General features: G+C 59.8%; 101 protein-coding genes, 1 tRNA gene, 2 rRNA genes, 8 pseudogenes and 1 other annotated feature (2 of these 113 running past the window's edge). Of the genes and pseudogenes, 33 read left to right on the plus strand and 79 right to left on the minus strand.

What is annotated here, in order from left to right; genetic code table 11:
• The 7 genes from ACS5RD_RS04020 to ACS5RD_RS04050 form a co-directional block, all read left to right on the plus strand.
• Positions 1-1,258 (plus strand): 23S ribosomal RNA (locus tag ACS5RD_RS04020) (it extends 1,585 nt beyond the left edge of the window).
• A 248-nt stretch (positions 1,259-1,506) separates the two neighbouring features.
• Positions 1,507-1,621 (plus strand): 5S ribosomal RNA (gene rrf, locus ACS5RD_RS04025).
• A gap of 91 nt (positions 1,622-1,712) precedes the next feature.
• Positions 1,713-1,789: transfer RNA gene (locus tag ACS5RD_RS04030), tRNA-Met, on the plus strand.
• Between the two features lie 382 nt (positions 1,790-2,171).
• A complete protein-coding gene (locus ACS5RD_RS04035; protein WP_489930100.1) occupies positions 2,172-2,849 on the plus strand; it encodes a heavy metal response regulator transcription factor in 678 nt (225 codons plus the stop codon).
• Positions 2,833-4,311, plus strand: a complete 1,479-nt coding sequence (locus ACS5RD_RS04040) for a heavy metal sensor histidine kinase (RefSeq protein WP_489930101.1) — start codon at positions 2,833-2,835, stop codon at positions 4,309-4,311. Before ACS5RD_RS04035 ends, ACS5RD_RS04040 begins: the two co-directional genes overlap by 17 nt.
• Before the next feature lie 125 nt (positions 4,312-4,436).
• Entirely contained in the window at positions 4,437-6,089 is a 1,653-nt protein-coding gene (locus ACS5RD_RS04045; protein ID WP_489930102.1) for a 2Fe-2S iron-sulfur cluster-binding protein, read from the plus strand.
• Positions 6,090-6,210: 121 nt separating this feature from the next.
• Entirely contained in the window at positions 6,211-7,425 is a 1,215-nt protein-coding gene (locus ACS5RD_RS04050; RefSeq protein WP_489930103.1) for an MFS transporter, read from the plus strand.
• Between the two features lie 108 nt (positions 7,426-7,533).
• Here the strand turns inward: ACS5RD_RS04050 and ACS5RD_RS04055 are convergent, their stop codons facing one another.
• From ACS5RD_RS04055 to ACS5RD_RS04170, 24 genes and pseudogenes are all read right to left on the minus strand, one after another.
• Positions 7,534-7,701, minus strand: coding sequence for a Pam3-gp28 family putative phage holin (locus ACS5RD_RS04055; protein ID WP_489930104.1), 168 nt, complete (start codon positions 7,699-7,701; stop codon positions 7,534-7,536).
• Between the two features lie 13 nt (positions 7,702-7,714).
• Positions 7,715-8,368: a TIGR02594 family protein gene (locus ACS5RD_RS04060; protein ID WP_489930105.1), complete on the minus strand. Its 654-nt coding sequence runs from the start codon at positions 8,366-8,368 to the stop codon at positions 7,715-7,717.
• Between the two features lie 92 nt (positions 8,369-8,460).
• Positions 8,461-8,796: a hypothetical protein gene (locus ACS5RD_RS04065; protein WP_489930106.1), complete on the minus strand. Its 336-nt coding sequence runs from the start codon at positions 8,794-8,796 to the stop codon at positions 8,461-8,463.
• A gap of 74 nt (positions 8,797-8,870) precedes the next feature.
• Positions 8,871-10,565 carry a DUF2793 domain-containing protein gene (locus ACS5RD_RS04070; RefSeq protein WP_489930107.1) on the minus strand — a complete coding sequence of 565 codons (1,695 nt, stop codon included), beginning with the start codon at positions 10,563-10,565 and terminating at the stop codon, positions 8,871-8,873.
• A gap of 11 nt (positions 10,566-10,576) precedes the next feature.
• Positions 10,577-14,533 (minus strand): baseplate multidomain protein megatron, encoded by a 3,957-nt coding sequence (locus ACS5RD_RS04075; protein ID WP_489930108.1) that lies wholly within the window; start codon positions 14,531-14,533, stop codon positions 10,577-10,579.
• Positions 14,533-15,006: a C40 family peptidase gene (locus tag ACS5RD_RS04080; RefSeq protein WP_489930109.1), complete on the minus strand. Its 474-nt coding sequence runs from the start codon at positions 15,004-15,006 to the stop codon at positions 14,533-14,535. Before ACS5RD_RS04080 ends, ACS5RD_RS04075 begins: the two co-directional genes overlap by 1 nt.
• 11 nt (positions 15,007-15,017) lie before the next feature.
• The gene (locus tag ACS5RD_RS04085; RefSeq protein WP_489930110.1) at positions 15,018-15,893 is read right to left on the minus strand and encodes a DUF2163 domain-containing protein; all 876 of its coding nucleotides are present in this window, start codon (positions 15,891-15,893) and stop codon (positions 15,018-15,020) included.
• The gene (locus tag ACS5RD_RS04090) at positions 15,890-16,540 is read right to left on the minus strand and encodes a DUF2460 domain-containing protein (RefSeq protein WP_489931327.1); all 651 of its coding nucleotides are present in this window, start codon (positions 16,538-16,540) and stop codon (positions 15,890-15,892) included. The genes ACS5RD_RS04085 and ACS5RD_RS04090 overlap by 4 nt, the downstream gene beginning before the upstream one ends.
• A 15-nt stretch (positions 16,541-16,555) precedes the next feature.
• A pseudogene (locus tag ACS5RD_RS04095) lies at positions 16,556-16,999 on the minus strand (phage distal tail protein, Rcc01695 family); the annotation flags it as partial.
• A complete protein-coding gene (locus ACS5RD_RS04100) occupies positions 16,999-19,449 on the minus strand; it encodes a phage tail tape measure C-terminal domain-containing protein (RefSeq protein WP_489930111.1) in 2,451 nt (816 codons plus the stop codon). The pseudogene ACS5RD_RS04095 and the gene ACS5RD_RS04100, both read right to left, overlap by 1 nt.
• Positions 19,442-19,639, minus strand: coding sequence for a DUF7697 family protein (locus ACS5RD_RS04105; RefSeq protein ID WP_489930112.1), 198 nt, complete (start codon positions 19,637-19,639; stop codon positions 19,442-19,444). Before ACS5RD_RS04105 ends, ACS5RD_RS04100 begins: the two co-directional genes overlap by 8 nt.
• Before the next feature lie 29 nt (positions 19,640-19,668).
• Positions 19,669-20,106 (minus strand): phage-derived protein YdaY family protein, encoded by a 438-nt coding sequence (locus ACS5RD_RS04110; protein WP_489930113.1) that lies wholly within the window; start codon positions 20,104-20,106, stop codon positions 19,669-19,671.
• Complete coding sequence (locus ACS5RD_RS04115; RefSeq protein ID WP_489930114.1) at positions 20,106-21,374, minus strand: phage tail tube protein; 1,269 nt, start codon at positions 21,372-21,374, stop codon at positions 20,106-20,108. The genes ACS5RD_RS04110 and ACS5RD_RS04115 overlap by 1 nt, the downstream gene beginning before the upstream one ends.
• 24 nt (positions 21,375-21,398) lie before the next feature.
• Positions 21,399-21,821, minus strand: a complete 423-nt coding sequence (locus ACS5RD_RS04120; RefSeq protein WP_489930115.1) for an acyl-CoA transferase — start codon at positions 21,819-21,821, stop codon at positions 21,399-21,401.
• A 96-nt stretch (positions 21,822-21,917) separates the two neighbouring features.
• Entirely contained in the window at positions 21,918-22,373 is a 456-nt protein-coding gene (locus ACS5RD_RS04125) for a GNAT family N-acetyltransferase (protein WP_489930116.1), read from the minus strand.
• A gap of 187 nt (positions 22,374-22,560) precedes the next feature.
• Positions 22,561-23,199: a DUF6441 family protein gene (locus ACS5RD_RS04130; RefSeq protein ID WP_489930117.1), complete on the minus strand. Its 639-nt coding sequence runs from the start codon at positions 23,197-23,199 to the stop codon at positions 22,561-22,563.
• Positions 23,196-23,510 carry a head-tail joining protein gene (locus ACS5RD_RS04135; RefSeq protein WP_489930118.1) on the minus strand — a complete coding sequence of 105 codons (315 nt, stop codon included), beginning with the start codon at positions 23,508-23,510 and terminating at the stop codon, positions 23,196-23,198. Before ACS5RD_RS04135 ends, ACS5RD_RS04130 begins: the two co-directional genes overlap by 4 nt.
• A gap of 14 nt (positions 23,511-23,524) precedes the next feature.
• On the minus strand, positions 23,525-24,547 hold the full coding sequence (locus tag ACS5RD_RS04140) for a major capsid protein (protein WP_489930119.1): 1,023 nt from the start codon (positions 24,545-24,547) through the stop codon (positions 23,525-23,527).
• Positions 24,548-24,602: 55 nt separating this feature from the next.
• Complete coding sequence (locus ACS5RD_RS04145; protein WP_489930120.1) at positions 24,603-24,983, minus strand: head decoration protein; 381 nt, start codon at positions 24,981-24,983, stop codon at positions 24,603-24,605.
• Positions 24,984-25,012: 29 nt separating this feature from the next.
• Positions 25,013-26,395 carry a S49 family peptidase gene (locus tag ACS5RD_RS04150; RefSeq protein WP_489930121.1) on the minus strand — a complete coding sequence of 461 codons (1,383 nt, stop codon included), beginning with the start codon at positions 26,393-26,395 and terminating at the stop codon, positions 25,013-25,015.
• A gap of 5 nt (positions 26,396-26,400) precedes the next feature.
• On the minus strand, positions 26,401-27,915 hold the full coding sequence (locus ACS5RD_RS04155; protein ID WP_489930122.1) for a phage portal protein: 1,515 nt from the start codon (positions 27,913-27,915) through the stop codon (positions 26,401-26,403).
• A 2-nt stretch (positions 27,916-27,917) separates the two neighbouring features.
• Positions 27,918-28,133 (minus strand): phage head-tail joining protein, encoded by a 216-nt coding sequence (locus tag ACS5RD_RS04160; RefSeq protein ID WP_489930123.1) that lies wholly within the window; start codon positions 28,131-28,133, stop codon positions 27,918-27,920.
• Positions 28,134-28,138: 5 nt separating this feature from the next.
• Positions 28,139-30,166, minus strand: a complete 2,028-nt coding sequence (locus tag ACS5RD_RS04165; RefSeq protein WP_489930124.1) for a phage terminase large subunit family protein — start codon at positions 30,164-30,166, stop codon at positions 28,139-28,141.
• Entirely contained in the window at positions 30,114-30,668 is a 555-nt protein-coding gene (locus ACS5RD_RS04170; protein ID WP_489930125.1) for a hypothetical protein, read from the minus strand. Before ACS5RD_RS04170 ends, ACS5RD_RS04165 begins: the two co-directional genes overlap by 53 nt.
• 117 nt (positions 30,669-30,785) lie before the next feature.
• Between ACS5RD_RS04170 and ACS5RD_RS04175 the strand changes: the two genes are divergently transcribed.
• Together ACS5RD_RS04175 and ACS5RD_RS04180 are read left to right on the plus strand one after the other, a co-directional pair.
• A complete protein-coding gene (locus ACS5RD_RS04175; RefSeq protein WP_304927471.1) occupies positions 30,786-30,980 on the plus strand; it encodes a DUF6900 domain-containing protein in 195 nt (64 codons plus the stop codon).
• A 66-nt stretch (positions 30,981-31,046) separates the two neighbouring features.
• Positions 31,047-31,592, plus strand: coding sequence for a DUF3489 domain-containing protein (locus ACS5RD_RS04180; protein ID WP_489930126.1), 546 nt, complete (start codon positions 31,047-31,049; stop codon positions 31,590-31,592).
• 12 nt (positions 31,593-31,604) lie between these two features.
• On the opposite strand, the gene ACS5RD_RS04185 is transcribed toward ACS5RD_RS04180, so the two are convergent.
• The 14 genes and pseudogenes from ACS5RD_RS04185 to ACS5RD_RS04250 all read right to left on the minus strand — a co-directional run bounded on the left by ACS5RD_RS04185 (position 31,605) and on the right by ACS5RD_RS04250 (position 45,954).
• The gene (locus ACS5RD_RS04185) at positions 31,605-32,207 is read right to left on the minus strand and encodes a DUF1989 domain-containing protein (protein ID WP_489930127.1); all 603 of its coding nucleotides are present in this window, start codon (positions 32,205-32,207) and stop codon (positions 31,605-31,607) included.
• A 155-nt stretch (positions 32,208-32,362) separates the two neighbouring features.
• Positions 32,363-33,622 carry a site-specific DNA-methyltransferase gene (locus ACS5RD_RS04190; RefSeq protein ID WP_489930128.1) on the minus strand — a complete coding sequence of 420 codons (1,260 nt, stop codon included), beginning with the start codon at positions 33,620-33,622 and terminating at the stop codon, positions 32,363-32,365.
• 235 nt (positions 33,623-33,857) lie between these two features.
• On the minus strand, positions 33,858-34,169 hold the full coding sequence (locus ACS5RD_RS04195; protein WP_489930129.1) for an SDR family NAD(P)-dependent oxidoreductase: 312 nt from the start codon (positions 34,167-34,169) through the stop codon (positions 33,858-33,860).
• Positions 34,170-34,309: 140 nt separating this feature from the next.
• On the minus strand, positions 34,310-34,993 hold the full coding sequence (locus ACS5RD_RS04200) for a haloacid dehalogenase type II (protein WP_489930130.1): 684 nt from the start codon (positions 34,991-34,993) through the stop codon (positions 34,310-34,312).
• Between the two features lie 450 nt (positions 34,994-35,443).
• A complete protein-coding gene (locus ACS5RD_RS04205; protein ID WP_489930131.1) occupies positions 35,444-36,517 on the minus strand; it encodes a hypothetical protein in 1,074 nt (357 codons plus the stop codon).
• Complete coding sequence (locus tag ACS5RD_RS04210; protein ID WP_489930132.1) at positions 36,510-38,969, minus strand: DEAD/DEAH box helicase family protein; 2,460 nt, start codon at positions 38,967-38,969, stop codon at positions 36,510-36,512. The genes ACS5RD_RS04205 and ACS5RD_RS04210 overlap by 8 nt, the downstream gene beginning before the upstream one ends.
• Positions 38,969-42,043 carry a DNA methyltransferase gene (locus ACS5RD_RS04215; protein ID WP_489930133.1) on the minus strand — a complete coding sequence of 1,025 codons (3,075 nt, stop codon included), beginning with the start codon at positions 42,041-42,043 and terminating at the stop codon, positions 38,969-38,971. The genes ACS5RD_RS04210 and ACS5RD_RS04215 overlap by 1 nt, the downstream gene beginning before the upstream one ends.
• Before the next feature lie 114 nt (positions 42,044-42,157).
• Positions 42,158-42,847 (minus strand): hypothetical protein, encoded by a 690-nt coding sequence (locus ACS5RD_RS04220; protein ID WP_489930134.1) that lies wholly within the window; start codon positions 42,845-42,847, stop codon positions 42,158-42,160.
• Positions 42,844-43,581: a DNA methyltransferase gene (locus ACS5RD_RS04225; RefSeq protein ID WP_489930135.1), complete on the minus strand. Its 738-nt coding sequence runs from the start codon at positions 43,579-43,581 to the stop codon at positions 42,844-42,846. Before ACS5RD_RS04225 ends, ACS5RD_RS04220 begins: the two co-directional genes overlap by 4 nt.
• 31 nt (positions 43,582-43,612) lie before the next feature.
• Positions 43,613-44,092 (minus strand): annotated as a pseudogene (locus tag ACS5RD_RS04230) (DNA cytosine methyltransferase); the annotation flags it as partial.
• A 5-nt stretch (positions 44,093-44,097) separates the two neighbouring features.
• Positions 44,098-45,060 (minus strand): helix-turn-helix domain-containing protein, encoded by a 963-nt coding sequence (locus tag ACS5RD_RS04235; protein ID WP_489930136.1) that lies wholly within the window; start codon positions 45,058-45,060, stop codon positions 44,098-44,100.
• Complete coding sequence (locus tag ACS5RD_RS04240; protein WP_489930137.1) at positions 45,057-45,449, minus strand: VRR-NUC domain-containing protein; 393 nt, start codon at positions 45,447-45,449, stop codon at positions 45,057-45,059. Before ACS5RD_RS04240 ends, ACS5RD_RS04235 begins: the two co-directional genes overlap by 4 nt.
• A complete protein-coding gene (locus tag ACS5RD_RS04245) occupies positions 45,446-45,709 on the minus strand; it encodes a hypothetical protein (RefSeq protein ID WP_489930138.1) in 264 nt (87 codons plus the stop codon). Before ACS5RD_RS04245 ends, ACS5RD_RS04240 begins: the two co-directional genes overlap by 4 nt.
• Positions 45,706-45,954 (minus strand): helix-turn-helix transcriptional regulator, encoded by a 249-nt coding sequence (locus tag ACS5RD_RS04250; RefSeq protein ID WP_489930139.1) that lies wholly within the window; start codon positions 45,952-45,954, stop codon positions 45,706-45,708. The genes ACS5RD_RS04245 and ACS5RD_RS04250 overlap by 4 nt, the downstream gene beginning before the upstream one ends.
• 658 nt (positions 45,955-46,612) lie before the next feature.
• On the opposite strand from ACS5RD_RS04250, the gene ACS5RD_RS04255 reads away from it, so the two are divergent.
• Entirely contained in the window at positions 46,613-47,209 is a 597-nt protein-coding gene (locus tag ACS5RD_RS04255; RefSeq protein ID WP_489930140.1) for a hypothetical protein, read from the plus strand.
• 42 nt (positions 47,210-47,251) lie between these two features.
• Here ACS5RD_RS04255 and ACS5RD_RS04260 read toward each other — a convergent pair whose 3' ends face one another.
• Together ACS5RD_RS04260 and ACS5RD_RS04265 are read right to left on the minus strand one after the other, a co-directional pair.
• Positions 47,252-48,508, minus strand: a complete 1,257-nt coding sequence (locus ACS5RD_RS04260) for a tyrosine-type recombinase/integrase (RefSeq protein ID WP_489930141.1) — start codon at positions 48,506-48,508, stop codon at positions 47,252-47,254.
• 137 nt (positions 48,509-48,645) lie between these two features.
• Positions 48,646-48,852: a hypothetical protein gene (locus ACS5RD_RS04265; RefSeq protein WP_489930142.1), complete on the minus strand. Its 207-nt coding sequence runs from the start codon at positions 48,850-48,852 to the stop codon at positions 48,646-48,648.
• Positions 48,853-49,061: 209 nt separating this feature from the next.
• Between ACS5RD_RS04265 and ACS5RD_RS04270 the strand changes: the two genes are divergently transcribed.
• From ACS5RD_RS04270 to ACS5RD_RS04285, 4 genes are all read left to right on the plus strand, one after another.
• On the plus strand, positions 49,062-50,345 hold the full coding sequence (locus ACS5RD_RS04270; RefSeq protein WP_489930143.1) for an AAA family ATPase: 1,284 nt from the start codon (positions 49,062-49,064) through the stop codon (positions 50,343-50,345).
• Positions 50,338-51,174 carry a hypothetical protein gene (locus ACS5RD_RS04275; protein WP_489930144.1) on the plus strand — a complete coding sequence of 279 codons (837 nt, stop codon included), beginning with the start codon at positions 50,338-50,340 and terminating at the stop codon, positions 51,172-51,174. The genes ACS5RD_RS04270 and ACS5RD_RS04275 overlap by 8 nt, the downstream gene beginning before the upstream one ends.
• A 732-nt stretch (positions 51,175-51,906) precedes the next feature.
• Positions 51,907-52,257, plus strand: a complete 351-nt coding sequence (locus tag ACS5RD_RS04280; RefSeq protein ID WP_489930145.1) for a hypothetical protein — start codon at positions 51,907-51,909, stop codon at positions 52,255-52,257.
• Positions 52,258-52,491: 234 nt separating this feature from the next.
• Positions 52,492-52,977 (plus strand): hypothetical protein, encoded by a 486-nt coding sequence (locus ACS5RD_RS04285; RefSeq protein WP_489930146.1) that lies wholly within the window; start codon positions 52,492-52,494, stop codon positions 52,975-52,977.
• 153 nt (positions 52,978-53,130) lie between these two features.
• On the opposite strand, the gene ACS5RD_RS04290 is transcribed toward ACS5RD_RS04285, so the two are convergent.
• The 4 genes from ACS5RD_RS04290 to ACS5RD_RS04305 all read right to left on the minus strand — a co-directional run bounded on the left by ACS5RD_RS04290 (position 53,131) and on the right by ACS5RD_RS04305 (position 56,308).
• On the minus strand, positions 53,131-53,529 hold the full coding sequence (locus ACS5RD_RS04290) for a hypothetical protein (protein ID WP_489930147.1): 399 nt from the start codon (positions 53,527-53,529) through the stop codon (positions 53,131-53,133).
• Positions 53,529-53,909, minus strand: a complete 381-nt coding sequence (locus ACS5RD_RS04295; protein WP_489930148.1) for a hypothetical protein — start codon at positions 53,907-53,909, stop codon at positions 53,529-53,531. Before ACS5RD_RS04295 ends, ACS5RD_RS04290 begins: the two co-directional genes overlap by 1 nt.
• Before the next feature lie 10 nt (positions 53,910-53,919).
• On the minus strand, positions 53,920-55,293 hold the full coding sequence (locus tag ACS5RD_RS04300; protein WP_489930149.1) for a DUF8370 family protein: 1,374 nt from the start codon (positions 55,291-55,293) through the stop codon (positions 53,920-53,922).
• A 202-nt stretch (positions 55,294-55,495) separates the two neighbouring features.
• Complete coding sequence (locus ACS5RD_RS04305) at positions 55,496-56,308, minus strand: hypothetical protein (RefSeq protein ID WP_489930150.1); 813 nt, start codon at positions 56,306-56,308, stop codon at positions 55,496-55,498.
• Positions 56,309-56,410: 102 nt separating this feature from the next.
• Here ACS5RD_RS04305 and ACS5RD_RS04310 point away from each other — a divergent pair.
• Positions 56,411-57,168 (plus strand): annotated as a pseudogene (locus ACS5RD_RS04310) (IS5 family transposase).
• On the opposite strand, the gene ACS5RD_RS04315 reads toward ACS5RD_RS04310, so the two are convergent.
• The 5 genes from ACS5RD_RS04315 to ACS5RD_RS04335 form a co-directional block, all read right to left on the minus strand.
• The gene (locus ACS5RD_RS04315) at positions 57,165-57,482 is read right to left on the minus strand and encodes a hypothetical protein (protein WP_489930151.1); all 318 of its coding nucleotides are present in this window, start codon (positions 57,480-57,482) and stop codon (positions 57,165-57,167) included. The pseudogene ACS5RD_RS04310 and the gene ACS5RD_RS04315 sit on opposite strands and share 4 nt — an antisense overlap.
• Before the next feature lie 190 nt (positions 57,483-57,672).
• Positions 57,673-57,900, minus strand: coding sequence for a hypothetical protein (locus tag ACS5RD_RS04320; protein ID WP_489930152.1), 228 nt, complete (start codon positions 57,898-57,900; stop codon positions 57,673-57,675).
• A 133-nt stretch (positions 57,901-58,033) separates the two neighbouring features.
• On the minus strand, positions 58,034-58,279 hold the full coding sequence (locus ACS5RD_RS04325; protein ID WP_489930153.1) for a helix-turn-helix domain-containing protein: 246 nt from the start codon (positions 58,277-58,279) through the stop codon (positions 58,034-58,036).
• Positions 58,280-59,316: 1,037 nt separating this feature from the next.
• Positions 59,317-60,504 carry a site-specific integrase gene (locus ACS5RD_RS04330; protein WP_489930154.1) on the minus strand — a complete coding sequence of 396 codons (1,188 nt, stop codon included), beginning with the start codon at positions 60,502-60,504 and terminating at the stop codon, positions 59,317-59,319.
• 526 nt (positions 60,505-61,030) lie between these two features.
• Complete coding sequence (locus tag ACS5RD_RS04335) at positions 61,031-61,309, minus strand: hypothetical protein (protein ID WP_489930155.1); 279 nt, start codon at positions 61,307-61,309, stop codon at positions 61,031-61,033.
• A 238-nt stretch (positions 61,310-61,547) separates the two neighbouring features.
• Here ACS5RD_RS04335 and ACS5RD_RS04340 point away from each other — a divergent pair, with 238 nt between their 5' ends.
• The 7 genes from ACS5RD_RS04340 (at position 61,548) to ACS5RD_RS04370 (ending at position 72,090) form a co-directional block, all read left to right on the plus strand.
• Complete coding sequence (locus ACS5RD_RS04340) at positions 61,548-61,949, plus strand: FixH family protein (protein WP_489930156.1); 402 nt, start codon at positions 61,548-61,550, stop codon at positions 61,947-61,949.
• Positions 61,946-63,436, plus strand: coding sequence for an efflux RND transporter periplasmic adaptor subunit (locus tag ACS5RD_RS04345; protein WP_489930157.1), 1,491 nt, complete (start codon positions 61,946-61,948; stop codon positions 63,434-63,436). The genes ACS5RD_RS04340 and ACS5RD_RS04345 overlap by 4 nt, the downstream gene beginning before the upstream one ends.
• Positions 63,433-66,600, plus strand: coding sequence for an efflux RND transporter permease subunit (locus ACS5RD_RS04350; RefSeq protein WP_489930158.1), 3,168 nt, complete (start codon positions 63,433-63,435; stop codon positions 66,598-66,600). Before ACS5RD_RS04345 ends, ACS5RD_RS04350 begins: the two co-directional genes overlap by 4 nt.
• 204 nt (positions 66,601-66,804) lie before the next feature.
• Positions 66,805-67,482 (plus strand): heavy metal response regulator transcription factor, encoded by a 678-nt coding sequence (locus ACS5RD_RS04355; protein WP_489930159.1) that lies wholly within the window; start codon positions 66,805-66,807, stop codon positions 67,480-67,482.
• 13 nt (positions 67,483-67,495) lie between these two features.
• Positions 67,496-68,944, plus strand: a complete 1,449-nt coding sequence (locus ACS5RD_RS04360) for a heavy metal sensor histidine kinase (protein WP_489930160.1) — start codon at positions 67,496-67,498, stop codon at positions 68,942-68,944.
• 125 nt (positions 68,945-69,069) lie between these two features.
• On the plus strand, positions 69,070-70,725 hold the full coding sequence (locus tag ACS5RD_RS04365) for a 2Fe-2S iron-sulfur cluster-binding protein (protein ID WP_489930161.1): 1,656 nt from the start codon (positions 69,070-69,072) through the stop codon (positions 70,723-70,725).
• A 147-nt stretch (positions 70,726-70,872) separates the two neighbouring features.
• On the plus strand, positions 70,873-72,090 hold the full coding sequence (locus ACS5RD_RS04370; protein WP_489930162.1) for an MFS transporter: 1,218 nt from the start codon (positions 70,873-70,875) through the stop codon (positions 72,088-72,090).
• A gap of 102 nt (positions 72,091-72,192) precedes the next feature.
• Here the strand turns inward: ACS5RD_RS04370 and ACS5RD_RS04375 are convergent, their stop codons facing one another.
• From ACS5RD_RS04375 to ACS5RD_RS04395, 5 genes are all read right to left on the minus strand, one after another.
• Entirely contained in the window at positions 72,193-72,360 is a 168-nt protein-coding gene (locus ACS5RD_RS04375; protein ID WP_489930163.1) for a Pam3-gp28 family putative phage holin, read from the minus strand.
• 15 nt (positions 72,361-72,375) lie between these two features.
• Entirely contained in the window at positions 72,376-73,029 is a 654-nt protein-coding gene (locus ACS5RD_RS04380) for a TIGR02594 family protein (protein WP_489930164.1), read from the minus strand.
• Between the two features lie 84 nt (positions 73,030-73,113).
• The gene (locus tag ACS5RD_RS04385; protein WP_489930165.1) at positions 73,114-73,449 is read right to left on the minus strand and encodes a hypothetical protein; all 336 of its coding nucleotides are present in this window, start codon (positions 73,447-73,449) and stop codon (positions 73,114-73,116) included.
• 74 nt (positions 73,450-73,523) lie between these two features.
• Positions 73,524-73,877, minus strand: coding sequence for a hypothetical protein (locus ACS5RD_RS04390; RefSeq protein ID WP_489930166.1), 354 nt, complete (start codon positions 73,875-73,877; stop codon positions 73,524-73,526).
• Positions 73,878-73,907: 30 nt separating this feature from the next.
• Entirely contained in the window at positions 73,908-74,744 is an 837-nt protein-coding gene (locus tag ACS5RD_RS04395) for a hypothetical protein (protein ID WP_489930167.1), read from the minus strand.
• A gap of 55 nt (positions 74,745-74,799) precedes the next feature.
• Between ACS5RD_RS04395 and ACS5RD_RS04400 the strand changes: the two genes are divergently transcribed.
• The 3 genes from ACS5RD_RS04400 to ACS5RD_RS04410 all read left to right on the plus strand — a co-directional run bounded on the left by ACS5RD_RS04400 (position 74,800) and on the right by ACS5RD_RS04410 (position 77,159).
• A protein-coding gene (locus ACS5RD_RS04400) for an IS3 family transposase (protein ID WP_489928112.1) occupies positions 74,800-76,034 on the plus strand; the annotation gives its coding sequence in 2 pieces (ribosomal slippage) (positions 74,800-75,094 and positions 75,094-76,034; 1,236 coding nt in all).
• Positions 75,087-75,203 (plus strand) — a sequence feature (AL1L pseudoknot). Its footprint overlaps the gene before it by 117 nt.
• Before the next feature lie 39 nt (positions 76,035-76,073).
• Positions 76,074-76,604, plus strand: a complete 531-nt coding sequence (locus tag ACS5RD_RS04405; RefSeq protein ID WP_489931328.1) for a glutathione S-transferase family protein — start codon at positions 76,074-76,076, stop codon at positions 76,602-76,604.
• Between the two features lie 381 nt (positions 76,605-76,985).
• Positions 76,986-77,159, plus strand: coding sequence for a hypothetical protein (locus ACS5RD_RS04410; protein WP_489930168.1), 174 nt, complete (start codon positions 76,986-76,988; stop codon positions 77,157-77,159).
• A 684-nt stretch (positions 77,160-77,843) separates the two neighbouring features.
• Here the strand turns inward: ACS5RD_RS04410 and ACS5RD_RS04415 are convergent.
• On the minus strand, positions 77,844-78,422 hold the full coding sequence (locus ACS5RD_RS04415; RefSeq protein WP_489930169.1) for a TetR/AcrR family transcriptional regulator: 579 nt from the start codon (positions 78,420-78,422) through the stop codon (positions 77,844-77,846).
• Between the two features lie 95 nt (positions 78,423-78,517).
• Between ACS5RD_RS04415 and ACS5RD_RS04420 the strand changes: the two are divergent.
• Positions 78,518-78,952 (plus strand): annotated as a pseudogene (locus ACS5RD_RS04420) (enoyl-CoA hydratase/isomerase family protein); the annotation flags it as partial.
• Positions 78,953-79,069: 117 nt separating this feature from the next.
• Here ACS5RD_RS04420 and ACS5RD_RS04425 read toward each other — a convergent pair.
• The 9 genes and pseudogenes from ACS5RD_RS04425 to ACS5RD_RS04465 all read right to left on the minus strand — a co-directional run bounded on the left by ACS5RD_RS04425 (position 79,070) and on the right by ACS5RD_RS04465 (position 89,315).
• The gene (locus ACS5RD_RS04425) at positions 79,070-79,210 is read right to left on the minus strand and encodes a transposase (RefSeq protein ID WP_489931329.1); all 141 of its coding nucleotides are present in this window, start codon (positions 79,208-79,210) and stop codon (positions 79,070-79,072) included.
• Between the two features lie 236 nt (positions 79,211-79,446).
• Positions 79,447-80,652 (minus strand): annotated as a pseudogene (locus tag ACS5RD_RS04430) (IS3 family transposase).
• Between the two features lie 70 nt (positions 80,653-80,722).
• Positions 80,723-80,935, minus strand: a pseudogene (locus ACS5RD_RS04435) (integrase core domain-containing protein); the annotation flags it as partial.
• Positions 80,936-81,082: 147 nt separating this feature from the next.
• Entirely contained in the window at positions 81,083-81,682 is a 600-nt protein-coding gene (locus tag ACS5RD_RS04440) for a 2'-5' RNA ligase family protein (protein ID WP_489930170.1), read from the minus strand.
• A gap of 68 nt (positions 81,683-81,750) precedes the next feature.
• A protein-coding gene (locus ACS5RD_RS04445) for an IS5 family transposase (protein WP_489927796.1) occupies positions 81,751-82,508 on the minus strand; the annotation gives its coding sequence in 2 pieces (ribosomal slippage) (positions 81,751-82,190 and positions 82,190-82,508; 759 coding nt in all).
• A 110-nt stretch (positions 82,509-82,618) separates the two neighbouring features.
• Complete coding sequence (locus ACS5RD_RS04450; RefSeq protein ID WP_489930171.1) at positions 82,619-85,903, minus strand: error-prone DNA polymerase; 3,285 nt, start codon at positions 85,901-85,903, stop codon at positions 82,619-82,621.
• A complete protein-coding gene (locus ACS5RD_RS04455) occupies positions 85,903-87,447 on the minus strand; it encodes a Y-family DNA polymerase (RefSeq protein ID WP_489930172.1) in 1,545 nt (514 codons plus the stop codon). The genes ACS5RD_RS04450 and ACS5RD_RS04455 overlap by 1 nt, the downstream gene beginning before the upstream one ends.
• Positions 87,347-87,964 (minus strand): ImuA family protein, encoded by a 618-nt coding sequence (locus ACS5RD_RS04460; RefSeq protein WP_489930173.1) that lies wholly within the window; start codon positions 87,962-87,964, stop codon positions 87,347-87,349. The genes ACS5RD_RS04455 and ACS5RD_RS04460 overlap by 101 nt, the downstream gene beginning before the upstream one ends.
• A gap of 246 nt (positions 87,965-88,210) precedes the next feature.
• Positions 88,211-89,315: pseudogene (locus ACS5RD_RS04465) on the minus strand (integrase core domain-containing protein).
• A 122-nt stretch (positions 89,316-89,437) separates the two neighbouring features.
• Between ACS5RD_RS04465 and ACS5RD_RS04470 the strand changes: the two are divergent.
• A complete protein-coding gene (locus ACS5RD_RS04470; RefSeq protein ID WP_489930174.1) occupies positions 89,438-90,679 on the plus strand; it encodes a calcium-binding protein in 1,242 nt (413 codons plus the stop codon).
• A 93-nt stretch (positions 90,680-90,772) separates the two neighbouring features.
• On the opposite strand, the pseudogene ACS5RD_RS04475 reads toward ACS5RD_RS04470, so the two are convergent.
• The 11 genes and pseudogenes from ACS5RD_RS04475 to ACS5RD_RS04525 form a co-directional block, all read right to left on the minus strand.
• Positions 90,773-91,012: pseudogene (locus ACS5RD_RS04475) on the minus strand (hypothetical protein); the annotation flags it as partial.
• Between the two features lie 132 nt (positions 91,013-91,144).
• On the minus strand, positions 91,145-92,191 hold the full coding sequence (locus tag ACS5RD_RS04480; protein WP_489930175.1) for a tyrosine-type recombinase/integrase: 1,047 nt from the start codon (positions 92,189-92,191) through the stop codon (positions 91,145-91,147).
• Between the two features lie 135 nt (positions 92,192-92,326).
• Positions 92,327-93,199, minus strand: coding sequence for a uroporphyrinogen-III C-methyltransferase (gene cobA, locus ACS5RD_RS04485; protein WP_489930176.1), 873 nt, complete (start codon positions 93,197-93,199; stop codon positions 92,327-92,329).
• Positions 93,196-95,838 carry a molybdopterin-dependent oxidoreductase gene (locus tag ACS5RD_RS04490; RefSeq protein WP_489930177.1) on the minus strand — a complete coding sequence of 881 codons (2,643 nt, stop codon included), beginning with the start codon at positions 95,836-95,838 and terminating at the stop codon, positions 93,196-93,198. Before ACS5RD_RS04490 ends, cobA begins: the two co-directional genes overlap by 4 nt.
• Positions 95,835-96,167, minus strand: coding sequence for a nitrite reductase small subunit NirD (gene nirD, locus ACS5RD_RS04495; protein ID WP_489930178.1), 333 nt, complete (start codon positions 96,165-96,167; stop codon positions 95,835-95,837). Before nirD ends, ACS5RD_RS04490 begins: the two co-directional genes overlap by 4 nt.
• Entirely contained in the window at positions 96,164-98,599 is a 2,436-nt protein-coding gene (nirB, locus tag ACS5RD_RS04500) for a nitrite reductase large subunit NirB (protein WP_489930179.1), read from the minus strand. The genes nirD and nirB overlap by 4 nt, the downstream gene beginning before the upstream one ends.
• A complete protein-coding gene (locus ACS5RD_RS04505) occupies positions 98,599-100,242 on the minus strand; it encodes an ABC transporter ATP-binding protein (protein WP_489930180.1) in 1,644 nt (547 codons plus the stop codon). The genes nirB and ACS5RD_RS04505 overlap by 1 nt, the downstream gene beginning before the upstream one ends.
• A gap of 17 nt (positions 100,243-100,259) precedes the next feature.
• Positions 100,260-101,345: an ABC transporter permease gene (locus tag ACS5RD_RS04510; protein WP_489930181.1), complete on the minus strand. Its 1,086-nt coding sequence runs from the start codon at positions 101,343-101,345 to the stop codon at positions 100,260-100,262.
• A gap of 67 nt (positions 101,346-101,412) precedes the next feature.
• Complete coding sequence (locus ACS5RD_RS04515) at positions 101,413-102,771, minus strand: CmpA/NrtA family ABC transporter substrate-binding protein (RefSeq protein WP_489930182.1); 1,359 nt, start codon at positions 102,769-102,771, stop codon at positions 101,413-101,415.
• A 251-nt stretch (positions 102,772-103,022) separates the two neighbouring features.
• Positions 103,023-104,195, minus strand: coding sequence for a CmpA/NrtA family ABC transporter substrate-binding protein (locus tag ACS5RD_RS04520; RefSeq protein ID WP_489930183.1), 1,173 nt, complete (start codon positions 104,193-104,195; stop codon positions 103,023-103,025).
• Complete coding sequence (locus tag ACS5RD_RS04525) at positions 104,192-104,776, minus strand: ANTAR domain-containing response regulator (RefSeq protein ID WP_489931330.1); 585 nt, start codon at positions 104,774-104,776, stop codon at positions 104,192-104,194. The genes ACS5RD_RS04520 and ACS5RD_RS04525 overlap by 4 nt, the downstream gene beginning before the upstream one ends.
• A gap of 288 nt (positions 104,777-105,064) precedes the next feature.
• On the opposite strand from ACS5RD_RS04525, the gene ACS5RD_RS04530 reads away from it, so the two are divergent.
• From ACS5RD_RS04530 to ACS5RD_RS04540, 3 genes are all read left to right on the plus strand, one after another.
• Positions 105,065-105,790: a DeoR/GlpR family DNA-binding transcription regulator gene (locus tag ACS5RD_RS04530; protein ID WP_489930184.1), complete on the plus strand. Its 726-nt coding sequence runs from the start codon at positions 105,065-105,067 to the stop codon at positions 105,788-105,790.
• A 157-nt stretch (positions 105,791-105,947) separates the two neighbouring features.
• Positions 105,948-106,949 carry a deoxyribose-phosphate aldolase gene (gene deoC / locus ACS5RD_RS04535; protein ID WP_489931331.1) on the plus strand — a complete coding sequence of 334 codons (1,002 nt, stop codon included), beginning with the start codon at positions 105,948-105,950 and terminating at the stop codon, positions 106,947-106,949.
• A gap of 3 nt (positions 106,950-106,952) precedes the next feature.
• Entirely contained in the window at positions 106,953-109,331 is a 2,379-nt protein-coding gene (locus ACS5RD_RS04540) for an aldehyde dehydrogenase family protein (protein ID WP_489930185.1), read from the plus strand.
• A 27-nt stretch (positions 109,332-109,358) separates the two neighbouring features.
• On the opposite strand, the gene ACS5RD_RS04545 is transcribed toward ACS5RD_RS04540, so the two are convergent.
• From ACS5RD_RS04545 to ACS5RD_RS04560, 4 genes are all read right to left on the minus strand, one after another.
• Positions 109,359-110,321 (minus strand): dihydrodipicolinate synthase family protein, encoded by a 963-nt coding sequence (locus ACS5RD_RS04545; protein WP_489930186.1) that lies wholly within the window; start codon positions 110,319-110,321, stop codon positions 109,359-109,361.
• A 125-nt stretch (positions 110,322-110,446) separates the two neighbouring features.
• Positions 110,447-111,148, minus strand: coding sequence for a GntR family transcriptional regulator (locus tag ACS5RD_RS04550; RefSeq protein ID WP_489930187.1), 702 nt, complete (start codon positions 111,146-111,148; stop codon positions 110,447-110,449).
• Positions 111,149-111,247: 99 nt separating this feature from the next.
• Positions 111,248-111,961 (minus strand): pyridoxamine 5'-phosphate oxidase family protein, encoded by a 714-nt coding sequence (locus ACS5RD_RS04555; protein ID WP_489930188.1) that lies wholly within the window; start codon positions 111,959-111,961, stop codon positions 111,248-111,250.
• Positions 111,962-111,971: 10 nt separating this feature from the next.
• Positions 111,972-112,655, minus strand: a complete 684-nt coding sequence (locus tag ACS5RD_RS04560) for a GNAT family N-acetyltransferase (RefSeq protein WP_489930189.1) — start codon at positions 112,653-112,655, stop codon at positions 111,972-111,974.
• Between the two features lie 112 nt (positions 112,656-112,767).
• Here ACS5RD_RS04560 and pdxR point away from each other — a divergent pair, with 112 nt between their 5' ends.
• From pdxR to ACS5RD_RS04575, 3 genes are all read left to right on the plus strand, one after another.
• Positions 112,768-114,246 carry a MocR-like pyridoxine biosynthesis transcription factor PdxR gene (gene pdxR, locus ACS5RD_RS04565; RefSeq protein WP_489930190.1) on the plus strand — a complete coding sequence of 493 codons (1,479 nt, stop codon included), beginning with the start codon at positions 112,768-112,770 and terminating at the stop codon, positions 114,244-114,246.
• Between the two features lie 90 nt (positions 114,247-114,336).
• Positions 114,337-114,981, plus strand: a complete 645-nt coding sequence (locus ACS5RD_RS04570; RefSeq protein ID WP_489930191.1) for a DUF1007 family protein — start codon at positions 114,337-114,339, stop codon at positions 114,979-114,981.
• Positions 114,963-115,343, plus strand: the 5' portion of a protein-coding gene (locus tag ACS5RD_RS04575; RefSeq protein WP_489930192.1) for a nickel/cobalt transporter. 579 nt of this gene lie beyond the right edge of the window; only the first 381 of its 960 coding nucleotides appear in the window; its start codon is at positions 114,963-114,965; the stop codon falls past the right edge of the window. Before ACS5RD_RS04570 ends, ACS5RD_RS04575 begins: the two co-directional genes overlap by 19 nt.

The following is a 115,343-nucleotide window of genomic DNA, read 5'->3' on the forward strand; positions in this document are numbered from 1 at the left end:
CCCTAAACCGACACAGGTGGATTGGTAGAGTATACCAAGGCGCTTGAGAGAACCACATTTAAGGAACTCGGCAAAATGCCTCCGTAAGTTCGCGAGAAGGAGGCCCTATTCGTACGCAAGTATGGGTAGGGGGCACAAACTAGGGGGTGGCGACTGTTTACTTAAAACACAGGGCTGTGCGAAGCCGTAAGGCGACGTATACAGTCTGACGCCTGCCCGGTGCTGGAAGATTAAGAGGAGGGGTGCAAGCTCTGAATTGAAGTCCCAGTAAACGGCGGCCGTAACTATAACGGTCCTAAGGTAGCGAAATTCCTTGTCGGGTAAGTTCCGACCTGCACGAATGGCGTAACGATCTCCCCGCTGTCTCAAATGTGGACTCAGCGAAATTGAACTGTGTGTCAAGATGCACACTACCCGCGGTTAGACGGAAAGACCCCATGCACCTTTACTCCAGCTTTGCACTGGTATCAGGATTGTGATGTGCAGGATAGGTGGTAGGCATCGAAGCGGGGACGCTAGTCTTCGTGGAGCCTCCCTTGAGATACCACCCTTCGCCATCTTGATATCTAACCGCGGCCCGTTATCCGGGTCCGGGACCCTGCATGGTGGGGAGTTTGACTGGGGCGGTCGCCTCCCAAATTGTAACGGAGGCGCGCGAAGGTAGGCTCAGACCGGTCGGAAATCGGTCGTTGAGTGCAATGGCATAAGCCTGCCTGACTGCAAGACTGACAAGTCGAGCAGAGACGAAAGTCGGTCATAGTGATCCGGTGGTCCCAAGTGGGAGGGCCATCGCTCAACGGATAAAAGGTACGCTGGGGATAACAGGCTGATGATGCCCAAGAGTCCATATCGACGGCATCGTTTGGCACCTCGATGTCGGCTCATCTCATCCTGGGGCTGGAGCAGGTCCCAAGGGTATGGCTGTTCGCCATTTAAAGAGGTACGTGAGCTGGGTTTAGAACGTCGTGAGACAGTTCGGTCCCTATCTGCCGTGGGTGTAGGAGACTTGAGAAGAGTTGCCCCTAGTACGAGAGGACCGGGGTGAACGGACCACTGGTGGACCAGTTATCGTGCCAACGGTAGTGCTGGGTAGCTATGTTCGGACAGGATAACCGCTGAAGGCATCTAAGCGGGAAGCCCCCTTCAAAACAAGGTCTCCCTTGAGAGCCGTGGAAGACCACCACGTCGATAGGCCAGAGGTGTAAGAGCAGTAATGCTTTCAGCTGACTGGTACTAATTGCTCGATAGGCTTGATTTGATCCAGTAACAGCAAGGTTAGTGATAACCAAAGCTTCTGGGTCGTAATGTCAAAGAAATGACATGTCAAAAGCGTACATACGCTGTCGAAAGACAGCCTAAACTTGGAACAATCTGATGATCTAAAACCCTGCATGAGCAGGATAAAGATCACATACTGATGTTTGCTATGCGAAGAAGGCCCATCGCGGTTCTGGATCAACTCCAACACCGCGATCAGCCTTCCAGCACAGCTTGTTTCTTCTTTGGTTTGGTGGACATAGCACGAGCAAAACACCCGATCCCATCCCGAACTCGGCCGTTAAGTGCCGTCGCGCCAATGGTACTGCGTCTTAAGACGTGGGAGAGTAGGTCACCGCCAAACCTAACAAGAAACAACCTCTCAATACGATAGCAAGCCCTCAGCACAAAACCAGCTGAGACCACGTTCCCACACCACCAACGGGAACGACCGTCGCGGGGTGGAGCAGCCCGGTAGCTCGTCAGGCTCATAACCTGAAGGTCACAGGTTCAAATCCTGTCCCCGCAACCAAAATTATCAAATATATCAGCAAGTTACGAGCCGTCCGCAAGGACGGTTTTTTGCTTCCCAGTTTTACCTCAACGCCACCTCAACGTTTGACGAGTCCCCCCTGAAAAGCGGGGGCTTTTTGCATTCTGGGGAACTGGCTGCTCTGGACGAGCTATGGCTGCCGTCGTCGGACCTATCCGTGACACCCTCCTCGGGCGCCTGGCTCGGGATAGTCCGCCTATCGGCATGGGCTGAACGCCTTACTGTCCAAAAATGACGAAATGGTCATGTTGCCGACAGCATGTCGTTAATTTTTTAGTGTAACGATGGTATGTCGTGATCTGAGCGGAGCCAATTGCATGTTGGAAGGTCGGCTCCGAGGGATCACAAGACAGAAAGTACGATGAAAATACTGGTGATCGAAGACGAGCCTAAGACCGCTGCCTACCTTGCGAAGGGGCTGCGCGAGAATGGCTATGTCGTCGATCATGCGGGCGATGGCGGGATGGGCGCGCATATGGCGGTGCTCACGCGTTATGATCTGATCATTCTGGATGTGATGCTGCCGGAACTTGATGGCTGGGGTGTTCTGAAGGAGTTGAAAGAGCGCGGGGTCAGCACGCCGATTTTGTATCTTTCGGCGCGCGATGATGTGCAGGACCGGGTGCGGGGCATCGAGCTTGGGGCCGAGGATTATCTGGTCAAGCCGTTTGCTTTCAGTGAGTTGCTGGCGCGGGCGCGGGCAATTCTGCGCCGGGGGCGGACAGCCCGGAAAACGACGGTGTTTCAGGTGGCTGATCTAGAGCTGGATCTGGAACGGCACCGGGTTGTGCGGGCGGGCAAGGCGCTTGATCTGACGCAAAAGGAGTTTCTGCTGTTGGCGCTTCTGATGCGGCGGGCTGGTGATGCCTTGTCGCGAACGATCATTGCCGAACAGGTTTGGGATATCAATTTTGAAAGCGATTCCAACATTGTAGATGTGCATATGCGTCGGCTTCGGCTTAAGGTGGATGATCCGTTTGAGGACAAGCTGATCCATACGGTGCGCGGGATCGGATATACGCTTGAACATCGCAGCTAGGTTTAGGCGCGGCTTCACGGTCGTTCAGCGCAGGCTTAATTCCATCGCTGTGCGGTTGGCACTTTGGTATGGGCTGTCGGCTTTTGCGCTTGTGTTGGTGACCACCGGATCGCTTTACTGGGCGCTTACCGTCAATCTGGACCGCGAAGATGCGCTGACGCTGGAAAACCACATCCAGGATTTGCGGCTGCTTTTGGCTGCGGCGACGCAGGATATGCCGATGGCTGCACCACCGATCAGCGGCCTTAGCTTGCAGACCAGCCAGCAGATTTTTGTGCGGCTGGTTGATGGAAGCGGTGCCACATTGTTCGAGACGCCCGGTATGGCGGAACTGGCGCCGCCTGCGCTTTTTCCATTGCTGATACCTGCGGATGCGCGGCCTTCACTGCACCGCGAGATGGAGACGGCAAAGGGCCGCCATCTTCGTGTGGTGACGGCCCGGGCAACGTTGGACACGGCAGCACACGACCCGCGCCAATTTCAACTGGCTGTTGACCGCGCTGATGAAGAACGGTTCTTGCGGGAATATCGTGATCTGATGGTCCTGATCCTTATCCTATCCGTAGTGGCCTGCGCTTTTGGCGGGATGGTGATTGCCCGGCGTGGCATGCGCCCGATTGACCGGATCACCCGCGCTGCGCGTGACACCCGATCAGGGACACTGAACCAGCGTCTTCTGCTGACTGGCTTGCCCAGCGAGTTGGCACAGCTGGGGTCCACGTTCAACGACATGCTGGACAGGTTGGAAGATACGTTTGGCCGGATGTCGCAATTCTCAGCCGACGTGGCGCATGAACTGCGCACCCCCATCACCAACATGCGCGGCGAGATTGAGGTGGCCTTGGGCAAAACCCGGACGCCCGCAGAATATCAGGATGTTCTGGGATCGTGCCTTGAGGAATATGAGCGTCTGACGCGGATCATTCAAAGCCTGCTCTTTCTGGCCAAGGCTGAAACGGCTATCCAGCTGGATCACCGCGATCCTGTCGATCTGCGGCAGACGATTGCGGCGGTGATTGATTTTTACGAAACGGCGGGGGCGGAGGCATCGGTGGCATTGCAGTTTGCCCCCGGCCCGGTGCTTTGGGCGGGCGTCGACCGCACGCTGGTGCAGCAGGCCGTTGGCAATCTGATCAGCAACGCAATCGCGCATACGCCGTCGGGGGGCGTTGTAACAGTGGCCCTCACCAATGCTGCGGATATTGTGCAGATCACGGTCAGCGACACCGGGTCTGGCATTGAGCCCCAGCATCTGCCGCATGTATTCGACCGGTTTTACCGGGCCGACCGCGCCCGGACCGGATCAACCCATCATGTGGGCCTTGGGCTGACGCTGGTGCGCAGCATTGCCCGGCTGCACAACGGGTCTGTCAGGATTGAGAGTACGCCCGGGCAAGGTACCTGTGTGACCTTGCAATTTCCTTTGGTACGCGTCGATCAGCCTAAAATCGCCGGCACCTGACTGCAGGTGCAGCAAAACCATGCTGCATGACAGAAACGTCATGTGGGAGTCAGGCTTTCGTAAGTCCTGCGCGCTATGCAGCAGTCATAGAATGCGCAGAACGCGCCCTCAGGAAAGCCACCCTCATGACCGTTACCGCGTTTCTGACCTCGTATCTTGCCCCGTTTGGCCTGACGACCATTGACCTGATTTCCTATGTCGGCCTTGCCGCCTGCGGCACCATGGGCCTGGGCCTGCTGCTGGGCCTGCTGCTGTCGATCAAATATGATCCGGTGGTCAGTTGGCCGCACCGCAAACTGCCGATTTTTCGGATTCACAACACGCTGGCCTATGCCACAATTGTGCTGATCATCACCCATCCGCTGTTGTTGCTGACGGCCAACAAGGGTTTTGGGTTGACCGAAATTCTGCTGCCCTTCCTTGGGCCGTATCAGCCGTTTGAAAATACCCTCGGTGCGATTGCGCTGTATTCCACCCTTGTAATTTTCGTCACATCCTATTTCCGCAAGAGCCTGAGTTTCCGGCGCTGGAAGGTGATCCATTATACCAACTATTTGACGGCCATAACGTTTCTGTTCCACAGCACCCTGACCAACCCGAACCTGAACGACAAGCCGATTGACTTCATGGATGGCGGCAAGGTGTTTGTGCTGATTTCTGTGGTGATCGTGACGCTGGCCATCATTGGCCGCGCATTCTACGCAGGCCGTGCGGCCCGCCAAGGGGTGACGACGACTGAGGCCATTCACGCTTCGGCCGAGCGGTGGGAAGGGCGGCTGCGTGTGGCCCGCAAGTTCGTGGAAACCGGCGCGGTGCAGACGTTCCGCCTGATGACCGAAAACGGCGCACCGCTGCCGTTTCACTGGAAAGCCGGGCAATATGTGACGCTGGCCCTGCAAACCCCGAATGGCCCGATCCGCCGCGCGTATACGATTGCCTCGTCGCCAAATCAAAGCCGGTTTCTGGAAATCACAGTTAAGCGCGAGGCAACGGGTGGCGGATCGCAATATCTGCATGACAATGTGGAGGTCGGCCAGTTGCTATCGGTCAAAGGTCCGCAAGGTGATTTCACCTTCATGGGTCACGAGGCCGAAGGCATCGTAATGATCGCAGGCGGCGTTGGCATCACGCCCATGATGAGCACGCTGCGCCATCTCACCGAATCCGCATGGACCCATCCAGTGGCGCTGATCTACGGCACGCAGACCCTAGCTGACGTGATCTTTCGCGACGAACTGGCCGCGATTGAAAAACGCCACCCGAATTTCCGGCTGCATTTGCTGCCGACCGTGGCGGAAGACCTGACCTGGACCGGACCGCATGGCTATCTGACGCCCGAGATGATTTTGGCCTTCGTGCCCAACATCGCCCGCGCCCGTGTGCACATGTGTGGCCCCACACCGATGATGTCCGCCGTTCTGCCCATACTGGAAGGCTTAGGCGTCAGTGAAGGCGCGATCTTCACCGAGGCGTTCACCTCCCTGCCGTTTGAACCCGGTCCCGGCGCGGATGAAGAGGTCAGCATGACCTTTGCGAAAAGCGGCAAAACCGTAATCGCCCGGCGCGGCGAAGGTGTGATCCGGGTGGCCGAAGCCAATGGCATTGCCATGGATTATTCCTGCCGCAACGGCGAATGCGGGTCGTGTCGCTGCAAACTAATAGCCGGTGAAGTGCACATGCCGGATAAGACGTCGCTGACCGCCAAGGAACGCAAGGCCGGGTTCATTTTGGCCTGTGTCGCCCGCCCGGTATCGGACGCAATCACTCTGGATCTGTAAGCGAACAGAGGCTGTCTGAAAGGCGGCCCCTATACTGTCGCTTACCCATGGTCCCGAGCAAAAAGGGTTTACCCTTGATTGCCGAACTGTGCCAAATCTGGGCAACCAGATGGAAAGGCTGATGATGACTGCTTTGCGCACCGGCCTTGCTGCGATCCCTCGTGGGATTTGGGTTTTGGGATTTGTCAGCATGCTGATGGATATCTCGTCCGAGATGATTCACAGCCTGTTACCGCTGTTCATGGTCACCGTGCTTGGCGCAAGTGCGTTGACAGTCGGTCTGATCGAAGGAGCTGCTGAGGCGACCGCGCTGATTTCAAAGGTGTTTTCCGGTGTGCTGAGCGATTGGTTTGGCCGCCGCAAGGGTCTGACACTGCTGGGGTATGGCTTGGGTGCCATCACCAAGCCGCTGTTTGCCTTGGCACCCAGTATTGGCATCGTGCTGACTGCACGGCTGCTGGACCGCATTGGTAAGGGCATCCGAGGTGCGCCGCGTGATGCGCTGGTGGCCGATATCGCCCCGCCGCATCTCCGCGGAGCGGCATTCGGCCTGCGTCAGTCGCTGGATACTGTGGGTGCCTTTGCCGGGCCGTTGCTGGCCGTGGGGCTGATGTTGCTGTGGCAGAACAATTTTCAGGCGGTGTTTTGGGTCGCCGTGATTCCGGGGGCGCTTGCGGTACTGCTGCTGGTCGTAGGCGTGCAGGAACCAGCGCCGCAAAACGTGACCAAGCGCACAAACCCGATAAAACGCGACAACTTAAAGCGGTTGGGCACCGAATATTGGCGCGTTGTGGTCATAGGTGCTGTGTTCACATTGGCGCGGTTCAGCGAGGCGTTTTTGATCCTGCGCGCGCAGCAAAGCGGTATTGCCGTAGCGCTGGTGCCCTTGGTGATGGTGGCAATGAATGTGGTCTATGCAGCCTCCGCCTATCCCTTTGGCAGATTGTCGGACCGGATGAGCCACGCCAAGCTGCTTGCCCTTGGGTTGTTGATCTTGATCGCTGCCGATCTGGTGCTGGCCTCTGGGGCGCATTGGGCCGTGGTTTTGGCGGGCGTCACGTTGTGGGGGTTGCACATGGGCATCACCCAAGGGTTGCTGGCCACCATGGTAGCCACCACCGCCCCGGCCGACCTGCGTGGAACAGCCTACGGATTTTTCAATTTGATGAGCGGAATGGCCTTGCTGCTGGCCAGCGCAATCGCGGGACTGCTGTGGGACCAGTTCGGGGCCGAGGCCACGTTTCTGGCAGGGGCTGCCGTCGCCACGGTTGCCTTGGGGCTGCTGGTGACTTTCAAACCCAAGGCCGCAGCGACTGCGACCGAGATGGATCATTGATCTTAAGCACAATGATCGCCGCCCGGTCGCAATATTTGAAGACCTGTGTCTGCCAGCGCTGAAGCAAATGGCTTGCCGCCATAATCCTACTGCGGGCACGTTTGACATTCACCTTCCGCGTTTGTCTGCCACAGACCAGATCACCGAACCGATGGTGAGCAGCGCGCCGATCACCGGCTCCAGATCGGATGCCTGAACAAAGCCCTTGGCGACGAGTGCAGTGCCAGCGACGGTAAGGATTTGGCGCACGATTGCCAGAATTGCAGGTTTCAGCATGGTGTTCTCCAGTTCAGGACTCAAACGTGGTGGTGAGGAATTCGCCCGACTTCATGGTCGGCAGGCGTTGCGGGCGGGGGGGATAGGTTGCGGGCCAGCGCGCGCCGAGGAGGCGGGACTTGGCGACGCGGGCGATGGTGACTGCGTCTGATTGGTTCCCGCCGAGGACGTAGAAATGCGTGTCGTCCTGGCCGACGGCGAAGCCGACATGACCGCCTGATCCGCGCTCAAAAATCAGCACAGCGCCGGCGACCGGCTTGGTGTCGCGTCCGAACAGCAGCCAGTTGCGCGCCCAGTAGGGATTGGTGCCCAGCGCCCCAAGCAGCGGTTCATCGGGCAGGCCCATGCGAATGCAGGTTTCGACAAAATCACCGCACCAGGGGTTCTTGCCCGGATCGCCCAAGCTGCGGCCGTCGCGCTTCAGCCAATCCATCAGCCAGCTGCGGTCGCGCGCCTCGTTCTTGCCCAGCGCTGACTTCGCCTCGGTGATCCACGGCAGGGGCGCGGCCGGTGCCAGAGAAGCCGGGCGACCGTTTGCGGTCAGCAGGGACTTCAGGGCGCGGGCGGTCCGGACGCCCCAGCGGCCATCGATGGTGCCGGGGCTGTGGCCGAGCTTGTCCAACCCGCTCTGGATCAAGCGGATGGCATCGGTTTGGTCAGTAATCATGGGAGTGTTCTTTCTGCCCGGTGGCGGACGACAAAAAAACCCGCTGTGCGGGCGGGTCGGGGTGGTTTGGGTGATGGTCGGAGGTGGCCAGTTCAGGGGCGCTGCGCCAGTTCCCGCAGCAAAGCGTTGGTTTCGCGGGCCTGTTGCTTCAACTCATTGATCGACAGCGACAGGGCGTCAAAGCGAACGTCCTGCCGCGTGGCGCTGTTTTCCAGTGCCCGGACGCGGGCCTCAAGCTGCGCGGAATTCGCCCGCTCGGCCATGATCATTTCGCGGGTTTCGGTCAGGGCGGAAGTGAGGCGGTCGGCAGCCCCTTGCAGCGAGGCCAGCGTCCCGCCACCCCACCAGATCAACCCGGCGACCGAGACCAGCATGGTCCAGGCCAATGCCTTGTTGATGGTGATACCGCGTTCGTTGTTTTCAATCATGTTTTGCCATTTCAGTGGATTCTCTACTGGTTCTTGCGTTGCTGTCGCCCGGCCGCCCGCAATGGGCAGCTTGGTCAGGACCAACTGCCGCCGAGGGTTGCGGCCGGGCCGAGGTAGATGCATTCGAAATAGCTACCTGCGAGGACATTCGCGGCAGCGGCGACGTCCAATGCGATGGACGGGATGATCGTCCCCGCGGTGGTGATTTCAAAGGTGCCGTGGATCGAGGCGCGGAGCGCGGCCGAAGCGCTCGGGGTAGTCAGGGCACCACCGCTGGACGGCACGTCAGAGGCTGTGCCAGAAATCGCCGTGGTTCCACCGACGGCCACGGTGCCGCGCGAGCCGAAGTCCTGCATAGACATCTTGCCGAAGATCGCCGTGCCCGCTCCTTTGAGGTTGAAGTTCGCCGATCCACTCGTGGTGGACATCGAGGTAATCAGCAGCGAGCAGGTGAAGCGATAGGTTCCCGCAGCCAGGGACAGCGCGCCGTTCGTCGACCAGTTGAACAGCTTCTGGGCTGTGGTGGCGCTGGTCAGGGTGTAGTTGGCTTGCAAGACGCCATAAGCAGAACTGGCCCCCGAACCACCGCCCCCGATCAGATCGGTCGATGTTCCGCCCTGCCGTCCCCGGAATTTGCCCGTGCTGGAGTTGTACCAAAGGTCACCGTCCGCTACCGTTCCGGGATCGCCCGCATTCGGGTTCAGTTGCAAAGCCACCATAGCGCGGACCCGGCCAGAGGTCCGTTCCAGTTGCAGGGCGTTGAACCAGGTGGCACCGTCGCCAGAGACCTTGATCTGGAAATCATCCGATCCCGTGAGGCCAAACTCCGCCCGGCCGGAAAATCCGGTCTGAAAGAGAAATGAGCCGGTGTCCGTTGCTGCCGCCTTGTTGACCTTGACCTGATGCCCGGCTCCTGCGTGGTTGAAAAGACTCGCCGGGGCGTTGATCGACAGCCGGTTTGTTGCGTCTGCCGCGGAGCCACCAAGGCCGAGATAGAGCGCCGAGACGTTGGCGGCCGCCATGGCGATGGCAGAGACACTACTGCCATAGGTGACGGTCGGGCTATTGATGGTCAGAGCACCCAGCGCCCCGGCCACGGCCGAACCGATGTTCACATTGGTGGTCGAGCCCGAAACCCCGACCGTACCGATATTCACGGTCTTGGTGCTACCGCTCAGTGTGGCACCGGTGGCGAGGTTGGTCGTGCCGGTCCCGGTCGAGGTGCCGAGATCATTGTTGGCGTTCGACAGTGTCTGCTTGGCCGAAAAGGTCTGGGCAACGGCCAGCCCGGCCAAGGACGTGGTCGCATCTGGCAGGGTGAAGACCCGCGTCGCCCCTGTCGTGAACCCTGCGATCTGGAACCGGGCCTGCTTGGTTGGGTCGATGTCGTCCTGCAGGGTGAAGGCCGCGTCAGAAAAGATGCCGGTGATCAGCCCGGTCCAGATCCCAGTCCCGGCGTTGTAGAGAAGCAGCGTGTCCGTGCTGACGTCGACGGCGGTCCAGCCATCGAGCGGGACATAGAACGCCCATGCCCCATCCTGCCAGGCCGCGATCTGACCGGCATGTCCCGCCCAAGCACCGGTGGGCGCGGCCGGGAGGATCCAGCGCTGGCCCTCGACCGGGCTTCCGGGCGGCGTGGCCAGCGCCGCACTCTGGACGGTGATCTGCACCAGAGCGTCGAGGCGGCGCAGCGCCTCGTTCACAGTGACATGTTTCTGGGATTGGTTCGCCGCGAGATAGGGCAGAACCAGATTGGGCGTATCCGCCATGGGGAAAACTCCTAAGGTGTCAGGATGGCTTCGGCCGGGGCGCCACGACCAAGTTGACCGTTCTGGAAAACCCGAAGGCGCAGGCTGGTGACGAGCGCGCCAAAATCAGCGGTCTGCATCGCGGCGGTATACGTCCATGCGGCAAGACCAAGTCCGGAAACGGTGCGGATCACCGATCCGCCACCATTCAGGATCTCGACGTCCCAAGACTCCGATGTCTCGCCAAGCGGCACATCCGGCGCATTCCAGCTGTCGCCCGCCAGCGCCCGGGTCCGGCGCAGCCAGGACAGAATGATGTCGCCCGATCCTTGCCAGACACCCTTGGTCCGCACCGGACTCCACGGGCGCAGGCCCCGGCCTTGCGGCGTGAAGGACAGCGCGAGGTTTATGGTATCACCGGCAGCGCGACCTACCGGGCCGATCCGCCAGTTCCACGGCATGCCAAGCTCCGCTTCCGAAACTGGCAGCGGCACGAGCGCCGACCCCAGAAACACAATCCGACTGCCGATCAAAGCCGAGGGCACAATGGCGTCTTCGGTGCCCGATTGGCCGCGCAACAGGCGCGCCAGTTTCCAGCGGCCGCTCGAGACGATGGTGGCGAGGCCGAACTGCAGCACTTCCCAGATGCCCGTCGCCGTTTCCAAAGCCAGCGCGTTGCTGCTCGCGAACAACTGCTCGTCGGTCACATTTTGCAGCGACCCCGACGAGATGTCGACCAGCAGCGCATTCGCCAGATCGAAGCGCCAGGACGGCCCAGCCGCCAGCGTCGCTGCAAGCGTACCGAATTGGGCCGGGATCGCCGCCGTGGAAAACAGCGAGAACCCGTCCAGCGAGGCACTGCGCCAGATTGCCGCCTGACCATACCACGGTGAAGCCGCGACCGCCGCGAGGGGACGATAGGCAGCGACCTCCTCGCTCAGCTGCGGCAAGTCGAGGATTTCCGCATCGGGCGGGCCGTAAACCACCGGTACGGCGGTTGAGACTCCGCGGGACGGGCCTTCTGGCAGTCCATAGACAGTCCGGTCCCGTCGCGATGCCTCCACCCGCCGCGCTTCGCCATCGGCAATTTGGGTCAGCGCAAAATCGAGGCTGCGGCCATCATTTTCGATGGAGACGACATCGGTCGGGTCAAGCGCCAGACGCGAGGGTGGCAGGGCGAAGGTCGCGGTTTCGCGGCCGATCCAAGCCTCGAACAGCGCACGGCGGGCGTTGCGATCCGCCGTCGCGGGTGGATGCGCGATGGCAAACTGCTCGGCTTGGACGCGCACGGAATCCACGGTGACGCGGCGGGCCTCCACGGTGACGACCTCATAATCCTCGTCGGCAGACAGCATCCGCCATTTCAACACGCGTGGCAGTTCGGTTTCCTGGCCCCGGGTGAACTCGATGTCCTCGCCCTCGGGGCGGTCGGCTGCGACCAGATCGGCGGCGGTGATCGTGGTCACAGATGTGCCGCCCCGCGGCACGAAGCGCAGCAGCCCCTGACTTTCCACGGCATCGAAGATGAAATACCGCGCCAGCGGTGCAATCGAGGCACGCGGGCTTTCCAGCGCCGCGATCACGAAGCCGGGCACGGCATCGGCGAGGCGCGAGACATCGAGCGCGTTCGGATCAATCCCCGACCGTGCGCAGATAGAGCGGATGAGATCCCCGAGGCTGGCATTGCCGAGCCGACCGTTCAGCCAATGCCCCACTTCCCAATTGGCTGTGTCGCCCCAGACATCGCTTCGGCCGGGCCAGGCGGGATAGGGCCGCGCATCCCAGCACCAGACCGCGCATTCGCCCATGTCAATCATCGGCGCGGCATAGACCGACGAGACCGGGTTGTGGCCAGGGTCGGACCAGTAGCTGATGAGGGCCCCCAGATAGCGGCGCTGGATTGCGTCGTCGCGCGCCCCGGTGGAAAAATGCGGCAATTCGCTTTCTGAGCTTTTCGGGTCGAAGAACACATTCGGCTGGTTGGTGCCCTTGTCGACGGCGGGGCAGCCGATCTCGGTGAAGCGGATCGGCTTTGATTGCGGTACCCACGTCGTGGCGCTAGCACTTTCCACCCCACCCGGGCGGTTCTTGTGGGTGTTCGACCACCAGCTGCGGAAATCCTTTGGCCGGAAGACCCACGGCTTGCCATAGGCGCCGTCGGCGATCGGGGTGCGGGTCTGTGCGTTGCGCGCGGCGTCCGAGGCATAGAACCAGTCGAAATACTCGCCGCCCTCGATGTTTGACTGCAAATAGGTCGGGTCATGGATGCCCGACCAGCCGCCCGTGGCATCCAGATGATTGGTGCCGTCCCGCCAATCCGACAAGGGCAGATAGTTGTCGACGCCAATGAAGTTGATGTTGGCATCGGCCCAGAGCGGATCAAGGTGAAAATAGATGTCGCCGGTGCCGTCGCCGGGCTGGTGGCCGAAGTATTCCGACCAGTCGGCCGCATAGCCGATCTTCGTGCCAGACCCGAGGATCGCCCGGCAATCCGCGGCAAGGGTCTGCAAGGCCGCCACGGCCGGATAGGTGCTGGGCCCAGAGCGGGCCGTGGTCAGGCCGCGCAGTTCGGAGCCGATCAGGAAGGTGTCGACGCCACCCGCTGCCGCGCAGAGCTTGGCATAATGCAGCACCATGCGACGATAACCCCATTCTGAGGGTGAACCGGTCCAGCTCACCGTGGTGCCGCTGGTCGAGAAGTTTGCGGCCGCTGCCGACCCGAAGAAGGCCGACACTTGGGTTGCTGCCGCCCCCGTCTTGTCCACGGTTCCTATCTGCCCAGCTGCGGGCGAAACCGTGATCCGGCCTCTCCAGGGGTAAACGGGCTGGCCGGGCGTCGCAGCATTTGCGCTGTAGGGGTTCGGAAGGGTGTTGCCTGCGGGCACATCCATCATCACGAAAGGGTAGAAGGTGATCCGTTTGCCCCGGGCGCGCAGGTCCTGGATCGCCTGCACCACTGCGAAATCGGCTGGTGTGCCGCCAAAGGCCGCAGCATCGCTGACTTGGCTGATCAGATGCGCCCCGGTCCTGGTCACGCCATTCACGCCCCACGACTTGGGCGATGTGGACTTGGTGGTGGTCTCCACGCCGGGTTGGATCAGGCAAGATCCGGCGCGCAAATCGGTGCCGAACCAGCTGACGACCAGCGACACGCTTTCCAGATTGGGCGCCACCTGTTCCAGGTTGTCCAAAGACGCGGGCAGGTCCGCCTTACTGAGCGTGCTGTTCTGGTTCTCAGGGATCGTCGTGCCGCCCGACGAGCGGGTGATGGTCTCGGTCGCATAAACGAACTCGCCAGCGCCGGGGATCAGGTTCACCGCTCGGATCAGGCTTTCGGCCGTTCCATCTGCAAGCGCCGGTCTGATCACCTCGAAGGACAGCTGCGGGATGCGATTGCCGAATTTCTCAAGGGGCAATTCCTCGAAGACGATGTAGGCCATGCCCCGATAGGCAGGCGCATTGCCCGCGCCCATCTTCGCGGTGATGAACGGATCGGGCAGTTGGGTCTCGGTGCCGGTGTAGACGCGCCAGACCGCGCCCGGCAGATCGAAGGGTTTGCCATCGGCCCAGATCCGGCCAATGCCGGAGATCGGCCCCTCGCAGAGACCGACGGCAAAGGAGCAGGAATAGGCGTAAGTCGTGGTCTTGACCTCACCGCCGCCCCCGCCCTTGCCGCTGCCGCCTTGCGTCGTGGTCGTGGATTTCTCGAGGAAATCGGTGGCCCAGAAGATATTGCCGCCGATTTTCATCCGACCGTAGACATTCGGGATCACTGCGCCTTCCGTCGAGGAAGTGACGCGCAGGCTTTCCAGCCGTGCGCCTTCGGAGATCTGGTTCGGCGCGAAGGAGGCGACGATCCGGCTGTCGATGATGGTGCCGAGGATCGACCCCGCCGCCTGGCCAATCACGGCACCGGACAGGCCGAGGATCGTGCCGCCAAAGCCAGCGCCGATCGAGGCGCCCGCGGCTGCAAGGAGGATGGAGGCCATCAGATCACCTCGGTGGGCGCGGACGGAAACTGGAACGCAAATGCCGCACGCCGCGACCATGCCGAGGTGAAAGCCTCTTCGATCACACCCGAGCGGTCATAGGCGTGGATCAGGCTGGGGCGCATCACGCTAGCGCCGAGGATGCCGCAATGCTTGGCGGGAACGCTCGGCGCCATGCGAAACAGGATCAGCGTGCCTGGACCAGCCGCATCAAGGGAGATTTCGATGAGTGCAGCCATGGCGGCTTCGGCCAGGACCCCACGGCGACCTGCCTCACCCCAGTCGCGGGAATAGGGCGGCACCTCCCAAGGCTCGTCGCCATGCAGCGCCCGCCAAATGCCCCGTGCGAGGCCAAGGCAATCGGCGCCGACGCCCTGTACCGACGACTGGTGCAAATAAGGCGTGCCAAGCCAAGAGCGTGCGATGGTCAGCACGGCCGAGGGATCGGCCGGGGTCAACGGGGTGGCGGTCATGTTGAAACCTGTCAGGTAAGGGGCGCACCGTTGTTGGCATCGCCCTGATTGGGATAGCGCAGCACGGCCTCTTCGCCGGGCATGTGGGGGAAACCCCGGAAATTGACGCCATTGCCAAACTTGGCCGCGCAGGTTGCGAATTGCTTGTCGCAGCCCGCCGTGGCGAGGAATGCGTCACCCACGGCGATCGGCCGCACTGGGGCCTCAAAAAGGGTGATGGCACCACTGGCAAAGGATGCAATCTCGGCCTTGCGCCCGGCATTTGCGCCGGTTGTCCAACTGATGACGCCCAGCGCAAAGCTGCCATTCGCGAAGCTGCCCAGCGCAGCGGCCGAGAAACCCCGACTGCCGGAGAGTGTCGCCACCGTCCCGGTCGCCGACCAAAGTGGCGAGGCGAGGTCCACGCCGCAGCGGGCATCGCCCAGATCGGCATCGCAGGAAAACTGATATGTCCGCCCGACCGTCTGGTTCAGCCAATGTGCCAGGGAGCGCACCTCGGCCACGAAACTGGTTCGCCCGCGCCTGATGTCACCTAAATTGCCGCGCCGCATCAGCACGCGCTGGTCGGTCGAGGCCCAGTTCACCCGCCAGACATCAACCTCGGCATTGTCCCAGCGCCCGTCCAGGATGTCGGTTTCGGTGATGCGGTCGGATGACAGCGCCCCCTCGACATCCTGCGCATCGACCGAGAAATCCTGCCCGGCACGGATTTCAGAGGGCACAAAGCCGCTCTCCGGCTCGTAAGTTGTGCCTGCGAAAATTAGGGCCAGGTCGTGGTCTGTAAAGCCATAGACCGCACCGTCCCTTCGGGTGATCTTCCAGCACCATGACAAGGTGGTGGTGCCGCTGTCGAGGTGGGCTTGCAGCCCCGTGGGCAAGGATTTCATCGGCGGACCTCGATCAGAGGAATGGATGTGATCGATCCCAGGCGCTCGATATCCAGCGTGACGGGCAAATCGTCGGTGTCAAACCGCACCGGCACATCGAATTCGAAACCGGCCGTCAGGTTGGCGCCGACTGAGGGTGGGCTGAGGAAGGTCAGGATCCCGGTAGAGACATCGGCGGTCCAGCCCGGGGCGGCACCGGTCCAGGCCGGTTCGCGAAGGCTTGCCCCGAGGATGGTGACGATCTGCCCCGCGGTGCTGTTGCCAGCCCCGAGGAGGCATCCTGTCAGGCCAGTCCCCACGACGATGTCGAAGGACCAGAGCCAGAAGCCGCCGCCAAGATCGGTTACACCCAAATTCGAGACCACCCCACCATTCTGGTTGAAGATCGTGGGCGCGGCGAACGTGCCCTTGATCCCGCTGTCGAGGTTGCCTGGCTGCAGGCGCAGGTTCAGCCGCGCATCGGGCGACCCACCCGCCTTAAACCAGACCTGCGCGCGGTACTTCTTGCCCTGCTGGACCGGGACCGAAGCGTGCTGACGAAGGCCAGCGCCGGAAACCCCAAGATCATAGGCGGCAGTGAAGCTGCCATAGGTCACGGCGCTGCTGGCCCCGGTTGCCCCGGTGTTCGACCAGGTGACGGACTGCATATTGCTGCCCGAGGACAGCAATTCCGGACCCTGCAGCGTCAGGATCCCGGTTTGCACGGTCCCGGCCACTGGCTTCAGGATCGTGCGTACCCATGTCTGGCCGCCCGAAGCATAGAGCTTCTTCAGCCGGAACATGGTGGTCGTGCCATCACCTGTGCCGAGGGGTTGATCGAAGGCGGTGATGGTGGCCGAGGGCAGACAGGATTTGTAATCGGCCCAGTCTTTCCAGCGGAACCCGCGCAGGCGGCCGTTCCGGGCCTCGAAGAAGGCGATCACCGCCGCCAGATCGTCTGCACGGCGGATCCCGTAGGCGGCATCATAGGACCTGCGCGAATTGGCCCATGAGGCGTTCCTTTCCTCGTCGCCCGAGGCCATCGTCACGATCTGGGTCCGCCGCTGTGGCCCGCCGCGCGCACCCCGGCTGATCATGTCGGGAAAACGGACTTCATCGAATGCCATCAGAACGCCCTCCGACCGAATGCGACAGCACGGGCGATGTCGCTGGCGACCTGGACGCGCGATTGCCGAAAGCTCTGCGCGTCCCTGGCGTTAATGGTCACGGCGATATTCTGACCGCCACCCGCTTGCGATCCGCCTTGCGCCGCCAATTCTCGCCGCGACAACACGCGTTCGCCCTTTTGGAGGATAGCGGGCACCTCGTCAGGCCGAAGACCGGCCCATCCTCCGGAGTGCATCCGGGATGCACCCGCGAAGGCCAGCGCCGGGATCATGCGACCGGACACTGTGCTGCCGACCATGCCGCCCGAATGCAGGACCGGTGCGAAGATCCCACCGATGCCGCCCAGCGCGCCGGAAAGCATGTCGGCAATGGGGCCGAGCACGGATTTCCGCACCGCCAATTTGGCGAGATCGGCCAGGATTGAAGAGACGAGATCGCCGAAGTTCAGCTTGCCGGTCTTCACGAACTCGCCCACCGCGTCCTCGGCAGACTGGAACGCTCCGACCAGCGCCTGGCCCACATCGGCGCCGATGTCGCGGGCCTTGCTGGCATAGTCCGAGAGTGCTGCGGTCACAGCGCCCCAGCCGGATTTTGCGGTATCTGCCCCGGCTGCTGTGGCATCGCCCGCCGCTTTCCCCGCAGCCCCTGCGCCTCCGGCGGCGCGCCCTGCATCATTCAGCGCATCGGTCGTGCCATCGGCGGCAGCGGTGGCGGCATCAAGGGTCGCAGCGCCGTCTGTTCCGGCCGCCGTCATCGCCGATTGCAGCGCCTGCCAACTCGCCAGAGGCCTTGTCGCCGCGTCGGTCAGCATGCCGGAGGCTTCGGAATAGGCGGCGGCCCGGTCGCGGGCGTCGTTCGCCATCGTGCCGAGCCCGAGATCAGGCGTCTCGATATAGGTTTTGCCCATTGCCGCCCTGAAGGCATCCGCTGCGGCGGCACCGGCGGCTGTTGCAGCCCCTGCGAAGGGATTGTCCACCCGGCCCAACGTGACCGGATCGAGGGTGCCGATCTGAATGCCGCCTTCGCCGGTGGCCCAATCGGGCAGCATGTCGAGTGCTGCATTCAGGCCCGAGATGAAGGTGTTGATCCGGGTGACGACACCGTTCAGCATCGCCCCGACGCCGCCAATCAGCCCGTTCGCCGCCTGGAACGCGAAATCGCCAATGGCTGAGGGCAGCGCCGCCCAGATCGCCTTCACCGCATCAAACGCCCCCTGAAACACGCCGGTCGCGGAATTACCGAAGCCTACGACCGCCACCAACGCGCCCTGCATGGCATCGGCCACGGTGGCGGTGATCCCGGACCAGCTGGCGCTGAGACTTGCGACAACAGCATCGACGCCAAGGCCGATCCGGTCCCAGACTTCGCTGGCGAGATCAGAGAGAAGCCCAAGGGCCGCGCCAAAGCCACCAGCGCCCTCGACGAGCTTGGAAAACTGATAGACCAGTTCCCCCGCGCCGACGATCAGAGCGCCGATGCCGGTGCGGATCAAGGCACCCTTTAGGACGGCCAATGACAGGGAAAAGCCGCTGACCCCCAGCGCGGCCGCGCCCAAGGCCACGACGAACCGCCCGGCAAAGAAGGTCGCGAACGCCCCCGCAATGCTGGCAATCTCGCCGATATGCGCACCGAGAAAACTGATGCTGGTCTGGAAGACACCACCCACTCGCGTGGCATCGGCCAGCGCATTGGCCACCGTTTCCAGCGCAGGGGCGACGGCAACCGTCAGTTGGTTGGCCAGGCCAAGCCACACCAGACCGAGCCGGTCGATGGCATCGCCTGCGGTCCGGATCTGATCGGCATCCTGATCCGACACCGCCACCCCGAAATCGGTCACATCCTGCGACGCCTGGCGCAGAGTGGCGCTGTCGATCCGGCTGAAAGCAAGGGCGGCCTTGTCGCCGAAGAGCGCGGAGGCCACAGCTGCCCGCTCTGTCGGGGGCACGAACTTCGCCAAAGCATCCTGAATGGCGACGATGCGCTCATCGAGCGGCAGGGCCTGCAGATCCGTTGCGGTGAGGTGCAGGCGCTGCAGGGCCGCCACCGCCGTACCAGTGCCGCCCGCTGCATCCGAAAGCTTTAGGGTCAGTTTCTTGGTCGCTGCCGCGATCTCCTCCATCGACACCCCGGCGAGGTCGCCTGCGAAGGTCAGCACCTGGATGCTGCGGGTGGTGGTGCCGAGCGATTGCGCCAGATTGGCCTGCGCGTCGATGGTCTCCAGCCCTGAACGGATCATCGCGATGCCCGCCGCAGCGGCGGCCGCGACCGCCACAGCTGCGGCGATTTTCACGCGCGTTGAAAACGCCGCCAGTTTGGCGTTGGCGATCTCAGCTTCCTTGGACATGCGGCCGAAGCCTTTGACCCCGGCGTCGCCCACACCTTCCAGCTCGGCACGCACTTGCTTGCCGCCGACTGCCGCGAGGCGGACGGATACACGTTTCTCAGCCATCAGGGTTCCCAATCTTCTCATTGATGCGGCGGACCATCACCGCCTCCAGTTCTGGCAACAGTTCCGCCACCACCATCAGGTTCAGGCCCAGCGCTCGGGCCAGCGCCAAGGCCGCACTCATGTCCCAACCGATGATCGCCCTGCCTGCGACCCGCATCTGCCCGCCCAGACGGCCAACCAGATCCCACACTTGCCAACCGTCAAGGCTCAGGGGCTGGTTCAGTCGCGCGGGGCAGTCCGCACACTGCGTTTCACAGGCCGCGCAGTAGCTGTCGCCCCCGCCGAAGTGCCAGTCGGCGAGGGCGCAGAGCCGTTTTTTTCCGCGTCCAGCAACATGCCGCGGCTGACGTAGAGGAGGTTGAACGCCTCGAAGATCGGCCAGAGCGACAGCAGCGCGTTGATCCCCTCCGGGGTCACCGCGATGACCGCGCCATCTGCATCGCCGACGCCTTCCCAATTGACGATAGCGCGACGGGCAAGCGCTGCAGCGAAGATCGCCGCTCTTGTGTCGTTGCTGGCATCGGCCGCCAGCGCCTGCACGGCGGGGTCGGAGCGGGTGGCAACCATCAGCGCCGTGGTCAGTGGCAGAAGCTGCAGGCGCACGCCGTGGCCGAGCTCAAACCATTGCGGTTCGGGGAAAAGTTGGATCCGTATCATCAGTAACCTCCAATGCTGTTGACGAGGACGACGGTGCACATCCGCGCCGGGCTGGCGGCCAGTGCGCCTTGCCAGTCGAAGGACGCTTGCACACCTTTCGGGCCTTTGATTTCGATGCGCGGGCGGGGCAGATAGACGGCATGGGCGGTCAAGGTAAGGCCTTCGCCGCTGGCCAGCAGGTAGCTGAACTCTAGCGCCGCCGCCGTGCCGTTGAACGCTTGGGTCAGAAGCGTGGTGTCAGCAAAGCGAACCTCGATCTTGCCAGTCAACGCCGCGATGGTTGGGTCAGCGCCGTCGATCTTGGCATCGGAGCGGATGGTCTCGATCCGGTCGAGATTGTTGGCGTAGGTGACATCGGCCGAGACGATGTTGCCCAGCGCCAACCCGTCGCGCTTGATAGCGCCGTTGAAATGGCCGAACCGCTTCAGGGCCATGGTAGCGGGTGTTCCGGCACCGGTGGCGGCGGCAATGGTTTCGCCCTGCGCCACCAGCATAGCCTTGGCCCCGAGAAGGCCAGACCGCTCCATCTGCCATGACAGTGAATCCAGCACGCAGCCAGAATACATCGCAAAGCGCGGCACCTCCGGCATGCCAACTTCGATAGACATGCTGGGCAGGGTCCAACTGCCGGATAGGAAAGTGTGGGCATTCAACCCGCCGGTCAGGGTCGCAGCCGAAACCGTGCCGTTGGAGGCGGGCGAGATGGACGTGGCCAGCGAGAAGGTGTTTCCGGTGCTGCCAAGCATGTCATGTACCATGGTCAGCGCAGTGGCTGTGCCGGTGTAAGTTGCCAGCGCCACGCCGGTGACGACGCTGGCGTTCAACGCCACTGCGAGGGCCGTCATGGTCGCCGCCAGGTTGGCGCCGATATTGACCTGGTTGCCGACAGCCCCCGAGGCCACAAAGGTGAACACGGTTCCGTTGATCGTCAGGGTGCCGTTTACGGCGGGTTGGGTCGAGAAGGTGATCGACCCGGTTGCGGCCACCGTGCCAGCGGTGGTGGGTGCGCCGAAGGCCGCCTTCAACCAGAAGCCGAAACCCACCGCATCGATCGGCACTTCGACATCGCCGTCCGTGGTAATCGCATCCAACAGTGGCGCGCGTGGATCGCGGCCATAGCCCAGTAATTCCGAGGCCAGCAACGGTTGCTCAGCTGCCAGTGATGAGGTGATGAACGGCATTTGGGTAAAACCGGACCCCGGCGGGGTGCCGTAAACAGTCTCGAACGCAAGCGCCATCTGCGCCCGCGCTCCTTGTGCGCGTGCCATTTCAGTGTCCTTTCATGTGGGAAATCAGATCAGTGGGTCGGGCGTGGTGTAGTGCAGCACAATGGTGATCACCGCCGCTTTCAAGGCGGCCGCGCCCTCGATGGGCAGATCGACAGGCTCGGGCGCTTCTGCCTCCACCCAATCGCATAGACCACCTAGCGTGCGATCAGCGGTCAGCGCCGCGCCAATATCCGCCGTCAGCTCATCGAACAGGGAATCGCGTCCGGTCCCCGCCTGGATCACCACCTCCAACTCAGCCCGATGCTCGTAGAAATAGGTCAGCGGCGACAGCGTCACCTCCGGATCGCCCGGCTTGCCGTCGCGCAGGATGATCAGGCCCGTGGCAGGAATGCGTTCGGGCAGCACTTCGCCACGCAGCACTGGGGCGGCAAGGGTTTGCAACCGCGCGTGAAGGGCGGCTAGAATGGTTTCGCGGATGCTGGGCATTTGTTCTTTCCAAATCTGATGGCGTAGCCAACGACCGCAAGGAACCCAACTTAACAATGCTGCGCGGTGCGGCCAACGACCGCTCAACCGAGCAGGCTAAGTTACTTGCGCCAATGATTTGCTCATGTAAACTAACATGCCGCCTTTGAACGGCTCTTCAAAATCAATTGTGTAGCCATGTCGCGAGTAGAATTCGATGTTCTCGGCAAACAGCTTATTGGTGTAAAGCTTGATCCGCATCACCCCTTCGGCCTTTGCGGTCTGTTCAACAAGGGCCAGCAACCGTCGCCCGAAGCCATTGCCCTGAAAAGCGGGTAAAACGGCAAGATTTTCTATCAAAACATGATCAGCTTCTGTGACCGTCTCGACGAGAGCGGCCAATGTTTCGCCCACGTGCACAAGTCGAAAAAGATGTTGCTTGACGGCATCATGGTAATCGACCGTCATCGGCAAAGGCTCGCGCCCTATCAACGGAACCCACTTCGCATAGGCTTCCCGCGTCAGGGTTTGGATAGCAAAAGCGTCTGCTTTCGTCGCATTTCTAGTCTTCAAACCGTCGCCCTCTTTGCCGCCCTAATCGCCCAGAAATCTGGCGAGAGCAAAATTCCATCAGTGCCCAGCAGTCGATATTAGTTGTGAAGATGAATCTCAAGCTCGATAGATGGCGTGATTGGGTGTGGCTAATTCAACCCGACCATTGGCGCAGATGCAACGAGCGGCACCTTTGTCCAAATAGCGGTCAATGGCCGATCTGCCCGTTCACCCAGTTGCGCACGATGCTGCCCGGAATGGCTGCCAGCGCCCGTTCTGCATCCCTCGCTAGATCCAGCCGCTTCGGCAGTTTAACCTGCCGCACCAGCAGGAAGATCGGTGCAGTCACCTGACCCTTCCCGCTTTTCGACTTGGAGACTGCCGCCTGACCGCGCGTGTTCAGCCGCACCGCATCCGCCACCAAAAGACTCGGCCCCCGGCTGCGATAGACAAAACGCAGGCGCAGGCCGGTCTTTCTCTCCCACATGGCCGGGGTGATGCGCTTGCCACCCAGCGCCTTTCCAGCGGCGGGCAATGGGATCGCCAGCCAGAAGCCATTGCTCGAGCGGATCAGCGGCCCGGTGTCATGCGCGCCAATGATGACCGGGGCGTTCGACCAGACCAGTGTGGCCGCGTCGAGGCTGTTGCGACCCTTGGGATAGGTCTGTGACCGGATGGTGTTGGCGAGGCGCTGGCCCAAACCCGCACCGGTGATCTGGGCCCGCCAGGCCGATTTGAGGCTGGTCCCGGCTTGGGCCATTGTGATGGAGACCGCCTTTTGCCCCGCCGCTACCTCGGCGCGCATCAGGGCGATGAGGTCGGGGGTGAAGCTGACGTTCAGTTTCATGGCGTCCTCGTGTTAAGCGTCCAGATCAGCTGTTCGCGGTCGAGCTTCGGCTCCCCCTGAAGTATGAAGTCCTCTAGCCCGATGCGGATCAAATCGCCCGGCGCAGGTGTGGGCATGTCGGCGATGCGCGCATCCAGCATGGTGGTTTCCGACAGGATGCGCCCAGCGCCGAAGGGCGTGATCTCGTCGGGCGACTTGCGGATGACCCGGATGGCGATGCCGGGACCGGTTCCGCCCGCAAACCAGAGGGCATTCACCGCCATGTTGGGATCGGCAAAGATCACGTTCATAGCGGTGGCGAAGGCGTTCATGTCGCTGGCCCCGATCAGTTGGACGTGAACAGGCGGATCGCGGTGCGCGGCCGCTTGTTGACCGGCAGGATCGATGCCTCGGTCAGGATGTTGATCCAGCGGTCCTTGTCGTCCATCAGCTGGCGGGCATAAAGCGGCAGGCCGATGGTGTTGGCGAGGCTGATTTGGTTGGCCGGGCCGCCATAGGTGGTGAAGGTGTCGATGGTGCCGATCGGGAAGGCGATGCCTTCGCCTGCCGGGATCAGCCGTTCCGCCACGCCGGTCGAGAGGGTGACGGTGCCCCGGTATTCCTCGAACAGGATTCCCGCGAAGGGAAAAGATCGCCGCACGTCTTGGCGCAGGGGCTGCGCGCCCAAGGCAGAGTAGAACTTGTAGGCCTCCTGCGTCAGGGCATGGCCGATCAGCTTGTCGAAGAATTCCGGGCTGACCAGCGCGTAAACGCTGATCATCGACTCGCCCAAGAGATTGTCTTCCACGGCCCGGATCGCTTCGCGGACCTTGGCCTGCACGAGGGTCGTTGCCGTCCCGAGCAGGAAATCGACCGAGATTTGCGCGAGGCCAAATTCGGTGAAGTAGTTGTAAAGCGTGGTGCCCGCACCATCCTTCACGATGCCGCGCAGGGCATTCATCTCCATATATTCGCGGGTCTGCGCGTGTTTGCGGCGCATCAGGGTCAGTTTGCGCATCATTACGGTGGCCAGTTGCTCGTTCTCGCTGCCACCGAAGGCGGGCACACCCTGAATGTCGGAAGCGAGGATCACATCATCATGCGGGATCCACGGCAGGCCGAACGAGCGCATTGAGCGGCCCTGCCGGGTGGCGAGGGTGGCAGGTGCGCCCAAGGGGACGGAGGGAAGGACGTTCAGGGAACCCTCGAACTGCTCGATGATGACCGAGCGTTGGGTGATGCCTTCGAAGCTGAACAGGCCGATTTCACCGAGGCGGGTGTAGAGGTTGGGCAGGATGTTGATGGCTTGGGTCATTTCGGCAAGCGAATAGCCGCCCGCGTCAAACGGGTTGCGAATGATGGCGTTCATGATGTCTCCGAGGGTTTTGGGGTTGGATAAGGGGCGGCGATTGTTTCGCTGCGGATCAGGCGCTGGTGCGCGGCACGATGCCGACGGCGGTCAGTTCGGCCCATTTCGTGGCGGTCAGAGGGACGGTGTTGACGGTGGCGTCAAACACCAGTGCTACTTTCGAGACAATGGCTGGGCCCCGCGCCAGAATGAGGCCGGTGGCATCGGCGAGGGTTGCATCGACCGGGTTCAACAGGACGGCCGAAGCAATCTGCGCCCCATCCGCACCAGCGCCGGTGGCCAGCTTGTATTTGTCGGTGGCGGTGATCTTGCCCAGCACGGATCCCGCCTTGTAGTTCGTGCCGAGCAACAGGGTGATTGCTTCGTTGGTGTAGTTTGGGTCGATCTGGAATTTGACAACATCGGCCTGTGAGGCCGCTTGAGTGAGCGTAGGCATGGTTCAGATCCTTTCGGGTTGGAGGGGCGTCAGGCCGATTTTCCAGCGCTGGCGACGCGTTTGGCTGCGGCGAGCAACGGGCTTTCCGGTGCTGCGGATTTGGGCGGCGGCACCACGGCAATCGCAGCGGCATCGCTGCGGGCGGCCAACTGGTTCAGAACGGAAGCGCGCAGCGCGTCTGGTCGGATGCCCTTCTGGACCGCCTCGGCCACGTCGATGCTCACACCCAACCGCGCAGCCTGAGCGCCCACGGTGGCCAATTCCGCCGCCTCGGCGCGGACGAGCGCCACGGCAGTCGCGGCCTCGCTTGGCGCAGGATTGGGGCTGGGGGCATGTTCAGCGGGCGCGGAAGGCGGTGCCACTTGCGCCGGGGCTGTCGTGCCGTCGGTTTCATCGGGGACAAGGTCATCGGTCGTGGTGGCTGCGTTGGGTTTCATGATTGACTCCTTGGAAAATTGCGATTGCGCTGGTCGGGCGGGTCTAGCGTTTCGGAGAGTGCCGCGCCCATTCACGGCAGCGGCGAAGGCGGCAAAGGCCGATGCCGGGTCGGAAACCTCATCGGCCAGCCCGGCCGCCATGGCCTCTGCGCCGCGATAGCACTCGGCTTCTGTGGCGAGCGCGGCGTTTGCCGTAAGGCGGTGACCACGACCGGCCGCGATGGTCTGGGCGAAAAGGGTCCGGATACTATCGATTTCCGCCTGGATGCGGGCGCGCACCGGGTCGGGCAGCGGCGCATAGGGATTGCCGTCGACCTTGTGCGCGCCTGAATGGATCAGGGTGACCGTCACGCCTGCATCCGACAACTGGCCGCTCAGGTCGGCGTGCATGACAACGACACCGATGCTGCCCACGGCGCCAGTGCGGGGCAGGATGATCCGGTCGGCTTGCGATGCCAGGGCATAGCCCGCCGAGAAAGCGTGCTCCGCGACGAAGGCCCAGATTGGCTTTGCCAACCGTGCTGCCCGAATGGCGTCGGCCAAATCGAACACGCCCGCGACCTCGCCGCCGAAGCTGTCGATCTCAAGGGCAATGCCACGCACGCCCGGGTCCGAGGCGGCAGCGCCGAGTTGCGCGGCGATTCCCTCATAGGAGGTCTGCCCGGACGACTGCCCAATCCACGCCCCGCGATGCACCAACACGCCGGAGACTTCGATCACCGCCACACCATCGACCATCGCAAAGGGTGTCTGGCCATCCCGTTGATATTGCTCAGCCAGGCCATTGGTCAGGATCCCGGCCCGGGCGGGCAGCGCCGCATGGGTCATATCTTCGGGTGCGACCTCAATCCCGGCCAACCGCAACTGCCGCCCGGTGATGCGCGGTCCAAGCCCGGAAAGGAAGGCCATCGCCTTCGAAGGTTCGACCAGCAGGGGCGTGTTGAAAGCCCGCTGGGCAATCTGCGCATGAAACATCCTGATCACTCCTGCGGGGCAGCATCTTGGGGCGAGTTCTGGTTGGGATCCTGCGCAGTCTGGTCCTGCGCGTTTTGATCACCGGAGTTCGGTTCACCGCCGCCAGGAGCCTGCGCCGGGGATCCCGGACGGCGGAAATCGAGGCCGAGCCTGCGTTCGCGGTCGCGTTCACGGGCGATTTCGGCGTCGACCTGCTCGGCGTCATAGCCGCGCTCGGCGATGGCTTGGGTGCGCGATTTTAGCCCGGCTTCGATCTGGGCAATCTCGGCATTCGCGTCCTTCAGCGGATCGACCCAATCCCACTTGGTCGGCAGCCAGTTGCAGGCGAGATATTCGGCGCGGCGGCGGTCATATCCCGGCAGCCGCAATGCCCCAGCCAGCACGGCCGTGTCCATCAAACGCGCCCAGACCGGTCGGCACATCTGGAACACCATCACCGAATGCTGCCAAGCCGAAACCCTGCGGCGAAACTCGATCAGCGACAGCCGGGAGTTCGAGAAGTTGCCCTTCGCCCCGTCATTGCTGAGATACCCATAGGGGATGCCCAGCGCCGCCGAGATTTGCAGCAGCGTGCGGTATTGGAACGGCTCGTAGGTGGAACCGGAATCAGCCGGGGCGCTGACGGTCACGTCCTCGCCGGGATCAAGGCGCACCACCTGACCAGGAGCCACTTCATATTCCTCGTCGGGCGGGGCCAATGGGTTATCCGGCGCGGGCGAGGTCACGAACATCGCATACATCGCCGCGACCTTTTTGCGGTCCAACTCGGCATCGTCGTACTGATCGAGCAGGAACAGCTTCACGATGGCAGGCGCAAAACGCGACACGCCGCGCAACTGCCCAGCCTCCACCGGGTCGATCACATGCAGCACTTCGGAAGCCGGAACCCTCACGGTTTCGCCTGCCAACCCCGGATCGGTGCTGTCGCTTGGATGGCGGCGCAGGAAGTGGAAAGCGGTTCGGCGTCCGACCCGGTCGAACTCGATGCCCTGACGGATGATATTGCCGTTGCCATCGACAGCGTTGTGATTGAGTGGCAACATTTCAGACGGCAGCATCTGCACTTGCAGCGGTACCACCAGACCGTCCTCCGGTCGGCGTGGCCGGAACCGCAGGAAGACCTCGCCGGTCATGAACACTTCGCGGGCGGCGCGGCGCTGCAACCCATAGAAATCGGTCAACCCCTCGGCGTCCGCATCATCGGTCCAGGCCAGCCACAGCCTCTGCACAGCATCTTTGCGAGAAGCCTGCGCGATGGACGAGTTCGGGCTGATCCCATCGCCCACGGTGTTGGCCGCCCAGCTTTCGATGGCATTGGCGGCATAGCCGTTGTTGCGGACCAGCCAGCGGGCACGGGCGCTCATCTCCGGACCTGACGCGGCGATCAACGCGTTGACATGGGCGCGGGATGTGACAAAGCCCTTCAACCTGCGCTGCCCCGAGGTGGCATCGAAGCCGCCCGGCACGCCGAAGCCGCCAACCCATGCGCCGAGGCGGGACCGCCAATTCGCCTGCGCCATGATCACAGATCCTTCGAAGCAAAGGGCCGGGACACCCGCGACAGAGTCACGGTGGTGTCGGCGGCCGCGATCCTCCGTTCCAGATCGAAGATCGCGGTCGCGAGTTCGGCATCCGAGCCGTAGCTAATCTGGCGACCGTCATAGGTGATTGACCGGACCCCGCCAAAGCGCATGCCCAGAAGGGCGCTGAGCAGCGCCTGCATTTCGGCCAGTGTCATTCTTGCTACCTCATGTATTTCGGAGTCACCGCACCGGAGCGGCGGCGGCGCGGTGTCAGAACGGTTCCGGCCGTGGGCGCGGTCTGTTCGACCACCACCGCCACAACCTGTTCCTTGGTCTCGACGCCAGCCTGCGCTTCAAGCGACCGCCACGTAGCCTCGTCCCAGCGATCGGCGCCAAGGATCCAAGCTGCCGCGCGGGCGTAGACCCGGCAGTCCAGCGCCTCGTTCCGCTCCCGCATCTTCTGCCATTCCTGGTGGCCGAAGCCGCGCTTGTTGCGCACCGTGACCATCTGTTCGGCCACCAGCTGCTTCAGCCATTCAGTGTCGGCCCAGTTGGGCAGGTGCATCGTGCCAGCTGGATCGCAGACACCAACTGCGCGATCTTCATCGCTGGGGCGTTCCAACCGCAGGAACCGATACGTCTCGGCCTTGAAGGTCGACACCGCGATGGTCCAGAGCCGAGCCCCACGCCGCAGACGCTTGCCGCCGATGGTGGCGTCAACAAAGGTCGGCCCCGACACCGGGGTTGACCGGTTGAAGCTTTCAACACCCTTGATCGGCGTCACCTGCGCGTAACCGGCGGTGCGGGACCAGGCATAGACCGCCGGGGCCTCGTAGCCAGTGTCGATGGCCAGTTTGGACAGTTGCATGACGGCGCCGCTTTCATGCACCCATGTCCGACCAAGCAGGGCCGTCAGCTTGTCCCAGGCCGCAGGATCCTCCGGACCACCCGCAATGACGATGTGCTCGACGAGCCAGCTTTCCAGACCCCGGCCCCAAGCCCAGACGTCGACTTCAATCCGGTCTTTCTGCACATCCGCCCCGGCAGTGAGGAACAGCCCGAGGTGTGGCACAGTGGCGGCAAATACCTCACGGCGATCCGCCAGCCGCTGCCATTCTGGCGCATCGCCAGATTCCACCCATGTTTCGCCCAGAAGCGTGTTGCGCGCCGCCCGCAGCATCTCGTCGGAGCCTTGGGCCGCCAACCAGTCCCTTGCGATCTGGGCCCAGCTTTTCCAGCCCATCGGCGAATAAAGCGCCGAGATATGGAAACCGATCGAATGCGGGTCGATAGAGATCGCCGTCGGCCGCCATTCACCCCGCTCCAGCATCTGGGTCTTGTGATGCTCGGCGATGGGCTTTTCACACCCCTCGCAATGGTAGGCGGCGGTCTCTGGCTGGCCCTTTGCCCAGCGCAGCCGCTCAAACTGCAGCCACTGGATCGCCCCACAATAAGGGCAGGGCACGAAGTAGCGACGCTGATCGCTGGCCTCAAATTCCCGCTCAATCCGGCTCAGGCCCCGGATCGTGGGCGTCGAGACCATGAACACCTTGCGGCGATGCGAGAAGGTTGTGGTCCGCGCTTCGGCCAAAGTGACCGGGTCGCCTTCCTCGTCGGCGGATGCAGGATAGGCATCAACCTCGTCGAGAAAGATGTAGCGTGCAGGCATCGAGCGCAGGCCAGTGGCAGAGTTGGCCCCCGTCAGCACCAAGATGCCGCCGGGGAATTCCTTGGACAGCATCGAGTTGCCAGCATCACGCGAACGCGCCGGATTGACCCGTTCACGCAAGGCAGGACTGTCCGCGATCAACGGGTCCAGCCGCCCGCGCGAAGTGCGCTTGGCCATTTCCACCGTCGGCAGCACCGCTAGCATTGGCCCCGGCGCATGGTGGATGACAAAACCGATCCAGTTGTTGCCAGCCTCTGTCGCCCCGACTTGCGCCGCCTTCATGAAGCTGATCCGCTGCGCCGGGTGACGGGGCGACAGCGCATCCATGATCTCGCGCAGGTAGGGTGTGCGCGCCGTCCGGTACCGCCCCGGCTCCGCGCTGGCCCGAGACGACAGCCAGCGATGCTGGTCTGCCCATTCTGACACCGTCAGGTCCGGGTCGGGCCGCATCCCCCGGCGCCAAGTGCGCAGTATATCCTCAGCCCCGTCAAACCCGAGGTCGAGGTCAGCGGTCAGGCCGTCATCGTCACCCCAGGGAGACGCGGAGGTCTGCGAGGGCAGCGAGCTGTTCTCTGACATGGGTTTCCAGCACCCCCTGCAGGATCGCGGCCTCAATGATCACGGGCAGCTCCGGTTGCACCGGCTTGTCGGTTTGTTTCTCCACTTCCGCTGCAATTTGGGCAGCCATCAGCGCTGCCACCCGGGCAGGCCATGTCACCCAGACATCGCGTTCCTGACGCGCCAAGCGGAACACCAGCGCCTCGGCGCGCGCCCTGTCGATCAGCAAGCCTTTCTTCTTCTGGATCGCCAACTGGCGTTCCTGCGCCTGATAGACCGTCAGCGCGGTGCGGGCTTTCAGATAGGATGAGCTGTCGGCTGGGCCGCTGAACCCGGTATCGCCACCGGTGCTGCGGCGCTGCTGGTCCGGGTCGGTCATCTCACCGCGACGCACATCAGATGCGGCCGCGTTGATCGACCCATCGCCGTAAACCACCAGCCGCCCGGACTTTCGGGCCTTCTGGATCGCCCCGCGCGACAGGCCGGAATGGCCGGAATATTCACGTTCGCTCATGCCGTCCATGCTACCATCCGCCATGCTTACGGCAATGAAATTGCTAGTTATTCAGTTGATTGCACTTCGAAGAAGAGCGAATCTGATTACACGAGAACGATGCAGCTCACCACCGGAGACCACGCCATGACCGCCAAGACCGCAGCCCCCGCCAAAGCCCCCAGCGAAGCCTTGCTGCTGGAAATCGCCGCCAAGCATTTCTTCCTAGAGACGCTTGAAACCCGCAACAGCGACGGCCTCGACTTCCACGATGTCGCGGTCTGGTCGATCCGCGCCGCACTGGAAGCGGCCTTCGCTGCTGGCCAGGCCGCAACCCGCTGAACAGGAGCACACACTCGCCGCACCACAACCTTCCGTGCCGAACACGACCAGAAAGAGGAGTCCACAATGATTAAACTGACCGAAACCCAGACCATTGTCCTGAGTGCCGGAGCAAAGCGCCCCGACAACATCGCCATGCCACTGCCCAAGGGTTTGGCTGGTGCGGCGGCGAAGATGGCTGTCAACAAGATGATCGAACGCGGCTGGCTGCAAGAGGTCGATGCCAACCTGCGCCGGGGCGAGCCGCTCTGGCGTGAAACCGGTGATGGCCACGGCAACACACTGGTGGTCACCGACGCGGGTCTGCTCGCGATCGGGATTCAACCGGTGGTCACCCAGACTATGGCCGCGATCCGGAAAAATGTATCGGAAGCGTCCGCGCCAAGGCAGCCGATCCCGCGCCCCGGGACCAAGCAAGCGATGGTGATCGCGCTGCTGCAAGCGCCCGACGGTGCGACGATTGATGCGATCATCGCAGCGACAGGTTGGCAGGCCCACACCGTGCGGGGCGCGCTTTCGGGCGCTTTGAGCAAGAAGCTGGGCCTGACCGTGACCTCGACGAAGTATGAGGGCAGGGGAAGAGTATACCGGATTATCCGCGAGACTGCATGATTTATCGTACCCTCAGTCGAGTAAGCGGTAATGAACCTCTGTCGGCTTGCAGTCCGCCCCGTTGATCGGGATCATGTCCTGAGGGCAGGTAGACATGACCACGACGCAGTCAATAGCAGCGCGCAGCGTCACAAAGTCTCCCGGTTTGCTGAGTGGCTCGCCCCAGATGATCTTGCCATCGGAGCCGACCGGGATGTTCATCCACAGGTTCAGCGGAGCCGGGCAGTCGGGCGCGCGAAGACCCAGTTGCGCCAAGGCAGCATGCAGATTGTCAGTACAATTGTCATGATACTCCCGGCACCCTAGCATGGCATAGCGGTGCACATCGCAGGCTGCGATGATGGTGTCATGGCGCCCGGGTGAGGTGTCCTCTTCCAGAAGCAGGATCGGCCGCCGTCGGTTTGTCGTCAGTGCATCACCTTTTGCAGGAAAGATGCCCTGGAGCGTTCCGTGCAGATGCTCCATCGACATGAATTCGGACAGGTCATCGGCATTGAAGCACCAAGTGTCCACAACCTGTTGGCCATGTGTATTGATGATTTGGATGGCTTTTCCTTTGGCAACCCAAACTGCTCGGCCGCGTCGTGCAGGTACCACTTGAAGATCTGTTGTCACGTTTTGCATCCTCTTCCATCGGCGTCGTCATTGTTTCGGTCGGCAAAGTGTCACGTCCGATGTAGGGATGGTCAAGACACAACCGGAATCCTTGGTCATCGTAGCGAAACGTTTTGCTCCCCATTTTGTTGACGGCCAGTGCCAACAGGGCCTCGTCATGTAGCCAGTCTTTTCGCCTTCAAGTCGGCGAAGGTCTCGCCCGTCTCTGCGAGGACGGCATTCGCGCCGGTGAATTTCTGCCAGCGCTCGATGGCGACATCTACATAGGCCGGGTTCAATTCGATCCCGAAGCACACCCGGCCGATGGTTTCCGCCGCGATCAGCGTGGTGCCCGATCCCATGAAGGGTTCATACACGGCTTGGCCCGGGCTGGAATTGTTCAGCATAGGGCGGCGCATGCATTCCACCGGCTTTTGCGTGCCGTGCACGGTGGTCGCGTCCTGGTCCTTGCCGGAAATGTGCCACAGGGTGGTCTGCTTGCGGTCCCCCGCCCAATGGCCCTTGCCGGTCTTCTTCACGGCATACCAACAAGGTTCATGCTGCCAATGGTAATCGCCGCGGCTGAGCACAAGCCGGTCCTTGGCCCATATGATCTGCGACCTGACGGCGAAACCTGCCGCCACCAAGCTCTCGGCCACGGTGGTGGCATGGAGCGCGCCATGCCAGACATAGGCCACGTCGCCGGGGAACAACGCCCACGCTTCCCGCCAATCGGCACGGTCGTCGTTCAGCACCTTGCCGGTGCGTTTGGTCTTGGCCGCGCCCGCCTGGTTGCGCCAGGAGGGGTCATATTCCACGCCATAAGGCGGGTCGGTCACCATGAGGAGCGGCTTCACATCGCCAAGCAACCGCCCGACGACGTCCGAGGATGTGCTGTCACCGCAGATCAGCCGGTGCGACGCCAGCTGCCAAAGGTCACCCGCCAACGACACCGGCGTGATCGGCGGTTCCGGAATGTCGTCCTCGCCATCGACGGCACCGCCGTCCACCTGATCAGGATCACGCAACAGGGCGTCCAAATCCTCGTCGGTGATCCCTAGCAGCGACAGGTCGAAATCTTCGGCCAACAACCCCGCGATCTCGTCGCGCAACATCGCCTCGTCCCATTCGCCCAGCTCGGTCAGCTTATTGTCGGCGATCCGGTAGGCGCGACGTTCGGCTTCGTCGAGGTGGCTAAGCCGGATCACCGGCACATCCTTCAGTCCCAACATGGCCGCCGCCAGCACCCGGCCATGCCCGGCGATCAACTCGCCATCGTCCGCCACCATGCAGGGCACCGTCCAGCCGAACTTCGCCATGCTGGCGGCGATCTTCGCCACTTGGTCCGTGCCGTGGATCTTGGCATTGCGGGCGTAGGGCCGCAGTCGGTCAATCGGCCAGGTCTCGATCTGGCTCGGTGCAAAGACGAGGTCCATGGACGATTCTCATTTGGGGCAGGCGGACGTGCCAAAGCGCGCTGGGCGATGCCAACGGCTGAAACGGGATCCGCAATGTGGGGAAAACGAAGCGCCTGCGAGGGTTATCCTCCGGGCGCAATTCTTCAATGATCAAGGGGTAGATCAAGGGGGGCAGCTTTGTCAACGAGAATTTTGCCTTAGACTCAAGGCGTTGTCGTCAGTGCAGGCTGTCGCGCCGCAAGGGAGCTTCGCATTACTGTGCCGTATAACCGCCATCGACCAGATGATACGATCCGGTGATGAAGCTGGCGCGGTCCGAAAGTAGGAAGACGATCAGCGCCGCGAATTCCTCGGAGCGTCCAAGCCGGTTCAGTGCGTGCTTGCCCTCAAGGAACTTTAGCGTCGCGTCATCGAGTGAATCCGTTACGAGCGGCGTAAGGATGAAGCCGAGTCCTACCGAATTGACCCTTATGCCACTGGCAGCATGTTCGAGAGCTGCGTTCTTGGTTGCGCCAAGAACGCCATGCTTGGCTCTCACAAAGGCGGTAGAGTTGGCGCAGCCCACCGAGGGTCGAAGTCACGTTTGCGATTGCGCCACCCCCGGCCCTCTCGAACTCTGGAATAGCGAAACGCATGCCATGAAAACGCCGAAAAGATTAAAGTCGATCAGCCGTTATTGCCGCGGGATCGCTGCACTCGGGAGGGTCAATTGTTGCGGACATCGCCCCACTGGCGGATAATCTTGTCAGCTACACGCGGGATGTCCTGCGCCACGATGTCCGGCTCTGGAAGCCCTGGCACATGAAGAACTGCATTGCCTGGCAAGGTAACCAGAGCACCGGCGCACCCAGCAGCCTGCGCTCCAAGCGTGTCCCATGCATGCGCCGCGACAAGGCACAGATCTGCAAGCTCGACCTCAAGGGCGTCAGCGACCATCTTGTATACCTCCCTCGCGGGCTTGAATTTCCGGACTGCATCGACGCTGAACATCTGCTCGAAGTGCTCGGCAAGACCGGCTTGTTCGAGGGGACCCGATCCCGGACTCGGCGGCGAGTTCGTCAGCGTCACAAGCCGGAAGCCTGCCTTCTTCAGGCGGATCATCGCTTCGGCCACGCCAGCATGCGGTGGCATACTTTGGAGCAGCTTCCGCAGCTCGGCAATGTCAGTTTCACCTACCTTCATCTGCCGGATTTTGCCGATCATACGGAACACACCTGCGGCAAGCTCACCAAACGGGACGTAGATGCCCGACAGCGTGACAGCCTCAGAGTAGAGGATGAGCTGCGCGAACCACTCCCGCATGACGCCGGGGTCGCCGAAGATGCGCTCGAACAACGGCTCGAGTGTCGTTATGTCGATCAACGTCTCGTTGACGTCGAAGACGATCACTGTGGGTCTCAAAGGCGCTTTCACTGTTGTTTCCTTTTTTGGCAGAAGGACTTGCAACTTGCCCGAACGACGACGGGTTTTCTGTAGGCTGACACTGTCAAGTGTGTAGGTATATAGCCCCGCAAGATTGCAACTTGGATGGCTCGATGATCAAAGGGTAAGCCAAGGGGATAGCTTTGCAGAAATGAAAAATACATGCGGATTCCGCTGGCTGGCTTCCGGCGTGGGGGCTTCCACAAACTGGATTCCCTGGATTCCGCAAAAGAATCCAGCGCGCCAAGGTCGTGATTCCGCAAGCCTTTGATTATGAGTCGCTTTTTCCAAGATCATGCGGGAGGTGGCTTCCGCCTGGCTTCCCCGGTGAAGAAGCCAGTCGCTAGCGAACTGCTGCGCTGCGCCCCCCCGCATACAAACGGAGCCGGGGAGGAACCATGCCAGGGGGGGCGTTTGTCAAAGGGAAGCCGGATAATGCTGCATCAAGAAGAGGCTTGGCTCGTCTTTATTTGGCCAGTCCCCCCAAAGCGCCCGCGCATTCGCATCTTCGGACATGATCAATCGGTTGACTTGATCCTTCCGTTTCTGGCTCGCACGTGCTCCAGATTTTCCGTCGATACCCGGCATGAGGTAGTCTTCAACGATCGACGCTGTGAAGTCGCTGGTCGTTCGTGCACTCCGATGACGCATGGCTAAATCGGCCTGAAGCTCACTGGTATACGGCGCAGGCACAGGCTTTCCGAAGAATTCTGCACCAAGTTTCAAGACCACGTCGAGATCATTGTCCTCGGTTAGGAGCCGCAGAACATCCGGAATATAGTCGTCGGCGCGTTGTTCTTGGAACACGATGCGTGCCTGTGCAAACTGCTCTCTTGTCGGTGGATGAGTGATGTCGTTCGCATCTCGGACCAAGAATTTGCGCTGCTCACGCAGGCCTTCGAAGCTAGAGGTTGACACCAATACGCCCCGGATCCGGAAGGTCCACGGTTCGTCCTTGATCGTGACCTGTCCCAACTGGTCTTGCAAGAAGTGCGGCACGATCTGGGTACAGACGACCTTGTACTCGCCCCATCCAGCGTGGGCTCCGAGCGCGAGGCCCTTTGGATCCGCGAAGCCGAAAGTCTGCGTTCGGGTTTCTTCGTCGACGATCCAAATCACGAAATCGGGATAATACCAATCCGAGGAGTCAACACGCAGCCTGAATGACTTTGAATCCTTTTCGATGTTCCGCTTCAACCAGATCTTGCGCTTTCCCCAGACGAGCGGGGTCGCGGCTGCCTTGGGATAATCCTTCTTTGGATAAAGATAGGTGATCAGATCTCGGACGAACTTCTCCTCCTCGCGATTCAAGGATCCTGGCCCAGACAACACACCGGAATCCTGCTGGTCGAGCAGGAGCGGCTGGTAGACGCTACCGGGCGCGAGAACCTCACAGTGATTGCTGGTGGCGCTGACAATCAACGGCATGTTCTGCACGTCTGGGCATAGCACGCGATCACCGAAAAGGTTCGGTTGCGATTGATCAGGCATTGGTCACTTCCTTGAAATACTGGCTTGGAATGCCGCTTTCCGACGCGCCGATGATCTCGTACCTGCTATGTTTGGCTTCAGTTTTTCGGTACGCGCTTTCGAATAGTTTCCTGACGACCGTGCTGGCCGCGTTCTGCAGACGCTGAATGTCTTTTCGAGATTGAATATCGCAGAAGTCGGGCAGCGCTGAAATTTCGTAGGGGCCAGAGCCAAGTGCGGCGATGACGGAATCACGGTCGAACCGTAAGTTCCAGCGTTTACCTGTGGCCTTCCATTGGACGAGTTCCGCATAGATCGCGTCCGCGTCGAGAAGGTGGGCAACCTGCTTGAAGTCCGAAGTCAGGTCAGTGCCAATGCGCGCAGCGGTTTCGTCTAGACCATCACGTCCGACGCGCGCAGTGGCGACTCCCGCAGCGTAGGACACAACGACCTTGTTGACCGACTTGAGCCAAGCTGGATCGCGCAGATCGACGAGAAACGAGCTTCGTTCTGGGCTGACTGCCTTGATCGACAAGAGCTCAGGTGTTTCGGGCAGCCAGTTCTTCACATCGCAGACCGTCCTCGTCTTGTCGCCGATCCCGTTTTCAAACAGGCCCGCAAGGAAGGCCTGCAAATAGCGGGATTTCAAGCCGAACACGAAGGCGGTCTGCAACGCAGAAAGGTCACCCTTGATGTCCCGCAGGCGTTTGCCATTCCCGTTCGTGCCCGCAAAACGAACGACCCTGCCGAACATCTGGATGATGAGCGAGCCCTCGTTCTGGCCAAGGCGCAACAGCGTAAGGCTCGAGGCGCGATAGTTGTCCCACCCTTCAGCGAAGCGTCTTGAACCGATCAGGACGTTGACACCCGAATTTGCTTGCTCCAGATCGGCGAAAAGCGATGAGGTAAAGGCGTCATCCTCTACGTCGAGCGAAGCGGTCTCCAGGGAGTCTTTCAGACCCTTCACATCGCCAACATTGACCACGCCATAGTAATGGACGCTGTCCCCGCGGCGCAGACCAAGGCCCATTTCGCCGGGCGAGGTTTTCAAGACACGGAACAGCGGAGCATCCCCAGCCTGCCAGCCGAACACGTCGTTCAGTATCCGTGCCTGGATTGCGGTTGCGGTCATGTTCTTCACGCCGGTCGCTATTACGTCGGGCAGAAGGCTGGCACCGTTTCGGGCTGCGTCCAAGACGCGCGTTACGCCATCGGCGACAAAATCGTCCTCGGAAAGTGCCCGGTCGAGATACCGCAGGACATCAATGACGTCGGAAGTCTGCTCCTTGTCTCCTTCGTTCTTGCCGCCGATCACCGACAGGCCAAGCAAAACCCACAGAGGCTTTGCCACGCGCAGCCCCCTCTCTCTGATCTCCTTCTGCACCCCCGACTTGCCGAAGCTCGCAAGTTGATACCAGTAGGCGATCAGCGCTGCAGTCAGCGTTGTATGTTGGATTTCCTCGGTCGTTTCTTCGCGGCCATCAAGTTTCACGTTCCAGAAATCCTTGCCGTACAGGTCGGCATGGAACCGGTCGTAGGCATAGTCGAGGATGATAGCCTTGGCATATCGATCGAACGTCGCCTCGGCCTCGGCTACCTGGCCAAAGGTGGCGGAAAACTCGATCAGCATGCCACGGTGGTCGGGTTGGCTGTCGCCGATCCCGGCCAGGTCCGATTGCAGCTTCTTCCAGACGCTTTCTTCGCTGCGCTGACCCTTGTGGCCTTCATCGACGAAGACAAGATTTCGTCCATCGCGGAAAACCGAGGTGGGGATCGTTACCCCACCCCCTTTTTTCGTTTCGGCAAGCTTGTTGATATCAATGACAATCACCGTGGAAGGGTGCAGGCGGCCGAGGCTCGAGGCGTCGCCGTCCATCGGATAGGCAAAGACATCGAAGGCCTTCGTTTCGCGCAGCTTTTCGGCATGCTGTCGCGACAGGTTCTCTGACGGCGTGATCAGAATCGTCCGGTCCCACGTCTCGGCACCATGCAGCATCGCGATGCAGGCGTGCAGTACGTGGGTCTTGCCGGAGCCGGTCGCCATCCAGAAAGCAGCAAACTGCAGATCTTCAGACGTAAACTCGCTGAGCGTCTCGCCCCGGTTCTTCTGCGCCCAATCGGTCAGAAAGACGTTCAGCCGCTCGATGAATGCCGCCTCATCGGTGCTGCGACTCCGTTGCCAATGGGCGAACAGGATCATCGCCAAGTACTGCGCATAGCGCGGTGCCAGCTTCACAGACTGGCACGCAGCCCTGACCATCTGGTCCGCTTCGGTCAGCAGCGCAGCGTCCCCACGGCAGAGCGACTCGAGCAGCGAAAGGTAGTTGCCGTCGGCCATCGCCAGTTCGGCAGTCATTGTGTCTTCGACCGTGGAAAGCCCCCGCATTACCGAGGGCAGATCAAACCCCAGTTCTTGGGCCAGCGCATCGCGCAGGACGAGCGCCTTCTTCAGCCTGGCGTGACCGGATGCCATTAGCGCCCCCCGAACTGCGTGGCGAAGATGACTTCAATGGCCTCAAACCGCTCGCAGCCCTCGAAAGCCATCTCTGGCATTGCGTTCGTCAGGAAGCGGTCGGCCGGATGCTTGGCCATCTTCGCCTTGCACCAGTCCTCGTTGCCCTGCTTTTCGCATTCGCGGAACAGGACCGTGACCGAGCGATTGCGACGGTCGGTGCCGGTGATGACAACGCCCTGATCTTCGCGATAAAGGCGGGCGACATCGAGACCCGCCAAGTAAATCAGGCTTTCGACCAGATCGACCTCGCGGCTCACAGCCTCTCCGCCCCTTTGGGCACATTTGATGCTGTAGCCGAAGGGCGAGCGGAAAAAGTCGACAGATTGAAACAGACTGCGCGCTTCGCGGTCCAGTCGGTACTGGATCGAGAAAGCGAGGCTGTCGAAAGCCATAACGTCTTGGGTGGCACCACGGTCCAGAGCCAGATTTTCAAGCGTATCTTCGTAGTCTTCGAGATCGATGGCCTTAAAGAAAACTCCACCGCCGTCCAAAGCTTCAGCCTTGCCGTTTTTCCACTTTGATGCCACAGCGGCTTTCTTTACGCGAGGTAAGGTGAGCGTCTCGAAATATTCGCTGCGTTCCGTGATGACGAACTTTCTAGTCTCGCTATCTGCTTGGTTCAAAGAAAGCACAGCATGGGCGGTAGTGCCGGACCCTGCGAAGCAATCGAGAACCCAACCATCTGGCCCAAGGTCACAGACCCTAAGTGTATCAACGACAGCGTGAACTGATTTAGGAAAGGAAAAGACCCTTTTCCCAAACATCTCCTTTAGAAGCACACTGCCGTAGTCAACGGCAGAGTACTCAGGTTTTGTCCAAAGAGTGGAAGGCAACGAGCCATCGCTTTGGGGTCGTGCTTTCCGATAGATTGCGGGGCCACTATCTCCTGTTCTAACTTCAAGATCATTCGGGTTCGCACGTGCAGTCTTGTGTCCCCAGCTCCAGACACGCTCTGTCCCATCATCATTCTTCGGATAAATGACCTTCTCGCCGGGCTTTGGAGCCTCAAGGATTTTATAGTCATTGATCTCCTTGACCCACTCAAATTCTGGAATGCGGAATTCGGTCCCTTTCACGTAGATCGGATAATACTGCTTTGGTCGAGCGTCGCGATGCGTCGTTGCTCCCCCCCGTTTCCGGAAGTTTTCCCATGCGAATTGCCCCTTTTCGTCTTGCTCCCCGAAATGCTTTTCTTGAGCATCTGATCTATCGAGCAGTCCGATTTCCGAGGCTCCTGAATTCCCTACGAAAACGCCATATTCGTGGTTCACTCGAAAGCCTCGAACTGTCGGGCGGCCAGACGGGCTATTCTTGATTACAGTGATCCCAAGGAGGTTTTCGGGCGTGTATGATCTCTCAAGCAGATTGACCAATTCATTTTTCTGGAAGTCATCAATGGTAAAGCAAGCCATTGATGCCCCACCAAGAAACCGCCTGCTCAGTTCCACACGATCCTGCATCATCGCCGCCCAAGATGAGCGTCGGTAGCCGTTCTTGTAGCTGATCGGGCCCGCGTCTGTGTTGTAAGGGGGGTCGGCATACAACACATCGCATCTCCCCGAAAATTTGGTTTCGAGAAGATTCAATGCTTGCCAGTTGTCTGATCGAACAGCGAGGCCGTCGAGCAGATCATCAATTGCCTGACCAGACGAGCACTGATCAAGTAGCTCCCACCGGAAATCATCGGGGAAGTTCATCGTGTCGAGAGGCAGGGGAAGCCATCTGCTCTGGCTCTCCTGCGCCAAATCGCCCGGGATTATCTGGCGGCACTGGTCGGATGTCGTGATCTCTCCCAGACCCAGATCCGTCCATTCCGCCCGTTGCGCCGCAATGATCGATGCCAGGCGCACGGTCAGCCAGTCCTCCCCCGCAAGCTTGGCGATCCGGTCTAGGGTGATCACGTAGCGGGAGGTGAAGACTAGTTTCTTCTTTTCCCACAGGGACTTCTGAAAATCCTCGAGGACGGCCAAGAAGTCGATGATCTGGTGGCCGATCCCGCGCACGATACGGCCGATCTTGATCAGTCGGCGTGGCAAATCGGTGTCGATCAGCAGCTGATCGGCGTTTAGCACCTCGGTTTTCAGAAAGATGTCCAGATCGTCGCGCAGGGCATCGCCAAGCTGCTTGTGGATGAAGAAGTCCGACTGATTGCGCGCTATGAAGTGGTTAAGCCAGCGCTTCAGCTCGGCCTCGTCGGCGTTAATTTGCCCCTGGATTGCGTTGACGATGTCGTCCTTCTGCTTATTCGACGGTGCGCCCTTCAAGTACTTCAGCAGCACGATCAATCGGCCATCGTCTGCCTTTGAGGCGCTATCGATCTCGTAGTGCGCCTTGTCGGTTGGCTTCAGGATCGTCCGCGTTTTTTGCAGCTCATCAGCCTCGATGGAAAACACGATCCGGTCCCCGCTGGACAGGCGGACGCTGAAGTCGGTGAACGTATCACCCGACTTGATGTAGTACATGTCCTCGGTTGCCCAGTGGAATTCGGTATCTTCGCCGGTGGACCGGATGTAGCGGCTGCCGTCGCGCCCGTATCGGCGTTCGACAATGAAATCGCCGTCCTGATAGTGCCGCGAAAAGAACTGATAAAGGCGGTTCAGCACTTCGCGACGGTCGGTGCCGACATTCTGGCTGGCGCGAAGCTGCTCTTGGAGTGTCCGATATTCATCGACCATTGTCTTGATCGCGGGAATACGCTCAGCCTGTTCCAAAACCGTGCGCCGATCCTGATCATTCATGCCCGGCCGAATGCCAATATTGCCCTCGATTTCCTTGATGCGCTGACGATCCCCGGCCGACTCCTCGTCGTCCGCTTTGCGAAAGGCCGCCCCCAGAATTTCGGAAAGCTTTCCGCCATCAAGTGTCTTGCCGCCGTTCTTTTCGACCACATTACCCAGAAAGGCTTTTACTTCCTGATTATGGTGGCGAATGACGCGATAAAATCCGAAGTCGAGGCGTTCCGCTTCATCCAATTGGAAAAGCTCCGCCATCAACTCGACAAAGCGCACCTCGGATTGTTCAGTCGTAGTCATCAGATACCTTCCTGCCCCGGGTGCCGCAGCCGCGACATCGTTTTCCGGCGACAATAGACGGCACATCCGCCCAGCGGAAGCTCTTTAGGCCGGTTCCGAGGGATTTCCAAAGGCTTATCGGTCGTCGATCGCTATAATGCGTGGCCGGGTGCTTTCCCAAGGCAGCACCTTCGGCATCGCAGCCGTCACCTCGACCTCCCGCAGCATCCCGCCCGCCACCAGCCCATCTCGCACCCAGTCCAACGCCAGCCACCAATCCTCATAGCCACGCCGGGCGGATGCGATCTGCTCGGGGTGCGGTCGCCAGGTCACCGGACAGGCCAAGACCTCCACACTGCGCCAGCGCCTGCGATACAGCACGCGATCAATGCCGACCACCACCGTGGTGGATTGCTCGCCATGCTGGTTGCGCTTGGTCGCCACCGGCACGCAGCGCGACACCACACCGGGCAGCCAGTCGGGCGTCATTCCTGCCCGTGCCAGTTCGGCGACGTGGATCGCCATGCGTTTGCCGCCCAAGCTGTCGGGCATTCCTGCCAAGGTCGCGGCGACGATCTCGGCATCCTCATGGGTGTAGGACTGCGATTTATGGCCGCCGCCGTCCACCTTGCACCCCAATCGCGCGCGCTGAATCAGCACGTATTCCATGCCAAACCCATAGCCTTCCTCATCGATGTCCTGCCGCTTCGGCAGTTCCAGCTGGGCCTTTTCCACCCGGAACGCCCATTCCAGGATCGCCTGCACGCCCAGCGCGCGTTTCACCTTCGTGCCGCCTGCGCGCCCGATCCGTCCCTGCATGCTCATGGCAGCATTCCTTCAAACAGGTTCATCTGCGACGGCCCATCCGCCGGGCGCCAGATCCACGGGCCGGAGGCCGTGGGCAGCCGCGAGAGTGCGCCACGCATGCGCTGCTGCCAGAGGGTGAACTCCATTGCCGAGCAGGCGCAGAGCGCGTGACCGATGGGCCAGCCCATCAACCAGCCGACGAACAACGGGTTCAGCCGCCGCCGCGCCCGGGCCTTCAAGACCCTGCGCGATATGAGCCGCCCATGCGAGGCAATCATAAAAGCCCACAGCGGGCGCGAGATCGGGGCGTGATTCGAGGGTTGCAGCCCATGCGGCGCGATCACCGGGGCCGGGTGGATGAAGCCCTGTTCCGCCCGGTAGTGCAGGATATCCATCCGGCTCTTGCCATCGGCGCGGGTCACGCTGGCCGGGCTGCTGCCCTTCCAGTTCTGCGCTGCTGGTGTCGGCCACTGGATCGCCTGCGCACTCAGCTTCGGCTCGCCCCGGCTGTTGATCTTGCCGCGCAGCCGGTCGGCCTGGTCGTCGGCCACTGGCGTTTGCCATTGTGCCGCCTGCGCTGGCAACGGTGGTATCCCGCCCGAGCAATAGCTCTGCCCCGGCCCACCTTTCGCGCCATCGGTCGCCTTCGGCGTCGACCAGTTGCTGATGCCCAGCGCCAGCGCCTCGGCCTTGCGGGTGAAGTCGCTGTTCCCAGCCGGGTTGTAGCGATCCGTGCCGGGATGCAGGCTCATCGGCGTGGGCCAGGATGAAGATGCGCAACCGCTGGTGCGGCGCGCCGACTTCTGCCGCAGAGAACAGGCCCGCCGCAGGCGTGTAGCCCAAGTCCCAAAGCTCTCGCAGCACGGATTCAAGGCCGAGGGTGACATGACCTGCGACGTTTTCGAGAAACACCCATTCGGGGGCGCATTCCCTGACAACCCGGGCGACCTCTGGCCAGAGGTGCCGGGGATCATCGGCACCACCGCGCTTTCCAGCGGCGCTGAACGGCTGGCAAGGATATCCGGCGGTGACGGTGTCGAAGGCACCGCAGAAGGGTCGGGCATCGAATGTCCGCAGATCATCCCAGATTGGCGCGGGGGCGAAATACCGGGCGCGCTGGGCGGCGATGAGAACTGTGCGGGGCCAGTCTTCCCATTCCACAAATGCGCGGGTGTGGAAGCCTGGTTCGGCGAGCATGACGCCCAGATCCAAGCCTCCGCCGCCTGCGCAGAGGGACAATCCATGCCGGGGACGTGACACCATGCCATTCACTGTCCCATCCGCTGGCGAAGGCGTTCCGGCGTGACGAGGCCACGCGCTAACATCAATCCGCAGGTGCGGCTGCCGAACAAATCGCGGGGAAAATAATCGTCCGAGTTCACGATTGCGGCGTAGTAGACCGCCACTTCATCATCGTTGTTCGGCGCTTGGGTTTCCGCCTTGCGGCGGCGCTTGGCTTTGCCGGAACTGGTCGAGGTCGCCGCCTTTTGGGCATCGCGCTGGGCTGCGCGTTCCATGAACCTATCGAGGGCCTTGGGACCGTCAGGCGGATTGGGATGATCACTGCGAGTTTCCCTTGCTGTCTGAATGATCCGGGCCTCCGACAGTCCGAGGTCATGCCGCCAGCGCCGAACATGCACCCGTGCTGGCCAGCCCTGCCACCAGGCGGGAAGGGCGGCGTTTGCAGCGAAGCCCAGCGCGGTCAGCAACTCCACGAAGAACCGATCAAAATTGGCATTGCGCCCAGCGTCTTCCTCCTCCTCCTCCTTTACAGGTTCTCTTAGGGGTTCTCTTACAAGGTTAGTGTCCAAATTCTGGACACGGCTCGGGCCATTTTCTGGACACGGGTCGGCCTGTTTTTTGGACTCGGCTCCGTGTGCAAAATCTGGACACGGCTTTTCCCCCGAGGATGAGATTTCTTCCGGGCTTTCGGCAGCCGCAGGTGCAGGCGTAAACCCCTCCTCAAAGCCGAGGATGTACCGCGTCGACATCTGGCGCTTGGTGATCGGATCGATGCGCCGTTCGCGTCGCATCAGACCGCATCTTTCCAGATGGCCGAGATGGTTGTTCAGGCCGGAGCGGCTGACCTGACAGTCATAGGCCAGCAGTTCCTGGGACGGAAAACAGCCATGCTCGGGGTTGTAGCGGTCGCAGAGATGCCAAAGCACGATCTTGGTTGTGCCCTTGATGCTGCGCTGGTCGAGCGCCCAGACGGTCGCTTTGTGGCTCATGGTGCCACCCGTCGCGCTGGACGGATGCGGCTGGTGAAGCCATTGTCCGCCAGCGCGCCCAGCGCATCGTCGACCGATCGCACCAGCGCCCAGCCGAAGCCTTGGGCGCATACGGTGTCGCGGAAGACCTCCTGCGATTTGCGCAACCGGCCGCTCGGACTTTTGACCTCGAGGAACAAGACCCGGCCGCCGGAGATCACGATCAGATCAGCAAAGCCCGTATGGACGCCCATGCCGACGAGGATCGATTGCCGGGTCTGGCCGCGGGAACCAGAATCGGTCACCTCGTTGGCGCAATGATGGACGATGGCATCGCGGGGAAGGGCGAAGCGCAACGCTTGGACGATGGCGCGTTGGGCATCGGCTTCGGGGGTGCTGCGTCGGTTCATGCTGCACCTCCGTTCGGAAAAGCAGCCGCCGCGATGGCGCGCAACGGGCGATGATCCAGTTGGCACAACAGGTCGATGGCGTAAGCGCATTCGCGGGCGTTATCAGTTTGCCCCGCGACGACACGGGCTGCGAGGATGACCAGCGAGTCCGGGTGTTGCGGGATGTCCGCCAAGATGCCGCGCGCTTCCGTCAGGCGGTTCTGCATCCAGCCGCAGATGCCTGGCAAAACTGTGATCGGGTGAGAAAGAGGTCGGTTCATTTCCGACCCCGCCGTGTTTTGGCCGGGCGGACTTGTTCTTGGGCGTTTATCCACTCTTGGACCGAGGTGCGGCGATAGAGGACCTTCCGGCCAATCCGGGTGCAGGGCGGGCCAAGCTGTCGCGCCTCCCAGCGCGCCAAGGTGTCGCTGGCGAGCCCAAGTTCACCGGCAAGCTGCTCGCGGCTGATCCATTCCGCCAACAGGTGCAGCGGCTGTTCCTGCGAGGCAGGGGCAGTGTTTTGCATTTCGATCTCCCATCCAGATCCCGGCGATTGCCGGGGACGGGGAGAGAGAAGCAGACACAAGGTACCGGAACCTAGGCGGAGACCGGAATTGAAAGGCCGGATTCAATTCCGGTCCTTGTTTCATTGGGATTTCGCCATGACCTCCGGAATGCGGAATGGGACTACCGCCCAGCGCCGTTCCGCCTTTTCCGGTGCTGATGGCCAGAAATACTCGCTCGGCAGGGGTGACGGTCTGTGCGTGACAGCTTTGGGCTTCAGCCAGTAGCGAATGGCAAGTGCACGCCGCCCGCACCCATGATCCGTAGGAATATCACCTGCCAGCGCTAAAGTCTGGTCACCGGCCGCGACGGCCAAACGTACGGTGCCAAAGCCTCCCAGAAGATTTTTGTTCACGTTTTACCCTAACTACCAGGATGGCGAGTGCAAATTCTCCTAAATGGCGAGTAGCGTCATCAAGTCAGCTCAAGGCGATTCTATCAGTCATGGTTTCAGGGCATCGGCGTCACCGGCACCGGGTTCTCAAGGCATGGCCGATTGCCATACCTTGAGGCGTATTTTTGGACCGACTGCTTGAGTGCAAGTGACTGTTTAAGAACACGATCCCGCAACGCCCGGCGCTGACACGGGTATTGCCAATTGTTGAGAGGACGCACATCCGATGACTCTGCCACCAAGAGCCTTCTTTTCCCTGAACGAATTTTGCGACCGGCTGGACTGTTCCCATGCAGATGTTGCTGCCTGGTCGATCGGCGGCTTTTTTTCGATTTTCACCGGTATTTCCCCGGTGCTTTGCGGCCTGCAACCCGTGGCAGGGATGATCGCAGTCAACGCCGCAGACATGCTGAAGATGTTTCGTCGCCATGGCCACTGCGACGAGGAATGCCGGGTGATCCGTGTTCGTCCGGAGGGTGGCACCGAATGGCTTCACATCACTGAGCCTGCGAGCGGTGTTGTCGTCAAACTGGCCGATTTGTTGCTGATGGCCGACGACTTGCGGAAGGTTGATGACGATGCCGACCGGCGCCGTCGCCCGGCACCCCCTTCAGGTGCTGCGTCGCGCTACGACTGGGACGGAGCAATCATCATGCTGTTTTGCAGGTTCAACGACCGTGGAATACCCGCGACACAGGTGGAGCTGATCGCCGAGGTTCAGGACTGGTTTGCCCAGAACTCCCCCACCGGAGAAATTCCGGAGGAGAGCACGACGCGCAAGAAGATTGCACCGATCTGGCGGGCGCTGCGGGAAACCGCTTGAACTGCGACAGGGCAGGGGTAGTGCGAGGCGGGTTTTACCGCCTCACGCTGTCTTCTTCTCTTGGTCGGCATCATGGACAAGCTGCGGTCGGGGCCGGAAGATGCTAGCCACAGCATTGACCCCATCTCGCAGGGGCGAGTCCATCAGGTGAGCATAGCGCTGGGTCGTCTGCATCTGCGTGTGGCCCAGCAGTTTGCCAATCATCTCCAGAGAGGCCCCGCCGCTGACCAAGAGCGATGCAAAGGTGTGGCGCAGGTCGTGGATCCGGACCTCTGGCAGTTTGGCCTCCTTCTGGATCGCCATCCAGAAGCGGCGGATTTCCTTCACCGGCTGGCCGGGCGTGTCGCCGGGGAACAGCCACGGATTGCCCTTTGGCACCAAGAGCCCGCGCTGGCGCACGATGGCGGCCACATCGCCCGAGATCGGGATGCGGTGGATCTTGCGCTGCTTGGTGGTGGCGGCGGGCTTTGACCAGCTGGCAAGATCAAGGTTGAACTGTTCAAACCGCGCCTGGCGCACTTCACCCGACCGGGCACCGGTCAGCATGCACAGGCGAATGATCCCCGCCGCGCGCTGATCCTTCGCCGCGTCCAGCGCCTTGGCCAGCCGTCCGATCTCCTCCGGCGTCAGGAACCGTTCCCGTTCATTCTCGATGCGGCGGCGAAAGGCGCTGGCGGGATTATCCTCGCGCCAGCCCCAGCCGACAGCCAAGGTGAACATCTTGCGTAGCACCTCACCCACCCGGTTGGCGCGCACCGGCGTCGGCTTCACCCCTTGCAATTTACGCGCCCGATTGTTGGGTTTGGCCTTTGACGGTCGAGCGCGGCCTGCTGCAATCTTGGTCAGCAGCTTTTCCACATCGGCCTTGGTGATCTCGGTCACCAGTTTCTTACCCCAATCCGGCTCAACCAGCTTGCCCATGATGGTGTGCTGGTCAGCAGCATTGCGGGCAGCGAGGTGCGGCGTGTGCTCCTCCAGATAGCGTTTGGTCATGTCGCTGACCCTCGGGGCCTCGCGGGCATTTTCCCGCTGGTTCAGCGGATCAATCCCCTCGTCGATCTCGCGCCGCAGTTCCTTGGCCCGTTCGCGTGCGGCCACCGTGTTCCATTCCGGCCAGCGCCCGATGGTCATCCGCCGCTGCCGCCCACCGACCCGGTAGTCGAGGGTGAAAGCCCGGTTGCCCGAGGGGTAAATGGTGATCGAGAACCCGCGCACATCGGTGTCAAAGATCTGGTAGTCCCGCCCCAGGTTCTCAGCTTCCCGGACGTTTTTCTCATTCAGTTTCAGCCTGTTGACCATGGATCGCACTCCTTCGCTCGTCATGACATGAGGCGTAGATTAGCGCCCAGATCAAGCAAAGCATGACGGAGGGACCGGAATGCAGGCGGAGACCGGAATTGAAGCGGGGAGGGGTGTTCCGGATGCCACGAGATGGATCAATAAGTAACCGAGTGCAACCACTGCTGGAACGGAGTTACATCCCCAAAATTCTGTTTGCAGCAGCCCTGGACAGACAGCAACAAGCTGGCGCGCGCCAGCGGGGCGAGATCGTGCGTCAACTCAACCATGCTGCGGGGGTCGTTCAGTTGCTTGGTCATCCACGGCCCAATCCCGCTGCGCTTCAAGACCTCGCGCAGCTTCATCGCCCATGGGTCTCCGATCAGTCGGTCCGCCTGTCTTTCGATCCGAAGCGACCGGTTGTAACCATGAGTGACAAGCTGTAGCGTTTTGCCTATGTGTGCGTCCGAAGTTTCTGGAAGTTCCCGTTTAGGAGCTTGATTCTAAAGCTTTCTCGCGCACGCACCTTCTCAGCCGAATTCCACGAATACGGCGGATAAATTGGAGCGTGACTATGAACTTTGTTGAATCCGTGAGAATTGAAGGATTTTGGGGCGACCGAACAGTTGAAGTGAAGTTCAATAGAGATTTCAACTTCTTAATTGGTTTGAACGGGAGCGGCAAAACCACGATCATTAATTTGATCGCTGCATCACTTCGCGCTGATGTAGCAGCACTCTACGCGGCCAGCTTCACAAGAATTTATATCGTTCTGAAGTCTCAAGGCGCGAATAGAAAGCCCGTAATCGAAATAACTAAGTCAATAAATGAACTGCTCGGAAGTATTGAAATTGCATATCTCGTAAAAGATAAAACAACTGACAAAGGTTCAACATTTGTCATTGAGGGTCCGAACGATGATCGCCTCTACCGAGATCCACGAACCCCTCGCACTAGGCGAGTAGTTGAGGCGGGCGCAAAGCTTAGCGCCGTTCTCGAATCCATCATCGAAGTAAACTGGCTCTCAGTTCATCGGAGTGCTCCAGACCGAAGCCCTCGACACATGAGGGATGAAGAATTCGACTCAACGATCGACCAAAAGATATTTGAAATTTCCCGCAAGTTCTCCACCTACTTTTCTTTGCTAGCATCCAAGGCAAGTGAAGAGAGCAAGCAGTTTCAAGAGCAAGTATTCCTTTCCTTGCTTGAACGCGAGCAAAATACTCTATTGGGAATTATTTCTGAACAGGATGATCCTGAAGAGCGGAACTCGGTAATTGGTGTGCTTCGTGATCTTGGTGTTCCAATTGCGAAGGCTACAAAAAGTGTGAACTCACATTACGCTAAGTTTGAATCGGCCAAGAAACTATTTAGGGACGAGCAAAAACTTACGACCGATACGGCGGCTACTCTCTCCGACACACGGCGAATGCGCCAACTGGTATCCAGATGGAAAGCGTTCAATATAACGCGAGATGAAATTTACGGACCTCGCACAAATTTTGAGACTATTGTGAATGGGCTCTTTTCCGGAAAAGAGTTGCACTTTGACCAGCGGAATATACCCACCATTCACCTTACTAGGGGTGATCAGTCTCGGATCGACAGCCTTTCTTCAGGGGAAAAGCAGTTGTTTATTTTGCTTGGCGAAGCACTCTTGCAAGAAGGTCGACCAGTCGTCTTTATTTCAGACGAGCCGGAACTGTCACTGCACGTCGCTTGGCAAAGTGTTCTATTCGAGAATGTCAGGCGTCTGAACCCAGCCTGTCAAATAATATGCGCCACTCACTCCCCAGATATCGTTGGTCCATTCCAACATCGTGTGATTCAAGTTGAGGACTGTTTCGTAAATGTTTAGGAGAACCGAGCAAGGGTTAGCGAATGAGCATTTATTTCACCGTGTCGACTACATGGTGTACTGCGAGGGCGAAAGTATCGACAATGTATCCTTGTCGCTTGACGAAGTATTTTGGAGTAAGGTATTTTCGGCAGGAAGCAAGAAGGTTCGGATCAAGAGTATTGGATCAAAGACAAATGCCACCGAGATCTTGCGTGATGTGCGAGGCGGCATTCTGAAGAATACCATAGTTGCGATCGACTCCGATTACGGATTCTTTTTTGAGGATATTCCAGTACATCCTCAGGTTTTTTATACTCACGGGTATAGCTGGGAATCGGACGTTGTGCAGAACGTCGATATTGAGAAGGCCTTGGCTCTTTTTTGCAATGTCCGAGATTTAGACGCTGCGAAAACACAATTTTTGGACTTTATGCAGAAAAATGCACGCCTTTTTTGGAGAGCGGCTCTGATCGACATGCGGTACATTGCAAGTCCGGGACAACTTTTCAATCGACAGAAGCCTGTGTCTATCATCAAGCCCGGGGCTGATGGATTTCCAAGGCTGGGGTGTGAGGATATTATTTTGCGCGCTCGCGCGCTGAAGAATACTGGGACCAAGCCTCAATCTCTTCCTTTCGATGGGCCTGCGAACGGAATTCGATACTTTTTCGGCAAAACAGCCGCGAGGTTTGTGTATCATTGGTTTGTGGCGTTTTCGTCCAAACTCAAGAGCAAAAGGAGCGTACCTTACGATGCGTTTATGAGCCTGCTGATCGGAGTTATAGATTTGCGTTCGGGCAGTAGCCAAAGGGATTTTTACTATCAACGTGCGCTCGCTCAAATCTGACACCAAAGTTGGTCGTTCGATTGTTTGCCTTAGCCAACAAACTTCAGCACAAGTTCGCGTGGGCGCTTCAGGCTCACAGGCTCGGCCATCGGCGCGATAGAGCGTGAGAGGTTCGGCTGTGACACCGACCATGTCGCGCAGAGCGGTGTCAGCTTTGTCGCTTAACCGGGCTCCAATCGGACAACTGGTTTTTGACGGAGGGGATCTGAGTCGTCGTGATGCACCTGCCCTGCGCAGAAAGCCGCACACTGACGCGGATCTGTGAGGTGAGATCATGGTGCAAATCATTCTGGCTGTGGCGATCATTCATTAATCCATCTCGTTTCACCTCAACGCCACCTCAACCCACGTATGCAGTTTTGCTCCCTTCCAACTCGCTGCAATCCTTCGAAGTCCGTCGATTGGTACCGAAAGACGACCATAAGGGTTTTCGAATTCAAAGACTTACCGCCTAAGCCGTTGAACTTAAAGGATTAGAGAAATTCCGGGTCCATAGGCTCATAACCTGAAGGTCACAGGTTCAAATCCTGTCCCCGCAACCAAAATACCTAGCAATATCAACACACTACAGCCTCCTTCGGGGGGCTATTCGCATTTGTGCCGCGCCCGTGGAAGCACTGTGGAAGCAGCAGGGGCGAAGTCAAAGGTGTGGCGGGCGAGATACACACAAGAAAAACCGATTTGGCCGCGCTACGGTCTAAAGGCAGATGACAGATAAACTAACCGCGTCCGATGAACCTGACCGTTTGGAGTGTAGATTTGCGCCGACTTGCACAGATTGCGGCTATATTGTTGGCACTTCCTGCCAATGCTCAGGAAGTCGAAGAAAACTACACAGCAGAGAAAATGCTAAAGCTATGTGAGGGTGCGGTCGCGGACAGCGACCCCGAAATGCAGAGCATGGTTTGCACGTTTCGGATGCAAGGTATCATCTCCATAATGGTTGAGAACTGCCTTTCGATCAGCGAGGGTTTCTCTCCAGTGCCTGCTCTCACCTCTGACCGACCGCCTTCGCGGGGGGCGGCGCGCCAAGCCTTCAAGAATTACATGGCAGAAAACCCGGATAGGTGGGGCCTGCCTTGACACCAAGTTGTGGCGCTGGCTCTTTCGGAAACCTTCCCTTGCGCGCAATAGCCCAAGCAAACGCATAAGGCGCTGGACATGCTCTGGAAGCAACAGGGGCGAAATCGAGACTGTGGCGGGCGAGAGACATGGGAGAAAAATGCGGGTCCCCACGCCAAAGCCCTTGAGCGCGAGCGTAGGCTACCCAATATCCCGCGGACCAAGGCCGTAAGGCTGCAACTAAAGGCCAGTGAAATGTTTGATGGTGCGTTCCAGTGGATTTTGAGCCACTGGCTGGAAGTAGTTACGTTGTTCGCCACGTTTGCCGCATTGTTCTATGCCCACCTCGCATATCGGTCCTCGCTGGACGCAGCCGCTCAGGCACGGGCTGCAGAACTGACGAGCCTGAGAATTCAGGCCAAGGCACGTCTTGACGATGCACGGCGCAGCCTATTCGCACTAGAGGCGAATTGTCAGACAAGCCGCGCGAACTGGAACAGATATGAACAAAAGCATGTGCCTGCCCTCGCTCGGAAGATACCCGGCTTCGGCCTTTCACCGATCGACAAGTTGGAAGGTCAGGGGCGGGCCTTACTGCATAAGCTCACCCAGTCCTATGCGACAGTTGAAGCCATGACTTCAGCCGATCTAGAAAATGTGTTGCAACAGGCCAGTGTCACTTCTTTGCAGATACTGGCACTTGCAGGCCAACTTGAAACACCGCCAGTTCACTTCAACTGACGGTCGCGTTCCGAAGTAATAACATTAGCTCAGCTATCCAATCTCCAAACCGCATAAGCTGACATTGCTTTGAGAAGTCCGGTTTAAAAGATGCTAAGCCATGCTAGATATAGCCCACTTCTTTCCCGAACATTATTCTGGCAACTTCATAATCTATTTTTTCGTAGTTTTAACAAACTCTTCGGTAATCCAGAAATATTCATACTCGTCAGTGCCATAATTTGTTACCCCAACCTTTAGACTCTTGTGGTACCGTTTAGGGAACTTTTGAATTGCCTTTTCGTACTGAACCATAGTCAAGACGGCATCACTATTTTGAGGCAGGTCCTGATCGTCCAGCAAATCGAGGAACTTGTCTTCTGGCTCGCCTGTCATCACAGCCTTCAAATCTTCCAAAACCCGATTGATGATGCTGACCTTTCCTTTGCTCATAAGCGCTTCGGGTTTCTTTTTTGACAATTCTCGAATTTCTTGCAAAAGACCAATGAAGACGTCCAATGCGGCTTGATAGGTGGCTACGGTTTTATCTGTGGTGATATGATCGAAATCCATTACTTTTTCCCAACTTTGCTAGGTGGACCTGATGGGATTTGTGTAACCTCGCCACCCAAAATGTATTTCCACCCATTCTTGTAAGTTACGTTGTCCGAACGGTAGCGTTCTGACTCTTCCATATATTGAGACAAGACCATTGCTGCGTCACTGGTTGATGGCACATCGTCAGCTTCAAAATGCTCAAAGTCATCAAACGGTCTGTACTTACTTCCTAGCACGATGTTTGCAACTTCAATAACCTTGTTGATGAGCCTCAACTTAAAGGGATTAAGTGGATCAGCAGGTGCCTTCTTGGCCAAGATTGAAATTTCACTATGTGCACCTTGCAGCTGGCCAATGACTTTTTCTAGTTGCTCGACGTCTTCCTTCGTTTTCATATCACTTCCTTTAAGGGCATAATCTTCGAAACTGAACATAACTTCGAATTAAAACATCAATCGGATGTCTTTGCTTACTGTCAAAAGCCTCGACCATCTGCTCTATATCTGCATCTGTCAGACACACGATTACTTTTCGTTGCCCAGACCAAAGGTCGATGGTCGCCTGTTGTCGTGCCTTCTTAAGTGAATGGCGAGTAACAAGTACACCAAACCTTCCAAGCTCGTTGTGGAGGTAACGATTAAGTTGATCCACATGCTCTCGACTGATCTCGGCGACATTTTTCATTTCAAATGTAATCTGCCGGGCGTCGAAATCATTCATAATTTCGCGTAAAAAAGGATGCGTTCGGCTGTTATAGAATATCAAATCGCGGATGCTGACACCACTGTCCGTACGCGCCTGTTCCTGTGCAAAATCCAAATGTGGGTATAGCAAGGTTGGCAATAACTCTCCTATCGCCCTCTCGTATTTTTGATCAGCACCGTCTTGCTTTCCGGAAGGCAGTTTTTTGATCTCAGCCAACTTCCGTCGGGCCGAAAGTGCAGGAATCTGCTTAAAAAGCGGATCAATTTTACAGTCTTCCGCAGTTCGCTCACGCTGTTGAATGTACGTATCAATAATACCAAAGTTCTGACGGTTGTAAGTAAGGACGCCTAGACGAGTAAGTACCTCTCCTTCATGGGCAATATCATCTTGAGGACAAGATTCCTTGAAATAACTGTCATAACTGATCCACGGGACATGCCTAAGCCAATGCTTGGGAACCACGAGCAATGGTTTCCCCGTTTCGGGGTGGACTGGAACATTTGCGCTTACTGTTTCAAAACGTCTTTTGCCCGGATGGTATACACACGGAATCTGCACCTCATACATTGGAATATTCTGTGCTGCACATTCTTGATGCGTATAGTCAATTAGGTGACTCTTGAGAAAAGAGCATGCGATATCGCTGATCCGATCTTTGCTGATCCCATCAATAAAGAGTTGAATCTCTTCGAAATGACGAAACCCGTGATCTCGGTAATATGGCAGATGTTGGAAAAGCGAAAGTACCTCTGCAGCTTTTTCAGCTCCAATCCGTTTACCTTGTCTCGTAGCCGAATTTCCAAGACCAACTTCATCACATTCTGACGCGAGCACTAACTGCTCAATGGCTTGAGCTTCATCTCCGCTCCGGAACAGTGAACCAAGATGATTGAAACCTGCCAGTAATACTTGATGTAAGCCGCTGTCCTGCATGGATGGTGATTTCCAAAGCAAAAATGGATCGACGTAGAGTGGAATGTCCTCGTTAAGAAACGGTATTGCAAATCCCAACTCGTGCTGTGGAATGTGGACGCCGTGGAATTCTGTAAATCTCGGCCTTATAAGCACCTGCACTCCTAACTACGAAAACCCAACCTTTAACGCTTAGTCTATTGAAGCATTCTCTGCAGGCGAGCATGTACCTAGGCTCTCTTTTATCAGGCTCTTAGCGGAAGCCAACTTCTTTTTGAAAGCACTCCTTTTGAGGGGTGACGCACATCGCTTTATACAAGGCTGAATGCCTCTTTCCGCGCATCCTGCTAACTCCGTTGCGAGGCTAGCGAAACCGATACCGCCGCGCCGCCTTGGCAACCCGCTCGTCAATCGGCACCGGGTGTTCCTTGGACGCATCCCGCAGCGCTAGCAGGTGCCGCTTTAGGAAGCCGTCAAAGTCATCCGAAGCAATCCCGTCCGCCGCCGCGCGGGATACCAGCAGGCCAAGGATTTGTGCGTCTAACATGCGCATAAGTTCGGCGCGGTTGGCGTCTTTCACATCATCCGGCACGACACCCGACCGCATCGCGCCTAGATCAGTTGCGATCACCTCTGTCACCACGTCCCATAGCTCGTGCTGGGGCCATCTTGCGCGGTTGCTGTCTGTGGTGGGGGCGGAGTAGCGGATGCGCTGTGTGAAGTCGCTGTAGGCGTCGCCTATGAGGGCGTGCAGGTCAGCCCAAGAGCGCATTTCCCAGCGGTTGCGCAGTTGCTTGCTGCCCATGCGCATTTCAAACCGCCAGACTTGGCTTGCATTGCGGTCTTTCAGGTCAAGCGGGGGAAGGTCCGCTTTGGCGAGGTTGTCATTCCAGATTGTCAGCCAGCCCATCTTGCCCTTGGCGATCACCTCGGCGCGCTTGTCGTAGATTGCCAGTTGGCGGTTGGCGATGGCACCAGCCCGCAGGCCAGAAACCCGCGCGCCGATGGCGTGCGTTTCCGTGGTGTCGGGTTCGGTATATTCCTGAATATGAGTGCCGGGAGGCACCACAAGGGCTTCGCGGTTGGGTTCAAACCATGGGGCCAGAACATCGACGGCAAAATCAACGCGGGAGACGCGGAGTTGCGCCTCCGTATAGCGGATACCAAAAGCCGCCATACAGGTATCAAAATGCTGTTGCGCGGCCTCTAGGGGCTGTGGACATTTAGGATTCCCATTGGGTGGATATCGTGATTCAAGCTTCCTTTTGAGGAGGTATGAATGCGGGCTGAACGTTTTGTCATTTCTGACCGGAGTTGGCGGCTTCTCGAGCCGCTTTTGCCGGGCTCGTTGCGGACGCGCGGGGTGACGGCGAAGGACAATCGGCTGTTTCTTGAAGCCGTCCTTTGGAAGGTCAGGGTTGGCGGTCCATGGCGTGACCTGCCGCCGGGTTTTGGCGCTTGGAACTCTGTGTTCCGGCGGTTTCGCCGCTGGGCGCAAGCCGATGTATTTCAACGTATTTTCGACGCCATATCGGGGGAGCCTGACTTTGAATACGTCCTCGTTGATGGCACCATCATCAGCGCGCATCAGAAGGCGAGCGGCGCAAAAGGGGGACTCGAAATCAAGCGATTGGGCGCTCGAAAGGCGGGCTGACGACGAAGGTTCTGGCGCTGACAGACGCGCTTGGCAATCTGGTGCGCTTTGTGCTTCTGCCGGGTCAGCGCAGCGAAATTACCGGGGTGCCGGACCTGATCGAGGGGCTGAGCTTCAACGCCCTGATGGCCGACAAAGCGTTTGACGCAAACCACCTGCGCGCCGAGTTGGACCGCAGGCAAGCAGAAGCCGTCATCCCCGCCAAACGCAACCGCATCCTGCACATTCCCCACGACGCCGAAGCCTACAAATGGCGACACCTCATCGAAAACTACTTCAGCAAGATCAAGGAGTTCAGAGGCGTAAACACAAGGTACGACAAAACCGACACAAGCTACCGCGCAACGTGGAGCATCGCCGCAACAATCATTGCGCTGCGCTAAATGTCCACGGTCCCTAGGCCGCCTGTCGCCAGCAGGAAGGCGCGGAAATCGACGGTGACGCCGGGATTGTTCGGCGCGCGGTTCTCAGGGTCTAGGAAATACCACTCAGCGCCATATTCGCCTGTATGGGCTGAGAAGGCGGAACCGCCATTGCGGCGGACGGCGAGTTGCAGGCCGTTTAGCTCTAAAATGCTGTCGGCATTAGTTTTGATGGCTTGCGCCTTGGCATCGGCAAGGGCGGCGCGGAGTTCGGGGGAAATATCGGTTTGGATTGTGAACTTCAGGCCATCGAAGCCGGAATGCAGAACAGTCATTTACGCTCAACTACGCATTCGTATCCGTAGAGGGGGGTGTTACAAGACCCCCCTTTGGCCTGCGGAATTTTGCGGTTGGAAAGCAAGGGCGCGCTTGCGCGCTTTGAAGGTGCCTCCGGCGGGGCAGCTTTTGTTTTGGGGCCGGGCGCGGACGCCCGGCATTTGAAGTTTGACATACAGCACATCGCAATCATTTGGCAACGCGGGCGCTTACCTGACGGCTGATCCAGATTTCGGCGCGCTCAATGCACTTTGAGACGTTCAACAAATCGGTGTGGAAAAAGCCCGATGTGGCTTTCCATTCGCCTTCATTGGTTTTGTAAGAGCGCGAGACTTCGACGGAATGAAAGCCGTCATTGTCCCAAATCGTCGCGGTGACGAGGCCGATCTTGATCTTGTGGGCAGGTTGGTTGCTCATGGTTTATCCTTTGTTGTCTGGGTTGATCGGCAGACAAATAAGGGGTGCGAAGTCATTTACCCCGCACCCCATTTGAAGACCTTCCGGCCCCAAAATCCCGCATAGCGCTGCCAACTCTAGGCGGGCAAAACTGTTAAATGTTGGTGCTGGCGCTGGTGCTGCCCCGGCGACGGGAATTGATCCATTCCAGCAGATCGCGGCGACGATAGCGGATTGAGCGACCCGATTTGCAGAACTCCGGGCCAAAGCCCGTGACGCGCCATTTCTGAATAGTGCGTACGCTTTGGCACAGAAAATTTGCAGCCTTGTCCTCGTCAATGAGGCCGTCGAGATAGTCGGTAGCGGGAGTGATAGTCGCGGTGTTCGTCTGAGTTAGCATGGTTCTTTCCTGATTACGTTACTCTGCGCTCAGTATCACCTGACTAATATTCAAAAGGAAATAGGTGTATTTTTGAAAAATATCAAAATTTCCAGTTCGACTGCATTAAATAGACTAATAAATAGACTCCTTTGTCTATAAAGGGATTGCGGGTCAAAAATAATATTAAGCCGTGGAGTGGTTGGCGCTGGCACTAATCTGTGGGCGTGGCGTGCAATAACCTTTTGAAACTATTATGATTTTCGCCTCCCCCCGTGTCGAGAAAGCGTTTTGTAGTAATTCACTCTCACGCATCACTTTCGGCGCATTAAATAGAATTAAATGGACTCGCAATGGGTGATCGACTGGTTGAAATTTTTTTCGTTCCCCTAGCCCAAAAGCAACCAAATTGAGTGCAGAAATGGGTATTCCTCACCACAAATTGTGTGCGATGCCTCCGAATCAGTAGTGCCAATCCTCGTGCCGATTTTGCTACAGCAAGGCACCATGAGGCTCTTTTGCGCAACGAACTGATTTTCGCCGTACCGCTTGAGAGGTCGAGTAAAACCTAGGTCCGGCAATCAATCAACTCAGCTATTGCAGAAAGGCATGTGTCTATTTTCGAATTTCGTTAAATGGAATGTGCGTCGAAGTAACGACAGTTAGGAACGCTCTTGGTTGAATAGGTAACAGTGCTTGGTCACTTGGTTGCGAACACAAGGTGGAAGCATGGCAGGTGAGGCAGTCATTGAAACTATCGCCCGCTTTACAGTTTGGATAGGTTTCCCCAAGCATCAGGTATTCCATGAGATTATGGTGTATAATCCGGTACTGTGGTGTATTTTTCGGGTGATTTAAGGTGAAAACAGGTGAATTTACCCATTATTGCAGATGAAAAATCACCCGTGAATATCCATGAAATGACATGAATTCACATATAATGACATGAAAACACCTGAAAACACACGATATAACGCGATATGTCATATTATGACTGTCGGCGGCGCATACCCATAATGACGAGTAATGACTGCCAGTGACACAAATTGACATGGCTTCTACGAAACCACGCGCAGATGCGTCCTTTCCGTTGGGGCCATGCCAAGCGCAGCGTTCAGCCTTGCTGCGTTTTCTTCGGCGGCGCGGCGCACCGGATCATCGGCAAGGTGGGCATAGCGCATCGTGGTTTGTAACTGGGTATGCCCAAGCAAGCGCCCGACCATTTGAATAGGCATACCCGACGATACCGCATTTGACGCGTAGGTGTGGCGTAGATCGTGAATGCGCACATTGTCCAAACCCGCCAAGGCCCGGATACGCCGCCAAGGGTGCTGCAAGTCTGTGGCGTAACGTCCAGCCACCTTACCCGCGATGATATAGGGATTGTCGGGCAGGCGGGGCAGGGAGGCGATCACAGCCCGCGCGGCATGGGGCAGCGGAATGCGCCGCGCGCCCGTCTTGGTATCCGGCAACTCCATTCCGGCATCGGTCAGGAAAGTCCATTGCAAGGTTTGGATTTCGCCAAGGCGGCATCCGGTCAAAAGCAACAGACGGAAGGCGGCGATCACAAAGGGCGTTTCCGTGCCTTCGCGTTCCGCCCTTGCCAAGACGGCACCAAGATTCTGCAACTCATGTTGGCTTAAGTAGCGCTCACGCTTATGTTCGCGAAACTTCGGCACATGACGGCAAGGGTTCGAGCCATCCGGGCGCAAGCCCCAGACTTCGGCAAGATTGAACATCTTGGACAGAACCCCAAGCGTCCGGTTTGCCTGATAGGGTTTGTCGCGGGATTTGTGGTGCAGGTCGGCAATGTCTTTGCGCTCAACGTCCACTACTTTGAAGCTGCCCATGGTTGGGATGATAAACAGATCAATCATGCGGCGATATTCGCCTTGGGTAGTCGGCTTGCAGCGCTGCAACACATGCGCCTCATAGAAGCGTTCACAGAGGGCTGCGATGTTCGGTGCGCGCCGATGTTGCGCAATGTCTTCAATCGGGTTCTCACCCTTGGAAACCTCGCCCATCAATTCCTTGGCCTTGGCGCGGGCAATCTCTGCGGTGATGTTGCCATGCCGCCCAATCGCCGCGCGCCGGGTGCGTCCGCCTTTGCGATACTGGATTTGATAGGTCTTGGCCCCAGAGGGCAGCACGCGAATGCCAAAGCCCTTAATCTCGCTGTCCCAGACGAAATAACCTTCGGCCTTCGGTTCCAGCATCTCGACGCTGCGTTTGGTCAGTTTCGGCATGGCGCGGTCCCCATTTTGGCCTGCATCCGTGGAAGCACAGTGGAAGCAAACGAGAGAAAATCATGGCGCAATGGGTAGAGAGTGGGCGCACTCTAGGTCAAGAAATAATGTGCACTATCAATAAGATAGGGTAGTCAGGCGATTTCCAGCGTAGCCCGTAGCACAACCCTGAGCTGTCTCATAACCTGAAGGTCACAGGTTCAAATCCTGTCCCCGCAACCAAAATATCTAACCTTTCTAAATGGTTGGAATCCGACAAAAACACTTGTGTATAGGTGCGCGCGTTTTACCTCAACGCCACCTCAACGTTTGACGAGTCCCTCCTGAAAAGCGGGGGCTCTTTGCGTTTCGGGCTGATGTTCAGCTACCGGGATCTTCCCATTTACTACTGATAGGTCCTTCGCTCAGGATTTAGGAGCCAGCGCTGCTCGCCTGGGGGCAAGTCAACCGTGCGGCGCTGGGATTTCTATCACTCGATCCGAAATGCTCACGCCGAGGTTAACTCGTCGGCCCAGATCGAGGCGTTTTAGGACGACAGCTCCGCAAATTGTGTATTGTGGGATGCTACCGATCCGGGCAAACACTGCAAGATGAGCAGGCTATTTTGTATCTTGGGGTGGATTTTGACGCTGGCAACGATGGCCGTTGCCCCGGTGAATGAGTCGTATGCCGCTGTTGTTGCTGCAACCTCGCCAATGATGCAAATGGATGATGGCGTGCCCTGCACATCGCAAAGCTGTGCCAAGATGCCGAACTGCCCGATGGCGCTACCCTGCCTGTCTGTCTCCGCGGCGGTTCCGCTCATGACCGGCAACCCTATCTTCCACCCATCTGTTCTGAGCGTGCGCTTTGACTTTGCAGCGCATCCGACACTGCCTTCTTTGGAAGGCAGTGGGTTACGAAGGCCTCCCAAAACCTGACTGTCAGGGGTGCTAAACGCACCCGGAAACCGCTCGGCGTGCACGCCGAGCGGCAAGAGTGGCTTGGCAGTTGCCATGCCGATATCGCGCAGTAGCGCGGCTCAGACAGTTGGAAGATTTATCATGAACACCAAACACTTATTGCGCAGCCTCGTGCTGGCGCAGGCTATTACTCTTGCCGCGAGCTTCGCCGCTCAGGCTGCCCCAGAAGACTATGCATTCAAAATCGTCAGCACCGAACTGCACCCCGGTGAGGGGGTAAGCATATCGGTCAGTTTGACTGACCTGCGGACAAACACGCCGGTTGCCGATGCAGTAATTTTCACCACACGGCTGGACATGGCCCCTGAAGGAATGGAGGGCATGACGACGCCGGTTGAAGCGGTGGCGTCTGACATCCCCGGTCAATATCAGTTCAAGGCTGATCTGACGATGGCGGGGAACTGGCGGTTTCAGATCGCAGCCAAAGTGCAGGGGGAGCCTGAGACAGTGCAGGGCGAGTTGATCCTCGGCGTGCAGAAATGAGCGTTCTCGGCAAGACCCTCATGGTGGGGCTGATCGCCGGGTCTGCGGGTTTTGCCGGGATTTGGGCTGGGGACCAAGGGGTAGCTCCGGCTGACATCCCCGGATTGGTGAGGACATTTGCGGCAGGGATACTTGGCGCAGACGCCGAAGCGATGGCCACAGGCAGCTCTGAAACTCTGAAGATGGCTGTCCCGAAAGGGGCAGTCATCTACTACCGCCACCCGGACGATGCGGCCTATTCAGCAGCGCCAAAGACGACAGCAGACGGTCGCGCCTATCTGCCTGTGCTGGCCAGCGAGGATGTCAATTTTGACGATGCGCCGAAGGCGGCTGACACAGCCGTTGCAGAGGCGGGCAATGCCATTGCCGCCCCGGGGACACCAGATGAAAAGCGTGTCCTTTATTATCGCAATCCGATGGGACTGCCGGATACGTCACCAACGCCGAAGAAGGACTCGATGGGGATGGACTATCTGCCAGTTTATGACGGCGAAGAAACCGACGGCTCAACCGTCACGGTTTCAGCTGGCAAGATTCAACGAACGGGCGTGAAGACCACTCTCGCGACCCGATCCTCGATCAGCCAGCCGATCCTGGTGCCAGGCGTGGTCGAGCATGACGAACGCAAAGTCAGCGTGATTTCGCTGCGCACGGAGGCCTTTGTCGAAAAGGTTGCCGACGTGACAACCGGAGCGCCGATTAAAGCGGGGCAACCATTGGTGACACTTTATGCCAAGGAATTCGCCTCTGCCGGGGCACAATATGCGGCTGACCTAAACAATGGCGGCAAAGCAAGGGCGGCGGGCAGCTTGCAGCGCCTGCTGAACCTTGGCGTACCTGCACAGATGATTGCGCAGATTGAGACAACGGGCAAACCTCCACTCTCGGTCACGCTGATGGCACCGCAGGGCGGCGTGGTGCTGGAGAGGATGGCGGTTGACGGCATGATGGCGGAAGCGGGCGAGACGTTGTTTCGCATCGCCGACACCTCGACCGTCTGGATCATCGCGGATGTGCCAGAATATGAACTGGCATCAGTGCAGCGCGGAGCCGCCGCAACCGTACGTTTCCGCAGCCTGCCGGGACGGGAATTCTTCGGCAAGGTCGATGAGATTTACCCCGAAATTCAGGCCGAGACCCGCACCGCGAAAATCCGGGTGGAGCTGCTAAACCCCGACGGCGCGATGATCGCGCATATGTATGCCGATGTCGAAATCGCTGCCGGAGGTGGTGCCCCGGTTGTGACTGTACCGGATTCTTCCGTGATCGACAGTGGCGACCGCCAAGTGGTGATTGTTGATCTTGGCGAGGGTCGGTTTGAGCCGCGGGATGTGCAGCTTGGCCAGCGGGGCGCGGGCATGGTTGAAATCAGGCAGGGTGTGGCGGAAGGCGAGACGGTGGTGGTGTCTGCCAATTTCCTGATCGACGCCGAAAGCAACCTCAAGGCCGCGCTATCGGCACTAACGCCAGTGGAGGCTAAGCCATGATTGCCAAGCTGATCGGATGGTCGGCCCGCAATCTGGTGCTGATCCTGTTTGCCGCCGCTGTCGCAGTTGCGGGTGGCGTATATGCGATCCGCACACTGCCGCTGGATGCGATTCCAGACCTTTCGGACGTACAGGTTATTGTGCTGACGGATTACCCCGGCCAAGCGCCACAGGTGGTCGAGGATCAGGTCACTTATCCGCTGACGACTGCGATGCTTACGGTGCCACGGTCCAAAGTCGTGCGGGGGTTCAGTTTCTTCGGTGTGTCGTTCGTCTATGTGATTTTTGAGGATGGCGTGGACCCCTATTGGGCGCGATCCCGTGTGCTGGAATATCTGAATGCTGCCGCGAGCCGCCTGCCAGATGGGGTGACGCCCGCGCTTGGGCCCGATGCAACCGGGGTGGGCTGGGTCTATCAATATGCGCTGGTTGGCAAGCAGTTGTCGCTGGCCGAACTGCGCAGTTTGCAGGATTGGGTGGTGCGCTTTGCGGCGTCAAAGGCCGATGGCGTGTCGGAAGTTGCCAGTGTTGGCGGCTTTGTGAAGCAATATTCCATCGTCGTCGATCCGGCCCGGATGCGCGCGCAGGGTGTGACCTTGGCCGATATTGGGCAAGCGGTGCGTGACAGCAATATGGATACCGGCGGGCGCACGGTGGAAATCTCGGAATTCGAATTCATGGTGCGCGGGCGCGGCTATCTGAAGGGCACCGCCGAAATTGAAAACATCACTCTTATGACCAAGTCCGGCGTGCCGCTGCGGCTGTCGGATGTGGCGCAGGTGGAGATTGTGCCGGATGAACGGCGCGGGATCACCGAGTTGAACGGCGACGGCGAAGTGGCCAGCGGCATTGTGCTGCAACGGGTCGGCTCGAACGCGTTGACGGTGATCGACAATGCCAAGACGGCACTGGCCGATGTGCAGAAATCGCTGCCGGAGGGCACGGAAATCGTGCCGGTCTATGATCGGTCAACCTTGATTGAATCAGCGATTGAAACGCTGAAGGGCACGTTGTTGGAGGAAAGTCTGGTCGTCGCGGCCGTCACGATCATCTTCCTGCTGCACGTCCGCAGCGCGCTGGTGGCGATTATCATGCTGCCGGTCGGGATTCTGATGGCGTTTTCGGCGATGAAATTCCTCGGCCTTGGCTCGAACATCATGAGCCTTGGCGGCATCGCCATTGCTATCGGCGCGATGATCGACGCGGCGATTGTGATGATCGAGAACGCGCATAAACATCTGGAACGCGCCGAACCCGGCAAGCCAAGGGTGGAAATTCTGATCAAAGCTGCCGCCGAAGTTGGCCCGGCGCTGTTCTTCAGCCTGCTGATCATCACCGTGTCGTTCCTGCCGATCTTCACGCTGGAAAACCAAGAGGGGAAATTGTTCGGCCCGCTGGCGTTTACCAAGACCTTCTCGATGGCGGCGGCGGCGATCTTGTCGGTAACGTTGGTGCCCGCGCTGATGGTGATTTTTGTGCGCGGCCATATCGTGCCAGAACACAAAAACCCGGTGAACCGCCTGCTGATCGCCCTCTATCGCCCGATCATTCGGGGGGTTCTAAAGGCACGCGGGCTGACGATCATGATCGCCCTCGCGGCATTGGTGGTCACAATCTGGCCCGCGCGGCAGTTGGGGAGCGAGTTCATGCCTGCACTGGATGAAGGCACGCTGATGTATATGCCGACCACCTTGCCGGGGATTTCTGTCACCAAGGCGGCGGAACTGATGCAGATGCAGGACCGGATCATCAAGTCTTTCCCCGAAGTGGAATCCGTCTTCGGCAAATCCGGCCGGGCGCAGACCGCTACCGACCCGGCCCCTACGGAAATGTTTGAAACCATCATCAACCTGAAACCGAAAGAGGAATGGCGGGCGGGCGTCACTTCGGAAAGTTTGAAGGATGAGATGGATGCAGCACTGCAATTTCCCGGCGTGTCAAACGCCTGGACCATGCCGATTCGGGCGCGCACCGACATGCTGTCCACCGGCATCCGCACGCCGGTTGGGATCAAAATATACGGCACCGATCTGGCGAAAATGGAAGGCGTCGCGCGGGAAATTGAAGCCGTGGTGCGCAAAGTGCCCGGCACCTCCAGCGCCTATGCCGAACGGGTGATCGGTGGCTATTTCCTTGACATCACCCCCGACCGTGCGGCTTTGGGCCGCTACGGGCTGTCAGTCGCCGCGGTGCAGGAAGTAATTGCGATGGCTTTGGGGTCAGAGGTGATCACCCAAACCGTTGAGGGCCGCGAACGTTACGGCGTCGCCGTGCGCTATCCCCGCGACCAACGATCCGACCCGCAGGCGATTGCCAACGACGTGCAGGTGGCCTTGCCGGGTGGTGGGTCAGTGCCTTTGGGCGCTGTCGCTACGGTGGAATTGACGCGCGGTGCCACGACCATCCGAACCGAAAACGGCCAGTTGGCGGTCTATATCTTTGTCGATATTTCTGGCCGTGATCTGGGTGGCTATGTTGCCGAAGCAAAGGCGGCGGTCGAGGCGCAGGTGGTTTTGCCAACGGGGTATTCGGTGGCGTGGAGCGGTCAGTTCGAATATCTGGAACGCGCCACCGAGCGGCTGAAAATCGTGGTGCCTGTAACGCTGGCCCTCATCTTCCTGCTGCTGTTCCTGAACTTTCGCGCGCTGACGGAAACCCTGATCGTGATGCTGTCGCTGCCATTCGCCTTGGTCGGGGGCATCTGGCTGATGTGGTTTCTTGGCTTCAACACCTCCGTCGCGGTCGCGGTGGGGTTCATCGCCTTGGCCGGGGTGGCCGCAGAAACCGGGGTGATAATGCTGATTTACCTTGATCATGCGCTGCTGGAGGCGCGTGCCAAGGCAGCATCGGAAACCCGCGCCTTCACCCACGCCGATCTCAACACAGCGATCATGTTCGGCGCGGTGGAACGAGTGCGCCCCAAGATGATGACAGTGGTGGCGATCATGGCCGGGCTGATGCCGATCCTTTGGGCGCATGGCACAGGGTCGGAGGTGATGCAGCGCATCGCCGTGCCGATGATCGGAGGGATGGTCAGTTCAACCGTGCTGACGCTGGTGGTGATCCCGGCCGTCTATTCGCTGGTCAAGGGCTGGGGGTTGGCGCGTGATTATCAGGGCAGCCATTTTCCGCTGACGCAGGGACTTCAAGGCAAGCTGCCTTGAAGTTGGCAAACATTATTGCCCCTCACCGTCGGTCGCCCCGATGCGGAAGCCACGGGCTATTCAATCCGCCGAAGATGACGAAAAGGTCATCCTACCGACAGCATGTCGTTATTATTCCAGTGTAATGATGGTATGTCGTGATCTGAGCGGAGCCAATCGCATGTTGGAAGGTCGGCTCCGAGGGATCACAAGACAGAAAGCACGATGAAAATACTGGTGATCGAAGACGAGCCCAAGACCGCTGCCTACCTTGCGAAGGGGCTGCGCGAGAACGGCTATGTCGTCGACAATGCGGGCGATGGCGGGATGGGCGCGCATATGGCGGTGCTCACGCGCTACGATCTGATCATTCTGGATGTGATGCTGCCGGAACTTGATGGCTGGGGGGTTCTGAAGGAGTTGAAAGAGCGCGGGGTGAGCACACCGATTTTGTATCTTTCGGCGCGCGATGATGTGCAGGACCGGGTGCGGGGCATTGAGCTTGGGGCCGAAGACTATCTGGTAAAGCCCTTCGCTTTTAGTGAGCTGTTAGCGCGGGCGCGGGCAATTCTGCGTCGGGGGCCGGCAGCCCGGAAAACGACCGTGTTTCAGGTGGCTGATCTGGAGCTGGATATGGAACGGCATCGGGTTGTGCGGGCGGGCAAGGCGCTTGACCTGACGCAGAAGGAGTTCCTGCTGTTAGCGCTTCTGATGCGGCGTACGGGCGATGCTCTGTCGCGCACGATCATCGCGGAGCAGGTTTGGGACATCAATTTTGAAAGCGATTCCAACATTGTAGACGTGCATATGCGGCGGCTGCGGCTGAAGGTGGATGATCCGTTTGAAGACAAGCTGATCCACACGGTGCGCGGGATTGGGTATACGCTTGAACATCGCAGCTAGGTTCAGGCGCGGCTTGGCTATCGCTCAGCGCAGGCTTAATTCCATTGCTGTACGGTTGGCGCTTTGGTATGGCCTGTCGGCTTTTGCGCTGGTGTTGGTGACCACCGGATCGCTTTACTGGGCGCTTACCGTCAATCTGGACCGCGAAGATGCCTTGACGCTGGAAAACCACATCCAGGATTTACGGCTGCTTTTGGCCGCGGCGACGCAGGATATGCCGATGGCTGCGCCACCGATCAGCGGCCTTAGCTTGCAGACCAGCCAGCAGATCTTTGTGCGGCTGGTTGATGGAAGCGGTGCCACATTGTTTGAGACGCCGGGTATGGCGGACCTTGCGCCGCCTGCGCTTTTTCCATTGCTGCTGGCTGCGGATGCGCGGCCGTCACAGCACCGCGAGATGGAGACAGAAGCGGGCCGCCATTTGCGTATGGTGACGGCCCGGGCGACGTTGGACCCCGCCGCACACGACCCGCGCCAATTTCAACTGGCTGTTGACCGCGCCGATGAAGAACGGTTCTTGCGGGAATATCGTGATTTGATGGTCCTTATCCTTATCCTCTCCGTGGTTGCTTGTGCGTTTGGCGGCATGGTGATTGCGCGGCGGGGCATGCGGCCGATTGACCGGATCACCCGCGCTGCGCATGATACCCGATCAGGGACACTGAACCAGCGCCTTCTGCTGACCGGCTTGCCCAGCGAGTTGGCACAGCTGGGTTCCACATTCAACGCCATGCTGGACCGGTTGGAAGACACCTTCGGGCGGATGTCGCAGTTTTCGGCTGATGTGGCGCATGAATTGCGCACCCCCATCACCAATATGCGCGGCGAGATTGAGGTGGCATTAGGTAAAACCCGGACGCCCGCAGAATATCAGGATGTTTTGGGTTCGTGCCTTGAGGAATACGAGCGCCTGACACGGATCATCCAAAGTCTGCTGTTTCTTGCCAAAGCTGAAACGGCCATCCAGCTGGATCACCGCGATCCTGTCGATCTGCGGCAGACGATTGCGGCAGTGATTGATTTTTACGAGACGGCGGGGGCCGAGGCATCGGTGGCATTGCAGTTTGCCTTCGGCCCGGCGCTTTGGGCAGGCGTTGACCGCACGCTGGTGCAGCAGGCCGTTGGCAATCTGATCAGCAACGCAATCGCGCATACGCCTCCGGGGGGCGTTGTAACAGTGGCGCTGACCAATGCTGCGGATATTGTGCAGATCACGGTCAGTGACACCGGATCGGGCATTGCACCCCAGCATCTGCCGCATGTGTTCGATCGCTTTTACCGGGCTGACCGTGCCCGAACAGGATCGACCCATCACGTGGGCCTTGGGTTAACGCTGGTGCAAAGCATTGCCGGGCTGCACAACGGGTCTGTCGGCATAGAAAGTGCGCCCGGGCAAGGCACCTGTGTGACTTTGCAATTCCCGCTGGTACGCGTCGATCCGCCTAAAACCGCCAACGCCTGACTGCAGGTGCAGCAAAGTGATGCTGCATGACAGAAACGTCATGTTCGCTTCAGGCTTCTGTAAGTCCGGCGCGCTATGCACAGGTCAGAAAATGCGCAAAACGCGCATACAGGAAAGCCACCCATATGAACGTTACCGCATTTCTTACATCGTATCTTGCCCCGTTTGGCCTGACGACCATTGACCTGATCTCGTATTTTGGCCTTGCCGCCTGTGGCACTATGGGCCTCGGCATCCTGCTGGGAATGCTGATGTCGATCAAATATGACCCCGTGGTCAGTTGGCCGCACCGCAAACTGCCGATCTTTCGGATTCACAACACGCTGGCCTATGCCACCGTTCTGCTGATCATCGCCCATCCGTTGTTGTTGCTGACGGCAGAAGGCAAAGGCTTTGGGTTGACCGAAATTCTGTTGCCCTTCCTTGGGCCGTATCAGCCGTTTGAAAATACCCTCGGTGCGATTGCGCTTTATGCCACCCTCGTGATTTTCGTCACATCCTATTTCCGCAAAAGCCTCAGTTTCCGGCGCTGGAAGGTGATCCATTATACCAACTATCTGACTGCCATAACGTTTCTGTTCCACAGCACCCTTACAAACCCAAGCATGAACGACAAGCCGATTGACTTCATGGATGGCGGCAAGGTGTTTGTGCTGATTTCTGTCGTGATCGTGACGCTCGCCATCATTGGCCGCGCATTCTACGCAGGGCGCGCCGCCCGCCAAGGGGTGACCACAGCGGAAGCCGTCCACGCCTCAGCCGAGCGGTGGGAGGGGCGGCTGCGCGTGGCCCGCAAGTTCGTGGAAACCAGCGCTGTGCAGACATTCCGGTTGATGACCGAATCCGGCGCACCGCTGCCGTTTCGTTGGAAGGCCGGGCAATATGTGACACTGGCCTTGCAAACCCCGAACGGGCCGATCCGCCGGGCATATACGATTGCGTCGTCGCCAAACCAAAGCCGGTTTCTGGAAATCACTGTCAAGCGTGAGGCAACGGGCGGCGGGTCGCAATATCTGCATGACAATGTGCAGGTCGGCCAGTTGCTTTCGGTCAAAGGTCCGCAAGGCGACTTCACCTTTGTAGGGGACGAGGCTGATGGCATCGTGATGATCGCAGGTGGCGTTGGCATCACGCCCATGATGAGCACGCTGCGCCATCTGACCGAATCCGCATGGACCCATCCGGTAACTTTGATCTACGGCACGCAAACCCTTGCCGATGTGATCTTTCGCGATGAGCTGGCCGCAATCGAAAAACGCCACCCGAATTTCCGGCTGCACCTGCTGCCAACCCTGGTGGATGATCCGACCTGGACTGGACCACAGGGCTATCTGATGCCTGCGATGATCTTGGGCTTTGTGCCCAACATCGCCCGCGCCCGTGTGCATCTGTGTGGCCCGGCCCCGATGATGGCCGCAGTGCTGCCAATGTTGGACGGCCTTGGCGTTAACGAAGGCGCGATCTTCACCGAGGCGTTCACATCCCTGCCGTTTGAACCCGGTCCCGGTGCGGACGAAGAGGTCAGCATGACCTTTGCGAAAAGCGGCAAAACCGTGATTGCGCGGCGCGGCGAAGGAGTGATCCGGGTGGCGGAAGCTAATGGTATCGCCATGGATTATTCCTGCCGCAACGGTGAATGCGGGTCGTGTCGCTGCAAACTGCTCGACGGTGAGGTGGATATGCCGGACAAAACCTCGCTAACTGCAAAGGAACGCAAGGCAGGGTTCATTCTTGCCTGTGTCGCCCGCCCGGTATCGGATGCAATCACTCTGGATCTATAATCGAATAGGGTCTGTCTGACGGGCGGCCCCTGAAATACCGCTTGCCCATGTGCCCGACTAAAAAGGGTTTATCCTTGTTGGCCAATCTGTGCCACATCTGTGCAACAGAAGCGGGCGACCATGCCGTTGCTGAAGGAAAGGCTGACAATGACCGCTGTTCGCACCGGCCTTGCCGCGATCCCGCGTGGGATTTGGGTTTTGGGATTTGTCAGCATGCTGATGGATATCTCGTCCGAGATGATCCACAGCTTGTTGCCGCTCTTCATGGTCACCGTTTTGGGGGCAAGCGCGTTGACGGTTGGTTTGATCGAAGGGCTGGCCGAGGCAACCGCGCTGATATCAAAAGTGTTCTCCGGTGTTCTTAGCGACTGGTTCGGACGCCGCAAGGGCCTGACATTGCTGGGCTACGGCTTAGGTGCGATAACCAAGCCTCTGTTTGCCATGGCCCCCAGTCTTGGCATCGTGCTGACGGCACGGCTGCTGGATCGGGTGGGTAAAGGTATTCGGGGCGCGCCGCGTGATGCGCTGGTGGCCGATATCGCCCCGCCGCATCTGCGCGGTGCGGCGTTTGGTCTGCGTCAATCGCTGGATACAGTGGGTGCTTTTGCCGGGCCGCTGTTGGCCGTGGGGCTGATGCTGCTGTGGCAGAACAATTTTCAGGCAGTATTTTGGGTCGCCGTAATACCAGGCGCCCTTGCCGTTTTGCTGCTGGCCGTGGGCGTTCAGGAACCGCCACCGCAAAACGTGACCAAGCGCACGAACCCGATAAAGCGCGCCAATCTAAAGCGGTTGGGCACCGAATATTGGCGCGTCGTGATCATCGGTGCGGTTTTCACATTGGCGCGGTTCAGCGAGGCTTTTTTGATCCTGCGCGCGCAGCGAAGCGGTATTGCCGTAGCACTGGTGCCCTTGGTGATGGTGGCAATGAATGTGGTCTATGCAGCTTCCGCCTATCCCTTTGGCAAATTGTCGGACCGGATGAGCCACGCTACGCTGCTTGCCCTTGGGCTGGTGGTCTTGATCGCTGCCGATCTGGTGCTGGCCTCTGGGGTGCATTGGGCTGTGGTTTTGGCGGGCGTCACGTTGTGGGGGCTGCACATGGGCATCACCCAAGGGCTGCTGGCCACGATGGTAGCCACCACCGCCCCGGCCGACCTGCGCGGCACGGCTTACGGATTTTTCAATCTGATGAGCGGACTGGCCTTGCTGCTGGCCAGCGCCATCGCCGGGCTGCTGTGGGACCAGTTCGGGGCAGAAGCAACGTTTCTGGCCGGGGCGGCAGTCGCCACGGTTGCCTTGGGGTTGCTGGTTATTTTCAAACCCAAAGCCGCAGCGACTGCGACCGAGATGGATCATTCATCTTAGCCACAATGAGCGCCTCACGGTCGCAATGTTAGACGAAATGTGTCTGCCAGCGCTGACGCAAATGGCTTACCGCCATAATTCTGCGTCGAGCACGTTGGACATTCACCTTCCGCGTTTGTCTGCCACTGACCAGATCACCGAGCCGATGGTCAGCAGCGCGCCGATTACCGGTTCCACATCGGAGGCCTGAGCGTAGCCTTTGGCCACCAGTGCGGTGCCAGCGACGGTCAGCAACTGCCGGATCAGGGCGAGAAGTGCAGGTTTCAGCATTTGGAAGTCTCCTGTTCAGATTTCATTGGTGGTGGTGTGGAATTCGCCCGACTTCATCGTCGGGAGGCGTTGCAGGCGCGGGGGATAGGTGAGGGGCCAGCGCGCGCCGAGCAGGCGGGATTTGGCGATGCGGGCGATGGTGACGGCATCGGACTGGTTGCCGCCGAGGACGAAGAAATGCGTGTCGTCCTGGCCGACGGCGAAGCCGACATGACCGCCTGATCCGCGCTCAAAAATCGGCACAGCGCCGGAGACCGGCTTGGTGTCGCGTCCGAACAGCAGCCAGTTGCGCGCCCAGTAGGGATTGGTGCCCTGCGCCCCAAGCAGCGGTTCATCGGGCAGGCCCATGCGGATGCAGGTTTCGACAAAATCACCGCACCAGGGGTTCTTGCCCGGATCGCCCAAGCTGCGGCCGTCGCGCTTCAGCCAATCCATCAGCCAGCTGCGGTCGCGCGCCTCGTTCTTGCCCAGCGCTGACTTCGCCTCGGTGATCCACGGCAGGGGCGCGGCCGGTGCCAGAGAAGCCGGGCGACCGTTTGCGGTCAGCAGGGACTTCAGGGCGCGGGTGGTCCGGACGCCCCAGCGGCCATCGATGGTCCCGGGGCTGTGGCCGAGCTTGTCCAACCCGCTCTGGATCAAACGGATGGCATCGGTTTGGTCAGTAATCATGGGAGTGTTCTTTCTGCCCGGTGGCGGACGACAAAAAAACCCGCCGTGCGGGCGGGTCGGGAGGTTGAGTGATGTGGGGTTGGCTTAAGGTCGCTTTGCCAATTCCCGCAGCAGCGTGTTGGTTTCACGGGCCTGTTGTTTCAGCTCATTGATCGACATCGACAGGGCATCAAAGCGGACGTCCTGCCGGGTTGCGCTGTTTTCCAGTGTCCGGACGCGGGCCTCCAGCTGCGCGGCACTGGCGCTCTCGGCCACGATCATCTCGCGGGTTTCGGTCAGGGCGGAGGTCAGACGGTCTGCGGCCCCCTGCAGCGAGGCAAGCGTTCCGCCGCCCCACCAGATCAACCCGGCGACCGAGACCAGCATGGTCCAGGCCAATGCCTTGTTGATGGTGATACCGCGTTCGTTGTTTTCAATCATGTTTTGCCATTTCGGTGGATTCTCTACTGGTTCTTGCGCTGCTGTCGCTCGGCCGCCCACAATGGGCAGCTTGGTCAGGACCAACTGCCGCCGAGGGTTGCGGCCGGGCCGATGTAGATGCATTCGAAATAGCTACCTGCGAGGACATTCGCGGCAGCGGCGACGTCCAATGCGATGGACGGGATGATCGTCCCCGCGGTGGTGATTTCAAAGGTGCCGTGGATCGAGGCGCGGAGCGCGGCCGAAGCGCTCGGGGTAGTCAGGGCACCGCCGCTGGACGGCACGTCAGAGGCTGTGCCGGAAATCGCCGTGGTTCCACCGACGGCTACGGTGCCGCGCGAGCCGAAGTCCTGCATAGACATCTTGCCGAAGATCGCCGTGCCCGCTCCTTTGAGGTTGAAGTTCGCCGATCCACTCGTGGTGGACATTGAGGTGATCAGCAGCGAGCAGGTGAAGCGTTAGGTTCCCGCAGCCAGGGACAGCGCGCCGTTCGTCGACCAGTTGAACAGCTTCTGGGCTGTGGTGGCGCTGGTCAGGGTGTAGTTGGCTTGCAAGACGCCATAAGCAGAACTGGCCCCCGAACCACCGCCCCCGATCAGATCGGTCGATGCTCCGGCCTGCCGTCCCCGGAATTTGCCTGTGCTGGAGTTGTACCAAAGGTCGCCGTCCGCTACCGTTCCGGGATCGCCCGCGTTCGGGTTCAGTTGCAAAGCCACCATAGCGCGGACCCGGCCGGAGGTCCGTTCCAGTTGCAGGGCGTTGAACCAGGTGGCACCGTCGCCCGAGACCTTGACCTGGAAGTCATCCGACCCCGTCAGCCCAAACTCCGCCCGGCCGGAAAATCCGGTCTGGAACAGGAAGGAGCCGATGTCCGTTGCTGCCGCCTTGTTGACCTTGACCTGATGCCCGGCGCCTGCGTGGTTGAAGAGGCTCGCCGGGGCGTTGATCGAAAGCCGGTTTGTTGCGTCTGCCGCGGAGCCGCCAAGACCGAGGTAAAGCGCAGAGACGTTGGCCGCCGCCATGGCGATTGCCGAAACCGTCGAGGCAAAAGTTACGCTCGGGCCGTTGATGGTCAGGCCACCCAAAGCCCCGGCCACGGCCGAACCGATGTTCACATTGGTCGTCGACCCCGAAACCCCGGCCGCGCCGATGTTCACGGTCTTGGTGTTTCCACTCAGCGTAGCACCGGTGGCAAGGTTGGTCGTGCCGGTCCCGGTCGAGGTGCCGAGATCGTTGTTGGCGTTCGACAGTGTCTGCTTGGCCGAAAAGGTCTGCGCGACAGCCAGTCCAGCCAAGGATGAACCGCCCCGGGTTTGCCGGAGACCTTCAACCTGACTAAGGATGAGGGCTATGGAAAAGAGTAAGACATCAAATCGCTATTCACCTGAGATGCGGGCACGGGCCGTTCGCATGGTGCTGGAGCATCAAGGCTCCTATGAAACGCAATCTGCGGCAGTGTCTGCGATTGCGCCCAAAATCGGCTGTATCCCGGAGACCTTGAGGGTCTGGGTTCGGCAGGCAGAACGTGACAGTGGGGCACGCGATGGTGCCACCAGTGCTGAGCGTGACCGGATCAAGGAACTTGAACGTGAGGTGCGCCAGCTTCGGCAGGCAAACGAGATCCTGCGCAAGGCGTCTGCTTATTTTGCTCAGGCGGAACTCGACCGCCCGTTCAAGCCATGATCGGCTTTATTGATGATCATCGCGTGGTGCATGGGGTCGAGTCGATCTGCAGGGTGCTGCCGATTGCCCCATCTACTTACTATGCCTGTCTCGCTGTGCGTGCCGATCCGGCCAAAGCTTCCGCACGAAAGCAGAGGGATTTGGTCTTGCGACCCAAAATAACGAAAGTCTGGAATGATAACTGGCAGGTCTATGGGGTTCGCAAAACCTGGCGACAGTTGTGCCGTGAAGGTGAAGGTGCCGCGCGTTGCACCGTGGCACGCCTTATGACCAGCATGGGATTGCGGGGCGTTGTTCGCGGAAAGGCTATGAAAACAACGATCCCAGACACGTCAGTTCCATGCCCGCGTGACAAGGTGAACCGCGTGTTCCGAGCGCTAGCACCAAATATGCTATGGGTCAGCGACTTCACCTATGTCTCGACATGGCAGGGATTTGTTTACGTCGCCTTCGTGATCGACACCTTCGCCAACCGCATTGTTGGCTGGAAGGCGTCGCGGTCTGCCAAGACCGACTTCGTTCTTGATGCACTTGAGCAAGCACTTTATGCCCGCCGTCCGGCTCATCGGGGCGGGCTGATCCACCACAGCGACAGGGGAAGCCAATACGTCTCGATCCGATACACCGAGCGTTTGGGAAAAGCGGGCATCGAACCATCCGTTGGCAGCGTCGGCGACGCCTATGACAATGCTTTGGCCGAAACCATAAACGGCCTCTACAAAACCGAGGTCATCCGGCGGCGTAGTTCATGGAAAACCATGGACGAGGTCGAACTGGAAACCCTCAAATGGGTCGATTGGTTCAACAACCGCCGCCTGCTTGAACCCATCGGAAATATACCACCGGCTGAGGCAGAGGAGGCCTTCTATGCAAATCTGAACACACTCGATATGGTCGCGTAATACGGACTAATTGGTCTCCGGCAAACCCGGGGCGGTTCAATCTCTCCTCTTGGCAAGGTTCCGCTGCTGCAGGTTGGCAGTTCCACGCTGTTCGAAAGCGCCGTGATCGTCGAATACCTCGAAGAGACCAGCCCGAATCCGCTGCATCCCGCCGATCCCTTGAAAAAGGCGCAACACCGCGCCTGGATGGAGTTTGGCTCGTCGATCTTGGCCGATATATGGGTGGTGGAGACAACCAAGGATCGGACCGCCTTCGATACCAAGCTAACGGTGCTTCGCGAGAAGTTCGCACGCCTCGAAGCCGCACTGGGCGAGGGACCCTATTTCGCCAGCACACGCTTTTCGGTCGTCGACGCGGTCTTTGCGCCCGTTTTCCGGTATTTCGACGTGTTCGACACCATCACCGACCTTGCCGTATTCAACGGGTTGCCCAAGTTGCAATCCTGGCGCACGGCGTTGGCCTTGCGGCCGTCCGTTATCGGCGCCGTCGTGCCCGACTACGCCGACCGCCTGCACGCTTTCCTGCGCAAGCATGCGGGCGTGCTCGGCAAGATGGAAATGGCGGCGTGAGGCTTCGCTCACGACGACTTTTCCCGACTCTTCGACGACCCTGTGACAGATTGGAGTTTTGCTCAGAATACGGTCAAGGGAAAGTTGGGAAAGAATAGCCAGATCACCCCTTGACCTTACAGCCATGGGAAGCCCTATCTGACCAAACATGAGACAAACCTCACGGAGCCCCTCATGCAATTCCATATCGAGAACATGACCTGTGGCTGATGCGTTCGCAGTGTGACGAAAGCGATCCAGTCGGTCGACTCGGCGGCCGAAGTTAGGGTGACTAATGACCCACAAAGTAGATGTCGTGACCACGGTCGAGCGCACAGAACTCGAGGCCGTTCTGACCGATGTCTGCTTTGCCGCTAGCTGAACCCAAACAGGAGAATTCAAATGACCAAGCGCACAACCGCATTGATCGTCGCCGCCATCGTCATCGCCGGGGGGCTGGCCGTCGCACAGACCACCGTGAAGGGGATTGATCATTCGGGCATGGACATGGCGGCAATGGATCAAAGCTCGCTCATTCCAGTAGAGTTTGCCAACGGCCCGGCGACGCAGGCCTAAGCCAAAGCGATGAGCGGCATGATGGCTGGAATGTCGGTGCCCTATACCGAGGATCCGGAAGTACCGGGGATCCGGAAGTGGATTTCATGCAGGGCATGATCCCGCGCCACAAGGGCGCCATCGACATTGCCAAGATCGCCTTAAGTACGGCAAGGACCCAGAGGTCCGCGCCCTCGCGGAAACCGTGATCAGAGCGCAAGAGACCGAGATTGCGCAGACGACTGCTTGGCTTGCCGCTCGCGGCAAGTGATCGCAAGGACGACCAGAACCGCTGGGGAAGGTTGGCATAGGCACGCCCGCCCCGACATATTTGTAACCCGATTTGCGGCATGGAAGGGCCCCCACATCACAATCTGTGTGGCCTCGCTTGGCCAGCTGAGAAGCAAATGTCGTCACGAACCGATCGCGTTTCCCTGATCAACCCAGTGGCGTTTTTGCGTGATATTCAGAAGGCCCACGATTTCTGAGGCAGCAGCTTGGACGTATCGTCGCTCTAATTCGGGCTGCGCTGGGCTTCCGACTCGTCGAGACTTCAAACACCCGCAGTCCGCTTCTGTCTGCGCAGAGTTTGCACAAGCGCCTAAATTTATGGCAGGTGCGTAGAATGCGCCTGATCATGGCATCCGGTTCAACTGCGCGGCAATGGGTCCGCAGGTATGCGGGTTCGGGTGTTCCAGCCTCTGGCTAACGGCCCATAGTCGTCAAAATCAGGCGCGCCGTCTCGGCCGCCGCCTCTGCATAGGCCGGGTCTCGGTGAATCAGCATCGTTGAAAAAACCCCATCCATGACAAGCGCGATGCTGCGCGCCGCAAAATCGGGATGGGAAATGCCAGCCGCAGCATATTCTTCGGAGAGCCATCGTTCGAACTTCTTCTTGTGCTCTGATCCGATAGCGATGGCCGGATGCCCCGGCATGTTCGCAAGCTCAGCCGCTGTCCGCAGGAAGCCACAGCCTTTCCATTTGGGATGGCGCGCATTTTTCGCCAAACGCAAGAAGATTGCGGCGGTCTTGTCAGCAACGGTGCCCGGTGCCGCTTCAAACCACAACGCGAAAAGGGCCAGATTGGGTTGATCGCGAGAGGTCAGATAGGCGGCGATCAGATCATCCTTGCTTTTGAAATGATAGTACAAGGTTTTCTTCGTCACTCCCGCCCTCTCGGCAATGGCATCGACACTGACGGCGCGGATGCCTTCTCCATAGAACAGGTGATTTGCGGCATCAATGATGCGGTCGCGCGTGGTCGGCAGGGGTTGGGTGAGCATGTATACTAACCAGTGAGTTTCCCTACGCTGTCACGTCCTCTAGCGTCATGTCAATGCCAACTCGAAAGGTGGATCACATGACCGAGACAGTCTTGATGAAAACGGACGACAATATTGCGTTGCTTACACTCAATCGGCCTGAAAAGCTCAATGCGCTGAATTACCAAATGATTGACCGCCTGCTTTCGCTGCTTGATCTGATCGAAGATGATCCCAAAATCCGGGTGGTGATCCTGACCGGTGCGGGGGAACGTGCCTTTTCGGCGGGAGGAGATATCCCAGAGTTTTCTGAAAGCGTAAAGCTTGGGGCCGAAGCGGCGGTGAAGGCCTTCGTGCGGCGGGGCCAGACGATGACCGCCCGTCTGGAGGCTTTTGGCAAACCGATCATTGCCGCCGTGAATGGCATCGCCTTTGGCGGTGGCTGCGAGATCACCGAGGCTGTCCATCTTGCAATCGCATCCGACCGCGCCATTTTCGCCAAGCCGGAAATCAACATCGGTATCCCACCGACGTTCGGGGGCACACAGCTCCGCAGCCACCTCCGCCTCAGGAACCGGTGGCGGCGCAAAATCGACCGGCAAGAACAGTGCCGCGCCCTCTGGCTCGCAAAGCCCCTTCTTGCGCAGATCATGCCGCCAAGCATAAATCTACTGCCGCCTGAGATCGTGGCGCTGAGCAACCTGCGTCACCGAAGCGCCGTGACGACCCACCTCGCACACCACAGCAAACTTCTCGGCATCCGTCCAACGACGCCGACGTTCAACCGCACCCAGAAGATCACCTCGCATGCCGCCCTCACATAAGTGACGTCCATAATGACGTCATTATGGACGTCTCTAAGACAAGGCAGACACCATCATAAGGCGGCCAATGTCGGGCGGTTACGCTACAGCGGTGCTACGGGGCGACGAAAAGAAGGGGAAGGGGCGCATGCTCTATCCCATGTTCAAATTCAACGGTTAGCGAGCCCTAGAGGGCCGTGCCCCTGGTAATCCCCATTTTTAGCGGGGTGCATCCTTAGAACTTACGCGGCCATTTTCAGTTTCTGGGCGGGTGTGATGCCGCCGATGCCCCGTTGCCCGGCAATGGTTTGCTTGCAAACCATGAAAGGGATGTTCGGGCGGTCGTTGTTGTAAGTCCAGAGCCATTGCGTGGCGAAGTCTTGTGCCTCCTCGATGCTTTCGATGATATATTGATCCAGCCATTCATGCCTGACGGTGCGGTTGTAGCGCTCGATGTAGGCGTTCTGCTGGGGTTGGCCCGGCTGGATGTGCTGGATGGCAACCCCTTGTTACTCAGCCCATTTCATCAGCTTTTCGCTAATGTATTCCGGTCCGTTGTCGACCCTTATGGTGCCAGGTTTGCCCCGCCACTCGAGGATCCGGTCAAGGCTCCGGGTGACCCGTTCGGCAGGCAGCGAGAAGTCAACCTCGATCCCCAGCCCTTCGCGGTTGAAGTCATCCAGCACGTTCAGTAGCCGAAATGCACGTCCGTCGCCGAGGCGATCCGCCATGAAGTCCATCGACCAGGTCATGTTGGGTGCCTCGGGCACCGCCAGCGCGTCGGGTTTGGCGCGCTTCAACCGCTTGCGCGGCTTGATTTGTTACCCGGCAATGGTTTGCCTTCAAACCATGAGAGGGCGCAGGTTCAGCTCAAGCTCGCAGTAGATCCGATAGACGCGCTTGTGGTTCCACGGGTGGCCCTTGACGTTGCGCAGGTGCAGGAAACACAGCCCAAACCCCCAGGTCTTCCGGGCGTCCGTCAGGCCGACCAGAAGATCGGCAATTTCCTCGTGCTCGGCACGCAACTTGGGGCCATAGCGATAGCAGGTCTCGCTCACCCCGAATGCGCGGCAGGCAATGGCGATGCTTGCCCCACGTCGCGCCACTGCATTCTCGGCCATCTCGCGGCGTTGAGACGGCCCAGTCACTTTTTTCCCAGGGCTTCCTTGAGCAAATCCGCCTGCATGCTCAGGTCCGCATACATCCGCTTCAGCCTACGATTCTCGTCCTCGATGGCCTTCATCTGGCTGATCAAGGACGCATCCATACCGCCATACTTCGCCCGCCACTTGTAGAACGAGGCGTTCCCTCTCATGGTTTGAAGACAAACCATTGCCGGGCAATGGCATCATGCCATGCTCGCGGCACAACTCGGCCACCGGCACACCCCCTTCGGCCTGCCGCAGGATCGCGATGATCTGAGCCTCTGTGTATCTACTTGTCTTCATTCGAAATCTCCTCGTTCATCTTGCCGAGAAAACTCTACTTATGCAGACCCTTACTTCCAGGGGGGATCACCCAGAGCCATTGGGTGGCGTGGTCTTGGGCTTCCTCGATGGTTTCGATGATGTATTGGTCGAGCCATTCATGCCGGACGGTGCGGTTGTAGCGCTCGATGGAGGCGTTGTGTTGCGGCTGGCCGGGTTGGATGTGCTGAATGGTGATGCCCCGTTTCTCGGCCCATATCATAAGCTTGCCACTGATGTATTCCGGGCCGTTGTCGACCCTTAGCGCGCACATCTCTGGCCCGGATTTGTGTCGAGGCGCTTTGCGGTGCGCGTCTATGGCCGTTGCGTTGATTTTCGGGGACAGGCACTTGATGCAAAGAGCGGCATCTCAGTTGTTTTGAGCCGCGGTGGCACTTGATCCGGCGGTCATTCAGAAATCAAAACTAGGTTGTTTTCTGTCGCGCGGTAGCGGCCACTGCCCAAGCGATACATGGCGGCCTTGACCGTGAAGGCTGCCGATCAATGTGATTTCGCTAATCGTCCAAACGATTGGTTTGGTGAGGTGCCTTTCGCCAGAGAAGCCGGGGCCATAGGCGAGCGTCACATGTGGATTAACTTTCTGGGATCGAGAAGCGGTAATGCCCAGCGCGCGGAGTGCGGCATGCAACTCGGCTGCGATCTCTTGGGGCTTATTGGTTCCGCCATCCGTCGCGACCACGAGCGGGGGTTTTTCCGGCTGCCCATTGAATGTCATCAGCCGGTCAAAACACAGGGTGAATGGCGCCGTCCGCACTCTGGTGGCTGCTTGGCTGGCGCGCTGAACGAGGATGGGATCAAGATCATCCATCTCGGCAATCCCGTAGAGGGAGAGGTGGAGCGTGTCGTGGCGAAAAAGCGCATCCGTGCCGAAAGATTGCCATGCGCTTGCCATCTGGGCATGGATTTCAGCAGGCGGAATTGCTGCGAAGAACAATGCATGCGTTTTCCGGGCTGTTTGCTCGGGTTGTTTGGTTACGGTGTGATCCGGCATTTTATGCGCCCTTTCGAATGAGTTGAGGTGAAGGCAGGTGGGATATTAGGGTCCAGACTCATTGATCGTCAAAGCCAGAACAAGACGGTTGCGGCGAGAGCGACGGCGGAGAGGAAGACTTTTGGGCATCTGTCGTAACGTGTTGCCACCCGCCGCCAGTCTTTGAGACGGCCAAACATGATCTCAATCCGATTGCGGCGTTTGTATCGGCGTTTATCGTATTTGACAGGCTTCGCGCGTGACTTCCGGCCGGGGATGCAAGGCGTGATCCCCTTGTTTTTCAGGGCGTCTCGGAACCAGTCGGCGTCATAACCCCGGTCAGCCAGCAGCCACGTCGCTTTGGGTAAGCTGCCCAGTAAGGCCGCAGCGCCGGTGTAATCGCTGACCTGACCTGCGGTCATGAAGAAGCGGATCGGTCGGCCGTTTTCGTCAGTGACGGCATGCAGTTTGGTATTCATGCCACCTTTGGTCCGGCCAATCAGACGACCGCGCCCCCCTTTTTCACCCCAAGGCTTGAAGCCGTGCGGTGCGCCTTGAGATAGGTCGCGTCGATCATCACCGTCTTCGGGACCGCCGCCTCGGAGGCCAACCCTTCCATCATCCGGGCAAAGACGCCCATGTCGCCCCATCGCTTCCAACGGTTGTAAAGCGTCTTCGCCGGGCCGTATTCCTTCGGCGCGTCAGACCAACGCAAGCCATTGCGATTGATGAAGATAATGCCGCTCAAGACCCGACGATCATCGACACGCGGCACCCCGTGGCTCTTGGGAAAGAAGGGTTTAAGTCGAGCCATCTGCTCGTCCGTCAGCCAGTAAAGGTTGCTCATTGCTCAGTCTCCTTGCGGAGCCTGAATCACGGCTGCGTTGCAAAATCAATAGGTCCTGACCCTAGGCAATTCCGCGTTCTGGGGATATTGGCTACAGAAGAACGGCTTGGTCAGTGAAAATCCCTTGAACCGGGGATAATCCGTGCATTCCTCGGGTGGCGGTGTGTCGGGGCTGGGATCGGGTTTTTCACCTCGTCTGCGCGCGACAGCTGGGGGACAAGGCTGCGGTCCGACAGACGCAAAAGAACTTCGCTGCGATCGCGCAGACTTTCGACGACGATGTGAGTCACGCCAGAGACCGGATCGCGTTGCAATCGGCCCGTCACCTGCATCAGACGGGCGGTCATGATCACTTTGCGAAAAGCTTCCATCACCTTGGGCCAGACAACCAGATTGGCGACACCGGTTTCATCCTCAACCGTGATGAAGCAGACGCCCTTGGCGCTGCCGGGACGTTGGCGCACCAGCACCAAACCTGCCAGTTGCACCCGGCCTCCGTTGGGCCTGCGGGGCAGATCAGCCGCACGGACAAAGCCTTGCCGCGTCATGCTTGTGCGCAGAAAGGCCATTGGATGCGCTTTCAGGGACAGGCGCAGCGTCTGGTAATCGGCCACAACATGTTCGCACAGCGGCATTTGCGGTAGGCTGGTCAAAGCCTCTGGTCCTTCATCCTGTCCGGGTTGAAACAATGGCAGATTGGGCGCGTCGCGCAGTGCCTTCGCCTCCCACAACGCAGCGCGGCGATCGAGCCCAATGGACCGGAAGGCATCTGCGGCGGCAAGGCTGCGGATGGTGCGGCCATTCAGGCCTGCGCGCGCAGCGAGATCGGACAGGCTGTCAAAGGGTGCACTGCGCACCTGCAACAAAAGTTCTGCCGCATTGCGGGTCACGCCGTCAATTTGGCATAGGCCCAAGCGCAGTGCGAAACGGTTGCCCGACGGCTCCAGCGTATTGTCCCATTCGCTGAAATTCACATCTGCGTCGCGCAACTCGACCCCGTGTTCGCGGGCATCGCGCACAATTTGGGCCGGGGCATAGAACCCCATGGGCTGGGAGTTCAGTAGCGCACACGCAAAGACGGCCGGATGATGGCATTTCAGCCAAGACGAGACATAGACCAACAGAGCGAAGCTGACGGCGTGGCTTTCGGGAAAGCCGTAGTCGCCGAAACCCTTGATCTGATTAAAACAGCGCTGAGCGAAGTCGGGATCATAGCCGCGATTTACCATTTTGCTGACCATCTTGTCTTGCAAATCCCCAATGGTGCCGCGTGAGCGGAAGGTCGCCATGGCGCGGCGTAATTCATTGGCCTCGGCCGAGTTGAATTTCGCCGCATCCATCGCGATCTTCATCGCCTGTTCCTGAAAGATAGGCACGCCAAGCGTTCGCCTGAGGATGTTTTCCAACTCATCCTGCGGATGCTCTGGCCCCGGTTTGGGATAGATCGCAGGCTCGGCGCCGCTGCGGCGGCGCAGATAGGGATGCACCATATCGCCCTGAATAGGCCCCGGTCGGACGATAGCGACCTCAATCACCAGATCGTAAAACTCGCGCGGCCTTAGCCTTGGCAGCATGTTCATCTGCGCGCGGCTTTCCACCTGAAATACGCCAATGCTATCGCCGCGGCACAGCATGTCATAGGTGTCTGTGTCGTTCGGCTCGATAGTGGCCAGGGTCTTTTCGATGCCGTAATGCGCTTTCAACAGTTCAAAGCATTTACGAATGCACGTCAGCATACCAAGCGCGAGCACATCAATCTTCAAGATGCCAAGTTCGTCGATATCGTCTTTGTCCCATTCGATGAAGCTGCGCTTGGGCATAGCGGCATTGCCGATGGGCACGGTTTCGAACAACAGGTCTTCAGTCAGGATGAACCCGCCAACATGCTGGGAAAGATGACGGGGCATGCCGATCATCTGCTCGGCAAGACGCAGCGTCCGCGACATAAGGGGGTCGGTCAGATCTACCCCAGCCTCGGTCGAGTTCGCCTCGCCCATGCTGGTGCCCCAACTGCCCCAGACAGTTTTCGCCAAAGCCGCCGTCACATCTTCTGACAAGCCCATTGCCTTGCCGACATCGCGGATGGCAGAGCGTGGGCGATAATGAATAACGGTGGCACAAAGGCCGGCGTGGTGGCGTCCGTATTTGTCATAGATGTGCTGGATCACCTCTTCCCGCCGCTCATGCTCGAAATCTACGTCGATGTCCGGGGGCTCATCACGGTCAATGCTGATGAAGCGCTCGAACAGCAATTCCTGTTCGGCTGGATCGACCGATGTAATGCCCAGCACAAAACAAACCGCCGAATTGGCAGCCGAACCCCTGCCTTGGCACAGAATACCCTGCTCGCGTGCCCAAAGGACAATTTCGTGGACGGTCAGAAAATACTGGGGAATGTTTTTGAGTTCGATAATACCCAGTTCTTTCAGCAAAGTGGCGTGAACCTTATCGGGTATTCCGCTGGGGTAGCGATGGACAACCCCCTTCCAGGTCAGTTTTTCCAGTTGGCTTTGCGGCGTTTCGCCGGGCGGAAGATTCTTCTTCGGATAGGTATATTTCAGTTGCCGCAGATCGAAGGTGCAGGCATCAGCGACTTGTCGTGTGGCATGGATGGCGTGGGGCCAGTCGGCGAACAGACGCGCCATTTCAGCGGGCGATTTGAGATGCCGTTCGGCATTGGCATCGAGCAGGAAGCCTGCCTTGTGGATGTTGGTTTTCTCGCGGATGCAGGTCATGACATCCTGCAAGGGGCGGCGGTCGGGCGTATGGTAATGCACGTCATTGGTGGCGAGGATCGACAAGCCATGTGACTTTGCCAGCCGGTCCAACCGGTTGATCCGTGCGCGGTCGTCACCCCGGTAAAGGTAGCTGACAGCAATATGTCGCAGGGTTGGCAGGCGATGCACCAACGCGGGTAGGCGGCGGGCCAGCGTTGCGTCGGGCAAAGCGATCAGTTGAACACCCTCAGCATGGGCTGCAAGATCGCCAAGCGAGATGTCACAAGCACCCTTGGTCTGCCACCGCCCCTCTGCATCATGCCGCTTGCCTTTGGTCAGAAGGCTGCAAAGGCGACCATAGGCGGGTCGGTCGCTTGGGTAGGCCAAAAACTCCTCCCCAGTGATCAGACGCAAACGGCAGCCAATAACAGGGCGCAGACTGGCCTTGCGGGCCGCGGCATGCATGCGCACCACACCTGCCATCGTGTTCAGATCGGCCACACCCAGCGCATCATAGCCAAGGGCATGGGCCATGGCAGCGAGTTCGCTGGCATCTGACGCGCCGTGCAAAAAGGAATAGGGCGTGGTCACGCCAAGCTCGACATAATGGCTGCGCGGATTGGGCGGGAAGTCCCCGATCAGCGTCTTGCGGATGCGGCGATTGTCACTGTCGGGCATCAGGCAAATATCCCGTGCAAGAACCAGCGGGGGGGGCCGCCACGGCCATCACCCTGCAGCCCCTCGCGGTAAATCCAGAGACGGTGGCCCGCCTCATCCTCGACCTTGAAATAATCGCGCAGGCGGGTGCCGGGACGATCCTGCCACCACTCAGGTGCAATCCGTTCTGGGCCTTGATAGCGCGCCACGCGATAGCTGTGCCTCCGCCACTGAAATTGCGCGGGCGGGCCTTCTGGCACGGCATAAAGCACTTGAATTTCCTCGGGGTGATCCAGCAGGCGTTGCGGGCGCTCGGCCCGGATCAATGCGTTGATTGTGGCGCGGTCTGGCTGCGGATCCAGCGGAGCCGCCCGGATTTCGGCGCGCTCTGGGATATGGCTTGCGACAGGCTGAAGCTGTGTCAGCGCATTGCGGCCAAACCGCACCGTCAGCCGGTCGACCAGATGCGCAAGTTCCAGCCCGGTATCGGTGCTGCCCGCCAGATCAACCTGCTGGGTGCCCAGAGCTTCGGTGATCAGGGCTTCCAGCGAGATCAGATCAAATCCGTAGCCGGGGTCAATCTTCTCCAGCCGATCACGGAACAGGAAAGCCAGATGGGTAGGATCGCGACTGGGTGAGGCACAGGCGGCCTCGATGTAGCTGACAATGCCGTCAGTGCGGTAAACTGTCAGTCGCAGCCGCCTTGCCGCCCGATGCACCTTGGCGAATTGATCGCACAGCGCCGTGCAAAGGTCAGGCAGGTGATTGGTGGGGTCAAGAATTGGTTCGGGCAGCCGGACATCAGCGCGAAAGTCGGGTGGTGCGTCGGGCGGTGAAACCGGTTCGGGCAAGTGCCCGGTCATCTGATCCAGCCGGATCAACGGGTTCTGCGATGAGGCGGCACGCGAAAACCGGCGTGCCAATGACAGGCGCGGCAGGTTGGCGAGATGGCCGATTGTACGCAAGCCAAGACGGTTCAGCAGCAGCACGGTTTCGCCATCCAGCCGCAGGGCTGCCACCGGCAGCGGCGTGGGATCGACACAGATTGCCCGCACCGGTCCGAACCGCGCCTGCGCCCATGCCGCGCCCCAGGTTGGAGCAAGCGCCAGTTGGGCCGAAAACCCCAAGCCCGAAAGACTGGCCTCCATCTCTGCCAGCATTGCGGTCTCACCACCCCAGATATGATCCGAGCCGGTGGTGTCCAAGATCAGGCCGTGATTGCTTCCCACCACCGCCCAATCATCGGCAACCGTCCAAGGGCACCAGCGCCGTGCCCAAAGTGCAAGGCGACCCAATGCGGCCCGGTCACCTTCTGGATCGGCAAAATCCACATGCAGATTGGGGCAAAATGCGCGCATGTCCGCCATCCGCGCACCGATTGTCACGCCCGCCAAATGTGCGGCGCGGTTGAGAGCGTGAACCACCGGCCCGTGGGTTCCCTCGGCTGCCAAGACCTGCGGCAGATCATCTGGCAGAGCGTTGCCCAAGCGTGCCTGTGCCTTCTGCCAGCGTTCTATCGGGAAGTTCGGCAACCAGATTGAGACGATCCGCCGCCCCGCCTTCATGACGTATTATCCATGTGCCTGGCCTCCTGTCGCGTGATCGGAACAATTCGACCCGCCAACACGGATCGCCGGGAGCGCGTGCATCATCTGGATTTGTGGCAGAAGGCAGCGTTGCAATCCGCCAGCGATCCCGCGCCGCACTAAGATCGGCGGTGGCTGCCTGTCGGATCAACCAGCATGGGACGGCAGTTGCCTCGGCCCGCAGGGCCAGCCGCCTCATCGCTGTGAAGTTCAGCGCCGCGTGATCACCGCGAATTTCGACAATCACCGCCGCCAGCGCTCGGCAGCGCAGCCCCTCCTCGGCCGCAATCATCACGTCGGCAGGCCGCGAAAGCTGCATCAATATCAGCGGCCCCAAGTCAGCCAGATCCGGCAGAAAGGGCCGCCCGGTTTCGCGCTGCGCCAGACGATCTTGAATCCAAAGTACCGCCCCGCTGCCACAGCCAAGCTGAGCTATAACAAATCCTGCTGCTGCTGCCTCTGCCCCGCTCGCAGCAAAAACCTCGGTCAGAGTCACCTCTAATCGCCTTGCACGTGGAGCTGATGGCAGTGGTCGTATCATCGTAAGTGCAGGTATCCAAAATATGGCACACGGAATCACATCTATTTGTTCCTTTTTTGTTCTAGTAATCTTTTTCTACAAACCTGACAAGATGGACCAGCATCACCTCAGGAAGATGGCTTAAACGTTCGGCTGCACGACAGAATAAAATTTAACTATTTTAATGTATTATGCAGTATATGTGGTATAATTTCTGCTCTCCTAAGTGTTCAGTCCCGGCATCCGGTGGATCGGGTTTAGGATGAATCGATCTGGCTCTGATGTCCAGATTTTGCAGATGTATGCGTAGGGCGTGCGGCCGTTCAGCGTCTTGTGCCGTCGGGCGAAGTTGTAGGCTGCCAGGAAGTCGGCAAGGTGCGTGCGCAGCTGATCGTAGCTGTCGTAGTGGGAGCGCTTTACTGTCGCGTCCTTGATCGTGCGGTTCGGTTGGCTGACAGCTGTTTGCCGTCAAACGCCGAGAAGCATTCGCTCGACTTGGCCGTTCGTCCATGGGTGGTTGGGTTTCGTCAATCGGTGCTTGATGCCGTTGGCCTCGCAGATCATGTCGAAGCGCATTGGCCGGGAGTAGATGGTATTGCGGTTCCGTGGCCGCTCGGCGAACCGGATGCCCCTCGCCATTGGGCTTGAACCCGTGGCGCTTCCAATGGCTCGATCGGGGAGAATGGTCTGAACCTGATAGGGCACGGCCTCAAGCATGTGTTGCAGGAACTCCCAGGCGGTGCGTCTGTCAGCCGTTGCAACGCGTTGCGCGACGGCGAACTTGGCTGTCCGGTCGATGCCGACGAAGAGCGAGAGCTTGCCTTCGGCGGTCTGCATCTCAGCGATGTCCGCTCTTGTGGTTTGCAGGCAAACCACGAGAGGGCAGCGGATGTGGAAGAACCCGCCTCTCGGCGATGCAAGCATCGCCTGTCGGCCAATGGATCGGGTAGCGCTTGAGCTTCTGGCGTTTGGGCTTCTCGCCCTCGACGTCGGGCAGGCGGGAGATGCCATGTCGCTGCAGACACCGGTGCCGCGCCGAACGGGTCAGGTGCGGGATCGACGGTTGCAATGCATAGAGGCAGCCATCCAACGGCAGCAGCGTATGGCGCCGAAACGCGACAATCATCGCCTCTTCGGCCTTTGTCAGAACGGTGGACCGCGGCTCCGACGGCCCGGTCTTCATATCCTCGACCGTCGCGCGCTTGCGCCATTTCGCCACCGTCTTGGGGTTGATGCCCAGCTCGCGGCTCAGCTGCGCGAGCGAAGCTTGTGATCGCTGTATTGCGGCTCTGACGGCGTGCGCCTCTCGGCGAATGCATGCATTCACCTGCCGGGCAACGGGATCGTGGCGCTCCCGCGACGAACCTGTCCCATGTTGCTTCCTTCCATGCCTGAGAAAGGATCGCACCAACAAACCGTGGAATCAAACACCTAAGCGGCTCCGCCGCATTGGATGCAACCGGTTCAGCCAGCGACAACCTGCTGATCGCCAACACCGCAGCCAACCATCTTTGGGGCATGCAGGGCAATGATACCCTTATGGGTGGGGGCGGCGCGGATACGCTGGATGGCGGCGCTGGCGATGACAATATGCAAGGCGGCACAGGCAACGATGCCTATTATGTCGACAGCCTAGGCGATCTGTTGGCCGAACAAACCGCCAGCGGCACCGATGTGGTGATCGCGGCCATGGACTGGGCCTTGGGCAGCAACTTTGAGACGCTGATCCTTGATGGCGCAGATAATCTGAACGACAGCGGCAAAACTGCAGCCAACCTGATCAACGGCTACGTCGGCGACAACGCTTTGTTCGGGATGACCGGGAATGACACGCTGAACGGAGGCGGCAATGACACATTGGATGGCGGCGGCGGCGTGGACACGATGACAGGTGGCAACGGCGACGACAGCTATGTTGTGGATGCCCCGTCCGACCGGGTGACTGAGGCTGCCTCTGGCGGGACCGATACCGTGCTGTCATCTGTCAGCCTGACACTGGCGGTCATTGTCGAAAATCTGACCCTCACCGGACAAGCTGCGATCAACGCAATCGGCAACGCGGCTGATAACCTACTGTCGGGCCTCGCCGGAGCCGACACGATGATCGGTCGCTTGGGCAATGACAGCTATACCGTCGACTCTGTCTTGGATATGCTGTTTGAAAATGCAGATGAAGGCACAGATCTGATCACAAGTTCGGTCAGCTGGACGCTGGGCAGCGGGTTTGAAAACCTGATACTGTCTGGATCAACGGCCTCCAGCGGCACGGGAAATGCGCAGGCCAACGCGATCACCGGCAATGGTGCGGCCAATCGGTTGCTTGGACAGGCAGGCGATGACTTGCTGATCAGAGACGCAGGCAACGACACGCTGACGGGCGGCGCGGGCGCTGATCACTTTGTCTTCACCGCAGCCAACGGCAATGGCATCGACACGATCACTGATTTCAGCGCATTGGCGAGCGGGGCTGACCAAGGCGATGTCATGGAGTTTAGTGGGCTGCTGATCGGCACCTTCGCCTATATGGGTGGTGCTGCGTTCTCGGGTGGATCGGATAATTCCGAGGCAAGGGTTGTTGGAACTCAGCTGCAGGTCGATGTGAACGGCGACGGCGCGGCGGATATCCTCATCACCCTAAGCGGCCTGACAAACGCCGGGCAACTCAGCACGATGGATTTCATGTGGAGTTAAACACAGTATAGATCTGGATGTGCGGTGTTCATGCCAAGCGGCGTTGTTGGACAACTCATGTCTGCGGCGTGACTGCCGCTTTCCCCGCTGATTTCAAGCCACGCGATTGATTTCGGCGGTGCCGCAGGCTGAGAAGCGGTTCATGAGGGCGCTGCGGATCTGGATTTCGGCGGTAAGGCGGTCGAGGATCGCGGTATGGCAGCGGCGGGTGTTATCGACACCATCCGTTGCCCGGCAATGGTTTGCCTGCAAACCGTGAGAGGGGGCGGTAACGGTGCCGATCTCTTCACCCTCAAGGATCTGGTCGAGCCGCTCCGGAAAGCCCGGACTGTCGCTGGACCCGTGCGTCATGCGAGACCGGGAGGGTGAAGGCTTGCTCATACCGCCTATCTAACCATATGGATTCACGAAGTGAATCGTCCAAGGGCAGAGTTGTGCAGCAACGTCCCGGAGATGAAATAAGCCTTAGTCGCCCAGCAAATCTGTCGCGGGGTTTTCGGTGATCTCGACATCGGCGTAATAGCGCTGGGCCTGAACAGCCGAGCGGTGCAGCGATAATTTCATCGCCGCCGCAAGCGGCGCGCCGTCCAAGGCCGCTTGGGTCAAAAATCCTGAGCGTAAACCATGCGGGGTGGCGTAATCCTCTGGCAGTCCCGCAAGTTTCAAGCGATGCCGCAAGATCACCCGTATCGCATCCGGCGCAAGCTTGCGGCCCAGCACGCGGTCGGCTTGCGAGATCGGGCGGAACAGCGGCCCCGAGGTGATGGCGGCCGCCTCTATCCAACCCATCACTGCCCGTGCCGCGCGGCCTTTCAGTGGCAGGCGCGGCGCTTCGGTCTTGCTGGTGGTTTTGGTTTCCAGCAAGCGGACCCAAATCAGCCCCTTGGCGGCGAAATCCTCAATGCCAATATCCTCACGGTAAAGATTGGTGATCTCGCTGCGCCGCCGCCCGCCCGAGCCAAACCCCAACATCAGCACCGCCCGATCTCGAAGACCGCGCAAGCTGTCGTCACAACTGGCCAACAACAACTCCAAGACATCGCGCGTCACTGGGCGCGGCGATTTCGGCATCCTCGGTCGCGCCGCCGCCTTACGCCCCTTCGCCCGCGCCTGCTTCAGCAAAGGTGCCTCGAACGGTGAGGCCAAGTTTTTCATCCGATGAAACGCCCGCCACGACGCAATCTTGCGATCCAATGTGGCCGGGGCCGGGCAAGCCAAACTCAGGCGCAGCCCCAGTTCGATCAACTCTTGTGCGGCATCTTGCGCGGCGCCGGGCACCTCTGTCAGATCCAGCGTGTGATCCAGCACAAACCGCAGTGCCACTCGCTCGCTTTCCGGCCAGATCAGGCTTTGCCCAAAAACCGCAGCTTTCCATGCCGCGATATAGGCCAGATCGCGCTCCCACGCGCGCAATGTGTTCTGCGGCGTGCCACGCTTGTACAGTGCAGCAAGCGCCGCCTCATCCTCGGCGGAAAGTTGGACGTAAGACGGCAGAGGCAGATTGGATTTCATCGCGGCCCAATGTGATTTCGAAACGACTCTGACAGGCCATCCCACCAGATCAAGAGTCTCGATAACAGCTTTCGGCCTAGATGATCACCACGGATCGGCTTTGCGGTGCAAAATCCGTTCTGTCACAAAACGGGATTAGGCGGATACCGCAACAGCATTGACCCGTGACGTTCCAGAGGTTGCATCAATCAAAGTCCAACGGATCAGCAAGATCGCTGGATTGAGGTTCGGATGTTGCGCGCAAAGCGCTTCCAGCCCATCCAGACGGCAATGAAACACTCGCTCCTCATGTGTTTGCGCCTTAGAGATCACCTGCACGGCACAGTCCGCAGGCCAGCCCGCGCCCAGCAAACCTTGCGTTATAGATGCCGCCTGCGACACCCCCATATAGCAGGCCAACGTGGTGCCCGCCTGCGCCGTGGTGGTCCAATCCTGCGCGCCGTCGTGGCGCAGATGCCCGGCGGCAAGGATCAGCCGTTCGGTTTGGCCACGCTCGGTCAGAAAGCTGCGGGCCGAGGCAGCCGCAGCACAGGCCGAGGTGACACCGGGCACAATCTCCCAGTCCACCCCGGCGGCATTCATCGCATCGGCTTCCTCTGCCCCGCGGCCAAAGATGCCCGGATCGCCACATTTCAACCGCACCACCTGCTGCCCCGCTTGCGCTGATTGCACCAGCAATGTGTTGATCTGCGCCTGCGGCATCGCATGACAGCCGGGGGCCTTGCCAACATAGATCAGGCTCGCCCCTTTGCGCGCACGCTTCAGCAAAGCCGGATCGGCGAGGCGATCATAATAGACCACATCGGCAGCTTGCAGGCGCTCCAATCCCCGCAAAGTGATCAGATCAGCCGAGCCGGGGCCAGCGCCGACAAGGCTGACGAAGCCTTGTTTGGCGGCTTTCGTTCGTGCGGTTATATGTGTCGTGCTGCCGTTTGGCAGGCGCGCTTGCCAAATCCGAAAGGCAAGGATCAGCTGTGCAAACAGCGGCTTGGGCGCAAGGGTGATCATTCGGCGGCCTCTGGCAGTTTGAAACGGGTGAGCAATCCGGCAAGTTCCGGGCGGCACGATCCGCAGGACGTGCCTGCACCCAAGGCTTCACCCAAGGCGGCAACACTCAGCGCGCGGCCCGATTGGATCGCCGCGCGGATGGTGTTGATCCCGACATTCAGGCAAGCGCAAACCGTAGCACCGGGGGTGGGCATATCAGCCCGCGGGCGGCCAGCGAGGATGATGGGCTCGGCCTCATTCAGGCGGCTGGCCAAGTGATCTCGGGCCACTGCGACGGGGCTGGGGCCCGCGAACAAGGCGGCGAGCAAGCGGCCCTCGGCGTGAAAAGCGATGCGGGCAAGGCCGCGTTTGGCGTCGATGACGGTTGTTGCTTCGGCACTGGGCAGGGCGAACAGGGCGCGCGCGTATTGGGTCCAATCCTCGGGCGCTGTAAGCCCCGCCAATTCCATCCGCCAGCCACCGGGGACACGGGCGCGGGCCCAGTATTCTGCGGTCGGCTGTAGGACGGTGGCGCTGATGGCGAAGCCGAACCAATGCGCGGGGTAAAGCTGGGCCGCGACGGCGGCGGCTTTGCTTTCAGGTTGGCCGGAAATTGGGTCCACAAGGCCCGGCACCAAAGCGTCGATGCGGGCAGCAGAGGCGGTCTCAGCCGTCCAGTGCATCGGTGCGAACAACTGGCCGGGGGCTGCGTTCTGGCTGATCAGCGCGCGCAGGAGGTTGCGGCCATGTCCATTGGAAAGTTCAACCAGATCATCGGGTTGGATATTCAGACGCGCGGCATCGCTCGGATGTATTTCCACAAACGGCTCCGCCAGATGCTGGCTGAGGCGCGGCGATTTCGCGGTGCGGGTCATCGTATGCCATTGATCGCGGATGCGCCCGGTGTTCAGGCGGAACGGGTGTTCGGGCGTCAAGGCTTGCGGCGCGCGGGGCGTGATCGGCAGCATCCGCGCGCGGGCGTCTGGGGTATGAAACTGCCCGGTGGCGAAGAAGCGGCCTCCCTTTTGGCGCGAGTTTTGTGGCCATGTGAAGGGGGTGAGGGTGTCGTAGGCGGCTTGGCTCAGGCTGGCGAGGTCAGAGATGTCAAAGTCGCTGCCGAGGTTTCCGGCAATGCCAGACAATGCAGCGTATTCGGTGAAAATCTCCGCCTCGGTTTCCCAAGCGAAGGCCTTGCCGTGGCTCATCCGCTTGGCAACCTGCGCCAGCGCCCACCAGTCAGGACGCGCCTTGCCGGGACGCGGCAGAACAGAGCGTTGACGGCTGATCGTGCGATCAGAATTGGTGACGGTTCCGTCCTTTTCACCCCAAGCAGTCGCGGGCAGCAGCACATGCGCCAGCCGCGCGGTGTCGGTTTCGGCGGTGACATCGCTGACCACAACGAAGGGGCACGCCTTGATCGCCGCCGTCACCGCGTCGGCATCGGGCATGGTTACAGCGGGATTGGTGTGGATGATCCAAATGGCTTTGATCGTCCCATCGGCCACGGCACGAAACATATCGACCGCCTTCAGCCCCGGCTTTTGCGCCATAGCGGGGCTGGCCCAAAAGCCCTGAACTGCATCACGGTGAGTCTGATTTTCGATGTCCAAATGGCAGGCGAGCATATTAGCGAGGCCCCCCACCTCGCGCCCGCCCATCGCGTTGGGCTGACCCGTGACCGAAAATGGCCCCATGCCGGGACGGCCGATGCGCCCGGTGGCAAGGTGGCAGTTGATGATCGCATTGACCTTATCGCTGCCCGAGGACGATTGGTTGATGCCTTGGCTATAGACGGTGACGACCTTTTCAGTGCTGGTCCACAGCCGCAAGAACGCGGCCAGATCGGCTGCGGGCAGGCCTGTCTCAGTAGGATCACTGGCACAGGCGGCGGTCAGGGCCTCGGGGTAGCCAGTAACATTGGAGAGATAGTCGAGGTCAACCGCCCCCGTGTCTGCGATCGCCACCAGCAACGCGTTGAACAAGGCCGCATCCGACCCCGGCGCTATCGCCAAATGCAGGTCAGCAATGTCACAAGTGGCGGTCCGCCTTGGATCAATCACCACGATTTTCATCGCAGGGCGAACAGCTTTCGCGATGGCAAGGCGCTGATACAAAACCGGGTGACACCACGCAAGATTCGATCCGGTCAGCACCACCAGATCGGCCAACTCCAAGTCCTCATACAGCCCCGGCACGGTGTCAGAGCCAAACGCGCGCTTGTGGCCAGCAACCGAAGACGCCATGCAAAGCCTTGAATTGGTGTCAATATTGGCGGACCCGATGAAACCCTTCATCAGCTTGTTGGCAACATAGTAATCTTCCGTCAACAACTGACCCGAGACATAAAACGCCACTGCATCCGGGCCATGATCGGCGATCACCTTTGAAAACCGCTTGGCCACAACGCCCAAAGCATCGTCCCAAGTGACGTCCTGCCCGAACACACGCGGGGCCAAAAGCCGACCTTCAAGCCCAACTGTTTCGCACAAAGCGCTGCCCTTAGAGCACAGCTGCCCCTTGTTCGCCGGGTGATCGGGGTCACCCTTTACACTCAGCCCGCCCTTGCCATCGGCCGCGGCCAAGATGCCACAGCCGACGCCGCAATAGGGGCAGGTGGTGCGAATTTGGCCGGGCTCCAACGAGACGGGCTGCAGGGTCATGCGGCTGACCGCCGGACTAAACGGCTGGCATCTAGCAAAATCCGGCCCGCTTCGACCCGCGCCGGATAACTTTGTACCGCGCCTTCATCCGCCCCCAGCGCCATGCCGGTTTCCAAGGAAAACACCCAAGCGTGCAGCGGGCAGGTGACGGCATTGCCATGCACGATGCCTTCCGACAGTGGTCCGCCCTTGTGCGGGCAGCTGTCGTCAATCGCGAACACCTGATCTTCGGCAGTACGGAACACCGCCACACAGCCAGCGGCAGTTTTCACCACCCGCGCGCCTTGAGCGGGAATGGCACTCAGCGCGCCAATATCGATCCAGTTCATTCGGCGGCCTCCAGCGAAAGATCGGCCATCGGTGCCCATTGCGCCATCTGATCGGGTTTGGAAAGCTCCGCCCACGGGTCGATCTGATAGACCGATTGCGACAGCATGAAGCGGTCATACAAAGCCCGACGCACCGTCAGGTCGGCCATCTGCTCCTGACACCAACCAAGACCCACTTTGCCGACCCATTTGTAAATCCGGTGCAGATAGCGGCTGTTTTCTCGGTAAAGCTGCACGAAGGCCGCGATGATTTCCATGGTTTCAGCCTCGGTGGTGGACTTGCACAGAAACTCGGTTTCGCGAACATCCATCCCGGCAGCACCCGCCACCGAAATTTCATAGCCACTGTCCACGCAAACCACGCCGATATCCTTGCAGGTCGCCTCCGCACAGTTGCGCGGGCAGCCGGACACGCCGAGCTTCACCTTCGCAGGCGTCCAAGACCCCCACAAAAGCTTCTCCAGCTTGATGCCCAGCCCGGTGGAATCCTGCGTGCCAAAGCGGCAGAAATCCGACCCCACGCAGGTCTTCACCGTGCGCAGCCCTTTGGCATAGGCATGGCCAGAAACCATCCCCGCCGCGTTCAGATCCTGCCACATCGCGGGCAGGTCTTCCTTTTTCACCCCCAGCAAATCAATCCGCTGCCCGCCCGTGACCTTCACCAGCGGCACGTCGTATTTATCCGCCGCATCGGCAATCGCGCGCAATTCATCCGGCGTGGTCACCCCGCCCCACATCCGAGGCACCACCGAATAGGTGCCGTCCTTCTGAATATTTCCGTGGTTGCGCTCGTTCACAAAACGGCTTTGGCGGTCATCGACATATTCGGTCGGCCAATCCGCGATCAGGTAATAATTCAACGCCGGACGGCAGGACGCACAGCCGCCAACCGAGCGCCAGCCAAGCTCCTGCATCACCGCCGGGATCGACTTCAGCGCCATCGACTTGATCAGCCGCCGCACATCCTCGTGGGTGTGATCTGTGCATTTGCACATCGCGGGGTTAGCGTTGGCGGTAAAGCTGTCGCCCAAAGTCACCGCCATCACCTCCTCGACCAGCCCCGTGCAAGTGCCACAGCTGGAACTGGCCTTGGTGACGTTGCGCACGAGGTCCAACGTATTGGCCCCGCCGAGGATCGCATCCACAATTTTGCCCTTACAAACGCCGTTGCAGCCACAAATTTCCGCGCTAGGCGGCAAGGCTGCAACGGCTGCCATAGGGTCCGTTTGGGCACCCCCTTGATAGGCTGGGCCGAAGATCAAGGTCTCGCGCATCGCGGTAATATCGGTGCCATCTTTGATCAGCCCGAAGAACCAGTTGCCGTCGGCGGTATCGCCATACATCACCGCGCCGACCAGTTGGTCGCCCTCAATCACCAGCCGTTTGTAAACCCCCCGCGCCGGATCGCGGAACACGATATCCTCGCGCCCCGGTCCGTCGGCAAAATCGCCAGCCGAGAACAAATCGCAACCCGTCACCTTCAGTTTGGTCGCCGTCTGCACCGGACGGAAGGCGCTTTCCTGCCCCAGCAAAGCCTGCGCCAAAACCTTGGCTTGGTCATAAAGCGGAGCCACAAGCCCAAACAACTGCTTGTTATGCTCAACACATTCGCCCACCGCCCAGATCGCTGTGTCAGAGGTCTGCATCGCATCATTCACCGTGATGCCACGCCCCACATCCAGATGCGCGTCATTCGCAAGCCGCACTTCGGGGCGGATACCCACCGCCATGCAGACGATATCGGCGTCATAAACCGTGCCATCCTCCAGCAGAACGGCCTCCACCCGCTCATGCCCGAGGATGGCCTTGGTCGCCCCTTTGCAGTGGATTTTCATCCCCCGCGCCTCCAGCGACTTTTGCAGCAAATAGCCTGCGGCGGGGTCTAACTGCCGCTCCATCAGATGGCCCATCAGATGGATCACCACCACCTCCATGCCGCGCAACTGCATCCCTGCAGCGGCTTCCAGCCCCAGCAACCCGCCGCCAATCACCACCGCCTTCGCTCCCGGCTTGGCCGCCGCGATCATCGCATTGGTGTCTTCCAGATCGCGGTAAGTGACGACGCCGGGCAGCTTATGGCCCGGCACCGGAATGATGAAGGGCGCAGATCCGGTCGCGATGATCAACTGATCATAAGGCGTCTCCACCCCGGCGCTGGTCACGGTTTTTGCGGCACGGTCGATCTTGGTGACAGCGTGGCCCAACACGGTTTTGATACCGCGTGCGGCATACCAAGCGTCGTCATGGGTGACGATTTCTGCATAGGTTTTCTCACCCGACAACACCGGCGACAGCATGATCCGGTTATAGTTCCCGCGCGGCTCTGCGTTGAACAGGGTGATATCAAACGCATCCGGCGCTGCATCCGTCAGTTGTTCCAGCACCCGGCCCGAGGCCATGCCCGCCCCGATGACGACAAGTTTCTGTTTCATCACGCGACGTCCTTCTTCTTGTGGCCGTGTTCGTATTCTTCAAGGAATGCAAGCACTTCGCTGCGGTAGTGATAATAGTCTGGATGCTCTAGCAGGCTGCGACGGCTTCGCGGGCGCGGCAGTTTCACCTCGGTAATCTTGCCAATGGTTGCGTTCGGCCCGTTGGTCATCATCACCACGCGGTCGGCGAGCAAAATCGCCTCGTCCACGTCATGCGTGACACAAACGGCGGTGACTTTGGTGCGCGACCACACCTCCATCAGCACTTCCTGCAATTCCCACCGGGTCAGGCTGTCGAGCATCCCGAACGGCTCATCCAGCAGCAGCAGCTTGGGCGACAAGGCAAAGGCCCGCGCAATGCCAACCCGCTGCCGCATTCCGTTCGACATATCGGCGGCTTGGCGATCCATCGCATCGGCAAGGCCCACACGCTCAAGGTAGTATTCCACCACCTCTTGGCGTTCGACTTGGGTGGATTTTGGATAAACCTTATCCACCCCAATCGCGACGTTTTCCTTTGCCGTCAGCCACGGGAACAGATTGGGCGATTGGAACACCACGGCGCGCTCGGGGTCGGCACCTTCAACATGCGTGCCGTCCAGCGTGATCGCACCCTTCGAGATACTGTTCAGCCCCGCCGTCATTGTCAAAACGGTGGATTTGCCGCAGCCGGAATGGCCGATCAGGCTGACAAACTCGCCCTTCTTCAGGATCAAGTTGAAATCCTCCACCACCGTCAAAGGCCCCTTGGCGGTGGCATAGACCTTGTGCAGCTGCGAATAGCGCAGATAACGTGCGTCCAACGCCGAACTGGCGGCCTTGGCATAGGCTTTCGGCAAAGCATGGCGCGGGGTCAAAGCGGGCAGCAGCCGGGTTTCCGGCAGCTTGGATTTGATGCCGACATCCATCAGATAGGCGGTGACATCGGCGCGCAAGGTTTTGAATTCAGCACTTTCGTTCATCGAACTGCGGTCGCGCGGTCGCGGCAGGTTGACCGGAAACGCCGCACCCAAACTGCCATCGGGATTCAGGCACAGGATGCGGTCGGCCAAAACCAAAGCCTCATCCACATCATTGGTGATCAGCACGACGGTGCGCTTATCCGCCGCCCAGATCGCCTCAATCTCCGCGGCCACATTGCCCCGCGTCAGCGCATCCAGTGCCGACAAAGGCTCGTCCATCAGCAGCACTTCCGGCTGCATCGCCAAGGCCCGTGCCACCGCCACCCGCTGCCGCATCCCGCCAGACAGTTCCGCCGGACGCCGATCAGCCGCATGGCCAAGTCCGACCATCTGGATGTATTTCTGCACCAAAGCGGCGCGCTCGGCCTTGCTGCCTTTAGACACCGCATCCACCGCCAACCCGATATTGCCCGCCACGGTCAGCCATGGCATCAGCGCGTAGGATTGAAACGCCAGCCCGCGCTCTGGCCCCGGCCCTGTCACCGGAGCACCCTTGAAATTGACTTCGCCGCGATCCGGCAGCGTCAGCCCCGCCATCAGGTTGATCAGCGTGGTTTTACCCGAGCCAGAAAAACCAAGGATCGCCAGAAACTCGCCATCCTGCACCTGAAACGACAGGTTGCGCAGCACGGGCATATCACCGTAGCCCTTGGAAACATTATTAAAATCTAGGATACCCATGTTGGTTACCGCCCCGTTCAACGATTGTTCGAGAAGGTGAACAGCGACTGCAAAGCGAACATCACCCGATCAAGCAGAAAGCCGATGATGCCAATGGTCAGCACTGCAACCATGATCTTGGCTAGGGATTGCTCCGATCCGTTCTGAAACTCATCCCAGACGAATTTGCCAAGCCCCGGATTCTGCGCCAACATTTCTGCGGCAATCAGCACCATCCAGCCCACGCCCAAAGACAGCCGCAGCCCAGTGAAAATCAACGGCAGCGCCGAGGGCAGCACCAGCCGGGTGATCTTTTTCCACAACGACAGCTTCAGCACACGGCTGACGTTGACCAGATCCTTGTCAATTGACGCCACCCCCAGCGAGGTGTTGATCAGCGTCGGCCACAGCGAACACAACGTCACCGTAAAGGCCGAAACAATGAAGCTTTTCGGCATATTGCCGTCCGTGTACACCGCCGAGACCACCATCGTCACAATCGGTAGCCAAGCCAGCGGCGACACCGGTTTGAACAACTGCACCAGCGGGTTGATCGCCGCGTTTGCCGTCGCCGACAGCCCCGCCAAAATTCCCAAAGGCACCGCAATCACCGTGCCAATCAGAAACCCCGCGAACACCGTCTTAATTGAGGTCCAGATCTGCGCATAATAGGTCGGCTTGCCGGTATAGGCCGGAGTTCTCACCTCGTCCGCCTTGCCGTCCGCCACCAAAGCGGCGTTTTTCGCGGCCTGCTTGGCGTAAAACTCCTGCTCTTTCACGCCTTCAGCCGCAGCGCTGGCGTCCAAAGCAACCGCCTGTTCCCACACCTGCAAAGGCCCCGGAATAGCGCCCAGCGAAGTCTGCACCATCGGCGCAAGGCTGGCCCAAAGTGCTAAGAAACCCGCAATCGCCAGCATCGGCACAACCGCCAACCGCCAGATTTCCGGCATCTGCCCGCGCGGGTTGTCGCCCGCTAGCACGCGCCAGATCGGAGTGATCCAGGCCAGTCCCAGCAGCTTGAACCATTTGTCGCATTTGCTGATCAGCCGATACAGCTTTTCCAGCCGGGCGGCGCGGTCGCGTGTGGGTTCTTCGGGCAAAGCAGCGGGGTCAAGCAGGGTCATGTAAGTCTCCATCAGCGGCGGCATTGTCTGGCGGAGTGCCGCCAGACAATTCAGAGAAGGTGTTTACTCAGTTGATGATTTCGCCGCCTGCGACGGTCTGACCGTCTTTCAAGCCAATGGTCAGGCTGTCGATATAGGCGTTGGGTTTGGTGCCGTCATAAGACACACCGTCGATGAAATCGGCGGAAGGTTCACGGTAGCCGTCGGCGTCAAAATCGAACTCGTCAGCGGTGGCATGGCCATCAGCGATCAAAGCCTCGGCGGCGGCTTTGTAGATCTCCGGCTTGTAGACCGACTTCGCGGTTTCATCGAACCACGCATCCGGCTTGCCCTCGGCAATCTGACCCCAGCGGCGCATCTGGGTCAGATACCAGACTGCATCGGAATAGTAGGGGAAGGTCGCATTATAGCGGAAGAACACGTTGAAATCGGGGGCAGGGCGCTTGTCACCCTTTTCATATTCAAACGTCCCGGTCATCGAGTTGCCGATCACCGCCGCATCTGCGCCAACATAATCCGGGCTGGACAGGATCGTTACCGCCTCGGCGCGGTTGGCGTTGTCGTTCTCATCCAGCCAGATCGCGGCGCGGATCAGCGCCTTGGTCAGTGCCAAAGTCGTTTGCGGATTGGCTTCTACAAACTCCGCCGTCAGCCCAAACACCTTTTCCGGGTTGTTCTTCCAGATGTCATTGTCGGTGATCACCGGCACACCGATGCCCTTGGCAACTGCCGCTTGGTTCCACGGCTCACCCACGGAATAGCCGTCAATCGTGCCAGCCTCCAACGTCGCGGGCATCTGCGGCGGCGGCGTCACCGAGATCAACACATCGCCGCCAATTTGGCCCGAAACGTCATCCGCCGAATACAGCCCCGGATTGATACCGCCAGCCGACAACCAATAGCGGAGTTCATAGTTATGGGTGGAGACGGGGAACACCATGCCCAGATTGAAAGGCTTGCCTTCGGCGGCATAGGCCTCAATCACAGGCTTCAGCGCGGCGGCCGAGATCGGATGTGCAGGCTTGCCGCCCTCCATCTTCAATCCCGGCTTCATCGCTTCCCACACCGCATTGGAAACCGTGATCGCGTTGCCGTTCAGGTCCATCGAAAACGGCGTCACCAGCTTGGCCTTGGTGCCGTAGCCAATCGAGGCTGCAATCGGCTGACCCGCCAGCATATGCGCGCCGTCCAACTCACCCGAAACCACGCCATCCAGCAGCACTTTCCAGTTCGATTGCGCCACCAGCGTCACTGACAGGCCCTCGTCTTCAAAAAAGCCCTTTTCCTTAGCAATCGCCAAAGGGGCCATGTCGGTCAGCTTGATGAAACCGAGCGTCAGCTCGGGCTTCTCGATGCCTGGGGTCTCGGCGAAAGCGGGGAAGGCAAGCAGGGCGGTCGTGGCAAGCAGGGCTGAGATGCGTGTCATGTCTGGTTCCCGGAAAGCCCCGATGCGGGGCGTTGAAATGCAAAAAGCCGCCAGATCCCATGCCAGAGAAGGCAGTGGATCGAGCGGCGGTGCTCGGCTTTTCCCAACTTTGGGGGTCGGCGGTGAAGGCGTCATTGCCCTCGTGCTTGGATTAAATCTGCCGATGCCGCGCTGCAGCGTCAAATCATCTGTGTCGGATTTTGTGCAGTTTGTGACGATTTCGCAGGTGCAGCATCGCGATGCCACTTTTTTCAGCGTGCAGGTGCGGTCAGGTCGAAAATCCGGGCATCAAAAAAGCGATCGGCGGGCAGAATCAGTTGTCCACGTTCGGCGGGAACGGCTGTTGGCTGCGCCAAAGCACCTTCGAGTTTCTCGGATGCGCCGGGTAGAATGGCGCCTGCTGGGCGCAAATGCAGGCGGTACAGGTCGCTGCGGAACACATCTGTTGCTGCGGCGGCGGCCTCTGCCACATCCAAGCCATGCCGCCCCGCCAAGGAAGCGCCTATCCACGCCGCCTGACTGCGCCACGGAAAGCTCGCCGCGCCCTCAAAGAATTCGATCAACTGCGGGGTCAGATGTTCGCGGCCATCTGGCGCTGTCACAATCCGTCCCGTCAACGCCCGTTCAACCAGATCGGCGGAAACCCCAATACGCCCCTGTGCCGTCAGCATCTCCGCCGCGATGATGTGGTTTTCCGCCCGCCCCAGCCAGCGCCCCGCCCGCCACAGCGCCCTAAGCAACGGCCCCGCCAGCGCAGGTTCCGCTTCGGCCCAGCCCAATCTGGTCGCCAGCACTTTCTCCGGTGCCCGCGCCCACAAGGCCGAGGTCGGCAGCAGCAACGTCCCCGAGCCGTTCTCGACCGCGACAGAACCCCAAGGTTCACCCACACAAAACAGGTCGATTTCTCCGGCGGAAAGCGCCTCGGCCATCCGCGGTGGCGGCACGGTGCGGATATCGAGTTGCGCGGTACGCGCGCCAGAGGCCGCCAGCCAATAATGCAGCAACTCGCGGTGCATCGAAAACGTATAGGGCACCCCGATGCGCAGGCTGGGCGAAGCGGCCAGCAAAGCCCGCCCCGCCGCCCCTGCATCGGCGAAATCAAAGCCATACCCCGCGTCCGCCATCTTGGCGGCCAAAGCGTTGGAAATCCCGATCACATTGCCGTTCAGGTTCAGCACGCATAGCGCCTCAAACCGCACCGGGCCACGCCCCAGCCCCAAAGCCATCGCCACGGGCACCGGCGCCAACATCTGCGCCGCATCAACTTGCCCCACCGCCAGCATATCGCGCAACGCCGCCCAACTGGGGGCAGCGTGCAGATCCAGGGACAGCCCCTCCTCCTCGGCAAAGCCTAAAGCCTCGGCGATGATCAGGGGGGCTGCATCCAGCAGCGGCACATAGCCAAGGCGCAGGGTCACGCTCATTTCAACAAATCCGCCGCAAGGACCAAAGCTGAAGCTACATCAGCCAGCTTGCGGCCCTGATCCATCGCGGTTTTGCGCAGCAAGGCGTAAGCTTCTTCCTCGCCAATGCCGCGCGCGCGCATCAAAATCCCCTTGGCGCGGTCAATCGCCTTGCGTTCTTCCAGCGCCCGGCGAGTCTCCACCAACTCAATCCGCATCTTTTGCAGCATATGAAACCGCGCGATGGCGGCATCCAAGATCGGCTTGATCCGATCCGCCCGCAGCCCATCCACCACATAGGCCGACATCCCCGCCTCAATCGCTGCCTTGGTCAGGTTGCCGTCGCTTTGATCGACAAACATCGCCACAGGGCGTTCGGTCGGCCCCGTCGCCAAAGCCAGTTCCTCCAACACATCGCGCGAGGGATTTCCGGCGTCGATCAGCACCAGATCAGGATTGCGGTGGGCAATCCGACGCGCAAGCCCGGTCTCCTCGGCAATCACCATCACATCAAAATCACCGGCGTCGCGCAGACCATCCACGATCAGCATCGCGCGGGCGCGGTCCTTTTCGACCACAATGATGGAAAGCCGTTGTGTCATGGTATTGGAAGACGGCGATGCGCCGCGCGAGGAAAGCGCAACCGCAGTCAACAGGGCCAGCATCAGTTCATGGTGCAGGCATATGATTAAACTGTGAGCAAATGCCGTGAGTATGCGATAAAAATGTGCAAAACGACAAAGCTGGTCGAAGCCCCGCGCGCCTTCCTGGTAGTCGGCAAACTAAAGTCGGCAGACAGGCCCCCAGATTGTTTACTTCATAACAATGGTTGAAAAATGGCCATTAATGTTATAAAAATAACAGCAAGCGACCGTTCAGGAGGCTACAAAATGACCGCAAAAGACCGCCGCATCATGGCGCTGTCGCTGGCTTTGGCCGAACGGAAAGTGATCCACCTGAAGGAAGCCGCAGCCTTGATGCAGGTGTCAGAAATGACAGTGCGGCGCGATGTGGCTGAAAACCCCGACCTGTTCGGCACCCTCGGCGCGCATATCATTCCGGCAGGCAGGCCCGATCTGGAAGCCCCCTATGCCATCGACCGCGCTGCCGAAAGCCATTCCGTGGCCAAGCGCCAAGCCTCCATCCACGCCTTGCGCTATCTTCAGCCGGACGAAGCCGTGTTCATGGATTGTGGTAGTACGCTCACCCATCTTGTCGATCTGATCCCTGCCGATACCCGCCTGACGGTGGTGTGCTATGCTTTCAATACGGCAGAGCGCATGATTACAAAGGAAAATATCACACTTATTCTTTTGGGCGGAGTCTTTCACCCCACCTCGGCCTCCTTCGCCGGGGCCTCTGGGGCCGATACGCTGAACGCCTTGGGTATCAATGTCGCCTTCCTGTCCGCCTCTGGCGTGGACCGGCAGCGCGGGGTGTCTTGCGAGCAGTTCCACGAGGTGCCAATCAAGCGCAAAGCGATGGAGATGGCGCAGCGCCGCTATCTGGTCTGCGACCAAAGCAAGATCGGCCGTGTGCGACCTGCCCACTTTGCAGATGTCAGTGATTTTGACGCCATAATCACCGAGGCGGGCGAATTGCCGTCGGACGCCTAAGGCCGGTGCTCTCATCTGCGCGAAAAGTAATGTTGTAAATATAACAAATATAATGATATAAAAATAACGAAAGCAGGCATTGAATCGAATCGGCTCGAAAGACCCGCGCCGGATTGCCTCGGAAATTTCGCGCAGCGGAGGGTATTTGGTGACGATATTGCAGCCGAAAACACAGGCAAAGATCGCCTCGGTGCAGCAGGCGGTTGGCCATGCTGCGCGCAATGCCGGGATGCCGCTCGATCTGGAATGGATCGCGCAAACACGGGTCAACCAATCCGCCACTGATCGGCGCGTCACCGGCCTGCCCGGTCGCCGTAGCGTCAAAAAAGATGCGCAGGCGGCTTGGTTGCTGAAAGCCCTCACCTGTATCGATCTTACCACCCTCAGCGGGGATGACACCGCCGGACGCGTCCGCAGGCTCTGCGCCAAGGCGGCACAACCGCTGACCCCCGCCTTGCAAGAGGCGCTGGGCATGGCGGATCGCCGCATCACCACGGGTGCCGTCTGCGTCTATCACCGCTTCGTTGCCACGGCTGTCGAAGCGCTGGCAGGCACAGGAATACCCGTCGCGGCTGTCTCAACGGGCTTTCCGGCGGGCCTTGCGCCGCATGATGTAAAGCTGCGCGAGATCGCGGCCTCGGTCGCCGATGGCGCCGCCGAGATCGATATCGTCATCACCCGCGAACATGTGCTAACCGGCAACTGGCAAGCCCTCTACAATGAAATGCGCGATTTCCGCGCCGCTTGTGGCGCTGCCCATGTCAAAGCCATCCTCGCGACGGGCGAATTGAAAACCCTGCGCAATGTCGCGCAAGCCAGCCTTGTCTGCATGATGGCAGGCGCGGATTTCATCAAAACCTCCACCGGGAAAGAGGCCGTCAACGCCACCCCCGCCGTGACCCTCACGATGATCCGCACCATCCGCGACTACCATGATCGCACCGGATTTCGCGTCGGCTACAAGCCCGCAGGCGGCATTGCCACCACCAAGGATGTGCTGATGCAGCAGTTTTTGATGAAGGAAGAACTGGGCCGCCCATGGCTGGAACCCAACCTGTTCCGCATCGGTGCCTCCAGCCTTCTGGCCGATATCGAGCGCCAACTGGAAACCCATGTCACGGGCGGCTATTCCGCCTTCAACCGCCATCCGATCGGATAACCGATGAACATCGCAAAGCATTTCGACGATATGTCCTACGGTCTTTCGCCCGAATCCGACAGCGACGCCCGCGCGTGGCTCGCCCGCCACAATCACAACTTCGGCCATTTCATCGCAGGCAGCTTCACCGCGCCTGAACACAGCTTTGAAACCTTCGAGCCTGCCACTGGCAAACCGCTCGCCACCTTAGCACGCGGCACAGCGGCCGATGTGGACGCCGCCGTCACAGTCGCCCGCAAAGCCCAAATGTCTTGGGCGAAACTGACAGGCCACGCCCGCGCCCGTCACCTTTACGCGCTCGCCCGGATGATCCAGCGTCACGCCCGCCTGATCGCCGTCATCGAGGCCATCGACAACGGCAAACCCATTCGTGAGACCCGCGACATCGACGTGCCCCTCGCCGCCCGCCACTTCACCCATCATGCCGGATGGGCACAACTGCAAGCCACCAGCTTCCCCGATCATGCCCCGGTCGGCGTGGTCGGCCAGATCATCCCGTGGAATTTCCCGTTCCTGATGCTGGCATGGAAACTCGCCCCCGCCTTAGCCTTGGGCAACACCGTGGTGCTGAAACCCGCCGAATACACCTCGCTCACCGCGCTTTTATTCGCCGAACTGGCGCAAGCGGCTGGCCTGCCCGCAGGCGTGGTAAACATCGTCACGGGCGAAGGTGATACGGGGGCTTTGATCGTCGATCACCCCGGCATCGACAAGATCGCCTTCACCGGATCAACCGAAGTCGGCCGCCTGATCCGCCAGCGCACCGCAGGCACGGGCAAATCGCTAACGCTGGAACTCGGCGGTAAATCGCCGTTCATCGTGTTCGACGATGCCGATCTCGATGGCGCTGTCGAAGGCGTCGTCGATGCGATCTGGTTCAACCAAGGCCAGGTTTGCTGCGCCGGATCGCGCCTGTTGCTGCAAGAGGGCATCGCCGACGATTTCATCCGCCGCCTGAAACGCCGGATGGACGCCCTGCGCATAGGCTCCGCGCTCGACAAATCCATCGACATGGGCGCCATCGTTGCCCCGGTGCAGGCTGATCGCATCCGCGCTCTGGTCGCGCAAGGCGTGGCCGAAGGTGCCACCCTGTATCAGGCGGCGATGGATCTGCCGACCAATGGCTGCTTCTACCCGCCAACCCTGCTGACCGGCGTGCAACCCGCCCACATCGTCGCGCAAGAAGAAATCTTCGGCCCCGTCGCCGTCACCATGACCTTCCGCACCCCGGACGAGGCGGTGCAACTGGCCAACCACTCCCGCTACGGCCTGTCCGCCAGCATTTGGAGCGAATCCATCAGCCTCGCGCTGCAAGTCGCCGCGAAGGTCGAGGCCGGCGTGGTCTGGGTCAACGCCACCAACCTTTTCGATGCAGCCGTCGGCTTTGGCGGGCGCAAGGAATCCGGCTTTGGCCGCGAAGGTGGCCGTGAAGGCGCCTACGAATACCTCAAACCCAAAGCCATGGCAGGCCGCAAACTGCGCCCGGCACAGCCGCAGATCACCCCCCGCGCGGCTTCCGTCATCGAATTTACCCCCCCAATCATCGACCGCACCGCCAAGCTGTTCATCGCAGGCAAACAAGCCCGCCCCGATGGCAACTACTCCCGCCCGGTGCTGACCCCCAAAGGCGCGTTGATCGCCGAAGTCGGCGAAGGCAACCGCAAAGACATCCGCAACGCCGTCGCCGCCGCCCGCAAAGCCGAGGCTTGGGCCAACTCCACCGCCCACAATCGCGCGCAGGTGCTGTATTACATCGCCGAAAACCTCTCCGCCCGCGCATCAGAATTCGCAAACCGTATCAGCATAATGACAGGCCAAAGCACGGCCAAAGCCGATGCCGAGGTTGCAGCCTCCATCGACCGCCTGTTCAGCTATGCCGCCTGGGCCGATAAATACGAAGGCATCGTCCACGCCCCACCCCTGCGCGGCGTGGCTTTGGCGATGAACGAACCCATCGGCGTCGTGGGCGTGATCTGCCCGCCCGAAGCCCCGTTGCTGGGTCTGATCAGCCTGACCGCCCCGCTGATCGCCATGGGCAACCGCGTCGTTGCCGTGCCATCCGCGCCGCATCCGCTGTCGGCCACCGATTTCTACGGCGTGCTGGAAACCTCTGATCTGCCTGACGGCGTGTTCAACATCGTCACCGGCGATCCACAGCCCTTGGTGGAAGCCTTAGCCACCCATGCCGATGTCGATGCGCTTTGGGCCTTCGGCTCCGAAGCGCTGTCAGAGTCGGCCGAACGCCTCTCCGCCAGCAACCTCAAACGCACTTTTGTCGATCACGGACGACTCACCGACTGGCACCACCCCAGCGCTGAAGGTGCCGATTGGTTGCGCCACGCCACCGAGGTGAAGAACATCTGGATTCCCTACGGCGTGTAGGGAATCCTGCCAATCAAGCCCAGCCGATCAAGCAAGATGCCGTGCCACAGCGCCGTCTTGCTTGCTCCAGACATCATACCAAGCGGTAAACAGCTTGAACTGCGCCTCGGCAAAACCGCGCTGGCTGGCACTCAGCGCGTCGGTTTCGTTGAAATGCAGCGCATATTCAGCCTCGCCCTGCAACTCCAGCAGGTATTTGAAATACAACACCAAATTCGGGCCTTCATCAAACGACGACAACACAGCAAACGCCGCCTCCAATTCCAGCGCCTTCTGCCGGGCCTCCACATCCCCCGCAGCCGCAGCCCGTGACAGGTTGCACAGGGTCAGCACCGGGCGCGGCAACACGCAGCCAATCCCGGTGATCGCCCCCGACGCCCCGCAGTTGACGAACCCGTTCACCACCCCGGTATCGACCCCCACCATCAGCGTCACGCCATCGCCCGCCGAGGTGATAAACTCCCCCGCATAGCGCATCTCAGCAGGGCCACCGAACTCCTTGAAACCCACCAGATTGGGATGTTCGGCCCTGAGCGCGGTGAACAGATCGGCACGGGTGACAAAGCCGTAATACGGGCTGTTATAGATCACCGCGGGCAGATCGGGCGCGGCAGACAAAATCGCTTTGAAATGCGCCTTCTGCGCGCTGGGCGAAGGCCCGCGCGACAGCACCCGCGGGATCACCATCAGCCCATGCGCGCCAACTTCCGCCGCATGACGCGCAATCGCCTCCGCCGAGGCGGTGTTGATCGCCCCGGTGCCGACCACAACCTTGATCCCCGCCGCCACCAGCCGCGCCACACCTTCCATCCGCTGCGCATCGGTCAACAGCGGCCAATCCCCCATCGAGCCGCAATAGACCACCGCCGACATCCCCGCCGCGACCAACTCCTGTGCTTTGCGCACCAAAGCGTCAAAATCCGGGCTGCGGTCCGCCGTGCAAGGCGTCATCAACGCGGGGATCACCCCTGAAAAGATCTCGGACTGCATGTATTCATCCCTGTAAAAATCGCGGTTGGACCCCGTGACCCCACGCGGCATCTGCCGGATGAATCACTTCTCCATATTAATATACACATTGTATTTTACTTGTCTACAATAAGCTGAAGCCAGCCCTACAAAGCAATATCCTGCCGCTGGTCCCGCGCCATCAACCGCTGGATTTGCCCGACGATCTGATCGGCATGCGCCTTCGCCAGCCGATCAGCAGTCTCAACATCCCGCGCCGCAATCGCGGTAATAATATCCTCATGCTCGGTGATCACCGAAGCCGGTGGGCGGTCGTCAAACGATTGATAATACAACCGCAAAATCCGCCTTCCCTCATCCAGCAACCGCAAAAACAGCGCCAGATAATACGGATTCCGCCCCGCCTCGGCGATGGCCGCATGAAAATCGCGATTGGTGCCGATCATCGCCAAAGCATCATGCTCTTTAAACGCCGCACAATACTCCGCCTGATGCCCGCGGATCACCTCCAGATCGCCCGCCCGCCAGTTCTGCGCCGCAAGCCGCGTCGTCACCCGATACATCAGCGTGATCGCGTCAAAAAACGTGTGCAGGTTCACAAAGTCGATCTGCGACACCATGGTAGAGCGGTTTGGCAGCGTGTCGATCAACCCCTCCATCGCCAGCCGCGCCAAAGCTTCGCGGATCGGCGTGCGCGAGATCGCAAACCGCTCCGCCAGTTGCACCTCATCAATCGGGCTGCCCGGCGGCATCACCAGATCAAGAATGTCATCGCGCAGCAGATCATAGACCATCTTAACGCCAGAGCCGCGCTTGCGTTCAGGCGGCGGGGCAGGGGTGTTGTCCATGAAATTATCCTTCTGTGGCCAACACAGTTACGGCCACACCCCCCGCCGATCAACCGCTTCGCGTGCAGCCCCCGCCGATTGCGCCCACTTTAGCCGCCATCATGCCTTGGAAAAACTTGCTGCATGGGCATCGCGCAGCGCATCCTCCAACGCACGCCCCGCCCGATAGCCGTCCAGCGCCGCAGGCCGCGTCACCCCCGTCAGCAAACGCGGGCAGGGCTCCTGCGCGCCGATCACGGTCTGCAAGGGTAAGCGCTCGGCATAGATCGGCAACGCGTAATCCTCGTCTTCATCCACCACTCCGCGCGCCCGGATCTTGGCCGAGGCGCGCTCAATCTCCATCGCCACCACCGCCGTCGCCTTGACCTCTTGCGCCAAAGTTGCGCGCAACATCGCACTGCGGCCGGGGTAAAGCCGATCCATCACCGCCACCAGCGCCGCCGCCTTTTCGGCAGGGTCGTCCAGCAACCGCGCCTGACCAAATGCCATCACTGATCGGTAATCGGCAGAATGGTTGAACCCCGAGCGCGCCAACACAAGGCTGTCGAGATGTGTCACCGTCAGGCAGGCGGCTTGGCCCTTGCTTTGATTGCGCAACATCCGGCTGGCGCTGCTGCCGTGCCAATACAGCGTCGATCCTTCGCGCCAGAACAAAGTCGGCGTGCAATAGGGCGCGCCGTCAATCACATAAGACACATGGCACAACACCGCCGCATCGAGCAATTTATGCACGGTGTCATGGTCGTAAAAGCCGCGATCATGGCGGCGCTTCAACTGGTTGGTTGCATCAACGGGATAGGATGCGGACGTCATCGGGATACCCTCACGCGCCAAAATCGGCCCGAATATCTTCCAAACGCCGCTTCTGCGCACCGCCGGCATCGAAGTTATCCGGCGACAGCCACGCTTCATAAGCAGGCTTCAGCGCAACCCAATCCTTGTCGATCATCGCAAACCAAGCGGTGTCGCGGTTCAGCCCCTTGATAACAAAATGCTGCCGGAACAGCCCCTCGTACTGAAAGCCAAACCGCAGCGCCGCTTGCTTCGACGGCAGATTGTCATTGTTGCACTTCCACTCAAACCGCCGATAGCCCAGCGTATCAAATGCGTACTCCGCGAACAGGAACAACGCCTCGGTCGCCGCCGCCTTGCGCGCAATCAACGGCCCCCAATAGATATTGCCGATCTCCACGGCGCCATTGGCCGCATCAATCCGCATCAAAGTCTGCCGTCCTGCAACCTTACCCGTCGCCTTGTCGATGATGGCAAAGTAAATCGGGTCCGTACTGGCCGAAACCTTCTCCACCCAAGCACGGAAACTGGCCTGATCCTCTGGCGGATTTTCCGCAAGCCAAGTGAACTTCGCATCGGCATCGACGGTGGCCGAGGCGTCGTAAAGCTGAGCCGCGTGCTTTGCCTCCAGCTTTTCCAGCCGCACAAACCGCCCCTCCAGCGGCACGGCTTCGGGGCGTGGACGCGGCGTCCAATGCTGCATGTTTTCGGCCATGGTGATGCTCCTTCGGCAAGGCTATGCCCTATGGCTAGAGCGATACCGGATAGATATACAGGGCCAGTAATCGAAATAATCATCTAGCCAGTATAAAGGAGGCGCCACCCGTATGAGCAGAACCGCCGCCGCCCCGTTTCAAATTCAAATCCCGTTAAACCGTGGCCCCTCCGCCGCCCCGCTGGCCGATCAAATCGCTGCACACCTGCGCGCCGCCGTGCTGGCGCAAACCCTGCGACCTGCCGAGCAAGTCCCCTCCACCCGCGCCCTCGCCGCCGCCTTGGGTGTGTCGCGGATGACCGCCGATACCGCCTATGCCCAACTGATCGCCGAGGGCTATCTAGAGGCCAAGCTCGGATCAGGCACCCGCGTGGTGCCGCAAGGCCACATCACCATACCCCAACCCCTCGGCGCAAAACCCAAAGCTCCGCAGCGTACCGATCTGCCCCCCGGCGCCGACTTACTGGCCGAGGTCGCCCGCAATCTCACCGTGCAAGCCGCGATCCCCCTCGCCATCAGCGCCCCGAATGAAACCCTCGCCCCCGGCAAAGCTTGGACTCGTATCGCCATCGCCCAAGCCCGCACGCCATGGCGCGACGCCGCCTACACCGGCCCGCATGGCCTGCCCGCCCTGCGTGTCCAAATCGCGGAATATGTCCGCCGCATGCGCGGCATCACCTGCACCCCCGACCAAATCCTGATCACAGCAGGTACCCAGCAAGGCCTGTCGCTGACCGCTCGCGTGCTGTTCCAACCCGGAGATCAGGTCTGGTTGGAAAACCCCGGCTACATCCCTTTGCGCGCCGTGGTACAAGACGCGGGCCTGACCGGCATCCCGGTTCCCGTCGATGCCGACGGCCTCAACATCGCCGCAGGCTTGGCGCTCGCCCCCCATGCCGCCGGAGCCTATGTCACCCCCTCGCACCAATATCCCTTAGGCGCGGTGCTGACGATGGAGCGCCGCTTGGCCCTGCTGCACTGGGCGCAGGTCCGCAAGGCGTGGATCATCGAGGATGATTACGACAGCGAGCTGCGCTACGACGGCCGCCCGATCCCGGCACTTGCGGGCTTGGATGCCGCCGAAGGTGCGGTGATCTACCTTGGCACCTTCAGCAAAATGCTGTTCCCCGGCCTGCGCTTGGGCTACCTGATCGCGCCCGCCCGCCTGAGCGATGCCTTCGCCGGAGCCCGCGTGCTGGCCGACCGCCACGCCCAAAGCACCGATCAGCGCGTGCTGGCCGAATACCTCGCCGGTGGCCATTACGATGCCCATATCCGCCGCATCCGCCTGCTGTTCGCTGCCCGCCGCGCGATCCTACTGACGGAATGTGCCGCGCAACTGGCCGATTTCGGCAGCGTCGCCCCCGGCGATCAGGGCATGCATGTGCTGTTCCGCTTCCACACCGTCCTAGACGATGTGCACCTGTCCACCACCCTGCGCACGGCAGGCATCGAGACCCGCGCGCTTTCGCCCTTCTACGCCCACACCCCCACCTTCGGCCTCCTGCTCGGCTTCGGCAGCTTTGACGCCGCCCAAATCAAAACCGCCATCGCCGCAATCCGCCAAGCCCTGCATCCCCTCACCCGCTAACCGCATGGCAAACATCAGCCACCCCACAGCTTCAGCATTGGCCTTTCCCCGGCACCGCCTTACGGTCCGCCCAGCACCACGGAGCCCCCGATGAAACCGCTGGTTTTCGCAACAATGCTGCTGTGCTGGTCGCAAACCGCCCAAGCCCATCCGCATGTCTTCATCGACACTGGGCTGGAGCTGATCTTCGACGATCAACATCGCGCCACGGGTGTCCGCATCACGTGGAGCTATGATGATCTGACCTCGTTGCAGATCATCACCGACAAGGGCCTCGATCCCGATTTCGACGGCAACCTGACGCCCGAGGAAACCACCCAACTGAACGGCTTTGATATGCATTGGGACGCAGGCTATCCCGGTGACACCTATGCCTCGATGGCAGGCCAACCGCTGCCGCTGTCCGGTCCCTCGGATTGGACGGTCGCCTATAAAGACGCCAAAATCCTGTCCACCCATTACCGCAGCTTTGCCCAACCCGTTGAAATCACGCAACCCTTGCTGGTGCAAGTCTACGACCCCACCCTCTACGTCAGCTATGCGCTGAAACTCGGCACCACCCTAACCAACGCCGCCGATTGCGCCGCCCGCACCGTGCTGCCCGATCTTGACGCCGCCCGCGCCAAGCTGGATGCCGCCATCGCCGCCCTGCCACAAGATGCCGAAGCCGCCTATCCTGAACTCGGTGCTGATTTCGCCGAAGCTATGGAGGTCACATGCCCCCCGCAGTCCTGAGCCGCTCAATCATAAGCCCCAAACTGAAACGCACCCTCCTAACCCTCGGTGCAATCCTCGCCTTGATCCTGCTGGCGCTCTGGCTTTCCGGCGGCTTTATGCTGCTGGAAAGCTGGGTGATAGAATCCCAACGCGCTATCCAAAATGAACTCGCCGCCGGGGGGTGCGCGATCAAACAGGGCCAACCCGGCGCGCTCGCCGCTCTGCTGGCGGTCTGCTTCAGCTACGGGGTGTTGCACGCCGCTGGGCCCGGCCATGGCAAAGTGCTGATTGGCGGCTACGGCATGGGCCGTCGCGTCGCGTTCAGGTCGCTGGCCAGCATTTCCCTTGCCGCCACTCTGGCGCAAAGCTTGGTCGGGGTG

The sequence above is a fragment of the Cypionkella sp. PAMC25878 genome (assembly GCF_058135695.1).

Coding starts and splice junctions, on each gene's coding strand:
- ACS5RD_RS04035 (WP_489930100.1), top strand. CDS start 2,172: ATGAAAATACTGGTGATCGAAGACGAGCCTAAGACCGCTGCCTACCTT.
- ACS5RD_RS04045 (WP_489930102.1), top strand. CDS start 4,437: ATGACCGTTACCGCGTTTCTGACCTCGTATCTTGCCCCGTTTGGCCTG.
- ACS5RD_RS04050 (WP_489930103.1), top strand. CDS start 6,211: ATGATGACTGCTTTGCGCACCGGCCTTGCTGCGATCCCTCGTGGGATT.
- ACS5RD_RS04055 (WP_489930104.1), bottom strand. CDS start 7,701: ATGCTGAAACCTGCAATTCTGGCAATCGTGCGCCAAATCCTTACCGTC.
- ACS5RD_RS04060 (WP_489930105.1), bottom strand. CDS start 8,368: ATGATTACTGACCAAACCGATGCCATCCGCTTGATCCAGAGCGGGTTG.
- ACS5RD_RS04065 (WP_489930106.1), bottom strand. CDS start 8,796: ATGATTGAAAACAACGAACGCGGTATCACCATCAACAAGGCATTGGCC.
- ACS5RD_RS04070 (WP_489930107.1), bottom strand. CDS start 10,565: ATGGCGGATACGCCCAATCTGGTTCTGCCCTATCTCGCGGCGAACCAA.
- ACS5RD_RS04075 (WP_489930108.1), bottom strand. CDS start 14,533: ATGGCCTCCATCCTCCTTGCAGCCGCGGGCGCCTCGATCGGCGCTGGC.
- ACS5RD_RS04080 (WP_489930109.1), bottom strand. CDS start 15,006: ATGACCGCCACCCCGTTGACCCCGGCCGATCCCTCGGCCGTGCTGACC.
- ACS5RD_RS04085 (WP_489930110.1), bottom strand. CDS start 15,893: ATGAAATCCTTGCCCACGGGGCTGCAAGCCCACCTCGACAGCGGCACC.
- ACS5RD_RS04090 (WP_489931327.1), bottom strand. CDS start 16,540: ATGCAGTCCGTCACCTGGTCGAACACCGGGGCAACCGGGGCCAGCAGC.
- ACS5RD_RS04100 (WP_489930111.1), bottom strand. CDS start 19,449: ATGGCTGAGAAACGTGTATCCGTCCGCCTCGCGGCAGTCGGCGGCAAG.
- ACS5RD_RS04110 (WP_489930113.1), bottom strand. CDS start 20,106: ATGATACGGATCCAACTTTTCCCCGAACCGCAATGGTTTGAGCTCGGC.
- ACS5RD_RS04115 (WP_489930114.1), bottom strand. CDS start 21,374: ATGGCACGCGCACAAGGAGCGCGGGCGCAGATGGCGCTTGCGTTCGAG.
- ACS5RD_RS04120 (WP_489930115.1), bottom strand. CDS start 21,821: ATGCCCAGCATCCGCGAAACCATTCTAGCCGCCCTTCACGCGCGGTTG.
- ACS5RD_RS04130 (WP_489930117.1), bottom strand. CDS start 23,199: ATGAAACTGAACGTCAGCTTCACCCCCGACCTCATCGCCCTGATGCGC.
- ACS5RD_RS04135 (WP_489930118.1), bottom strand. CDS start 23,510: ATGAACGCCTTCGCCACCGCTATGAACGTGATCTTTGCCGATCCCAAC.
- ACS5RD_RS04140 (WP_489930119.1), bottom strand. CDS start 24,547: ATGAACGCCATCATTCGCAACCCGTTTGACGCGGGCGGCTATTCGCTT.
- ACS5RD_RS04145 (WP_489930120.1), bottom strand. CDS start 24,983: ATGCCTACGCTCACTCAAGCGGCCTCACAGGCCGATGTTGTCAAATTC.
- ACS5RD_RS04150 (WP_489930121.1), bottom strand. CDS start 26,395: ATGTTTCATGCGCAGATTGCCCAGCGGGCTTTCAACACGCCCCTGCTG.
- ACS5RD_RS04155 (WP_489930122.1), bottom strand. CDS start 27,915: ATGGCGCAGGCGAATTGGCGGTCCCGCCTCGGCGCATGGGTTGGCGGC.
- ACS5RD_RS04160 (WP_489930123.1), bottom strand. CDS start 28,133: ATGACACTGGCCGAAATGCAGGCGCTGCTCAGCGCCCTTCTGGGCATG.
- ACS5RD_RS04165 (WP_489930124.1), bottom strand. CDS start 30,166: ATGTCAGAGAACAGCTCGCTGCCCTCGCAGACCTCCGCGTCTCCCTGG.
- ACS5RD_RS04170 (WP_489930125.1), bottom strand. CDS start 30,668: ATGGACGGCATGAGCGAACGTGAATATTCCGGCCATTCCGGCCTGTCG.
- ACS5RD_RS04175 (WP_304927471.1), top strand. CDS start 30,786: ATGACCGCCAAGACCGCAGCCCCCGCCAAAGCCCCCAGCGAAGCCTTG.
- ACS5RD_RS04180 (WP_489930126.1), top strand. CDS start 31,047: ATGATTAAACTGACCGAAACCCAGACCATTGTCCTGAGTGCCGGAGCA.
- ACS5RD_RS04190 (WP_489930128.1), bottom strand. CDS start 33,622: ATGGACCTCGTCTTTGCACCGAGCCAGATCGAGACCTGGCCGATTGAC.
- ACS5RD_RS04205 (WP_489930131.1), bottom strand. CDS start 36,517: ATGCCTGATCAATCGCAACCGAACCTTTTCGGTGATCGCGTGCTATGC.
- ACS5RD_RS04210 (WP_489930132.1), bottom strand. CDS start 38,969: ATGGCATCCGGTCACGCCAGGCTGAAGAAGGCGCTCGTCCTGCGCGAT.
- ACS5RD_RS04215 (WP_489930133.1), bottom strand. CDS start 42,043: ATGACTACGACTGAACAATCCGAGGTGCGCTTTGTCGAGTTGATGGCG.
- ACS5RD_RS04220 (WP_489930134.1), bottom strand. CDS start 42,847: ATGAGCATGCAGGGACGGATCGGGCGCGCAGGCGGCACGAAGGTGAAA.
- ACS5RD_RS04225 (WP_489930135.1), bottom strand. CDS start 43,581: ATGAGCCTGCATCCCGGCACGGATCGCTACAACCCGGCTGGGAACAGC.
- ACS5RD_RS04235 (WP_489930136.1), bottom strand. CDS start 45,060: ATGAGCCACAAAGCGACCGTCTGGGCGCTCGACCAGCGCAGCATCAAG.
- ACS5RD_RS04240 (WP_489930137.1), bottom strand. CDS start 45,449: ATGAACCGACGCAGCACCCCCGAAGCCGATGCCCAACGCGCCATCGTC.
- ACS5RD_RS04245 (WP_489930138.1), bottom strand. CDS start 45,709: ATGAACCGACCTCTTTCTCACCCGATCACAGTTTTGCCAGGCATCTGC.
- ACS5RD_RS04250 (WP_489930139.1), bottom strand. CDS start 45,954: ATGCAAAACACTGCCCCTGCCTCGCAGGAACAGCCGCTGCACCTGTTG.
- ACS5RD_RS04255 (WP_489930140.1), top strand. CDS start 46,613: ATGACTCTGCCACCAAGAGCCTTCTTTTCCCTGAACGAATTTTGCGAC.
- ACS5RD_RS04260 (WP_489930141.1), bottom strand. CDS start 48,508: ATGGTCAACAGGCTGAAACTGAATGAGAAAAACGTCCGGGAAGCTGAG.
- ACS5RD_RS04265 (WP_489930142.1), bottom strand. CDS start 48,852: ATGAAGCTGCGCGAGGTCTTGAAGCGCAGCGGGATTGGGCCGTGGATG.
- ACS5RD_RS04270 (WP_489930143.1), top strand. CDS start 49,062: ATGAACTTTGTTGAATCCGTGAGAATTGAAGGATTTTGGGGCGACCGA.
- ACS5RD_RS04275 (WP_489930144.1), top strand. CDS start 50,338: ATGTTTAGGAGAACCGAGCAAGGGTTAGCGAATGAGCATTTATTTCAC.
- ACS5RD_RS04280 (WP_489930145.1), top strand. CDS start 51,907: ATGAACCTGACCGTTTGGAGTGTAGATTTGCGCCGACTTGCACAGATT.
- ACS5RD_RS04285 (WP_489930146.1), top strand. CDS start 52,492: ATGTTTGATGGTGCGTTCCAGTGGATTTTGAGCCACTGGCTGGAAGTA.
- ACS5RD_RS04290 (WP_489930147.1), bottom strand. CDS start 53,529: ATGGATTTCGATCATATCACCACAGATAAAACCGTAGCCACCTATCAA.
- ACS5RD_RS04295 (WP_489930148.1), bottom strand. CDS start 53,909: ATGAAAACGAAGGAAGACGTCGAGCAACTAGAAAAAGTCATTGGCCAG.
- ACS5RD_RS04305 (WP_489930150.1), bottom strand. CDS start 56,308: ATGGCGGCTTTTGGTATCCGCTATACGGAGGCGCAACTCCGCGTCTCC.
- ACS5RD_RS04315 (WP_489930151.1), bottom strand. CDS start 57,482: ATGACTGTTCTGCATTCCGGCTTCGATGGCCTGAAGTTCACAATCCAA.
- ACS5RD_RS04320 (WP_489930152.1), bottom strand. CDS start 57,900: ATGAGCAACCAACCTGCCCACAAGATCAAGATCGGCCTCGTCACCGCG.
- ACS5RD_RS04325 (WP_489930153.1), bottom strand. CDS start 58,279: ATGCTAACTCAGACGAACACCGCGACTATCACTCCCGCTACCGACTAT.
- ACS5RD_RS04330 (WP_489930154.1), bottom strand. CDS start 60,504: ATGCCGAAACTGACCAAACGCAGCGTCGAGATGCTGGAACCGAAGGCC.
- ACS5RD_RS04335 (WP_489930155.1), bottom strand. CDS start 61,309: ATGAGCGGAACCGCCGCGGAGACAGACAGGCAGGGTAGCGCCATCGGG.
- ACS5RD_RS04340 (WP_489930156.1), top strand. CDS start 61,548: ATGAACACCAAACACTTATTGCGCAGCCTCGTGCTGGCGCAGGCTATT.
- ACS5RD_RS04345 (WP_489930157.1), top strand. CDS start 61,946: ATGAGCGTTCTCGGCAAGACCCTCATGGTGGGGCTGATCGCCGGGTCT.
- ACS5RD_RS04350 (WP_489930158.1), top strand. CDS start 63,433: ATGATTGCCAAGCTGATCGGATGGTCGGCCCGCAATCTGGTGCTGATC.
- ACS5RD_RS04355 (WP_489930159.1), top strand. CDS start 66,805: ATGAAAATACTGGTGATCGAAGACGAGCCCAAGACCGCTGCCTACCTT.
- ACS5RD_RS04365 (WP_489930161.1), top strand. CDS start 69,070: ATGAACGTTACCGCATTTCTTACATCGTATCTTGCCCCGTTTGGCCTG.
- ACS5RD_RS04370 (WP_489930162.1), top strand. CDS start 70,873: ATGACCGCTGTTCGCACCGGCCTTGCCGCGATCCCGCGTGGGATTTGG.
- ACS5RD_RS04375 (WP_489930163.1), bottom strand. CDS start 72,360: ATGCTGAAACCTGCACTTCTCGCCCTGATCCGGCAGTTGCTGACCGTC.
- ACS5RD_RS04380 (WP_489930164.1), bottom strand. CDS start 73,029: ATGATTACTGACCAAACCGATGCCATCCGTTTGATCCAGAGCGGGTTG.
- ACS5RD_RS04385 (WP_489930165.1), bottom strand. CDS start 73,449: ATGATTGAAAACAACGAACGCGGTATCACCATCAACAAGGCATTGGCC.
- ACS5RD_RS04390 (WP_489930166.1), bottom strand. CDS start 73,877: ATGTCCACCACGAGTGGATCGGCGAACTTCAACCTCAAAGGAGCGGGC.
- ACS5RD_RS04410 (WP_489930168.1), top strand. CDS start 76,986: ATGACCAAGCGCACAACCGCATTGATCGTCGCCGCCATCGTCATCGCC.
- ACS5RD_RS04415 (WP_489930169.1), bottom strand. CDS start 78,422: ATGCTCACCCAACCCCTGCCGACCACGCGCGACCGCATCATTGATGCC.
- ACS5RD_RS04425 (WP_489931329.1), bottom strand. CDS start 79,210: ATGCGAGGTGATCTTCTGGGTGCGGTTGAACGTCGGCGTCGTTGGACG.
- ACS5RD_RS04440 (WP_489930170.1), bottom strand. CDS start 81,682: ATGCCGGATCACACCGTAACCAAACAACCCGAGCAAACAGCCCGGAAA.
- ACS5RD_RS04450 (WP_489930171.1), bottom strand. CDS start 85,903: ATGCCCGACAGTGACAATCGCCGCATCCGCAAGACGCTGATCGGGGAC.
- ACS5RD_RS04455 (WP_489930172.1), bottom strand. CDS start 87,447: ATGAAGGCGGGGCGGCGGATCGTCTCAATCTGGTTGCCGAACTTCCCG.
- ACS5RD_RS04480 (WP_489930175.1), bottom strand. CDS start 92,191: ATGAAATCCAATCTGCCTCTGCCGTCTTACGTCCAACTTTCCGCCGAG.
- cobA (WP_489930176.1), bottom strand. CDS start 93,199: ATGATCACCCTTGCGCCCAAGCCGCTGTTTGCACAGCTGATCCTTGCC.
- ACS5RD_RS04490 (WP_489930177.1), bottom strand. CDS start 95,838: ATGACCCTGCAGCCCGTCTCGTTGGAGCCCGGCCAAATTCGCACCACC.
- nirD (WP_489930178.1), bottom strand. CDS start 96,167: ATGAACTGGATCGATATTGGCGCGCTGAGTGCCATTCCCGCTCAAGGC.
- nirB (WP_489930179.1), bottom strand. CDS start 98,599: ATGAAACAGAAACTTGTCGTCATCGGGGCGGGCATGGCCTCGGGCCGG.
- ACS5RD_RS04505 (WP_489930180.1), bottom strand. CDS start 100,242: ATGGGTATCCTAGATTTTAATAATGTTTCCAAGGGCTACGGTGATATG.
- ACS5RD_RS04510 (WP_489930181.1), bottom strand. CDS start 101,345: ATGACCCTGCTTGACCCCGCTGCTTTGCCCGAAGAACCCACACGCGAC.
- ACS5RD_RS04515 (WP_489930182.1), bottom strand. CDS start 102,771: ATGACACGCATCTCAGCCCTGCTTGCCACGACCGCCCTGCTTGCCTTC.
- ACS5RD_RS04520 (WP_489930183.1), bottom strand. CDS start 104,195: ATGAGCGTGACCCTGCGCCTTGGCTATGTGCCGCTGCTGGATGCAGCC.
- ACS5RD_RS04525 (WP_489931330.1), bottom strand. CDS start 104,776: ATGACACAACGGCTTTCCATCATTGTGGTCGAAAAGGACCGCGCCCGC.
- ACS5RD_RS04530 (WP_489930184.1), top strand. CDS start 105,065: ATGACCGCAAAAGACCGCCGCATCATGGCGCTGTCGCTGGCTTTGGCC.
- ACS5RD_RS04540 (WP_489930185.1), top strand. CDS start 106,953: ATGAACATCGCAAAGCATTTCGACGATATGTCCTACGGTCTTTCGCCC.
- ACS5RD_RS04545 (WP_489930186.1), bottom strand. CDS start 110,321: ATGCAGTCCGAGATCTTTTCAGGGGTGATCCCCGCGTTGATGACGCCT.
- ACS5RD_RS04550 (WP_489930187.1), bottom strand. CDS start 111,148: ATGGACAACACCCCTGCCCCGCCGCCTGAACGCAAGCGCGGCTCTGGC.
- ACS5RD_RS04555 (WP_489930188.1), bottom strand. CDS start 111,961: ATGACGTCCGCATCCTATCCCGTTGATGCAACCAACCAGTTGAAGCGC.
- ACS5RD_RS04560 (WP_489930189.1), bottom strand. CDS start 112,655: ATGGCCGAAAACATGCAGCATTGGACGCCGCGTCCACGCCCCGAAGCC.
- pdxR (WP_489930190.1), top strand. CDS start 112,768: ATGAGCAGAACCGCCGCCGCCCCGTTTCAAATTCAAATCCCGTTAAAC.
- ACS5RD_RS04570 (WP_489930191.1), top strand. CDS start 114,337: ATGAAACCGCTGGTTTTCGCAACAATGCTGCTGTGCTGGTCGCAAACC.